The 97,493-nt window shown below is 62.4% G+C and carries 97 protein-coding genes and 2 tRNA genes (1 of these 99 only partly in view); 49 read left to right on the forward strand and 50 right to left on the reverse strand.

Annotated features, from left to right (window positions below; all coding sequences use genetic code 11):
- From dxr to ACU5AY_RS01385, 9 genes are all read right to left on the reverse strand, one after another.
- Positions 1-435, reverse strand: partial view of a 1-deoxy-D-xylulose-5-phosphate reductoisomerase gene (gene dxr / locus ACU5AY_RS01345; protein ID WP_446827692.1) — the beginning only. The gene continues 732 nt to the left of window position 1, outside the view; the window shows 435 of its 1,167 coding nt (coding positions 1-435); its start codon is at positions 433-435; its stop codon lies beyond the left edge, outside the window.
- Between the two features lie 71 nt (positions 436-506).
- Entirely contained in the window at positions 507-2,294 is a 1,788-nt protein-coding gene (locus ACU5AY_RS01350; protein WP_446827693.1) for a cobalamin-dependent protein, read from the reverse strand.
- Positions 2,291-3,016, reverse strand: a complete 726-nt coding sequence (locus ACU5AY_RS01355; protein ID WP_446827694.1) for a metallophosphoesterase — start codon at positions 3,014-3,016, stop codon at positions 2,291-2,293. The genes ACU5AY_RS01350 and ACU5AY_RS01355 overlap by 4 nt, the downstream gene beginning before the upstream one ends.
- 28 nt (positions 3,017-3,044) lie before the next feature.
- The gene (locus ACU5AY_RS01360) at positions 3,045-3,815 is read right to left on the reverse strand and encodes an ABC transporter ATP-binding protein (protein WP_446827695.1); all 771 of its coding nucleotides are present in this window, start codon (positions 3,813-3,815) and stop codon (positions 3,045-3,047) included.
- Entirely contained in the window at positions 3,812-4,645 is an 834-nt protein-coding gene (locus tag ACU5AY_RS01365; RefSeq protein ID WP_446823047.1) for an ABC transporter ATP-binding protein, read from the reverse strand. The genes ACU5AY_RS01360 and ACU5AY_RS01365 overlap by 4 nt, the downstream gene beginning before the upstream one ends.
- Positions 4,642-5,571 (reverse strand): nickel transporter permease, encoded by a 930-nt coding sequence (nikC, locus tag ACU5AY_RS01370; RefSeq protein WP_446827696.1) that lies wholly within the window; start codon positions 5,569-5,571, stop codon positions 4,642-4,644. Before nikC ends, ACU5AY_RS01365 begins: the two co-directional genes overlap by 4 nt.
- Complete coding sequence (locus ACU5AY_RS01375) at positions 5,568-6,572, reverse strand: ABC transporter permease (protein WP_446828921.1); 1,005 nt, start codon at positions 6,570-6,572, stop codon at positions 5,568-5,570. Before ACU5AY_RS01375 ends, nikC begins: the two co-directional genes overlap by 4 nt.
- Positions 6,573-6,658: 86 nt before the next feature.
- Positions 6,659-8,305, reverse strand: coding sequence for an ABC transporter substrate-binding protein (locus ACU5AY_RS01380; RefSeq protein ID WP_446827697.1), 1,647 nt, complete (start codon positions 8,303-8,305; stop codon positions 6,659-6,661).
- A gap of 48 nt (positions 8,306-8,353) precedes the next feature.
- Complete coding sequence (locus ACU5AY_RS01385; protein WP_446827698.1) at positions 8,354-9,406, reverse strand: dipeptidase; 1,053 nt, start codon at positions 9,404-9,406, stop codon at positions 8,354-8,356.
- Positions 9,407-9,938: 532 nt separating this feature from the next.
- Between ACU5AY_RS01385 and ACU5AY_RS01390 the strand changes: the two genes are divergently transcribed.
- Positions 9,939-10,940, forward strand: coding sequence for an acyltransferase family protein (locus ACU5AY_RS01390; protein ID WP_446827699.1), 1,002 nt, complete (start codon positions 9,939-9,941; stop codon positions 10,938-10,940).
- 578 nt (positions 10,941-11,518) lie between these two features.
- Here the strand turns inward: ACU5AY_RS01390 and ACU5AY_RS01395 are convergent.
- Positions 11,519-11,595, reverse strand: a tRNA-Arg gene (locus tag ACU5AY_RS01395).
- A 93-nt stretch (positions 11,596-11,688) separates the two neighbouring features.
- Positions 11,689-12,852, reverse strand: coding sequence for a M20 aminoacylase family protein (locus ACU5AY_RS01400; RefSeq protein ID WP_446823051.1), 1,164 nt, complete (start codon positions 12,850-12,852; stop codon positions 11,689-11,691).
- A 192-nt stretch (positions 12,853-13,044) separates the two neighbouring features.
- Here ACU5AY_RS01400 and ACU5AY_RS01405 point away from each other — a divergent pair, with 192 nt between their 5' ends.
- The gene (locus ACU5AY_RS01405; protein ID WP_446827700.1) at positions 13,045-14,115 is read left to right on the forward strand and encodes a D-alanyl-D-alanine carboxypeptidase family protein; all 1,071 of its coding nucleotides are present in this window, start codon (positions 13,045-13,047) and stop codon (positions 14,113-14,115) included.
- Positions 14,116-14,127: 12 nt separating this feature from the next.
- Positions 14,128-15,270 (forward strand): CobW family GTP-binding protein, encoded by a 1,143-nt coding sequence (locus tag ACU5AY_RS01410; RefSeq protein ID WP_446827701.1) that lies wholly within the window; start codon positions 14,128-14,130, stop codon positions 15,268-15,270.
- A 6-nt stretch (positions 15,271-15,276) separates the two neighbouring features.
- On the opposite strand, the gene ACU5AY_RS01415 is transcribed toward ACU5AY_RS01410, so the two are convergent.
- From ACU5AY_RS01415 to ACU5AY_RS01435, 5 genes are all read right to left on the reverse strand, one after another.
- A complete protein-coding gene (locus ACU5AY_RS01415) occupies positions 15,277-15,534 on the reverse strand; it encodes a sulfurtransferase TusA family protein (RefSeq protein ID WP_446827702.1) in 258 nt (85 codons plus the stop codon).
- A complete protein-coding gene (locus tag ACU5AY_RS01420) occupies positions 15,510-16,703 on the reverse strand; it encodes a L,D-transpeptidase family protein (RefSeq protein WP_446827703.1) in 1,194 nt (397 codons plus the stop codon). The genes ACU5AY_RS01415 and ACU5AY_RS01420 overlap by 25 nt, the downstream gene beginning before the upstream one ends.
- A gap of 191 nt (positions 16,704-16,894) precedes the next feature.
- Positions 16,895-17,848, reverse strand: coding sequence for an acetyl-CoA carboxylase carboxyltransferase subunit alpha (locus tag ACU5AY_RS01425; protein ID WP_446823055.1), 954 nt, complete (start codon positions 17,846-17,848; stop codon positions 16,895-16,897).
- A gap of 65 nt (positions 17,849-17,913) precedes the next feature.
- Positions 17,914-18,867, reverse strand: a complete 954-nt coding sequence (gene xerD / locus ACU5AY_RS01430) for a site-specific tyrosine recombinase XerD (RefSeq protein ID WP_446827704.1) — start codon at positions 18,865-18,867, stop codon at positions 17,914-17,916.
- Entirely contained in the window at positions 18,864-19,028 is a 165-nt protein-coding gene (locus ACU5AY_RS01435; RefSeq protein ID WP_446823057.1) for a histidine kinase, read from the reverse strand. The genes xerD and ACU5AY_RS01435 overlap by 4 nt, the downstream gene beginning before the upstream one ends.
- Before the next feature lie 150 nt (positions 19,029-19,178).
- Here ACU5AY_RS01435 and ACU5AY_RS01440 point away from each other — a divergent pair, with 150 nt between their 5' ends.
- From ACU5AY_RS01440 to ACU5AY_RS01450, 3 genes are read left to right on the forward strand one after another with little or no spacing between them, the layout of a single operon-like run.
- Entirely contained in the window at positions 19,179-19,772 is a 594-nt protein-coding gene (locus tag ACU5AY_RS01440; RefSeq protein WP_446823058.1) for a shikimate kinase, read from the forward strand.
- Entirely contained in the window at positions 19,765-20,880 is a 1,116-nt protein-coding gene (gene aroB, locus ACU5AY_RS01445; protein ID WP_446827705.1) for a 3-dehydroquinate synthase, read from the forward strand. Before ACU5AY_RS01440 ends, aroB begins: the two co-directional genes overlap by 8 nt.
- Entirely contained in the window at positions 20,877-22,181 is a 1,305-nt protein-coding gene (locus ACU5AY_RS01450) for an HlyC/CorC family transporter (protein WP_446827706.1), read from the forward strand. Before aroB ends, ACU5AY_RS01450 begins: the two co-directional genes overlap by 4 nt.
- 12 nt (positions 22,182-22,193) lie before the next feature.
- Here ACU5AY_RS01450 and ACU5AY_RS01455 read toward each other — a convergent pair whose 3' ends face one another.
- The gene (locus ACU5AY_RS01455) at positions 22,194-22,475 is read right to left on the reverse strand and encodes a BolA family protein (RefSeq protein WP_446827707.1); all 282 of its coding nucleotides are present in this window, start codon (positions 22,473-22,475) and stop codon (positions 22,194-22,196) included.
- A 124-nt stretch (positions 22,476-22,599) separates the two neighbouring features.
- Between ACU5AY_RS01455 and ACU5AY_RS01460 the strand changes: the two genes are divergently transcribed.
- The 3 genes from ACU5AY_RS01460 (at position 22,600) to cobT (ending at position 26,214) form a co-directional block, all read left to right on the forward strand.
- Positions 22,600-23,223: a J domain-containing protein gene (locus ACU5AY_RS01460; protein WP_446828922.1), complete on the forward strand. Its 624-nt coding sequence runs from the start codon at positions 22,600-22,602 to the stop codon at positions 23,221-23,223.
- A gap of 83 nt (positions 23,224-23,306) precedes the next feature.
- Entirely contained in the window at positions 23,307-24,296 is a 990-nt protein-coding gene (gene cobS, locus ACU5AY_RS01465) for a cobaltochelatase subunit CobS (RefSeq protein ID WP_446823062.1), read from the forward strand.
- Between the two features lie 13 nt (positions 24,297-24,309).
- Positions 24,310-26,214, forward strand: a complete 1,905-nt coding sequence (cobT, locus tag ACU5AY_RS01470) for a cobaltochelatase subunit CobT (RefSeq protein WP_446823063.1) — start codon at positions 24,310-24,312, stop codon at positions 26,212-26,214.
- A 15-nt stretch (positions 26,215-26,229) separates the two neighbouring features.
- On the opposite strand, the gene ACU5AY_RS01475 is transcribed toward cobT, so the two are convergent.
- Positions 26,230-26,706, reverse strand: coding sequence for a hypothetical protein (locus ACU5AY_RS01475; protein WP_446827708.1), 477 nt, complete (start codon positions 26,704-26,706; stop codon positions 26,230-26,232).
- Positions 26,707-26,865: 159 nt separating this feature from the next.
- On the opposite strand from ACU5AY_RS01475, the gene ACU5AY_RS01480 reads away from it, so the two are divergent.
- A complete protein-coding gene (locus tag ACU5AY_RS01480; RefSeq protein WP_446827709.1) occupies positions 26,866-27,867 on the forward strand; it encodes an esterase-like activity of phytase family protein in 1,002 nt (333 codons plus the stop codon).
- 49 nt (positions 27,868-27,916) lie between these two features.
- Here ACU5AY_RS01480 and ACU5AY_RS01485 read toward each other — a convergent pair whose 3' ends face one another.
- Entirely contained in the window at positions 27,917-28,555 is a 639-nt protein-coding gene (locus ACU5AY_RS01485) for a queuosine precursor transporter (RefSeq protein ID WP_446827710.1), read from the reverse strand.
- 107 nt (positions 28,556-28,662) lie between these two features.
- Positions 28,663-28,953 carry a 50S ribosomal protein L28 gene (gene rpmB / locus ACU5AY_RS01490; protein ID WP_446823067.1) on the reverse strand — a complete coding sequence of 97 codons (291 nt, stop codon included), beginning with the start codon at positions 28,951-28,953 and terminating at the stop codon, positions 28,663-28,665.
- 251 nt (positions 28,954-29,204) lie between these two features.
- Here rpmB and ACU5AY_RS01495 point away from each other — a divergent pair, with 251 nt between their 5' ends.
- Together ACU5AY_RS01495 and yddG are read left to right on the forward strand one after the other, a co-directional pair.
- Complete coding sequence (locus ACU5AY_RS01495) at positions 29,205-29,975, forward strand: DUF3108 domain-containing protein (RefSeq protein WP_446827711.1); 771 nt, start codon at positions 29,205-29,207, stop codon at positions 29,973-29,975.
- A gap of 84 nt (positions 29,976-30,059) precedes the next feature.
- On the forward strand, positions 30,060-30,938 hold the full coding sequence (gene yddG, locus ACU5AY_RS01500) for an aromatic amino acid exporter YddG (RefSeq protein WP_446823069.1): 879 nt from the start codon (positions 30,060-30,062) through the stop codon (positions 30,936-30,938).
- A gap of 6 nt (positions 30,939-30,944) precedes the next feature.
- On the opposite strand, the gene ACU5AY_RS01505 is transcribed toward yddG, so the two are convergent.
- The gene (locus ACU5AY_RS01505) at positions 30,945-31,370 is read right to left on the reverse strand and encodes a cupin domain-containing protein (protein ID WP_446827712.1); all 426 of its coding nucleotides are present in this window, start codon (positions 31,368-31,370) and stop codon (positions 30,945-30,947) included.
- Positions 31,367-32,140 (reverse strand): hydroxyacylglutathione hydrolase, encoded by a 774-nt coding sequence (gloB, locus tag ACU5AY_RS01510; protein WP_446827713.1) that lies wholly within the window; start codon positions 32,138-32,140, stop codon positions 31,367-31,369. Before gloB ends, ACU5AY_RS01505 begins: the two co-directional genes overlap by 4 nt.
- A gap of 97 nt (positions 32,141-32,237) precedes the next feature.
- Between gloB and ACU5AY_RS01515 the strand changes: the two genes are divergently transcribed.
- From ACU5AY_RS01515 to ACU5AY_RS01525, 3 genes are all read left to right on the forward strand, one after another.
- Positions 32,238-32,999 carry a class I SAM-dependent methyltransferase gene (locus ACU5AY_RS01515; protein ID WP_446823072.1) on the forward strand — a complete coding sequence of 254 codons (762 nt, stop codon included), beginning with the start codon at positions 32,238-32,240 and terminating at the stop codon, positions 32,997-32,999.
- A 99-nt stretch (positions 33,000-33,098) separates the two neighbouring features.
- Positions 33,099-34,208, forward strand: coding sequence for a histidinol-phosphate transaminase (gene hisC, locus ACU5AY_RS01520; protein WP_446827714.1), 1,110 nt, complete (start codon positions 33,099-33,101; stop codon positions 34,206-34,208).
- Complete coding sequence (locus tag ACU5AY_RS01525) at positions 34,205-35,134, forward strand: prephenate/arogenate dehydrogenase family protein (protein ID WP_446827715.1); 930 nt, start codon at positions 34,205-34,207, stop codon at positions 35,132-35,134. Before hisC ends, ACU5AY_RS01525 begins: the two co-directional genes overlap by 4 nt.
- A gap of 16 nt (positions 35,135-35,150) precedes the next feature.
- Here the strand turns inward: ACU5AY_RS01525 and ACU5AY_RS01530 are convergent, their stop codons facing one another.
- Entirely contained in the window at positions 35,151-36,170 is a 1,020-nt protein-coding gene (locus ACU5AY_RS01530) for a DUF2125 domain-containing protein (RefSeq protein WP_446827716.1), read from the reverse strand.
- Positions 36,171-36,220: 50 nt separating this feature from the next.
- On the opposite strand from ACU5AY_RS01530, the gene ACU5AY_RS01535 reads away from it, so the two are divergent.
- On the forward strand, positions 36,221-36,757 hold the full coding sequence (locus ACU5AY_RS01535) for a gamma-glutamylcyclotransferase (protein ID WP_446827717.1): 537 nt from the start codon (positions 36,221-36,223) through the stop codon (positions 36,755-36,757).
- Here the strand turns inward: ACU5AY_RS01535 and ACU5AY_RS01540 are convergent.
- The 4 genes from ACU5AY_RS01540 to ftsE form a co-directional block, all read right to left on the reverse strand.
- On the reverse strand, positions 36,742-37,548 hold the full coding sequence (locus ACU5AY_RS01540) for a lysophospholipid acyltransferase family protein (protein ID WP_446827718.1): 807 nt from the start codon (positions 37,546-37,548) through the stop codon (positions 36,742-36,744). The two genes, ACU5AY_RS01535 and ACU5AY_RS01540, sit on opposite strands and share 16 nt — an antisense overlap.
- Positions 37,549-37,627: 79 nt before the next feature.
- Positions 37,628-38,329 (reverse strand): YdcF family protein, encoded by a 702-nt coding sequence (locus ACU5AY_RS01545; protein WP_446827719.1) that lies wholly within the window; start codon positions 38,327-38,329, stop codon positions 37,628-37,630.
- A gap of 71 nt (positions 38,330-38,400) precedes the next feature.
- On the reverse strand, positions 38,401-39,411 hold the full coding sequence (locus ACU5AY_RS01550; RefSeq protein WP_446827720.1) for a cell division protein FtsX: 1,011 nt from the start codon (positions 39,409-39,411) through the stop codon (positions 38,401-38,403).
- 4 nt (positions 39,412-39,415) lie between these two features.
- On the reverse strand, positions 39,416-40,075 hold the full coding sequence (ftsE, locus tag ACU5AY_RS01555) for a cell division ATP-binding protein FtsE (RefSeq protein ID WP_446823080.1): 660 nt from the start codon (positions 40,073-40,075) through the stop codon (positions 39,416-39,418).
- Positions 40,076-40,299: 224 nt separating this feature from the next.
- Between ftsE and ACU5AY_RS01560 the strand changes: the two genes are divergently transcribed.
- The 4 genes from ACU5AY_RS01560 to ACU5AY_RS01575 all read left to right on the forward strand — a co-directional run bounded on the left by ACU5AY_RS01560 (position 40,300) and on the right by ACU5AY_RS01575 (position 42,563).
- Entirely contained in the window at positions 40,300-40,956 is a 657-nt protein-coding gene (locus tag ACU5AY_RS01560) for a hypothetical protein (RefSeq protein WP_446827721.1), read from the forward strand.
- Positions 40,957-41,016: 60 nt separating this feature from the next.
- Positions 41,017-41,562, forward strand: a complete 546-nt coding sequence (gene hpt / locus ACU5AY_RS01565; RefSeq protein WP_446827722.1) for a hypoxanthine phosphoribosyltransferase — start codon at positions 41,017-41,019, stop codon at positions 41,560-41,562.
- Positions 41,563-41,692: 130 nt separating this feature from the next.
- Positions 41,693-42,052: a response regulator gene (locus ACU5AY_RS01570; protein ID WP_446823083.1), complete on the forward strand. Its 360-nt coding sequence runs from the start codon at positions 41,693-41,695 to the stop codon at positions 42,050-42,052.
- 16 nt (positions 42,053-42,068) lie between these two features.
- Entirely contained in the window at positions 42,069-42,563 is a 495-nt protein-coding gene (locus tag ACU5AY_RS01575) for an N-acetyltransferase family protein (protein ID WP_446827723.1), read from the forward strand.
- Positions 42,564-42,581: 18 nt separating this feature from the next.
- On the opposite strand, the gene ACU5AY_RS01580 is transcribed toward ACU5AY_RS01575, so the two are convergent.
- From ACU5AY_RS01580 to argH, 4 genes are all read right to left on the reverse strand, one after another.
- Positions 42,582-45,260, reverse strand: a complete 2,679-nt coding sequence (locus ACU5AY_RS01580) for a TIGR02302 family protein (RefSeq protein WP_446827724.1) — start codon at positions 45,258-45,260, stop codon at positions 42,582-42,584.
- 159 nt (positions 45,261-45,419) lie between these two features.
- A complete protein-coding gene (gene lysA, locus ACU5AY_RS01585; protein ID WP_446827725.1) occupies positions 45,420-46,688 on the reverse strand; it encodes a diaminopimelate decarboxylase in 1,269 nt (422 codons plus the stop codon).
- Between the two features lie 13 nt (positions 46,689-46,701).
- Positions 46,702-46,896 carry an LPS translocon maturation chaperone LptM gene (lptM, locus tag ACU5AY_RS01590; protein WP_446823087.1) on the reverse strand — a complete coding sequence of 65 codons (195 nt, stop codon included), beginning with the start codon at positions 46,894-46,896 and terminating at the stop codon, positions 46,702-46,704.
- 98 nt (positions 46,897-46,994) lie between these two features.
- On the reverse strand, positions 46,995-48,395 hold the full coding sequence (argH, locus tag ACU5AY_RS01595) for an argininosuccinate lyase (protein WP_446823088.1): 1,401 nt from the start codon (positions 48,393-48,395) through the stop codon (positions 46,995-46,997).
- 36 nt (positions 48,396-48,431) lie between these two features.
- On the opposite strand from argH, the gene tlpA reads away from it, so the two are divergent.
- Both tlpA and ACU5AY_RS01605 read left to right on the forward strand, forming a co-directional pair.
- On the forward strand, positions 48,432-49,100 hold the full coding sequence (gene tlpA, locus ACU5AY_RS01600) for a thiol:disulfide interchange protein TlpA (protein WP_446827726.1): 669 nt from the start codon (positions 48,432-48,434) through the stop codon (positions 49,098-49,100).
- Positions 49,101-49,137: 37 nt separating this feature from the next.
- Positions 49,138-49,758 (forward strand): glutathione S-transferase family protein, encoded by a 621-nt coding sequence (locus ACU5AY_RS01605; RefSeq protein ID WP_446827727.1) that lies wholly within the window; start codon positions 49,138-49,140, stop codon positions 49,756-49,758.
- An 18-nt stretch (positions 49,759-49,776) separates the two neighbouring features.
- Here ACU5AY_RS01605 and ACU5AY_RS01610 read toward each other — a convergent pair whose 3' ends face one another.
- The 8 genes from ACU5AY_RS01610 to ACU5AY_RS01645 all read right to left on the reverse strand — a co-directional run bounded on the left by ACU5AY_RS01610 (position 49,777) and on the right by ACU5AY_RS01645 (position 56,859).
- Complete coding sequence (locus tag ACU5AY_RS01610; protein ID WP_446827728.1) at positions 49,777-51,369, reverse strand: EAL domain-containing protein; 1,593 nt, start codon at positions 51,367-51,369, stop codon at positions 49,777-49,779.
- Between the two features lie 95 nt (positions 51,370-51,464).
- Complete coding sequence (locus ACU5AY_RS01615; RefSeq protein WP_446827729.1) at positions 51,465-52,346, reverse strand: 3-hydroxybutyryl-CoA dehydrogenase; 882 nt, start codon at positions 52,344-52,346, stop codon at positions 51,465-51,467.
- A gap of 129 nt (positions 52,347-52,475) precedes the next feature.
- Positions 52,476-53,405, reverse strand: a complete 930-nt coding sequence (locus ACU5AY_RS01620) for an electron transfer flavoprotein subunit alpha/FixB family protein (protein WP_446827730.1) — start codon at positions 53,403-53,405, stop codon at positions 52,476-52,478.
- A 24-nt stretch (positions 53,406-53,429) separates the two neighbouring features.
- Positions 53,430-54,179, reverse strand: coding sequence for an electron transfer flavoprotein subunit beta/FixA family protein (locus ACU5AY_RS01625; protein WP_446827731.1), 750 nt, complete (start codon positions 54,177-54,179; stop codon positions 53,430-53,432).
- A 167-nt stretch (positions 54,180-54,346) separates the two neighbouring features.
- Entirely contained in the window at positions 54,347-55,135 is a 789-nt protein-coding gene (locus tag ACU5AY_RS01630; protein ID WP_446827732.1) for a rhomboid family intramembrane serine protease, read from the reverse strand.
- Positions 55,136-55,171: 36 nt separating this feature from the next.
- Positions 55,172-55,750: a cob(I)yrinic acid a,c-diamide adenosyltransferase gene (locus ACU5AY_RS01635; RefSeq protein WP_446827733.1), complete on the reverse strand. Its 579-nt coding sequence runs from the start codon at positions 55,748-55,750 to the stop codon at positions 55,172-55,174.
- A gap of 40 nt (positions 55,751-55,790) precedes the next feature.
- Complete coding sequence (locus tag ACU5AY_RS01640) at positions 55,791-55,991, reverse strand: twin transmembrane helix small protein (RefSeq protein WP_446823097.1); 201 nt, start codon at positions 55,989-55,991, stop codon at positions 55,791-55,793.
- A gap of 19 nt (positions 55,992-56,010) precedes the next feature.
- Positions 56,011-56,859, reverse strand: coding sequence for an SDR family oxidoreductase (locus ACU5AY_RS01645; RefSeq protein ID WP_446827734.1), 849 nt, complete (start codon positions 56,857-56,859; stop codon positions 56,011-56,013).
- Positions 56,860-56,940: 81 nt separating this feature from the next.
- Here ACU5AY_RS01645 and ACU5AY_RS01650 point away from each other — a divergent pair, with 81 nt between their 5' ends.
- Complete coding sequence (locus ACU5AY_RS01650; protein WP_446827735.1) at positions 56,941-57,849, forward strand: YihY/virulence factor BrkB family protein; 909 nt, start codon at positions 56,941-56,943, stop codon at positions 57,847-57,849.
- On the opposite strand, the gene gluQRS is transcribed toward ACU5AY_RS01650, so the two are convergent.
- A complete protein-coding gene (gluQRS, locus tag ACU5AY_RS01655; protein ID WP_446827736.1) occupies positions 57,814-58,692 on the reverse strand; it encodes a tRNA glutamyl-Q(34) synthetase GluQRS in 879 nt (292 codons plus the stop codon). The two genes, ACU5AY_RS01650 and gluQRS, sit on opposite strands and share 36 nt — an antisense overlap.
- A gap of 51 nt (positions 58,693-58,743) precedes the next feature.
- Between gluQRS and ACU5AY_RS01660 the strand changes: the two genes are divergently transcribed.
- Both ACU5AY_RS01660 and ACU5AY_RS01665 read left to right on the forward strand, forming a co-directional pair.
- Positions 58,744-59,391, forward strand: coding sequence for a DNA-3-methyladenine glycosylase family protein (locus tag ACU5AY_RS01660; protein WP_446827737.1), 648 nt, complete (start codon positions 58,744-58,746; stop codon positions 59,389-59,391).
- A gap of 129 nt (positions 59,392-59,520) precedes the next feature.
- Positions 59,521-60,078 (forward strand): HNH endonuclease, encoded by a 558-nt coding sequence (locus ACU5AY_RS01665; RefSeq protein WP_446823102.1) that lies wholly within the window; start codon positions 59,521-59,523, stop codon positions 60,076-60,078.
- A gap of 21 nt (positions 60,079-60,099) precedes the next feature.
- On the opposite strand, the gene ACU5AY_RS01670 is transcribed toward ACU5AY_RS01665, so the two are convergent.
- Positions 60,100-60,603 carry a disulfide bond formation protein B gene (locus tag ACU5AY_RS01670; RefSeq protein ID WP_446823103.1) on the reverse strand — a complete coding sequence of 168 codons (504 nt, stop codon included), beginning with the start codon at positions 60,601-60,603 and terminating at the stop codon, positions 60,100-60,102.
- Positions 60,604-60,619: 16 nt separating this feature from the next.
- Positions 60,620-61,201, reverse strand: a complete 582-nt coding sequence (locus ACU5AY_RS01675) for a YqaA family protein (protein ID WP_446827738.1) — start codon at positions 61,199-61,201, stop codon at positions 60,620-60,622.
- Positions 61,202-61,389: 188 nt separating this feature from the next.
- Between ACU5AY_RS01675 and ACU5AY_RS01680 the strand changes: the two genes are divergently transcribed.
- Together ACU5AY_RS01680 and ACU5AY_RS01685 are read left to right on the forward strand one after the other, a co-directional pair.
- A tRNA-Leu gene (locus tag ACU5AY_RS01680) sits at positions 61,390-61,474 on the forward strand.
- Between the two features lie 205 nt (positions 61,475-61,679).
- Positions 61,680-63,326, forward strand: a complete 1,647-nt coding sequence (locus ACU5AY_RS01685) for an AMP-binding protein (RefSeq protein WP_446827739.1) — start codon at positions 61,680-61,682, stop codon at positions 63,324-63,326.
- An 18-nt stretch (positions 63,327-63,344) separates the two neighbouring features.
- Here the strand turns inward: ACU5AY_RS01685 and ACU5AY_RS01690 are convergent, their stop codons facing one another.
- Both ACU5AY_RS01690 and ACU5AY_RS01695 read right to left on the reverse strand, forming a co-directional pair.
- Positions 63,345-64,634: a GNAT family N-acetyltransferase gene (locus ACU5AY_RS01690; protein WP_446827740.1), complete on the reverse strand. Its 1,290-nt coding sequence runs from the start codon at positions 64,632-64,634 to the stop codon at positions 63,345-63,347.
- Entirely contained in the window at positions 64,634-66,049 is a 1,416-nt protein-coding gene (locus ACU5AY_RS01695; protein ID WP_446827741.1) for a lipopolysaccharide biosynthesis protein, read from the reverse strand. The genes ACU5AY_RS01690 and ACU5AY_RS01695 overlap by 1 nt, the downstream gene beginning before the upstream one ends.
- A gap of 151 nt (positions 66,050-66,200) precedes the next feature.
- Between ACU5AY_RS01695 and ACU5AY_RS01700 the strand changes: the two genes are divergently transcribed.
- A complete protein-coding gene (locus ACU5AY_RS01700) occupies positions 66,201-67,211 on the forward strand; it encodes a ligase-associated DNA damage response exonuclease (RefSeq protein ID WP_446827742.1) in 1,011 nt (336 codons plus the stop codon).
- Positions 67,211-68,839, forward strand: a complete 1,629-nt coding sequence (locus tag ACU5AY_RS01705) for a cisplatin damage response ATP-dependent DNA ligase (RefSeq protein WP_446827743.1) — start codon at positions 67,211-67,213, stop codon at positions 68,837-68,839. The genes ACU5AY_RS01700 and ACU5AY_RS01705 overlap by 1 nt, the downstream gene beginning before the upstream one ends.
- A 53-nt stretch (positions 68,840-68,892) precedes the next feature.
- Here the strand turns inward: ACU5AY_RS01705 and secA are convergent, their stop codons facing one another.
- Positions 68,893-71,625 (reverse strand): preprotein translocase subunit SecA, encoded by a 2,733-nt coding sequence (gene secA, locus ACU5AY_RS01710; RefSeq protein ID WP_446827744.1) that lies wholly within the window; start codon positions 71,623-71,625, stop codon positions 68,893-68,895.
- Positions 71,626-71,856: 231 nt separating this feature from the next.
- On the opposite strand from secA, the gene ACU5AY_RS01715 reads away from it, so the two are divergent.
- From ACU5AY_RS01715 to mutT, 4 genes are all read left to right on the forward strand, one after another.
- Entirely contained in the window at positions 71,857-72,729 is an 873-nt protein-coding gene (locus ACU5AY_RS01715; RefSeq protein ID WP_446823112.1) for a peptidylprolyl isomerase, read from the forward strand.
- 88 nt (positions 72,730-72,817) lie between these two features.
- Entirely contained in the window at positions 72,818-74,059 is a 1,242-nt protein-coding gene (argJ, locus tag ACU5AY_RS01720) for a bifunctional glutamate N-acetyltransferase/amino-acid acetyltransferase ArgJ (RefSeq protein ID WP_446827745.1), read from the forward strand.
- 27 nt (positions 74,060-74,086) lie between these two features.
- Positions 74,087-74,854 carry a GNAT family N-acetyltransferase gene (locus ACU5AY_RS01725; RefSeq protein ID WP_446827746.1) on the forward strand — a complete coding sequence of 256 codons (768 nt, stop codon included), beginning with the start codon at positions 74,087-74,089 and terminating at the stop codon, positions 74,852-74,854.
- Between the two features lie 6 nt (positions 74,855-74,860).
- Positions 74,861-75,274, forward strand: a complete 414-nt coding sequence (mutT, locus tag ACU5AY_RS01730; protein WP_446823115.1) for an 8-oxo-dGTP diphosphatase MutT — start codon at positions 74,861-74,863, stop codon at positions 75,272-75,274.
- Here mutT and ACU5AY_RS01735 read toward each other — a convergent pair.
- Entirely contained in the window at positions 75,271-75,600 is a 330-nt protein-coding gene (locus ACU5AY_RS01735; RefSeq protein ID WP_446827747.1) for a hypothetical protein, read from the reverse strand. The genes mutT and ACU5AY_RS01735 overlap by 4 nt on opposite strands.
- Positions 75,601-75,697: 97 nt before the next feature.
- Positions 75,698-77,254 (reverse strand): MDR family MFS transporter, encoded by a 1,557-nt coding sequence (locus ACU5AY_RS01740; protein ID WP_446827748.1) that lies wholly within the window; start codon positions 77,252-77,254, stop codon positions 75,698-75,700.
- Positions 77,255-77,465: 211 nt separating this feature from the next.
- Here ACU5AY_RS01740 and ACU5AY_RS01745 point away from each other — a divergent pair, with 211 nt between their 5' ends.
- The 4 genes from ACU5AY_RS01745 (at position 77,466) to ACU5AY_RS01760 (ending at position 79,694) form a co-directional block, all read left to right on the forward strand.
- The gene (locus ACU5AY_RS01745; RefSeq protein WP_446823118.1) at positions 77,466-78,035 is read left to right on the forward strand and encodes a MarR family winged helix-turn-helix transcriptional regulator; all 570 of its coding nucleotides are present in this window, start codon (positions 77,466-77,468) and stop codon (positions 78,033-78,035) included.
- 57 nt (positions 78,036-78,092) lie between these two features.
- A complete protein-coding gene (locus ACU5AY_RS01750; RefSeq protein WP_446823119.1) occupies positions 78,093-79,025 on the forward strand; it encodes a hypothetical protein in 933 nt (310 codons plus the stop codon).
- 126 nt (positions 79,026-79,151) lie between these two features.
- Positions 79,152-79,472 (forward strand): hypothetical protein, encoded by a 321-nt coding sequence (locus tag ACU5AY_RS01755; protein ID WP_446823120.1) that lies wholly within the window; start codon positions 79,152-79,154, stop codon positions 79,470-79,472.
- 51 nt (positions 79,473-79,523) lie between these two features.
- Complete coding sequence (locus ACU5AY_RS01760; RefSeq protein WP_446827749.1) at positions 79,524-79,694, forward strand: Flp family type IVb pilin; 171 nt, start codon at positions 79,524-79,526, stop codon at positions 79,692-79,694.
- Between the two features lie 18 nt (positions 79,695-79,712).
- Here ACU5AY_RS01760 and ACU5AY_RS01765 read toward each other — a convergent pair whose 3' ends face one another.
- Complete coding sequence (locus tag ACU5AY_RS01765) at positions 79,713-80,591, reverse strand: methyltransferase domain-containing protein (RefSeq protein ID WP_446827750.1); 879 nt, start codon at positions 80,589-80,591, stop codon at positions 79,713-79,715.
- 113 nt (positions 80,592-80,704) lie between these two features.
- Here ACU5AY_RS01765 and ACU5AY_RS01770 point away from each other — a divergent pair, with 113 nt between their 5' ends.
- From ACU5AY_RS01770 to ACU5AY_RS01790, 5 genes are read left to right on the forward strand one after another with little or no spacing between them, the layout of a single operon-like run.
- Positions 80,705-81,436, forward strand: a complete 732-nt coding sequence (locus ACU5AY_RS01770; protein WP_446828923.1) for a ComF family protein — start codon at positions 80,705-80,707, stop codon at positions 81,434-81,436.
- A 55-nt stretch (positions 81,437-81,491) separates the two neighbouring features.
- A complete protein-coding gene (gene grxC / locus ACU5AY_RS01775) occupies positions 81,492-81,749 on the forward strand; it encodes a glutaredoxin 3 (RefSeq protein ID WP_446827751.1) in 258 nt (85 codons plus the stop codon).
- A gap of 20 nt (positions 81,750-81,769) precedes the next feature.
- Positions 81,770-82,627 carry a carbon-nitrogen hydrolase family protein gene (locus ACU5AY_RS01780; protein WP_446827752.1) on the forward strand — a complete coding sequence of 286 codons (858 nt, stop codon included), beginning with the start codon at positions 81,770-81,772 and terminating at the stop codon, positions 82,625-82,627.
- Positions 82,624-83,052, forward strand: a complete 429-nt coding sequence (locus ACU5AY_RS01785) for a DUF1178 family protein (protein WP_446827753.1) — start codon at positions 82,624-82,626, stop codon at positions 83,050-83,052. Before ACU5AY_RS01780 ends, ACU5AY_RS01785 begins: the two co-directional genes overlap by 4 nt.
- 4 nt (positions 83,053-83,056) lie before the next feature.
- Complete coding sequence (locus tag ACU5AY_RS01790; protein ID WP_446827754.1) at positions 83,057-83,626, forward strand: DUF3291 domain-containing protein; 570 nt, start codon at positions 83,057-83,059, stop codon at positions 83,624-83,626.
- A gap of 3 nt (positions 83,627-83,629) precedes the next feature.
- Here the strand turns inward: ACU5AY_RS01790 and ubiG are convergent, their stop codons facing one another.
- Positions 83,630-84,379 (reverse strand): bifunctional 2-polyprenyl-6-hydroxyphenol methylase/3-demethylubiquinol 3-O-methyltransferase UbiG, encoded by a 750-nt coding sequence (gene ubiG / locus ACU5AY_RS01795; RefSeq protein WP_446827755.1) that lies wholly within the window; start codon positions 84,377-84,379, stop codon positions 83,630-83,632.
- A 208-nt stretch (positions 84,380-84,587) separates the two neighbouring features.
- On the opposite strand from ubiG, the gene ACU5AY_RS01800 reads away from it, so the two are divergent.
- The 7 genes from ACU5AY_RS01800 to ACU5AY_RS01830 all read left to right on the forward strand — a co-directional run bounded on the left by ACU5AY_RS01800 (position 84,588) and on the right by ACU5AY_RS01830 (position 95,237).
- Positions 84,588-85,865 carry an aspartate kinase gene (locus tag ACU5AY_RS01800; protein WP_446823127.1) on the forward strand — a complete coding sequence of 426 codons (1,278 nt, stop codon included), beginning with the start codon at positions 84,588-84,590 and terminating at the stop codon, positions 85,863-85,865.
- 83 nt (positions 85,866-85,948) lie between these two features.
- On the forward strand, positions 85,949-88,216 hold the full coding sequence (gene ptsP / locus ACU5AY_RS01805) for a phosphoenolpyruvate--protein phosphotransferase (RefSeq protein WP_446827756.1): 2,268 nt from the start codon (positions 85,949-85,951) through the stop codon (positions 88,214-88,216).
- A 46-nt stretch (positions 88,217-88,262) separates the two neighbouring features.
- Complete coding sequence (gene prfA, locus ACU5AY_RS01810) at positions 88,263-89,342, forward strand: peptide chain release factor 1 (protein WP_446827757.1); 1,080 nt, start codon at positions 88,263-88,265, stop codon at positions 89,340-89,342.
- The gene (gene prmC / locus ACU5AY_RS01815; protein WP_446827758.1) at positions 89,339-90,205 is read left to right on the forward strand and encodes a peptide chain release factor N(5)-glutamine methyltransferase; all 867 of its coding nucleotides are present in this window, start codon (positions 89,339-89,341) and stop codon (positions 90,203-90,205) included. The genes prfA and prmC overlap by 4 nt, the downstream gene beginning before the upstream one ends.
- Before the next feature lie 328 nt (positions 90,206-90,533).
- Entirely contained in the window at positions 90,534-91,226 is a 693-nt protein-coding gene (locus ACU5AY_RS01820; RefSeq protein WP_446827759.1) for a DUF4167 domain-containing protein, read from the forward strand.
- 228 nt (positions 91,227-91,454) lie between these two features.
- Positions 91,455-94,058 carry an ATP-dependent chaperone ClpB gene (gene clpB / locus ACU5AY_RS01825; RefSeq protein WP_446827760.1) on the forward strand — a complete coding sequence of 868 codons (2,604 nt, stop codon included), beginning with the start codon at positions 91,455-91,457 and terminating at the stop codon, positions 94,056-94,058.
- Between the two features lie 117 nt (positions 94,059-94,175).
- Positions 94,176-95,237: a peptidase M14 gene (locus tag ACU5AY_RS01830; RefSeq protein ID WP_446827761.1), complete on the forward strand. Its 1,062-nt coding sequence runs from the start codon at positions 94,176-94,178 to the stop codon at positions 95,235-95,237.
- 32 nt (positions 95,238-95,269) lie between these two features.
- On the opposite strand, the gene ACU5AY_RS01835 is transcribed toward ACU5AY_RS01830, so the two are convergent.
- Complete coding sequence (locus tag ACU5AY_RS01835) at positions 95,270-97,207, reverse strand: M23 family metallopeptidase (protein ID WP_446828924.1); 1,938 nt, start codon at positions 97,205-97,207, stop codon at positions 95,270-95,272.
- Between the last annotated feature and the right edge of the window lie 286 nt (positions 97,208-97,493).

The following is a 97,493-nucleotide window of genomic DNA, read 5'->3' on the forward strand; positions in this document are numbered from 1 at the left end:
GCCGCCGCCGCGCCTGACCGCGTCGACGAATAGCGGACCGGCGGAGACGAGGCATTCCTTGTTGGCGAGCGCAATGTCCGCCCCGCGCTCGGCGGCGGTGAGCGTCGGGGCAAGCCCCGCCGTGCCGACGATCGCGGCCATCACCCATTCCGCTTTCATCGCCGCCGCCTCGGCCAGGCCGCTGGCACCGGCTGCCACGGTGACGCCGGTGCCGGCCAGCGCGTCCTTCAGCTCGTGATAGCGCGTCTCGTCGGCCGTGACCGCCAGCCTTGCGCCGGTGCTTCTAGCCTGCCCGGCCAGCAGGGCGATGTTGCCGTTGCCCGTCAACGCCATCACGTCGAAACGCTCGCGCCCGCCAAGCTGGCCGATGACATCTAGCGTGCTGACGCCGATGGAGCCGGTGGAGCCGAGGATCGTGACGGATTTTCGTGTCATTGCGCGCCGTTCTTTTTCCGTTTGCGCTGCTCTACAATTCCTGAGTAGCGCCAGCAAGAGGCGAACCGAAATCAGCTTGTCGCATCCGGCATTCGCGCCGATCGGCCGAGCATCGTCGAACGCAGGAGCGGAAGCATGTCGTCGAGGCTCGCGCAGGCCGTGGCACCGATCCGGTTGATGTCGTCGGCGACCTCCACCGGAAGCCCCGAATTCGAATCCGCGGGAATTTCATTCAACCGGCCGCCAACCATGACCGGGATGGAAAGCCCGCGCGCCTTCACCGCATCCAGGACACTTTTGGTGTAGCGCAGAGCCAGGCCGTTGTAGGTGCTGATCGCAATCAGGTCCGCGCCTTCCAAGACGGCCCTTTCGACGAGCATTTCCGGATCGACCGCGACGCCGCCGTCGGCAATCTGCACGCCGAGGCCGGCAAGCGCCTGTTCCACCAGGTATTTCCCGTGCTCATGGACATCCGAAGTTCCCACGCAAACCTTCAGCCTCTCGAAGCCTTCGTTGCCGACCTGGTTCGCGGCGACCCAGTATCCGGCCTTGTCATCCAGCTCACGCGCCCATTCCGCCAGAACCAATACTGATCTTCGGTCACGTCCCAAGCGCTGTGCGCCAGGGCCGAACAGGGCTTCGATCCGCCTCGGGCCGAGACGGCGGATTGCCAGCATCAGCGCTGCCGGGTCCGTCGTGTCGATCCCCAGGCTTTCAAGCCCGGCCAGCAGGTTTTTGGCAAACTGACGTGCGCCGTCGACGAGCCTGTCGGAAAGCGCTTCCACCGTCTGCCAGTCGACGACAGCCTCATAGAAATGTGCGTGCTCTTTCAGGCGTCCCGCGAATTCCTGTGCGGCGATGATTTCATCCGTATCCGGAATGCGCCGGTTCTCTGAGACTGGCACCGGGTTGATCGCATGGCCGCTCGGCCATCGGCGCAACGACAGGATGTCCGCCATGAGATAGTTGGACAGGCTGGCAAAGTTGGCGGCGTCGCTCGACTGGTAGCTGACCGTATTGCCGAAGATCATGGTGCCGACGCTGTCGCTCAGGCGGGTCAGGCCGCAGTGGAAGGCCATGCGTGACAGCGGATCGGAGAAGTGGTGGCCATAGCAATGGGAGAGCCGGCTTCCGATCAGCGTTTCGACGATGTGCTTTTCCACGATCACCATGCCGAGGCTGCAGCACATGTCGAGAAACAGGCCGGCGAAACCGTCGTCGAGATTGGAATGCACGAGAATTTCGGCGTCCTGAGCCGCGATCAATCCGAGCGCCGTCACGGTTGCTTCGGTCGTCGCCACGTCGTCGTCCCAGTATGGCAGGCGGAAAGTGAAGTACTGTCCGAGATTGCCGAGGGCGGTTGCGCCGGCGGCGATGGCGGCCTTGACATTGTCCAGAGCGCCGGGGAGTCCGAGCATGAAGTCGCCGAAATGGCAGGCGGCACCGGTCGCATCAGTGATGCGGGCGAAGTCTTCCGGTCCGCTGAGGACGATGCCGGTGCCGCGGCCGGCATTCGCCCGTCGGTCGACGGGATAGCCCATCGACCAGTCCAGGGTGATGCCGAAGCGGTCGACCGTGACACCGCCCGCCGCGCAGGCATCCCGAACCTCGCGCATGGCCACAAGTGTGCGCTCGATGCTGCGAAAGCCGATATGGGCGTGCTGGGTGATGACGCCGTTGCTGATGGCGTGACGCTTGTGGGCCGCTTCGGACGGGAAGCCGGTCTCCCGCATGAACCGGCTTTGTTTCAACCGCCAGACAGAGGCGAGCTTCCGGCCTTCCTCCATGAGGTCGGCGCCGGATCGCATGGTCCTGGCGCTGAGCTCCTCGCGGGTGGGGGCAGGAGAACCTGCGATCATAGCACCACGGCTCCGTCCCGATCGACTTTCAGGACGGTCAGCCTGCCGGTCTTGTAGGCGCCGGTGTCGATGCCGATGCGGCCCTCGGCGAATGTCGGCTCCGGTGCCGGCGTATGGCCGTGAACCACCGTCAGTCCCGGCAATTGCGGCCCAAGCGTCAGGAACGGTTCCCTGATCCAGAAGAGGTCTTCGTCGGCCTGTTCGGCGAGCGGCTTGCCGGGAACGATGCCGGCATGGGTGAAGAGGTAGGGCGCCGACGAGACGCAGATCGGCAGGGATCGCATGAAATCGAGATGGCTCTGCGGCAGGACGTCATTCAGGACCGTCCGCAAGGCATGTCCGGTGCCGTCCATGTCCAGATATCTGTAGGGATCGACGCCGTAGGAGGCGACGGTCTCCGTTCCGCCCCATTGGAGCCAGGCGCCATTACCCTCGATGCCGGCCAGAAACGCCAGCATGATGGCTTCGTGGTTGCCGGTAAGGCAGATGCGGTCAAAACCTTCCGGCGGCGCGTTCATGAGGTGCTCGATAACGCCGTATGAGTGCGGACCACGGTCGATATAGTCGCCGAGCATGATGATCAGCTTCCGGCCGTGAGCCTTGCTGCTCTTGCGCATGCGCTCCTCGGCGCCGAGAAGCAGGTCGAGATGGCCGTGCACATCTCCGACGGCAAAGATTTCGTCGTATTCGTCGCGGCCGACGATCAGGCGGTGCCTACCCATGAAATGTCCTGGCTTATGCGCTGGTTGTTTACGCGGAGGCGGGTGATACGGGATCGCGCTTGAAGCCCTCGCTGGCGATCATCAACTGCCTTGTATAGTCGGCCTGAAACTTACGGCTTTCAAGAGCTGAGGCATCCAGCATCTCGACAACTTCGCCGCCGCGCATGACGGCCAGTCGTCCGCACATGTGATTGATGACGGCGAGGTCGTGGCTGACCATGACGAAGGTGAGGTTACGGTCGGCGCGCGCCTGTTCGAGCAGGTTGAGGATTTCCGCCTGGATGGAGGCATCCAGCGCGGACGTCGGCTCGTCGAGCAGCAGGATCTTCGGTTCGACAATCAGCGCGCGGGCAATGGCGATGCGCTGGCGCTGGCCGCCGGAGAGCTGGTGCGAATAGCGGAAGCGGAAGCCGGAGCCGAGCCCGACTTCGTCGAGCGCGCGGCGGATGCGCGTTTCGGCGTCGCCAAAGCCGTGGACGACGAGCGGTTCAAGCAGCAACCGGTCGACCGTCTGGCGCGGATGCAGGGAGCCATAAGGGTCCTGAAACACCATTTGAACCGTGCGGTAGAATTCCTTGTCGCGGCGCTTCGGGCCGTATCGACGTCCGTTGACGGTGAGGCCGCCGCGGTCGAAATGGCTGAGCCCGGAGACGGCGCGAAGCAGCGTCGATTTCCCGGAGCCGGATTCGCCGACAATGCCGAAGGATTCGCCCTCGCGGACCGACAGGCTGACCTTATCGAGGGCGCGATGGCCGGAGAAACTGACGGTCATGTCGCTGATGGTGATGGCGTCGGTCATTGGCTCCACTCCACCTGGCGCTGGAGGACGGGCAGGGGATGGCGGTCGTTGCCGATCTGCGGGAGGCAGTTCAGGAGACCCTGCGTGTAGGGGTGCTTTGCCTCTCCGAGCGCGGAGGACGACAGCTCCTCGACCACCTTGCCGGCATACATGACGAGGACGCGGTCGCAGAAAGTGGTGACGAGCCGCAGGTCGTGGGAGATGAAGATCAGCCCCATGCCGCGTTCGGCGACCAGCTTGTCCAGGATGGCGAGCACGTCGAGCTGGACGGTGACGTCGAGCGCCGAGGTGGGTTCGTCGGCAATCAGCAGTTCCGGGCCGGTGACCAGCATCATGGCGATCATGATGCGCTGGCCCATGCCGCCGGAGACCTCGTGCGGATGCAGCTTGAAGACGCGCTCGGGATCGCGGATCTGCACCGCTTCCAGCATGTCGAGAGAGCGTCGGCGGGCCTCGGCCTTGCTGATTTTCTCGTGCGCCAGCAGGGTCTCGATGATCTGCTTGCCGATCGGCATGACCGGGTTCAGCGAGTATTTCGGATCCTGCAGAATCATCGAAATCCGCTTTCCCCGGAGGCTCCGGCGCAAGGCGGGCGGCGCTTCGAGAAGGTCGATACCGTCGAAATTCAGCCGGTTGGCGGTGATCTTCGCATGCGGCGGCGTCAGGCCCATGATGGCGCGGCCGGTCTGCGACTTGCCGGAACCCGATTCGCCGACGATGCCGAGCCGTTCCCGCCCGAGCGTGAAGGATACGCCCCGCACGGCATTCACTTCGCCGGTGCGGGTGGGGAAGGTGACGCGCAGATCGTCGACTTCGAGGAGGTTGCTCACTGGCCGGCCTCCTTCGGATCGAGCGCATCGCGCAGGCCGTCGCCGAGAAGGTTGAAGCCGAGGCTGACGATGAGGATGGCCACGCCTGGGGCGGCGGCGACCCACCACTGGTCGAGAATGAAGCGGCGACCGTCGGCAATCATCGCGCCCCATTCCGGCAGCGGCGGTTGCGCGCCGAGGCCGAGAAAGCCAAGGCCGGCGGCCGTCAGGATGATGCCGGCCATATCAAGCGTGACACGCACGATCAGCGAGGACATGCAGAGCGGCATGACATGGCGGATGACGATGCGGGTGGGCGACGCACCCATCAGCTTGACCGCCGAGATGAAGTCCGAGTTGCGGAAGGTCAGCGTTTCGGCGCGGGCGATTCGGGCATAGGGCGGCCATGAGGTGACCGCGATCGCGAGGATGGCGTTCTCGATGCCGGGGCCGAGTGCCGCGACCAGCGCCAGAGCAAGGACGAGTTTCGGAAAGGCGAGGAAGATGTCGGTGATCCGCATCAGGACGGCATCGATCCAGCCGCCGGCATAGCCCGCCATGGTGCCGATGATGAGGCCGATGGGGGCGGCAATGATGGCTGCAAGCGACACGACGAGCAGCGTCAGTCGCGAGCCGTAGATGAGGCGCGAGAGAATATCCCGGCCCTGGCCGTCGGTGCCGAGCCAGTGGTCTGCGTTCGGCGCCAGCAGCCGGGCGTTCTTCAGGTCGCCGACCACAGGCGAATAGGGCGCTAGAAGATCGGCGAAGGCGGCGACGAACAGGAGGCCGATCAGGATCCACATGCCGACGACGGCGAGCCTGTTGGCGGAGAACTGCCGCCAGATGACATAGGCGCGGCCGAGCCTTGCCTGCAGGCGCGTCTGCGGCCTGTCGGAGAGCAGCCAATCCCGTCGGCTGAGTTTTGGTGTCGAGGCGGTGACGGTCATCGGCTTCTCGTCCTCGGATCAAGCGTGCGGTAGAGAATGTCGGTGAAGAGATTGATGGCGATGAACACCGAGCCGACGACGATGGTGCCGCCGAGCACGGCGTTCATGTCGGCGTTCTGCAGCGAACTGGTGATGTATTGCCCGAGGCCCGGCCAGGAGAAGATCGTTTCCGTCAGCACGGAGCCTTCCAGCAGGCCGGCATAGGAGAGCGCGATCACGGTGACGAGCGGCACGGCGGCGTTGCGCAACGCGTGGAACCAGATGATGCGGCTTTCCGAGATGCCCTTGGCGCGAGCGGCGACGATATATTCCTGGCTCAGTTCATTGAGCATGAAGGAACGCGTCATGCGGCTGATATAGGCGAGCGAGAAATAGCCGAGCAGGCCCGCCGGCAGGATGATGTGACGCATCACGTCGGCGAGAACCTCCCAGTTTCGCTGAAGGATGGCGTCGATGATGTAGAAACCGGTCTGCGGCGTGAAGGTATATTCATAGACGATGTCGATGCGGCCGGGATAGGAGACCCAGCGAAGCTTGGCGTAGAACAGCACCAGCGCAATCAGGCCCAGCCAGAAGACCGGCACGGAATAGCCGATCAGGCCGACGACGCGGACGATCTGGTCGGCAAGGCTGCCGCGCTTGACGGCGGCCAGCACGCCGAGCGGAATGCCGGTAATGGTCCCGATCAGGGTGCCGAGCGTGGCGAGTTCTATTGTCGCCGGGAAAACGCGCTTGATGTCTTCCATCACCGGATGGGTGGTGAGCACGGATGTGCCGAAATCGCCTGTCAGGGCCTTCTGCACGTAGATCATGAACTGCTGGTAAAGCGGCAGGTCGAGGCCGAGCTCGGCGCGCACGCGGGCGATTGCAGAGGCCGGTGCGCGGTCGCCGAGGATCGCCAGAACCGGATCCACCGGTATGACGCGACCGATGAAGAAGGTGACCGCCAGCAGGCCGAGATAGGTGGTGACGAGGGTCACCAGAAAGCGGATGACGGGCATGATGTAGCTGGAAGCGCGGGCGGTCGCCCGCCGCGCTTCACTGGTTTGATCGATGGAGGTCAATGGCATTGTCCCTTTCGCAGGGATTACTGCTTGGTGACCGTGTCGAGATAGTTGGTGTCGAAGGTCGGGCCGAGCTTGTAGCCGCCGAGGTTCGACCGGTAAGCCGCGACTTCCGTTTCCTGCCACATGATCACGAACGGACCTTCCTCAAGCACCTTCTTCTGCAGGTCCTTGTACATGTCCGCACGCTTCGCGGTGTCCTTCTCCACAAGCGCTTCCTGGGCTTCCTTCGTCAGGTCAGGGCGGTCCCAGGCGTTGCGCCAGGACAGTGTCTTGGTCTTGGACTCGTCGGAGTTGTCGAGGTTCGAGGTGAAGGTGTCGGCGTTCGAATTCGGGTCCCAATAGTCGGTGCCCCACTGGCCGATATAGATGTCGTGGTTGCGGGCGCGGTATTTGGTCAGCGTCTGCTTGCCGTCGCCGGGGATGATCTCCAGCTTGACGCCGCCTTCGGCAAAGGTCTGCTGCAGCGCTTCGCCAACAGAGCTGACCGGCGGGTTGTTGCGCACGTCCATCGTCACGGAGAAGCCGTCCGGATAGCCGGCCTTGGCGATCAGTTCCTTGGCCTTTGCTGGGTCGAACTTGTAGGGGTTTTCGTCCAGCGCACCGAACATGCCGCTCGGCAGGAAGGTCTGGTGCGTGGTGCCGATATACTTGATCAGCGTCGATTCCAGCGCTTCATAGTCGACGAGGTACTTCATCGCCTCGCGCACTTCGGGCTTCGCGAGGATCTCGTTCTTCTGGTTGAGGCTGAAGTAGTAGACCGTGCCCTTCGGCGCCGAGACCGTCTTGATGTCCGGGTTCGAGGCGATCGCGTCGAGGTCCTGCGGCTGCAGCTTGCGGGCGACATCGATGTCGCCGTTTTCCAGCGCCAGTCGCTCGCCGGCGCTTTCCGGCATGTGACGGTAGATCACGTGCGCCATCGCCGGCTTGTCGCCGAAGTAGTTTTCGTTGCGGTCGAGCACGATCACTTCGTTGGCGCGCCAGTCGCGGATGGTGAAGGGGCCGGAGCCGGCATAATGGGTCTTCATCCATTCATTGCCGTAATCATTGTCGAACTTGTATTCGTCCGACGGCGTGACGCTGGCGACATGCTCCATCACGACCTTCTTGTCGACGACGGAAGCGACAGTCGCGGTCAGGCAGTTCAGCACGAAGCTCGGCGCATAGGCCTTGTCGGTGGTGAAGGTGAAGGTCGTTTCGTCGACAGCCTTGGCCATCTCCGTCACGTTATCGCCGGTCAGACCGAACTGCTGCAGAATGAAGGCGGGGTTCTTGTTGAGCTTGACGGCGCGTTCGAAGGACCAGGCGACGTCTTCGGCGGTGATCGGGTTGCCGGAGGCGAATTTCAGGCCGGGCTTCAGCTTGAAGGTGAAGGTCTTGCCGTCGTCGGAGACGGTCCAGCTCTCGGCGATCGAGGGTTTGACTTCCGAGGTATTTTCCGTGTTGAGGCTGATCAGCGTGTTGTAGGCGTTGCCGTTGATTTCGCCCATGGTGATTTCAAAGGCTTCGGCGGGGTCGAGCGTGATGACGTCGTCGATCGCCCAGCCGATCACGAGCGTGTCTTTCGGTGTCTCGGCGAAGGCCTGCGGCGTGGCGGCGACGAGAAGGCCTAAGGCCGCGCCGGCGGAAAGCATGCGGAAGTGCTTGTTGAACGTGGACATGATCGTCATTGCGATTTCCCCTTTTTTGATTTTTGAATTCTTGCCGTGTGTCGGTTTTCAGGCTTCCTTCCATGCGGATTTCAGCACCCTCAACCAGTTGTCCCTGCCGATTTTTGCCAATTCTTCCCCGTTAAGGCCCAACTTTTCAAGAGCCAAAATCAGAACCTGGTTTCCCGCCGCGTCGTGAATGGCATCGGGCACCAGCGCACCGTCGAAGTCCGATCCGAGCGCCACGCAATCGATGCCCATGCGCTCCAGCATGTGCTCGATATGGCGCGTCATGTCCGAGATCGGCGTGTCGCCATCGGCGGCGGCATCGGGGCGAAGCATGGCGACGGCGTAATTGAGCCCGACCAGGCCGCCGCTCTCCTTGACGGCGTCCATCTGCCTGTCCGTCAGGTTTCGGGCGACCGGCGTGATGGCATGCACGTTGGAATGGCTGACGATCAGCGGCTGGTCGGTGGTTTTCGCCACGTCCCAGAAACCAGCTTCGGTGATGTGGGCAAGGTCGATGGCAATGCCCAGCCGGTTGCAGGTCTTGATGAGATCGAAACCGGCCTCGGTCAGGCCCGGTCCGCAATCAGGGTCGGCGGGATAGGAAAACGGTACGCCGTGGCCGAAGACGTTGTTGCGGCTCCATACCGGACCGAGCGAGCGAAGGCCCGCCGCATATAAGGTCTCAAGGGCGGCGAGATCCGGGCCGATCGCCTCGCAGCCTTCCATGTGCAGGACGGCGGCGAAGACGCCGGCGTCCATCGCTTTGCGGATGTCTCCGGTGGAACGGCAGAGCTTCCAGCCGCCGGCGCGGTCAAGCTGGAAGGCGATTGCCGCAAACTCCAAAGCGATTTCCAGCGACGGGCTGCGCTCCAGAGGCACGGCAAGCGGCGTGGCGTAATGGCCGTTGGCATCCGGGGCGAACTGCATCGGTCCTTCCGACGGAATGTAGATCGCGCAGAGCCCGCCTGCGAGCCCGCCCTTGCGGGCACGGGGCGCATCGATGTGTCCCTTGTCCGTGCCGTCGATGAACTCCGCTATCGGGTCGCCGCCATCCTTTCGCGTCTTCCAAAGCCGCAAAAGCACGTCGTTGTGACCGTCGAATACCAGTTCCATGTCATGACTTTCACAGTGGAAGGGGTGCGGGAGAGGCCGGGCCGACGGGGCGCCGGACGGGATATTTGTGTACGAGCGGTCTCACTCTAGAGCGACCATCGCAAACTGCGCAAGCCAAAAAGGCGGATGGGGTGATGCGTGGAAGGAATGGTGCCGAGGGCGGGTCGATGCCGTCCTATTGGGGGGGCTTCTGGGATATGGGCGGAGAAGGCTCACACTCTATTGGTATGTCAATCCTATCCTCGGCAACGATAAGTATATCGTGCAGGTCGCGACGGCGTTGCGGCATAATTCGACGTATTGGCATATCCTGCCAGCTCCCGGCTAACTCCTATCATCCCCTGACGAAATTGCCTTTACTGGAAGGTGGTTGTTAGCCATCTCCGTTACTGGTGCCTTCCGGACTTATGTGTCTGAGGTGCCGTAATCTCCCGGTTTGCGAAAATTCAATCTTTAAGTGAAACTGTGCATAGGTTAACGACCTAAGCGGGGAAATATGGAGCGGATACCTGCATTCGACGGCGTAAGAGCCATGGCGGCCATGGCGGTTCTTGCGTTGCATTGCCGTGTGCCCTTGGCCGTCGGCGGCGCGATCGGCGTCGACATTTTCTTCGTGTTGAGCGGCTACCTGATTACTGGCCTGCTCGTCACAGAATTCAACAAGACCGGAGCGATCGGCATTCGTCGCTTCTATGTGAACCGCGCGATTCGCTTGTTTCCACCTCTGTTCCTAATGCTTTCGGCCTTCGTTCTGATAGTCGGTTTCCTTGCTCCGCAATCTCACCCTGAGATTATGGCGCTTCTGGCCGCCTTCTATGTCACGGATTACTCGATGGCGATCTGGAATTTTCCCCAGCAATTGGGCCACACTTGGTCTCTGTCCGTGGAGGAGCAGTTTTACCTCATCTGGCCATTCGTCATCCTTGTCCTCGCAAAGCTTAGCCGTCAGAAAGCGCTTGCTGTCTTGATCGGCTTGCTGGCGGCGTCTATCGGCTGGCGCGCGATCGATGCTGCGATCTGGGGCAGTTGGGAATGGACGAACTATCGCTTCGACACACATATGAGCGGTCTTGTTATGGGTTCTCTCGCTGCGATGTTAGATTGGAGGCCCAAACCGGCATTGGCGGCGAAGCTGGTTCGACGTGCTGGTAGCTTCCTCCTCGTCGCGATCATGTTGTTTCCTCCTCAATCGGCCTTAGCTCTCGGGCTGCTGGGTCCCGTTGTTGAAGTCAGCGCAACTCTCCTCATCCTTGCGCTCGCCGCGGGTGCGGAAACGGCGACCACACGTATCCTTTCGTCACGTCCGTTCGTCTATATGGGGCTTCTCTCCTATTCTATCTATCTGTGGCACTATCCGTTTGCTTTGGCCCTTAACGGCATTTTCCCACCGGTCGTCAATGCCCTGATCGTGTCGGCGCTCTCGATCGCGGTGAGCGCTGCCTCATACCAATACGTCGAGCGGCCATTACGCGACGTCCGCAGGCGTCTGAGAGGCCGTCGACAGCCCATCGAGGCTAGCGTGACTGCGGAGTGATGGCAGACATGCGTGTCATGTGCTACGTCCCCTTCTCCCCTCGAACACGCCGGAATGATGAAGGCTATAGCGAGTGAATGTGCGTCGGTCATTGGTAGCTGGTGTTGAAGCAGATCAATGGTGTCCATCGGTTTGCGCAACGCCGCCACCGTAAGATCACGGAGCGAAGGCCAAGTTCCTGCGAATGATGGACCAAAAAGGTCGGCTCTCCAAAGCGGCTGAGGGCGATCGCCATGTGGCGACGGCATGATCTGGCGGGGAAGCGCTGCAAGGAGGAAGCGATCAGTCAACTGCGGGGATATGAGAAAGACTGCTCCGGATATGGCCCACTTGCCAGCGTGGAGTTTCACGGGGGAACTCTCCGGCGTATCGTTCTGGCCCCATAAGAAGGCACTACGGCCTTTAGGATGACGGCAATGCGTGAGCGAGCCGGCGTCAGCAAATTATTCTCGTTCGGAAGTCGTCGTGCTGTCAAAAAGTCAAAAAGGCGGACGGAGTCATGTGTGTAGGGAATGGTGTTTAGGGTGGGTCGATTCCGTCGGCGCACTCGCTGAAAGGGCCATAAATGGTCTGGACAATGGTGATCCCGACGCGATTCGAACGCGTGACCTACAGATTAGGAATCTGTCGCTCTATCCTGCTGAGCTACGGGACCACTTGCGTTCATCCATACAAAAGCGAAGGCCACAAGCCAAGTCCGAAAACGGACTAATCGGACCTGGCAATAGGATGATTTTGACGTGCGTGCTTAGTCGGTCAGGCGCTGCTCGGTCAGGCGAACCCAGTAGGAGATTCCGAAGGGGATCGCCTCGTCGTTGAAGTCGTAGGCGGGGTTGTGCAGGTTCGGCGTCTGGCCGTTGCCGATCATGATGAAGGCGCCGGGGCGGGCGTTCAGCATGAAGGAGAAATCCTCGCCGGCCATGGAGGGCGCGTAGTTTCTCTCGACGTTTGCCTCGCCCGCCACTTCGCTCGCGACATTCGCGGCGTGGTCGGTTTCGGCGTCGTGGTTGACGGTCACCGGGTAATTGCGCTGGTAGTCGACCTCGGCGCTGCCGCCATGGGCTGCGGCGATGCCTTCGGCGATCGCCTTGATCTTGGCTTCGGCCAGTGACCGGTTTTCCTCCGACAGGGTGCGGACCGTTCCGTTCAGGATAGCTTCGTTCGGAATGACGTTGAAGGCAAAGCCGGCGTTGAAGCGGGTGACGGAAACGACGATCGAGCTCAGCGGATCGGTGTTGCGCGATGCGATCTGCTGCAGGCCGGAGACGACCTGCGCGCCGATGGTGATCGGGTCGATCGCCTTGTGCGGCTCGGCGGCGTGGCCGCCTAGGCCCTTCACGGTGATGGTGAACTGGTCGGTCGCCGCCATGATCGGCCCCTTGCAGATGGCGAACTGGCCGACGGGCAGGCCCGGCATGTTGTGCATGCCGTAGACTTCCTCGATGCCGAAGCGCTCCATCATGCCGTCCCGGACCATCAGGTCGCCGCCGCCGCCGCCTTCTTCCGCCGGCTGGAAGATGACGGCGACATTGCCGTTGAAGTTGCGTGTCTCGGCGAGGTATTTCGCCGCACCGAGCAGCATGGCCGTGTGTCCGTCGTGGCCGCAGGCGTGCATCTTGCCCTGAACCTTCGAGGACCAGGGCTTGCCGGAGACTTCGTCGAGCGGCAGCGCGTCCATGTCGGCGCGCAGGCCGATCGTGCGTCCCGAGGTGCCCCTGCCGCGGATGAGGCCGACGACACCGGTCCTGCCGATGCCCTGAACCACTTCGTCGACGCCGAAGGCGGTCAGCTTTTCGGCGACGAAGGCTGCGGTATCGTCGACGTCAAACATCAGTTCCGGCTGCGTGTGGAGGTGGCGGCGCCACTCGGTGACGTCGCGTTGAAGATCGGCAACCCTGTTGAGTATCGGCATTGTCTGGACTCCGGCAAATTCATGAGTAAACGTTTTTGTTATCAGGCGGCGGGCGCCCCGGCAATTGACCTTTGGGGCCGTCTTTGCCATTCATATGGGCCTCGTGCCAGGCCGTTTGAACCGCCTCGCAATGGAAAAAATCGCGCTATCAAGCTAAATATTCCGGGAGGAACCGTGTCCTCAGACAATCGTATGCAATCGGCAATCCGGTATTTCATCGGCAGCGTCTTCGCCGCCGTCATGGCTCTGTCGGCAGGAACCGCATGGGCCAATCCGTCGATCCTCGTCGACGCCTATACCGGTCGCGTGATCGAGCATGAGGACGCGTTCCAGAAATGGTATCCGGCATCGCTGACGAAGTTGATGACGGCCTATGTCACCTTCGACGCGCTGAAGGCCGGCGAGTTGACCCTCAACAGTGAGGTGGTGATGAGCCAGCATTCGGCCTCGCAGCCGCCGAGCAAGATGTATTTCAAGCCCGGCCAGAGGCTGACGCTCGATAGCGCGCTGAAGATCATGCTGGTGAAGTCGGCCAACGACATTGCCGTGGCGGTGGCAGAGACCGTCGGTGGCAGCGAGCCGGCATTCGTCGATCGGATGAATGCCGAAGCGGCTCGGCTTGGCATGACGTCGACCCATTTCATCAATGCCAACGGCCTGCCGGGCGTCGGCCAGTACACGACGGCGCGCGATCTTGCCCTGCTGGCGCTCGCCCTGAAACGGAACTTTCCGCAGTATGCCGGCTATTTCAAGATCGAGGGCATCAACACCGGCAAACGCACCTATGGCAATTTCAATGCCCTGATTGGTCGCTACAAGGGCGCCGACGGCATGAAGACGGGCTACATCTGCGCCTCGGGCTACAATCAGGTGTCGTCGGCGACCCGTGACGGCCGGTCCGTGATTTCCGTCGTCCTCGGCACCGACAGTCTCGCGGCCCGGGCCGAACGCTCGGCCGACATGCTGACGGCCGGCCTGAGCGCGCCGTCTGGCGCCGGGGTGCCGCTGATGTCGCTGGCGCCGGATCAGGCCGCCACCAATCCCGTTGCCGATATTTCCCAAAAGATGTGCGATCCGAAAGCGCGGCGCAATGCATCGGAGACCAGTGACGGCGACAGCGACAGCAAGTCGGTATCGCCCTATATGAAGCCGCTGGATCACCAGCCGACCTACGTCTTTGCCGGGCTGCTGCCCGGCGGGGATCCGGCACCGAAGATCGCAAACGTCCCGGTGCCGATCCCGCGCCCGGCCCTCCAGAACTGACGGAACAGCATCATGCCCCTGACCATACCGGTCTCCATCGTCACCGGCTTTCTCGGTGCCGGCAAATCAACCCTGCTCAACCGAATCCTGCAGGATCCGGCGATGAAGGACACGGCGGTCATCATCAACGAGTTCGGCGAGGTCGGCATCGATCACATGCTCGTCGAGGTGTCGGACGATTCCGTCATCGAGCTTGCCAATGGCTGCCTGTGCTGCACGATCCGCGGCGAGCTGGTCGACACGCTCGCCATGCTGGTCGAGCAGGTTCAGACCGGCCGTATCAAGGCATTGAAGCGGGTGGTGATCGAGACGACCGGGCTTGCCGATCCGGCGCCGGTGATGCAGGCCGTCATCGGCAATCCGGTGATCGCCCAGAATTTCGTGCTCGACGGCGTGGTCACGCTCGTCGATGCGGTCAACGGCCTGGCGACGCTGGACCGGCATTCCGAGGCGCTGAGGCAGGCGGCGGTGGCCGACCAGCTGGTGCTCTCCAAGATGTCGCTGGCGGGCGCTGAGCAGATCTCCGCCCTCAAGGCGCGCCTGCGCTCCATCAATCCGCGGGCGCCCATGATCGACGGGGACAGCGAGAATGCGGGCCGAGCGGCCATTCTCGCAAACGGGCTCTACGATCCGGAGACGAAGATTCCGGACGTCGTGCAGTGGCTGCAGGCGGAGACGGATCATGACCACGATCATGAGCATCACCACGACGATGACCATGGCCATCATCATGACCACCACGGACACCACCACCATCATCATGACATCACGCGCCATGGCAGCACGATCCGTTCCTTCTCGATCGTGCATGACGAGGCCATCGATCCGATGGCGCTGGAAATGTTCGTGGACCTCCTGCGTTCGGCTCATGGGCCAAAGCTCCTGCGGATGAAAGCCGTCGTCCTGCTCAAGGATAATCCGGACCGTCCGCTGGTGCTGCACGGCGTGCAGGAGATCTTCCACACGCCGGTGCGGATGAAGGCATGGCCGGACGGGGCCGAGCGGAAAACCCGCATGGTGCTGATCACGGACGGGCTCGAGGAAGCCTTCGTGCGGGAGCTTTTCGACGCCTTCACCGGACGGCCGCAGATTGACCGGGCCGATCGTCAGGGGCTGGAAAACAATCCGCTGGCGGTGCCCGGCATGAAGTTCTGACGGGAATCAGCCCTTGCGGATGCGGAAGCGATGGCCGCCATCCGCCTTTTGCGAGCCGATCAGCTCGTGGCCGTCCTCGTGACAGAAATGCGGAATGTCGATGACGGCAAGCGGATCGGTGGTTTCGATCGTCAGTTCGTCGCCGGACGCCATCTCGCTTAAGCGACGACGCGTTTTCAAGACGGGCAGGGGACATTTCAGCCCCCTGAGATCGTAGATGGTTTCGGGCGTGTCGCCGCTCACTTCGTGAACCAGCGTTTCCACAATGGCTTCTTGCCGTCCGCATCCGCGACGTCGGACGGGGCGGGTGCGGGCGTCTGTGCCTCGGGCGCTGCCGCCTGTGCTTGCGGCGGCGGAAGCTGGGGAACCGGAACGGAGGTCGTTGCCTTCAGAGCTGCTGTTGCCTCGTCGGCCTGTTCCTGCGCTTCCTGCTTGGCTTCCAGGTCCTCGACCTTCATCAGTTTGCCAGCCTTCAAGGCCGAGCCCGTGGGCGCGTAGGCGAGATCGCGGCCCTTGCGTTGTTCCGCCACCAGAGCCTTGCGCTCGGCTTCGGTCGGATCGTACCAGACGAGGCCGTCATACTTGCGCATGGCCTTGGCGTAGGCCACGTCATAGGTCTTGTTGTAGTCGGCCAGGGCCGCGGAAAGCGCCGGCGGCGTGCTCATCGGCGGGCAGGCGCCCGTCGAGCTGAACGAGGATCCTTCGGCCGGCTGCTGGTTGAAGACGTATTTCTTCTCGCAGACATTGACCTCCGGCGGGCGCTTGGTCACTTCGAACTGGTCGTAGCCGACCTTCAGCATGTTCCAGAAGCCGATATACGGGCTCATCCGGTGACGCGCCATGTTGTCCGGCGTCATGCGGAAGGGAAAGGCCTGAAGCTGGATCGTCGTCTGTCCGCCGGCAAAGGCGTCGCGTGCGAAACCGAAGATTTCGAGGATCTGCGCGTCCGTCATCGAGTAGCAGCCCGACGACGAGCAGGCGCCGTGAATCATCAAATTGGTTCCGGTGCGGGCGTTCGCGCGGTCATAGGTGTTCGGGAAACCCGTGTTGATCGCCAGGAAGTACTTCGAATAGGGGTTCAGATTGGCGCGCGTCAGCGGATAGAAGCCTTCCGGCGCCTGGCGGTCCCCTTCCTTCACCTTGGGGCCGAGACGGCCGGACCAGGCGCAGATGGAATATTCCGCGATCTTGTCGAAGCGATTGTTGGTCTTCGCCTTCCAGATCTCCAGCACGCCTTCTTCCTTGAAGATGCGGATCATGATCGGCGAATTCTTCGGCATATCCTTCGCCGCCATGCGGTTGAGGATTTCCTTCGGCAGGGGATGGTCGACCTTGTCCTTGACGTTGGAGACGTCAAGGACATCCGTGGAATTGGTGCAGCCGGCAAGAAGGGCTGCCATCAGCATTACGGCAATGAATTGCCTGTTGGCCATAATCGGTCGCTCACAGAATGTGTTTCGGCAGGTCTCTGTTGCTGCCGGTTTTGTCCCCCGGATATTATCCGGGGTATGCTTCACAAAACCTTACCAATATCGCTGCCTGACGGCACGATTGACGGTAAGATTGTGTCGATATCATGAATTATGGCGGCTATTATTGCCATAATTCATGTACGCATGACAGCTTAGAGATTGCGGCCGATGGCCAGGTATTTCTGGCGCCGGTCGGCGCGCACCTGCTCGGGCGAAAGGGCCGAAAGCTCCTTCAGCGCGTTGGCAATCGTATCGCCGGCGGATTTGATGACCGTCTCGGAATGACGATGGGCGCCACCGATCGGCTCGGGAATGATGCCGTCGATGATGCCGAGCGACTTCAGGTCATCCGCCGTGATCTTCATGTTGGTCGCAGCTTCGCGGGCACGGGTCGAATCGCGCCACAGGATCGAAGCCGCGCCTTCCGGCGAGATGACCGAGTAGATCGCGTGCTGCAGCATGTAGACGCGGTTGCCGGTGGCGATCGCGATCGCACCGCCCGAGCCGCCTTCGCCGAGAACGACGGAAACGATCGGAACCTTGACGTTCAGGCACATTTCCGTCGAACGGGCGATGGCTTCCGCCTGGCCGCGTTCTTCGGCGCCGACACCCGGATAGGCGCCGGCCGTGTCGATCATGGTGATCAGCGGCAGGCCGAAGCGGTCGGCCAGTTCCATGATGCGGATCGCCTTGCGGTAGCCTTCCGGACGGGGGCTTCCGAAATTGTGCTTCAAGCGCGACTTGGTATCGCTGCCCTTCTCCTGGCCGAGAATGGCGACCGGCTGGCCGCGGAAGCGTCCAAGGCCGGCCTGGATGGCGGCGTCTTCCGCAAACTTGCGGTCACCGGCGAGCGGCGTGAAGTCTTCGAAGAGCGCTGCGGCGTAGTCGACGAAATGCGGACGCTGCGGGTGGCGCGCGACCTGCGTCTTCTGCCAGGCGGTGAGATTGGTGTAGATCTCGGACATCGCCTCCTGCACGCGAACCTCGAGGCGACCGATCTCGTCGCTCGTGTCGATGCTTTCGTCTTCTTCTGCCAGCTTCTTCAGTTCGAAAATCTTGCCTTCCAGATCGGAAATCGGCTTTTCGAAATCGAGATAATTGTGCATCAGTCGGGTCCGGTTTCTCAATGTCCGTGCCGTTCGGCCGGTATGGGCCGAGCTTTCTGACGGTCCTAATCTAGATTTTTCACCCGTTTGGCAAGGGGGTGATGTGTTTCCACAAGGTCGCGCAGCCTTTCCTCCAGCACGTGAGTGTATATCTGCGTGGTGGAAATGTCCGAATGTCCGAGCAATTCCTGCACGACGCGCAAGTCCGCGCCGTTCTGCAGAAGATGGCTGGCAAAGGCATGGCGAAGGACGTGGGGCGAGAGGGCCGACGGCGGAAGGCCGGCCCGGATGGCAAGGTCCTTCAGGTCGCGGGCGAAAACCTGGCGCGGCAGATAGCCGGCCTTTCCCGATGACGGAAACAGCCATTCGGATGCATCCTCGCGGCCGGCCTCGGCGGCTTCCCGCTTGCGGGCGGCAGCGTAGGCGCGCAGGGTCCTGATCGCTGCCTGCGATAGCGGAACGACGCGCTCCTTGTTGCCCTTGCCGCGGATCATCAGGAACCGGCCCTCATGGTCCAGCACCTTGGCTGGCAGCGAGACGAGTTCGGTCACGCGCATGCCGGTCGCATAGAGCAGTTCCAGGAGGGCGAGCAGTCGCAGTCGCTGCAACTGGCCGGGTCCCTCGGCTTCAGCCTCTTCCGTTGCCTGGTCGATCAGGCGGGTCACCTCGTCGACGCTGAGGATCTTCGGCAGGGAGCGGTTCTTCTTCGGCGCATCGAGAATGCCGGTCGGGTCGTCGTCGCGCAGCCCTTCGGCATAGAGAAACTTGTAGAACTGGCGCAGGCAGGACAGGTGACGCGCCTGGGTGCTCGGCTGGAAACCGGCGGCCGAGAGCGATGCCAGATAGGCCGACAGGTCTTCCGTCGTCGCCTCGACAATGCGTGCGCCGTGACCGGTGAGGAAGGCGTGCAGGCTGTCGAGGTCGCGTTGATACGAAGAGAGCGTGTTGACCGCCGCGCCGCGTTCGGCGCTCATCATTTCCAGGAAGGATTCCATATGGGCGCGGCCGAGATCCCTCATGGCTTGACCTTCTGGCTTTGCGGCTTCAGGAGGTCTGGCGGGACGTCGACGGAAATCTGCCTCGGGGCCGGCTCGACCAGGACGGTCAGGGCGAACATCGCGGCGTAGATCGACCCCACGATAACCGCAATGATGAAGATCAGCCGGGTGAGGGTAGGCATTCAGACGTCCTCTAGGTTCATCACCTTATGGATAAGCCGGCAGCCGATCGCAAGGCAGGTGTGGTCCAGTCCCCGTCTTTTGACGCAGAATGGCTTGACGCTTGCTTTACATTTGTCGATACCGTGATGAAATTTTGCCAGAAAAGCGTGATGACAGAGCTTCAAACACCCGTCGCCGAGACCCTGCGTGACAAGGCCCTGAAAGCCATTGACGGACGAAACCTCATTCTGGTCGGCCTGATGGGGGCGGGGAAGTCCGCGATCGGTCGCATGGTCGCCGCCGAACTGGGCATTCCCTTCATCGACACGGACCATGAAATCGAGACGGTTTCGCGCATGTCGATTTCGGAGCTCTTCGCCGCCTATGGCGAGGATGAGTTCCGCGCGCTGGAAACGCGGGTCATGGGACGCATCCTGCAGGACGGCCCCCGGGTGGTCTCCACCGGCGGCGGCGCGTTCATCAACGAGAGAACGCGCCAGGAGATCCGCAATGGCGGCCTCTCGGTCTGGCTGAAGGCGGACCTGGATACGCTTTGGGAGCGGGTCAGCAAGCGCAGCCACAGGCCGCTTCTGAAAACCGAGAACCCGAAGCAGACGCTCGAGAAGCTGATGGACAGCCGCTATCCGATCTATGCGCAGGCGGATGTCACCGTCGTGTCCCGAAACGTGCGCAAGGACGTCATGATGCGCGAAGTGCTGAAGGCGGTCGCCCGCCTGAACAAGGAAAACTGTGCCGATGAGTGAGCTGAAATCCGTCCGCGTGCCGCTCGACGACCGGTCCTACGACATCCTGATCGGCGGCGGTCTGCTGGCCGATGCCGGCAAGCGGCTTGCGGAACGCATCAAGGGCCGGCGCGCGGCAATCGTCTCCGACGAGCATGTCGCTCCGCTCTATCTGGACATGGTGAGCGCCGGCCTGAAGGCCGAGGGCTTCCAGGTCTTTCCGATCGTCATGCCGGCTGGCGAGAAGACCAAGAGCTTCGAGCATCTGGTGACGGTCACGGACGCGCTGCTCGATGCGCGCATCGAGCGCAATGACGTGGTCATCGCGCTTGGCGGCGGGGTGATCGGCGATCTCACCGGCTTTGCTGCTGGGATCATCCGGCGCGGCGTGCGGTTCGCGCAGATCCCAACCTCGCTGCTGGCGCAGGTAGACTCCTCCGTCGGCGGCAAGACCGGCATCAATACCCGGCACGGCAAGAACCTCGTCGGCGTCTTCTACCAGCCGGATCTGGTGCTCGCCGACACCAGCGTGCTCGACACGCTGAGCGAACGCGAATTCCGCGCCGGCTATGCCGAAGTCGCGAAATACGGTCTCATCGACAAGCCGGAGTTTTTCGGCTGGCTGGAGAAGAACTGGCGCGAGGTCTTTGCCGGAGGTACTGCGCGTGCCGAGGCGATCGCCATCAGCTGCCAGGCGAAGGCGGATGTGGTGGCCGCCGACGAGCGCGAGAACGGCCAGCGCGCGCTCCTCAATCTCGGCCACACCTTCGGCCATGCACTGGAGGCGGCGACACAATATGACAGCCGGCGGCTGGTGCATGGCGAAGGCGTCGCCATCGGTATGGTGCTCGCGCATGAATTCTCCGCACGGATGAACCTTGCAAGCCCGGACGCCGCATCCCAAGTTAAGGCGCATCTGAAAGAGGTGGGACTTCCGACCGTCATAGGCGACATTCCCGGCGCTTTGCCGCCGGCCGATACGCTGATGGATGCGATCGCGCAGGACAAGAAGGTGAAGGCCGGCAAGCTGACCTTCATCCTGACGCGCGGCATCGGCCAGTCGTTTGTCGCCGATGACGTTCCCGCCTCAGAGGTCTTAAGCTTCCTGAAGGAAAAACACCCGGCATGACATTCGAAGGGATCATCGCGGCACTTGCGGAACACTGGATGACGATTGCGGCCATCCTGGTGCTGATCGTCGCATCCGCCTTTTTCTCCGGCTCCGAGACGGCACTGACGGCGGTGTCGCGCGCCCGCATGCACTCGCTGGAAAACAGCGGTGACGTGAAGGCGGGCGTGGTGAACTCCCTCATCGAGCGCCGTGACCGGCTGATCGGTGCGCTTCTGATCGGCAACAACCTTGTCAACATTCTCGCCTCGTCGCTGACGACCAGCCTGTTCCTGGCGCTGTTCGGGGCCTCGGGCGTCGCGATCGCTACGGTCGTCATGACGACGCTTCTCGTCATCTTCTCGGAAGTGCTGCCGAAGAGCTGGGCGATCTCCAGCCCGGACCGCTTCGCGCTCGCGGTTTCCACGCCGGTGCGCATCCTGGTGGCGGTGATCGGCCCGCTGTCGGCGGGCGTCAACATGATTGTCCGCTTCATCCTCGGGCTGTTCGGCCTCACCCTTTCCGCCGACCATTCGATGTTGTCGGCGCATGAGGAGCTGCGCGGCGCCGTCGACCTGCTCCACAAGGAAGGCTCGGTGGTCAAGGCTGACCGCGATCGCCTGGGCGGCGTTCTCGACCTCGGCGAGCTGGAAGTTTCCGACGTCATGATCCACCGCACCGCGGTGCGCGGCGTCAATGCCGACGATCCGCCGGACGTGGCGGTCAGGACCGTGCTGACCAGTCCCTATACCCGCATGCCGCTGTGGCGTGGCTCGGCGGAAAACATCATCGGCGTCGTGCACGCCAAGGACCTTTTGAGGGCGCTTGCGGAAGCCGAGGCGGATTCGTCCAAGGTCGATATCGTCAAGATCGCCCAGAAGCCCTGGTTCGTGCCGGACAGCACCAACCTCAAGGACCAGCTGAACGCCTTCCTGCGCCGCAAGGTGCATTTCGCCGTCGTCGTCGACGAGTATGGCGAGGTGCAGGGCATCGTCACGCTGGAGGACATTCTCGAGGAAATTGTCGGCGACATCGCCGACGAGCACGATCTCGAAATCTCCGGTGTGCGTCAGGAGGCGGACGGCTCCATCGTCGTCGACGGCTGGGTTCCGATCCGCGACCTCAATCGCGCGCTCGACTGGGATCTTCCGGACGAAGAGGCGACGACGATCGCCGGCCTCGTCATTCACGAATCGAAGACCATTCCGGAAGAACGGCAGGCCTTCACCTTCTACGGCAAGCGCTTTACCGTCATGAAGCGGGAGAAGAACCGGATCGTGCAGCTTCGCATCCGTCCGGTCGATGAGGTGGTGGTTAAGTAAGGGGCCTGGCAGTCACCAGCGGGTCGGTTCGCCCGGTGCCGCCGGCTCGATCGCCAGCGCATGCAGTCCGTCTTCGATCTCGCCGCGCAGCGCATCGGTCACGGCACGGTGGCGCAAAATACGCGTCATGCCATTGAAGGTTTCCGCAACGATCCTCACGCGGATATGTGTTCCCTCGGCGCCGTCCATGCCGTGATGGCCGGCATGCTGGTGACTTTCGTCGATCACGACCAGCCGCTCAGGCGCGAAGGTTTGGGTCAGGGTTTTCTCGATACGGTCTTTTCTGGTCGTCATCGGTAATGTGTCCGGTGTTTGAGCTCCGGCCGGCGGCCGGTGGAAAAAGGGCAGGCACAAAGCCAGCAACAAAGCGTTTTGTCAATTCTTGCCGCGGTCCCTGCGGCGCACCATAATGGATGTCATGAGGCTCGATTCAAAATATTTCGACAAGGTCCGCACGCGACGCAAGCGAACGCCGGAACCGGACCAATCGGCGCCGACCTGCCAGTGGGACGGCTGTGAGCAGAAAGGTACCCACCGGGCGCCGGTCGGACGTAACGCCGAAGGCAAGTTCTTCCTGTTCTGTTTCGAACACGTGAAGGAATACAACAAGGGCTATAATTACTTCTCCGGCCTATCGGACGGGGAGATTGCGCGATACCAGAAGGAAGCGATCACCGGCCATCGTCCCACCTGGACCGTGGGCGTCAACAGCGCCGCGCGCGCCAGTCCGTTGCATTCCACTGCCCGCTCGGGCAGTGCCGCATCGTTCGCGCGGGTCCGCGATCCGTTCGGCTTCGTGCACCAGAGTGGAAAGGAAACCCGGTTCGAGCCGCGCCAGCGTAAGTTGAAAACGCTCGAGGCCAAGGCGTTCGATACGCTCGAACTGTCGGCCAATGCGCAGGCGCCCGACATCAAGCGGGCTTACAAGGCGCTGGTGAAGAAACACCATCCCGATGCGAATGGTGGCGACCGTGGCTCGGAGGAAAGATTTCGTGCCGTTGTGCAAGCATACCAATTGTTAAAACAGGCTGGCTTCTGCTAAGCGAACACGATACGAAAAAAAACTTGGCACCATGAAGTTTGAGATGTCGAAGCCGAGTGTCTCCCGCCCGGCATGGAGTTACGATGAGCAAGACTGAATATGATTATGCAAACCTGCCCGATACAACCGTTTCGGTCAGGGAGGTTTTCGGCATTGACACCAACCTGCGCGTTCCGGCCTACACGAAGGGTGACGCCTATGTCCCGGACCTCGATCCGGATTACCTCTTCGACCGCGAGACGACGCTTGCCATTCTCGCCGGCTTTGCCCACAACCGCCGCGTGATGGTGTCCGGTTTCCACGGAACCGGTAAATCGACCCACATCGAGCAGGTCGCCGCCCGCCTCAACTGGCCGTGCGTGCGCGTCAACCTCGACAGCCATGTCAGCCGTATCGATCTCGTCGGCAAGGACGCGATCGTCGTTCGCGACGGGATGCAGATCACCGAATTCGTCGACGGCATCCTGCCCTGGGCCTACCAGCACAATGTCGCGCTCGTCTTTGACGAATACGACGCCGGCCGCCCGGACGTGATGTTCGTCATCCAGCGCGTGCTGGAATCATCCGGTCGCCTGACGCTGCTCGACCAGAGCCGCGTCATTCGCCCGCACCCGTCGTTCCGCCTGTTCGCCACCGCCAACACGGTCGGCCTTGGTGACACGACCGGCCTCTATCACGGCACGCAGCAGATCAACCAGGCACAGATGGACCGCTGGTCGATTGTGACCACGCTGAACTATCTGCCGCATGACAACGAAGTCGACATCGTCTGCGCCAAGGTCAAGAGCCTGGCGACCGGCAGCGGCCGCGAAACGGTTTCGAAGATGGTGCGCGTCGCCGATCTCACCCGTGCGTCCTTCATGAACGGCGACCTGTCGACCGTCATGAGCCCGCGTACGGTCATCACCTGGGCCGAGAATGCCGAAATCTTCGGTGACCTGGCCTTTGCATTCCGCGTGACCTTCCTCAACAAGTGCGACGAGCTGGAGCGCACCCTGGTGGCGGAACACTACCAGCGTGCCTTCGGCGTCGAGCTGAAGGAAAGCGCCGCAAACATCGTGCTCAGCGCCTGAGAAAGGCCCGATAATGGCAGGCCCCGGAGACAACTTACGGAGTACGGCCGGCAAGGCCGTGGATACGGAACCCATGCGGCGGGCCGTGACCGGTTGCGTGCGCGCGGTCGCCGGCGATCCGAACATCGAAGTCAGCTTCTCCAACGAGCGTCCGGGGCTAGCCGGCGAGCGGGTACGCCTGCCGGAGCTCTCCAAGAAGCCGACGGCGCACGAACTGGCGGTTATCCGCGGTCTTGGCGATTCGATGGCGCTGCGTCTCGCCTGCCACGATGCCAAGATCCACGCCTCCATGTCGCCGCAGGGCGACGATGCGCGGGCGATCTTCGACGCGGTCGAGCAGGCACGGGTGGAATCGATCGGCGCCCGCCGGATGGCCGGCGTTGCCGAAAACCTGAAGTCGATGCATTCCGAGAAGTATGCCAAGGCGAATTTCCAGGGCATCGAACGCCAGGACGATGCTCCGCTCGGCGAAGCCGTCGCCATGCTGGTGCGCGAGAAGCTGACCGGCGAGAAGGCTCCCGGTTCGGCAGGCAAGGTGCTGGACCTGTGGCGGCCGTTCATCGAGGACAAGGCCGGCAGCGAACTCGACAATCTTTCCGGCACGATCGAGGACCAGCAGGCCTTCGCGCGCGTCGTGCGCGACATGCTGTCGTCCATGAATGTCGCCGAGGAATATGCCGATCCGGAGACGGAAGAGGACGACGAGAGCGAGACGACGGACGAGGATCAGCCCCGCAGCGAAGAGCAGGGTGAAGAGCAGATGGAGGAGGAGGCCGGCTCCGAATCCGCGCCCGCCGAAGAAAACGAGTCGTCCCAGGAGCAGATGGAAGACGGCGAGATGGACGGCGCCGAGATTTCCGACGAGGAAATGTCCGACGAAGGCGACGACGATTCCGAGACGCCCGGCGAGACGCGCCGCCCCAACGGTCCGCTGGACGACGTCAACGAGAAGGTCGACTACCGCGTCTTCACGCCCGAGTTCGACGAAGAAATTTTGGCAGAGGAACTGTGCGACGAGGCCGAGCTCGATCGACTGCGCGCCTTCCTCGACAAGCAGCTGGCGCATCTGCAGGGCGCGGTCGGGCGGTTGGCAAACCGCCTGCAACGTCGCCTGATGGCGCAGCAGAACCGCTCCTGGGATTTCGACCTCGAGGAAGGCTATCTCGACACGGCGCGGCTGATGCGCGTCGTCATCGACCCGATGCAGCCGCTCTCCTTCAAGATGGAGCGTGACACCAATTTCCGCGACACGGTCGTGAGCCTGGTCATCGACAATTCCGGCTCGATGCGCGGTCGTCCGATCACCGTTGCCGCCTCTTGCGCCGACATTCTGGCGCGCACGCTGGAGCGTTGCGGCGTGAAGGTGGAAATCCTCGGCTTCACCACCAAGGCCTGGAAGGGCGGTCAGTCGCGCGAGAAGTGGCTGGCCAACGGCAAGCCGCAGTCGCCGGGCCGCCTCAACGACCTGCGCCATATCGTCTACAAGTCCGCCGATGCGCCGTGGCGGCGTGCCCGCCGCAATCTCGGCCTGATGATGCGGGAAGGGCTGCTGAAGGAAAACATCGACGGCGAGGCGCTTATCTGGGCGCATAACCGCTTGCTCGGACGTCCCGAGCAGCGCCGCATCCTGATGATGATCTCCGACGGTGCGCCGGTCGACGATTCGACGCTGTCGGTCAATCCGGGCAATTATCTGGAACGGCACCTCAGGGCAGTCATCGAGCAGATCGAGACCAAGTCGCCGGTCGAACTGCTGGCGATCGGCATCGGCCATGACGTGACGCGCTACTACCGTCGCGCGGTGACGATCATCGATGCGGACGAACTGGCCGGCGCAATGACCGAACAGCTGGCGGCACTCTTCGAGGACGAGCAGATGACGCGCAAGCGGGGCAGCAGCCGGCGCCGCGCCGGCTGATCAACCCACGTCGCCCTACTGAAGCAGCAGATCTAGTGCCGAGCTGGCCGTCAGCTCGGCGGCGGGGTCCTCATTTTGATTGTCGGCGCCAAGCGTGCCGGGAGCCGCGTCCTCTGAAATCCCGAGCCGCTTCTTGATCTCCTCGGCGATTTCCTTCTCGATCTGCTCGCGGACTTCAGGCGGGGCAGCGGCTAGCGATTCTTCCGTCATACCGCGTTCTTCGAGATACTGTGCCCGGATCTGCTCCGCAGCCGTTCTCTTGGCCATGTCACTGAACTCTTCGGCGAGTGCCGCGTGGCGCGCGTCGGATTCCCCTGCCTTGTCGGCCTCCTGTGCGGCAAGTCTCTCCTCCCGCGTCAGTTCCTGCTGCGCGCCGTTGGCGATGATGTCATCGAAGCTTGCCGTGTCGGCCGACTTCACGTTGCTGTTGCCGGCGGAGGCAACGCTGCCGACGTTCGTGTAGGGGTTGCTAACGGCATAAGAGTGAACCATGTCGCCCTCGTGGCGCGGAAATTTCTACCAGTGCGCGAGTTTCTCCGTTGATACTTGCGTGTGGCTGGAGCAGCGCGGTACAGCAGGCGCGATCGTGGGTTTCGCGATCGGCCGCAGCGTTGTAAACAGCGGCTCAGACTTACGAGGATCCCGATCAAAATGCGCTTTCCCCATCGCCGGGCCGTTATTGCCTGTGCCGCCTTCGCGGTGACAATCGGCCTGAGTGGCCCCGCCAGCGGCGGAAGCACGGTGACCGCGCGGCAGATCACGGCCTTCGAGCCCGGCTCCGATGCCTCCCGGTTCGGCGCTTTCGAATTCGTCGGTGGCGTGGTGATGAGTTCGCCCGACAGCCTCTTCGGTGCCTGGTCGTCCATCCGCTTCCGTCCGGACGGGCGGCATTTCGTTGGTGTGCTCGATACGGGACACTGGATAACCGGCGAGATCGAAAGAGATGACAGCGGCAAGCTGAAAGGGCTCGGCGACGTGGCGATCACGTCGATTCTCGATTCGTCCGGCGCGCCGCAATCGCAAAAGTGGCGGGTGGATGCCGAAGGGCTGACACTGATGGAGGGCGGTGAGATTGCAGCCAGCTTCGAGCAGCGCCATCGCATTGACGTCTATCCCGATCCGGGATTCGAGGCCTCAAAGCCGCTGCGCACGCTCGATTTCCTCATTCCTCGCGGCGAATTGCGAAACAATGGCGGGTTCGAGACGCTGGTGCGCTCTCCGGATGCCGGGCCGCTTGGCGGTTCGCTGATGGTGATTGCCGAGAAGAGCGTCGATGCGGCCGGCAACCTGTTCGGGGCGGTCCTCAGCGGACCCAGGAAGGGTATCTTCACCGTTCGGCGCACCGACGATTTCGACGTGACGGACGGCACCTTCCTGCCGGGCGGAGATTTGCTCATCCTCGAACGCCGGTTCAATTTCTCCGACGGTCTCGACATGCGCATCCGCCGGATCAGGACGGATGACATCCGTCCGGGCGCTTTCGTCGATGGCGACGTCTTGCTGCAGGCAGGACTGTCCTACCAGATCGACAACATGGAGGGGATCGATGCCTTGCAGGCGGAGGATGGCAGCACGCATGTCATCCTCGTCTCAGACGACAATCATTCCATCCTGCAGCGCAGCCTGATGCTGGAATTCAAGCTGATCGAATGAGGGGACGCGCGCGAAGAGCCTTCCGCACGCGCGCCTTTCGGTAGGGATCTCAGGCTGTCGGTTCTGCCGCCGGCATCGGCTTGACGAGGCTCATGACGGCGCCATAGGGCAGCAGCATGACGAAGCCGATCAAAAGCTTCACGGTGAAGTCGCCGATCGCCCAGGACATCCAGCGCGGGATATCGTAGGCGACGACGCCGAGGATCGGCGCTGTGCCGAGCGCGAAATCGTCGTTCGGACCGAGGAAGACGAAGGCCGCCGCAAATGCCAGCGAGAAGAAGATGACCGTATCCAGGGCGGAGCCGAGAAGCGTCGACACCAGCGGTGCCTTCCACCAGCTTGAGCGGCGAAGCCGGTTGAACAGGGTGATGTCGAGCAGCTGTCCGACGAGATAGGCCGAGCCTGAGGCGATTGCGATTCGATGGGTCGATGCGACGATGGAGAGGATGACCGCCACCGCGAAGCCGGCTGCGACCACGCGACGTGCCGCCGCCGGACCGAACTGCCGGTTGGTCAGGTCGGTGATCAGGAACGAGACCGGATAGATGAAGGCGCCGTAGGTGAGGATGTCGGCGAGATTGATGCCGAAGATCGTGCCGGGTACCGGGAACTGCACAAGGAAGTTCGAGGCGACGACGACGAGCGTCATCAGGGCAACATAGGGGATTGTGTGTCTGAGCATCTGCATTTTTTTATCCTGGGGTATGCCACCAGTTGGAGTGTCGATTATGCACAAGCAAAAGGCCTGACCGGATGCCGGTCAAGCCTTTTCAAGCTTTAAGCACAGTGGCCTGATCAGGCGGCTTCAGCCGTCTTCTTCACGATCTGGCGACGCAGCAGGCGGGCGCGCATCGAAAGTTCGTTCTCGTCGGCCTTCAGAAGGAAAGCATCGAGACCGCCGCGATGCTCAACCGAACGCAGGGCCGCAGCCGATACGCGCAGGCGATAACGCTGGCCGAGAGCATCGGAGATCAGCGTGACGCTGCACAGGTTCGGCAGGAACTTGCGCTTGGTCTTGTTGTTTGCGTGGCTGACATTGTTACCCGACTGGACGCCCTTGCCGGTCAATTCGCAACTGCGGGACATGATACACCTTTATTTCTTTTTCTTCGCGTTGGATCGTCAGCCAGGCAAAGCCCAGTGCGCAATCCAACTGGTCATGATTGGAAAGTTGCGGTTCTATAGTCAGAGGAGCCGCCCGCGTCAAGACAAAGCTCGATGTTTTAGCCGATTCAGACAAAAACTTGCTTCAATTCACATCTAGCGCGATATCATAGCACAACCAACGAGCCGCAAAGGCCGACGATCCGCCGGGCGGGCGAAAAGGTACCTTCGATATGTTGCGTCGCTTAGCTCTTGTTGGCGCCTTGTGCGTCCTTCCCGCCCTCAATCCGCAAGCCTCTGCGGAGGCCGGTGGCGGCACCACCGAATACAAGGTGACACTGGCCGGCTTCACCGTGGCGGGCGCGTCCTTCGTCTCGCGGATCGACAATGGCGCCTTCACCATCAGCGGCCGCATCAAGGCGCGTGGTATCGCCGATCTCTTTACCGACTTCGATGCGACAGCGGATGTCAGCGGCGCGGTGCGCGACGGACGGCTCTCCCCGTCGCGATACGCGCTCGCCTACAAGAAGGGCAAGAAGCACCGCAAGTTTACGGTCGCCTTCGACAACGGCAACGTGACGTCGTCCGAAATCGTGCCATCTAAACGGCGGCCGAAGGACTGGGTCGACGTCGAACCGGCACATCTGCGCGGAGTTGCCGATCCGATCTCCGGCCTGATTCTGCCGCCAGGCGAAGGGGCCTGCCCGAAGCAGATTTCCCTGTTCGACGGGGAAACGCGCATGGAGCTCAAGATGTCCTTCCGCTCCATGCGCAAATTCTCCGCTGCCGGCTACAAGGGAGATGCGGCAGTCTGCTCCGTCGATTTCAAGCCGCAGGCCGGCTACAAGAAAAGCGACAAGGACATGCGCTATCTCGCCGGCAGCCGGGACATGGAGATCTGGTTCGCCAGGACCGCGTCCGGCGGCGCCTATGCGCCGGTCTATGTGGATATCCCGACCCGGGCTGGCACGCTGGTAATCCGGGCGGTGCGCTTCGAAGGGTAGAGCGGCCATATTGCCAGTCATGGTGGTGCCGGTTATGGTTCGCCCGCAATTCGTCCATAACTCCTTTTGCCGGAAATCCTGAAGATGAAGACCCGCGCGACGCTGATCGGCTTCACGGCCGTCATAATGTGGTCATTCCTGGCGCTGTTCACAGCCGCCTCGGGCAAAGTGCCGCCGTTCCAGCTGGCGGCGATGACATTTGCGATCGGCAGCCTGCCCGGCTTGTTTTCTCTCATCCTTCGCCCGGAAAGGCGCAGCCTGCTGCGCCAGCCGCTGCCCGTCTGGGTGCTCGGCATCGGTGGATTGTTCGGCTACCATTTTCTTTATTTCACGGCGCTCCGGAATGCGCCGCCGGTCGAGGCCGGGCTGATCGCCTATCTCTGGCCGCTGCTGATCGTCGTCGGTTCGGCGATGCTGCCGGGCGAGCGGCTCAGGTGGTTTCATGTCGCCGGCGCCTTGATGGGCCTTGGCGGCACCGTCCTGATCGTCGGCCGTCATGGGGTGGCATTCGATGGCGCTTATGCCCTTGGATATGGCGCGGCATTCCTGTGCGCCTTCACCTGGTCGGCCTATTCGCTGCTGTCGCGGCGATTCGGCAAGGTTCCGACGGATGTCGTCGCGGGCTTCTGCCTGGCGACGGCGATTCTTTCCTTCCTGAGCCACCTCGCGCTCGAGCAGACGGTGTGGCCGCAAACGGTCGGTGAATGGCTGGCTGTGCTGGGGCTCGGACTGTTTCCGGTCGGTGCTGCCTTCTACACCTGGGACTACGGCGTGAAGAACGGCGATATCCAGATTCTCGGCGCGTCGAGCTATGCGGCGCCGCTCGTCTCGACGCTGGTTCTCGTGCTGGCCGGTTTCGCGGTGCTGGACTGGCGCATCGGTCTTGCCTGCCTGCTGATTACCGGTGGCGCGATGCTGGCGGCACAGGAAATGATCGGCCGGCGGGCCGCGAGGGCCAAGTAGGGCGACTCAGCGGTCCAGCGGGTTCCAGTTCGCCGGCGCCATTTCGAAGCTCGAGAACTCGAATCCGGGTGCAACGGTGCAGCCGACAAGCGTGTAGTCACCGAGCGTTTCCGCCGATTGCCACCAGCCCGAATGGACGATCGCCTGCGGGTGTTCGCCGGCGGCGAGATTGATGCCGAGCTTGACGGTGTCGCTGATCAGTCCATCCGACGAGCGGTGCAGGGCAAGCGGCGCGCCGGCGTAATAGTGCCAGATCTCGACGGCATCGCGAACGCGGTGCCAGTGCGATCTCTCGCCCTTCTGCAGCATGTAGTAGATGGCGGTCGAATTTCCGCGCGGTGCGCCGGCGGTGTCGCGGAAGGTTTCTGCGTACCAGCCGCCTTCCGGATGCGGCTGCAGGGATAGTTTCTGAATGATCTCTTCGGCAGTCATCGGAAGTTGTCCTTGCGTTTGCGGATCTCTGCAAAAACATCGGCGTCGCTTGCTGCCTCCATGCCCAGATGGGCGCGAATGCCGGCATCGGACGGTCTCAGGAACGGGTTCGTCGCCTTCTCCACCGCGATCGTCGTCGGAATGGTGAACTTGCCCTCTGCCCGCAAGGCTTCGATTTCGGCTGCCCGCTTTGCGAGCGCGTCGTTACCGGGATCGACAGTGACCGCAAAGCGGGCATTGGAGAGGGTGTATTCGTGGCCGAAATAGACCTTCGTGTTGTCCGGAAGTTTGGCGAGCTTCTGCAGCGATTGCCACATGTCGGCGGCCGGCCGCTCGAACAGGCGGCCGCATCCGAGCGCGAACAGGGTGTCGGCGGCAAAGAGAAGCGCGTCGTCCGGGAAATAATAGCAGATGTGGCCGGCAGTGTGGCCGGGTGTCTCGATCACATGGACGGGGTGGCCGGCAAACTCGAAGCGGTCATCGTCGCCGAAGGCCTGGTCCAGGCCCGGTATGGCGACGGCTTCATTGATCGGTCCGGTGATCTCGCAATCGAACTTTTCCTTCAGCGCCAGATTGGCCTCGACGTGGTCGTGGTGATGGTGGGTGGTGAGAATGTGGGTCAGCGTCCAGCCGCGGCGTTTCAACGCCTCTAGGATCGGCCCTTCTTCCGGCGCATCGATGGCCGCCGTCTGCTTCGTTTCGGGGTCGTGCAACAGCACGCCGAAATTGTCGCTGCGGCAGGGAAAGACAACGATCTCGAATAAGGCCATCTACAACACTCCATGCAACCGGGATCATTCTATCAATGATTGGAGAATGTAGACTGTTCCGTCTTGAAGTCCACCGAAACGCAGTTAGGTTTACAGCATGCATACCGACATCGTCGACCTCAGGCAGTTCTACAATTCCGAGCTCGGTCATCTGGCCGAGCATTCGATTGCGATGGCCTTGTCTTCGATATGGGCAAGGCTGCCCGAGGAACGTCTCGTCGGCCTCGGTTATGCCACGCCCTATCTAGACCGGTTCCGCGCCGATACCGAGCGCACATTTGCCTTCATGCCGGCCGGGCAGGGGGCGGTGAACTGGCCGCTCGGCGAATATTCCTCCACGGCGCTGATCTTCGACGAGGAATTGCCGCTGCCGGACGCCTCGATCGACCGCGTGCTGATGGTCCATGCGCTGGAATTCACCGAAAATCCGCGCGAGTCGCTGAAGGAAATCTGGCGTATCCTGGCACCGGGCGGACGCCTCGTCATCGTCGTGCCGAACCGTCGCGGCGTGTGGGCGCAGATGGAGCACACGCCGTTCGGCTCGGGCCGGCCCTATTCGCGCGGGCAGCTGTCAACGCTGCTGAGGGAAACGAATTTCACCCCGATCTCGGCGACCGACGCACTGTTCTTCCCGCCCTCGAGGTTCCGCACCATCCTCAAGCTCAGGACACTGCTTGAGCGCTTCGGGCGCAAGCTCTGGCCGCTCTTTTCCGGCGTCATCGTCGTCGAGGCGCAGAAGCGGCTCTACCAGGGCCTGCCAGTCAGCGCACGGGCGTCACGGCGGGTCTTCGTGCCGGTGCTCGCCCCACACGGCGTGCCGACCACCAGGGACGCCGCCGACCCTCGAAAACTCGGCTGATCGCGCCGCACTCCGCCTCGACAAAAGGTACAATCCGCTTTAATCGGTGATTTCCTTTCGGGCAGGCTGCGGCCGGCCCAATTCCGCAAGGTCGATCACATGAGTACCGAAATGCAAGAGCCTGTTCCGCGTCCCGGCATCCTTGACATCGCCGCCTATGTTCCTGGCAAGGAATCCGCTCCGGGCGTCGCCAAGGTCTACAAGCTTTCCTCCAACGAGACGCCGCTCGGGCCGAGCCCCAAGGCGATCGAGGCGTTCCGCGGCGCGGCTGGGCATCTCGAGCTCTATCCCGACGGGCAGGCGACGGAACTGCGTCAGGCGATCGCGTCCGTCCACGGGCTGAACACCGCCAACCTCATCTGCGGCAACGGCTCGGACGAACTTCTCGGCCTGCTCTGCCATGTCTATCTCGGCCCCGGCGACGAGGGCATCATCACCGAGCACGGCTTCCTCGTCTACAAGATCCAGATCATGGGCGCGGGTGCGACGCCGGTCGTGGTCAAGGAAAGGGATTGCGCCGTCGATGTCGACGCGATCCTCGCCGCCGTGACGGCGAAGACGAAGATGGTCTTCATCGCCAATCCTGGCAATCCGACCGGGAGCTATGTGCCGGTCAGCGAAATCCGCCGGCTGCATCAGAGCTTGCCACCGCATGTGCTGCTGGTTCTCGATGCGGCCTATGCCGAATATGTCCGCCGCAACGACTACGAGGCGGGGATCGAACTGGTCTCGTCCAACCGCAACGTGGTGATGACCCGGACCTTCTCCAAGGTCTATGGTCTGGCCGCGCTGCGGGTCGGCTGGCTTTACGGTCCGCTCGCCGTCATCGACGCGATGAACCGCGTGCGTGGTCCGTTCAACCTCAACGCTCCGGCGATCGCCGCTGCGTCGGCCGCCATCCGCGACCAGGGCTTCGTCGGCAAGGCGGTCGAGCACAACCTTGCCTGGATTTCGACGGTTACGGAGGCTTTGGAAAAACTGGGTCTCAAGATCACGCCGTCGGTCGCCAATTTCGTCCTCATCCATTTCCCGGACGTGGACGGCAAGCGCGCGGATGCGGCCGACGCCTTCCTGACCAGCCGCGGCTATATCCTGAGAGCGGTCAAGGGATATGGCTTTGCCAATTCGCTGCGGATGACGATCGGCTCGGAAGAGGCCAATCGCGGCGTGATCGCCGCACTGACGGAATTCATGGGTGAGCAGAAATGAGCAATGTTCTCTTCGACCGGATCGCGCTGATCGGTATCGGCCTTATCGGTTCGTCCATAGCGCGCGACATCAAGAAGTATGGTCTTGCAAAGGAAGTCGTCATTTCCTCGCGCAGCACGGATACGCTGAAACGCGCCGAGGAACTGGAGCTTGGGGACCGCTACGTCGCGTCCGCCGCTGAGGCGGTCAAGGACGCGGACCTCGTCGTCGTCTCCGTTCCCGTCGGTGCATCGGCCGCAGTTGCGGCAGAAATTGCCGGTAGTCTCAAGCCGGGCGCGATCGTCACCGATGTCGGCTCGACCAAGGCATCCGTGATCGCGCAGATGCAGCCGCACATGCCGGACAACGTCCATTTCATTCCGGGCCATCCGATTGCCGGTACAGAACGCTCAGGCCCGGATGCCGGTTTCTCGGGTCTCTTCTCCGGTCGCTGGTGCATCCTGACGCCGCTCGAAGGCACGGATCCGGCGGCGCTGCAGGCGCTCAGGGATTTCTGGATGGCGCTTGGCTCCAAGATCGACGAGATGGACCCGCTGCATCACGACAAGGTGCTTGCGATCGTCTCGCACCTGCCGCAGATCATCGCCTACAATATCGTCGGCACCGCCGATGACCTGGAAACGGTGACCGAATCGGAAGTCATCAAGTATTCTGCTTCGGGCTTCCGTGACTTCACCCGTCTTGCCGCGTCCGATCCGACCATGTGGCGCGACGTCTGCCTGCACAACAAGGATGCGATCCTTGAAATGCTGGCGCGCTTTTCGGAAGATCTTGCCTATCTGCAGCGGGCGATCCGCTGGGGCGAAGGCGACAAGCTGTTCGAACTCTTCACCCGCACGCGGGCGATCCGCCGCCTGATCATCGAGGCCGGCCAGGACGTCGATACGCCGGACTTCGGCCGCCATCTGCGCGACGAGAAGAAGTAATCGCGAAACCGCCGGATTACAGCGGCGGCAGATAGCCGATCGGGATGAAGCTGACGAAGACGGCACCGTCCTCGATGTCGAGGCTTATGGTGCCGTTGTCATGCTTGCCGGCGATGCTCTTCAGAATATCGGCGACGTTGCGGATCTGGCCCGCAGCTTCCGGAAACTCGCTGACCAGCAGGTCGCGCCAGGCCTGTATGCGTTCGATCTCGACGCGAATGCGGCCGGAGATGAAGCCGTTCTCATCGACGCTGAAAGGGCCGGACGCGGTTACGATGCGGCCCTCGCCGAGATCGACCGCGAGGCCGCGCAACTGGCCTTCGGAATTGCGAAGGACCGTATCCAGTCGTTCCTTGCCGGCGAGAAGACCGGCCTTGCCGGTGAGCGTCAGGTCGATGCTGGTCGAAAACGGAGGCAGGACCTTCTGCGCAGGATCGGCCAGCGTGGCGTTGACATCTTCGGCCAGCAGCGCGACGTCGAGGTCTGCGCCGTTGGCTCTCAGATGCGCTTCACCGTGACCGGATTTCACATCGGCGGATACCTTTGCGAGAGAACTCGAAACGCTTCCGGTGATGTCCTTGGCAATCAGGTCGACCTTGCTCACCCCGCCAAGGCCGGCGCGGAAGCTCGATTGCAGGCTGGACCATTCGAGATGCGTGAAAAGGCCGTACGTCGTGCGGAGCTCGGCCGGTCCGTCCAGTTCGAAGACGACATGGCCTGGCTGATAGATCTGCGCGGCCGAGCGCAGGGCGCCGAAGGTTGCCGACAGGCCCTGACGGCTGTCGTCGATCGCCAGCTTGTCGCAGAACAGGCCGATGCGGAACGGATAGCCCCGGACATCCAGAGCGCTGCACTGGCCGCCGATGCCGTCGGCGGCGCCGGATCCGGCCAGAAACTCGGCGACCCTGGTCTTCAGCTGGCTTGCCGCGACATACCATCCACCCGTATAGAGGACTATTGCGACGAGGACCGCTGCGGCCAGCCAATAGACCCTTCCTGACACTGTCGATCTATTGCCGGGAGCAGGTGCCGCCATTGGGTTCTCCACGTTCTTGAATCGGCTTATTGAGAGACTTGACGCGGGATATGGACGATTTTTGGGTGTTTGGCTACGGTTCGCTGATGTGGAACCCGGGCTTTGTGTTCAGCGAAAGCCGTCAGGCGCTTCTCGCCGGCTACCGTCGCGCCCTTTGCGTCCGCTCCTATGTGCATCGCGGCACGCCCGAGCGTCCGGGTCTCGTGCTCGGTCTCGACCAGGGTGGCTCGTGCCGGGGCATTGCGTTCAAGGTTGAACCGCACGACCGCGACAGCGTCATCGACTATCTGCGGGAGCGTGAGCTGGTGACCAGCGTCTATCTCGAACGCAGCGTTCCGATCCGGCTGGACAACGGGCGAAAGGTGAGGGCTCTCACCTATGTCATCGATCGCCGGCACGAACAGTATGCCGGTGCGCTGGACCCGCTGCATGCCGCCGGCACCGTCCTTTCGGCGACAGGCCGGTCCGGGCCGAACGAGGCCTATGTCCGCAACACCGTCGAGCATCTCAGGGGTATCGGCATTCGCGACCATCGGCTGGAGAGGGTGATCGCAGAGATGGGCCGGCTCGCTCAGGCCGGAAGCTGATCAGCGGCGTTCTGCGCCCGCAATTCCGCGATCCTCGCGACGGCCGTCGGCGGCAGCGGCAGGTCCGGATTCCTCTCGACGGTTTCGAGCAGCAGTTGGTCGCTCGCCTTTTCCATGGTTTCGACAAGCATCTTGAAAAAGACGTCCTGGGGCAGGCCGGGCGCGATCGGCGGCAGGATGCGGATGGTGATGTGGCCTGGATAGCGGTTGAGGCTGCGGCGCGGCCAGAACAGGCCCGCATGGCAGACGATCGGCACGACGGGCATTTCGAGGTCGCGGTAGAGGCGGGCGATGCCGGCGCGATACTGCGGCTCGGCACCCGGCGGGCGGCGTGTTCCCTCGGGGTATATGACCAATTGGCGACCGGTCTTCATCTCCGCCTTCGTGCGCTTCATCAGGTCGACCATGACCTTGCCGCGTGCACCGCGATCGATGGGGATCATCCGCTGCTTCATGGCGTACCAGCCGAAGAGCGGGATCCACATCAGTTCGCGCTTCAAGATGAAAAGCGGATCGTTGATGAACGGCAGCAGCGCGTAGACGTCCCAGAACGACTGGTGCTTCGGTGACGCGATGTACGGACCGTCCGGCAGGTTCTCAAGGCCCTCGACGCTGTAGGTGGTGCCGACGATCGCCTTCATCAGGCGGTGGTTGGACATCGCCCAATTCTTCGGAATCCGGAAGGCGGTCTTGCGGGGCAAGAAGAAATAGATGGGCGACAGCACGATCATCCGGATGATGATGTTCGCGTAGAACAGGATGTTGAACAGCATCGAGCGGAAGAAGATCATCGGAGGGCCTGATGTGAAAGTCGTTTTCCGCTGCCTACACGAAATGGGCGTGGAGTGAAAGACGTTCGGCCGTCGAGGGCTATCCGTCCATGCCGGTCCTCAGGCCGGAACCGATGCCGATCCCGGTCAGGCCGCGAAGCCTGGCCGCCAGCAGCTTGACGTATTCGGCGATCATGGTGCGCATGGCGTTCGGGTCGGCAAACCAGTTGCGCTGCTTGAGATCGGCATTGACGACGGGGTAGGGCAGGAACTCGATGCGGGGTTCGACCTGGCGAAGCTCCAGAAGGCTGCGAGGCATGTGGTAGTTGTTGGTCACGACCAGGACCGAGCGATAGCCATTCTTCTCGATCCACGCCATCGTCTCGTTGGCATTGCCGATCGTGTCGAGCGCGGCGTAACCGATATCGACACAGCAATTGAACAGGTCTTTCGGCGCGTCGGTCATCTTGCGGATCTGGGCGCCGGTCGTGCTCGGATGCACGCCGGAGATAAGAAGACGGGCGCCGGCGTGTTCGGCGAGCAGGGCGACAGCCTGATCGATGCGCTGGTAGCCGCCGGTCAGCACGACGATCGCGTCGGCCTTGGGGGAGGAGGGTGGCGCGTAGGAGGAGACGGTGTCGGCAAAGCGCAGGAAATCGACGAAGACGACGCCGGCCAGAAGAACGCTGACAATGCCCACCCGACGTGCGACGCGCCGAAAGAGGCTTCGGCGGGCACGGGGCTCGGCTTTTCGGCGCGATTCGGTCATTGGGGCGCCGTGCAATGTTTCCTCGGTGACCATGAAGTCTTCTTAATTATCGAATCCGGTGCGAAACAGACCAAAACCGCCAAGGCCATTCTCTCCGGCTTTCCTCAACCCGCAGTGCCATCGGAGCGGGCGGGGTCCGACCGGATCCGGTCGATCTCGTAGATCGTGCGAATCACGGTGATCCTGGCCGTCAGCGTCGTCAGGAAAGCAATGACGATCATCGTGGCAAAAATACCGGCGTAGCCGAGATAGTCTACGGAGAAGGTGCCGAAAAGGGCGGTTGCCTGATCGGATTGCGGGGTGGCGAGCGAGCGGCTCTGCCAGAAGCCGGCGACCGCAAAGGAGGCCGCGGCGAGAAGGCTTCCCGCCGCCGAGCCCTTGAGGCTGATCTTCAGAAAATGCTTCTGGAACTCGTTGGCGATGAAGGAGCCCTCGGCACCGACGAAATGCAGTACCTCGACGATGTGATGGTTGCCGGCCAACGCGCCGCGCGTTGCAAAGACCACGGTCAACACCATTGCGGAGAAGACCAGGCCCAGGAGACCGACACCGATGGCGACCGTGGTGCGGGCCATCGAGACGAGGCGATCGACCCAGGTGCGGTGGTCGTCCAGGGTCGCCTGGGGAATTTCCGCCTTCAGCTGCGCCCGCATGGCGCTGAAATCGGGTGGATTGTTCTCGTCGATGGTGACGATGACGAGGCGCGGGACGGGAAGCTCGTTGATATCGAGACCGGTGCCGAGCCAGGGTTCGAGCAGGCGCGCCGTTGCCGCCTCGTCCATGATGGTTCCGGACTTGGTGCCGACATAGGAGAGCGCGATGTTCTTCGCCTTCTCCAGCGACTGGTTCATGTCCAGCCGGTCGTCAGGCTTGATCTGGATGGTGATTTCCCGCGAAATCTGGCTCTGCCAGGAATGGGCGGTGGCCCGGACCATCGACACGCCGCCGAGCGTGATGCAGGCGAGAAACGCCATGATGGCGATAACCACCATCAGCGCGTTGCCCTGAATGTTGGACGAGGGCACGATCGGACCCGCGGCGCGCAGGCGAAGCGGCGGTTTGCGCGGCTTTTTCGTCTGGGGCGGCTGTGGCTGTCGTCCCGTCCTGTCGTTCATGGCCTCACTCATAGATTTCCAGCCGCCCCTCCGTCAGGATCATACGCCGCGCGTCGATACTGTCCATCAGCGCGAAATCGTGAGTGGCGATGACCACCGCTGTGCCGAGGCGGTTGAGTTCCAGGAAGAGGCTCAAGAGGCGCTTGGCCATGGGAGGGTCGACGTTGCCGGTCGGTTCGTCGGCGAGCAGGATCTCCGGGCGGTCGATCAAGGCGCGGGCGATCGCCGCGCGCTGTTTCTCGCCGCCGGACAGCACGGGCGGCAGGACATTGATGCGATCGCCGAGCCCGACCCATTTCAGCAGTTCGACGACGTCGGTGCGGTAGCTCGCCTCGTCCTTGCCGCGGACGCGAAGCGGCAGCGCCACGTTCTCATAAGTCGTCAGGTGCTCCAGCAGGCGGAAATCCTGGAAGACGATGCCGATGCGCCGGCGCAGCATCGGCAGTTCGCTCCTCGGAATGGTGGCGATGTCCCGGTCGAACATGCGGATGAGGCCGCGGGTCGGCTGGAGCGACAGGAAAAGCAGGCGCAGCAATGTCGTCTTGCCGGCACCGGAAGGCCCGGTCAGGAACTGGAAGGAGCGCTTTGGAATGTCGAAGGTCAGGTCCCTGAGGATTTCCGGACCCATTCCGTATCGCAAGCCGACATTTTCAAAATGGATCAAGGGAGCATTTCCAGTCTCTGGCTTCGGATTTGAATTGGAGCCAACATGACACTTCTTAACCAACGTGGTTAACAGGCGGTAAAGAAACGGCCGAAAACCGTTGTTTTGGGGGCCGTCTTTGCGAAGCGTTAACCATTTACGTTTACGACCCGTTCCTATGTGTTTCAATGCCGAGCTTTGTCCAGACCGTGGATGCGCTTGGCGGAGGGAAAGGTTAGGCGGCGATGGCTCCATACGGTTCACGGCAAGCAAGAGCCGAAACGATCGACCTGCTGCCGCCCGAGCGGCCGGTGGCATCCCGGCGTCCACGCTATCAGTCATCCGGCCATGCCGATGTCGTCGATGCCGAATTCGTCGTCATTAACGACAACCGCAAGCCGGCTTCTCACGAGCGTCCCTCGTTTTCCCGCCCGAAATTCCGCAAGGCGAGAACGGTTTCCGGCCGGGATCTCGCCCTTTCCGCCATGTCCTTTGCGGAGCGTATGCTGGCGCGATTGCCGAAGCGCCAGTTTTCCGGGCTTGTGGCGACCTCGTTCGTGGCGGTCTTCGCGCTTTGCGGCGGCTTTTCGGCGCTCGCCGGCGGGGCGTCCGTGCCGGCATCCGTCTCGCCGCTCGACATCACCCATGTCACGGTGACGCCGCAGATGGCTAACGGCATGCATGTGCTGCTCGTCAACGGCATCATCGAGAACCGGCTCGAAAGCGACCAGCCGGTGCCGCGCCTGCGCGCCGATATTCTCGCCGATGGCGAGCTGACGGCAAGCCTGATCCTCGACCCGCCGACCGACTCGCTTTCGGGCGGAATGAGCCGCGGCTTTGCCGCGCGACTGAGCTATCCCGGTGGAAAACAGCCGGATGTCAGGGTTTCCTTCATGCAATAGGGTGCTTCCGCGCATCTCTCATGGTATCGGCTTTAGTGTCGCCACCGAGGAGAATGCCGCATGCCCGTCGTACGCGGAAAGAATATCGAACCCCTTTTCACCGCCGAGCAGATCGCCGAGCGCAACCGTACCCTTGCCGCCCAGATCGCATCCGGCCCGACGCGCGACCTTCTGGTCATCGCCGTCCTGAAGGGGTCTTTCATCTTCGCTGCCGATCTCATCCGGGCGCTGCACGATGCCGGTCTTGCGCCGGAAGTGGAGTTCATCACCCTCTCGAGCTACGGCACCGGCACCGTCTCCAAGGGGGTCCGGATCGTCAAGGACATTGACAGCGATGTGAAGGACCGGGACGTTCTGCTGATCGACGACATTCTCGAATCCGGCCGCACGCTGCTGTTTGCCAAGGAACTTCTCTACGAGCGCGGCGCGCGACATGTCAGCATTGCCGTCCTTCTCGACAAGAGCGTCAAGCGTTCGGAAAAACTGGAGCCCGATCACGTCGGCTTCGAATGTCCCGACTATTTCGTCGTCGGCTATGGCATGGACGTCGCCTATGCCTTCCGCGAGCTGCCTTTCGTCGGCGTCGTGACCGGCGACGCGGAGTGATTTCCGGCCGTCCGGCGGACAGACCTTGTTAACTATGCCCGCTTGATGGCAAGCTGCATTTACCGATCGCAAAGGAAACTTTGATGAGTTGCCTTCACGGGACAGTAACAAAGATGGAGCGATGCGGGACATGGCAAGGATTTTGATCACCGAAGACGAAGACACCCTGCGCACCTTCGTGGCTCGTGCCCTGCGTCTTGACGGACATGAGACGGAAGAGGCCGCGGACGGCGCGGAAGGCCTGGAAAAGCTGATGGCCGGCTCGTTCGATCTGCTGCTTTCCGACATCCGCATGCCCGTCATGGACGGCATTGCGCTGGCGCATGAAGCCTCGTCGCACTTTCCCCAGCTGAAGATCCTGCTGATGACCGGCTATGCCGAGCAGCGCGAGCGGGCAGACGACCTTGCGCGCAAGATCGTCGATGTGGTGCCGAAGCCGTTCGCGCTTCCCGACATCCGCAAGGCCGTCGCGCTGGCGCTGGCGGCCTGAGCCTGAGGCGGGCGGCGTGCAAGGAACCATCAGACCCGTCCATCATGGTGACTACGCCCCGCTGATTTCTGTCTGGCATCGGGCCTGGCAAGAGGCCTATGCCGATCTCGTTCCGCCGGGCATCCTGGCTTTTCGAACACCCGATCATTTCTCGCAGTGGTTGGCCGAGGCGCTCGGCGAAGAATTCTTCTCTGTCGCCGTGGCTGGCGGAACCGTGCTCGGCTTCGTTTCCACGCGCAACGACGAGATCTGCCGGCTCTATGTGGACCAGCGGGCGCGCGGGTCCGGAGCCGCGCAGGCATTGCTTGCCTATGGCGAGGATGAATTGGCGTCTGCCGGATGCAAGATCGCCAAGGTATACTGTCTTGCAGGAAACACGCGGGCGGAACGGTTCTATCAGCGTCAGGGCTGGAGCCTTCGGCAGACGGTGGAAGAGCCGCTCTGGTTGCCGGAAGGCGTCGAAGGCTCCTTCAAAGCGCTCAGCCACATGTATGAGAAGCCCTTGGCCTGACGGACCCGTCAGTGCCGCTTACTTGATATCCAGCAGACGCTCCAGATAATCCTTCTCGATCTGCATGGCCGGATTGTTCGAGAGCTTCTCGCGGATCGCATCGAGGATTTCGCGGGCGCGCTGGATATCGATCTCGTCCGGCACCTTCACGCGTTCGCCGAAATCCGGACCGCGATTTCCGAGAGGGCGGCCGAGCGGATCGCGCCCGTCACGGCCTTGCGACTGGCCGGTCTGTCCCTGGCCATTCCCCTGCATGGCCTGCATCATCTGGCTCATCATGTCGCGGACGCCGCGGCGAAGCGCTTCCAGTGCACGGCCCTGTCCGTCGACTGCCTGATCGCCGCGACCCTTGCCGAGCGCGCCGGCGGCACCGTTCATTTCGCGGTTGGCGTCGTCAAATCCTTCGCCGGGCTTTATGCCGAGCTTCTTCAGTTCGCCCTGCAGTTCCGCCAGCGAATCGGCCAGCGCCTGCTGCTGGGCCTTGAGGCTCTTCAGCGCATCCTCCAGCTGCTGCTTGGTCATGCCGTCGGTTGACTGCTGGCCGTTCTCGCCGTTCTGGGCCTGCTGGTCGCCATCCTGCTGCTGTTGCTGCTGCTGATCGTCGCCGGACTGATCCTGGCCCTGCTGCTGTTGCTGGCCCTGGTCCTGCTGGCCTTGCTGGTCGTCGCCTTCCTGCTGGTCCGGATCGCCGCGCTGCATGCGGTCCTTCAGAGCCTGGTTCATCTGGAAGGTCTGCTCCATGAGCTTCTGCTGCTGCTGCATCAGCTCGCCAAGCTTGTCCATCTGCTGGCGCATCGGGTTGTCCTGCTGCTGGCCGCCGTTCGGCTGCTGGCGGCCGGCCTGCAGGTTGTTCATCATTCGCTGGAGTTCGGACAGCAGCTGCTGGGCGGCATCCTTGTTGCCAGAGCGGGCCAGATTTTCGATCTGGTCCATCATGTTTTCCAGGTCCTGCTGGCGCAGGATATTCTGTGCCTGCTGCTGTTGCTGCTGCGGCGAAGCGTTCGGATTGTTATCGAGGCGCTTGGCGAGTTCCTTCATGTACTCGTCCATCGCTTTGCGAAGCTCATCCATGAGCTTCTTGATCTCCTCGTCGCCGGCGTCGCGCTCCAGTGCGTTTGCAAGCGCCTGCTGCGCATCGCGAAGCTTGCGCTCGGCCTGGGACAGGTCGCCGTCCTCAATGCCGTTGGCGATTTCCCACAGATAGGAAGCGGTATCCTTCAGGCCTTCCTGATCCCGCGTCATCTTCATCCGCATGAAGGCCGAACGGATGAGCAGGAAATCGGTGAGGTTGGGAATGGTCAGTTCCGGGCGGACCTGCAGGGCCTCGTTCATCGCGATGGCTTGCGGGAGCGCGCGGACATCGAGGGAGAAGATCTGACGCTCTTCGGCGACGCTGGCCGCCAGCGGCTTGCTGAAGCCGCGATCCGGCAGGGTCATGTAATGCGGCTGGCTGCGGCCCGTCTGGCCCTTGGCGTCGGTCGCGACGAGCGTGATCTTGACCCGCTTGCCCGAGAGCGGATGCTCCGTCAGATTGCGGCTCGTCAGGCCCTTGGCATCCTTGGTATTCCGGCGCGGCAAGTTGAGCTTGTATTCCGGCAGGGGAAAGAGCGGCACAGCGTCCTTGTCGGCGTCGTAGGCTGGCTCAATGTCCGCATGGGCCTCTTGCAGGCCGTAATCATCGCTGGCCTTGAACGGAATTTCCAGAGCGCCGTTGACGGCGCGCCGCGGCAAGCCGTCGAAGGCGATTTCCGGCGGCCGGTCCGGGACCACCGAGAGAGCCCAGTTGCGGCCATTGACGCTGAGAATGCCGCTCTGCTGAAGCGTCATCTGATGCGTTTCCGGCGTGTCCGCGGATGCCTGGCTCGGCTCGGGTGCTGCGTCGTCCGTCTTTTCTGCCGCCAGAAGCGGCACTTCTTCTGCGCCGCCGACACCCTGCGGCTTGAAGAGGGCGGTCTTGTCGCCCTTGCCGCCGGTCATGCGGATCGTCAGGACCGATTCCTCCGGCACGGAAACCGGCTCGCCGGACTGGTCGAGACGGCTGGTCAGGTAGACGGGCGCCTTGCCGGTATAGGCGGGCGGCGCGATCCAGGCGTCGATGCGCATGTCCGGATCGCTTGCTGCGACAGATTGGTTGCGGAAGGCGTCGACGAGAGTGCCGGCGCCATTGGAGAACGAATAGGCAAAGGCGACCGTGACCAGCAGGACCGGGACGGCGCGCAGCGCCCAGCGGTCGAAGCGGGCGATGTCCGGCCGAGGCAGGCCCGCGTCGAGGGAGGCGATGCGGGCCGCCATGCGTCGCTGATGCTCGTGCCAGAGGGCGGCGGCGATCGGGCTGTCGAAGGCCGGCTCCTCGTCCTGGATGGCGACCGGCTGGTGGGCGAGATTGTTGCGCTCTTCGAGGAAGCGGTCCGCCTCGCGGTTCTTCGGCCAGCGCAGCCTGAGCGCGGGCAGGAGCGAGGCGAGGAAGGCGAAGACGAACAGGAAAATCAGCGTGAGGCGCAGCGGATCCGGCATCAGGCGGTAAAGACCGAACCAGGCGAAGCACAGGAAAAGCGCGGCGACGGCGAGCGGCGCAAGCAGAATGGGCATCAGCCTTTCGGCCAGCATCACGCTGGCCGCGGTGATCCGCCGGAACGCCAACGCTCGCGTCTGCTTCTGAGATTTGCTGCTGCTCTGGCCTTGCCCAGGCTCCGTCATCCAGTCGGGCTCCCTGCCTTGTTTCATCCAAGGCGGTTAAGGCGGCACGATGCCGAATTCATGGCGTCAGGATAACATTGTTTGTGGCGAAGGCGAGGGCGCTTTGTGCCGGCCCTGCCTTTTTTGCCCGGTATCAACGAATTTTGAACCGGCCGTGTATCAGTCGAGCCAGGCCGGAACGGAGTCGAGACCGATCAGTTCGTCATAGGTCGGGCGCGGACGGATGACATGGAAATCGCCGCCCTTCACCAGGACTTCCGGGATCAGCGGACGGGTATTGTACGTGCCCGCCTGCACCGCGCCATAAGCGCCGGCTGACCCGACCCAGAGCAGGTCGCCCGGCTTCGGCATGGCCATCTCCCGGTCTTTCGCCAGGAAGTCGCCGCTCTCGCAGACCGGGCCGACGACATCAGCCTTGATCCAGGGAGAGTTGGCGGCGGAAATCCTGACCGGCTTGATCTCGTGATAGGCCTCGTAGAGCGTCGGGCGGATGAGGTCGTTCATCGCGCCGTCGACGATCACGAAGGTCTTGTCTTCGGTGTCCTTCACATAGATCACCTCGGTGACCATGATGCCGGCATTGCCGACGATCAGGCGGCCGGGTTCGGCGACGATCTTGCAGCCTAGATCCTTGAGCTGGCCCTTGACGATTTCGGCGAAGCTGTCGGGAAGGGGCGGCGGGTTGTTGTCGTCGCGGTAGGGAATGCCGAGGCCGCCGCCGATGTCGACATGCTCGATCGTGTGGCCGTCGGTGCGCAGCGTGTCGACGAGTTCGCGCAGCAGGCGGAACGCGTCGGCAAACGGCTGCAGATCGGTGATCTGGCTGCCGATGTGCATGTCGATGCCGGTGACCTTGATGCCCTTGAGGGTTGCGGCGTGCGCGTAGACGCTGCGGGCGCGCTCGTAGGAAATGCCGAACTTGTCGCCCTTCTTGCCGGTCGAAATCTTGGCATGGGTCTTGGCGTCCACATCCGGATTGATGCGGAAGGAAACGTGAGCCTGCTTGCCGGCGGCAAGGGCGCGCTGGTTGAGGATTTCCAGCTCCGGCTCGGATTCGACGTTGAAGCAGTAGATGCCGGCTTCGAGCGCGAGGTCCATTTCCGACGGCTTCTTGCCGACGCCCGAAAACATGATGCGGTTTGCCGGAATGCCGGCGGCGAGCGCCCTGCGCAGTTCGCCTTCCGACACCACGTCGATGCCGGCACCAAGTCGGCCGAGCGTCTTGAGGACGGCCTGGTTGGAGTTGGCCTTCATGGCGTAGCAGACCATCGAATCGACGTCGGCGAAGGCGCCGGAGAAGACCTTGTAGTGGCGCTCAAGCGTTGCGGTGGAATAGCAATAGAACGGCGTACCAACGGCCTTGGCGATTTCCGGCACGGGCACATCCTCGGCATAGAGAATGCCGTCGCGGTATTCGAAATGGTTCACGGACGTCTACCTGTCAGAGAAGGGGGTCGAGAATGAACGGCTTGTCCTGCACCTCAACCTTGCTGGTGTCGACGGCCTTCGTGTTCTGTTTTTCGATCGGCGTGCTTGGCGGATCGAGATCGCCCTTGCGGCCGCATCCTGAAAGGGCCAGGCCTGCAAGCGCCAGTACGGCGGCGGAAAGGGTGATGCTTCGGATCGCTTTTTGCATTTGGGTTCTTGCCGGAAGTTTATCGTGAAGCCGTCATAGCGAAAATCGGGACGCTTGTGCACCCCGATTCTCGTGATCGGACAGATCAAGCGTACTGATCAGTTCCGCGAGCGCCAATAGGCGATCTGCTTGCGGACTTCCGATGGCGCCGTGCCGCCGAAGCTGGTGCGGCTGGCGACGGAAGCCTCGACGGTCAGCACGTCGAAAACCTTGTCGGTGATCGCCGGGTTGATCGACTGCAGGTCGGCAAGGCTGAGGGCGGCGAGATCGCAACCCTTGCCTTCGGCCATGGCGACCGCGCGACCCGTCACGTGATGGGCTTCGCGGAACGGCAGGCCGGCTTCGCGGACCAGCCAGTCGGCGAGATCGGTGGCAGTCGAATAGCCCGAGCCGGCAGCGGCCTTCATGCGGTCCTTGTTGATGGTGACGTCGCGGACCATGCCGGTCATGGCGGCGAGCGCCAGCTCGATGCTCTCGGCGGCGTCGAAGACCTGTTCCTTGTCCTCCTGCATGTCCTTGGAATAGGCGAGCGGCAGGCCCTTCATCACCGTCAGGAGCGCGATCAGCGAGCCGTTGATGCGGCCGGTCTTGGCGCGCACCAGTTCGGCGGCATCCGGGTTCTTCTTCTGCGGCATGATCGAGGAGCCGGTCGAAAAGGCGTCCGACAGGCGTACGAAGCCGAACTGCGGCGTCGACCAGATGACGATTTCTTCCGCGAGGCGGGAGAGATGCGTGGCGCAGATGGCGGCGACCGCGAGGAATTCGAGCGCGAAGTCACGATCGGACACGGTGTCGATCGAGTTGCGGGTCGGTTCGCGGAAGCCGAGCGCCTTGGCGGTCATGTGCCGGTCGATGGCAAAGCCGGTGCCGGCAAGGGCTGCCGCACCGAGCGGGTTTTCGTCGAGGTGATCGATGGCGTGGCGGACGCGCGAGCGGTCGCGGGCAAACATTTCCACATAGGCCATGCAGTGGTGGCCGAAGGTCACCGGCTGGGCCGTCTGCAGGTGGGTGAAGCCGGGCATGACGGTGTCGGCATGTTCTTCGGCACGGTCCAGGAAGGCGGCGATCAGGCCGGTCAGCGCCTTTTCCATGCGGCCGAGCTCTTCCTTGACCCAGAGGCGGAAGTCGACGGCGACCTGGTCGTTGCGCGAGCGGGCGGTGTGCAGCCTACCGGCGGCGGGGCCGATCAGCGTTGCAAGCCGCGCTTCGACGTTCATGTGAATGTCTTCAAGTTTGCGTGAGAACTCGAAATTGCCGCTTTCAATCTCGCCGCGGATCGTGTTCAAACCGGCGACGATCTGATCGCGATCGGTTTCCGTGATGATGCCTTTGGAGGCAAGCATGGTGGCGTGCGCAATCGAGCCGGAAATGTCCTGGGCGAAGAGTTTCTTGTCGAAACCGATGGAGGCGTTGATTTCCTCCATGATCGCATCCGGTCCGGAAGCGAAACGCCCGCCCCACATCTGGTTGGAGGATTTGCTGTCCGTCGAGTCCGCCATGAAGTGCCTGCCTTGGAGAGTGGTCTGGAGTACGAAATGACAGAAAAGAAAAGCTTCCGCCTGCCTTCCGTCAAACTGATTGCCATTGCCGCCGTCGCGGGGATGGTGGCTGGCGCGGCTGCGGTATACGTGAAGCACGCCGCCTCTGGCAAGAGCATGGCCGAGGTGGCAGGGCTTTCGGACAATTGCAAGGTCGACCAGGACAAGATCGGCAAGCTTACCAAGTTCACTGTCGGCGAGGTCGCGGCGATGAACGCCGTCAGCGAGCCGCGTGTGCTTCCGGCGCTTTCCTTCAAGGATGCCGACGGCAAGCCGCACACGCTGGAAAGCTTCAAAGGCAAGACGGTGCTGCTCAACATGTGGGCGACATGGTGCGTGCCCTGCCGTGAGGAAATGCCGGCGCTGGACGCGCTTGAGCGCGAACTCGGCAACGACAAGTTCCAGGTCGTCGCCGTCAACATCGACACGGGCGACGACACGAAGCCCAAAGGCTTCTACAAGGATTACAACATCCGGTCGCTGGCGCTCTACCACGACAGCACGATGGGTGTCTTCAACACGATGAAGAAGGAAGGGCTTGCCTTCGGACTTCCCGCAACCATGTTGATTGGCGAGGACGGCTGCCTGCTCGGCGCCATGAACGGGCCGGCCGTCTGGGATAGCCCGGATGCGAAGGCTTTGATCGGCGCGGCAATCGGAAGCTGATTTCGGGCAAGAAAACAGAGATCACGGAGAACGTCTTATGTTGAAAATTTGGGGTCGCACCAATTCGACCAACGTCAAGAAAGTTCTCTGGATCGCCGAAGAACTCGGCCTTTCCTATGAACGGATCGATGCCGGTGGTGCCTTCGGTGTCGTGAACGACCCGGCCTACCGCGCCATGAACCCAAACGGGCTTGTTCCGGTGATCGAGGACGACGGTCTCATCCTTTGGGAATCGAACACCATCGTGCGCTATCTCTCTGCGAAATATGGGGCCGACGGTTTCGGGCCGACGGACCTCGCCGGCAAGGCTAGCGCAGAAAAATGGATGGACTGGACGCCGGCGACCCTCGGCGGCGGCTTTCGTGACGTCTTCTGGAACATGGTGCGCACCGAACCCGGCAAGCGCGACATGGCCGCCGTCGAGCGCGGCATAGCAACCGTGGCCAAGGGGCTGGCAATCGCCAATGCTGCGCTGGAGAAGCAGCCCTATCTCTCGGGAGACGTCTGCGGTCTGGGTGACATTCCGCTTGGCGTGATCGCCTATGGTTGGTTTGAAATGGATATCGAACGCCCGTCAATGCCCGCGCTGGAAGCCTGGTACGATCGGCTCAAGGAGCGTCCGGCCTATCGGAAGGCCGTCATGATCCCGCTGACCTGAGTCCGGAATCGGCGAGGATCAGGCCGCTGCCTTGCGAAGGCCCCTGGTCTTCTTTGCCGGCGGGCCCTGTTCGGGGGCGCGTGTCAGAAGGGACTTGAGTTGCGCGGCCGGTACCGGCCGGTGGAAATGATAGCCCTGACCCTCGGTAATGCCCAGGCGGGCGAGAATAGTGGCCTGCTCGGCCGTTTCGATGCCTTCGGCGACGACCGTCATGCCGAATTCCCTGGCAATCGACGCCATCATCTCGATGAGCACCAGGGACTTCTTGTTCACCGTCAGACTGTCTACGAAGTATTTGTCGATCTTCAGATACTGTGCGCCGAGGCCGTGAATGGAGCTCAGGCCGTTGTGCCCGGTGCCAACGTCGTCGATCGCGATCCTGACGCCAAAGGCAGAGAGCTCCTCGGCAACCCGGCGCGCGGCCTCCTTGTCTCCGAGCGACTGGCGTTCTGTTATTTCCACGACCATCGAGGCCGGTGGCAGACCGTTGCGGTGGAATTGCTCGAGCAGGTTGGAGGCGAATCCGGCCTTCAGGAACTGTGTGGGCGTCACGTTGAAGCTCATCTTCAGGCGCGGGTCAGCACGCAGGTGCTCGCCAATATCCTCGCCTGCGGTCTTCAGAAGGCTGTGGGTGATCGTCTCGATCTGGCCGGTCTCTTCGGCGAAGGGGATGAACTTGTCGGGCGGGATGAGGGTGCCATCGCTGCGAATCCAGCGCGCGAGAGCTTCAAAACCCATGACTTCCCCGGTCGAGATGCTGACAATCGGCTGATAGTAGGGCCGGATCTGACCGGAGCGGATGGCGGCGTCGATATCGTCTGCCATTCCCTTGCCGCGCACGATGCCGCGGGTGACGAAGAAGGAGAGAATGGAGATCACCAGTCCCACACCGATCAGGGCGGCCGGGTGAATCTGCTGCTGCCAGCCAAGCAGGAACTGCCGGTCGACCTCGATTTCCGCCCTTATCGGGAAACGGCCCGAGGTTGCCGTGTAGACTTCCGCGTTCGTTGTCCGCCATTCGAAGTCGCCACTGGAGATATAGCGCGCGAAGACGGTCCCGTCGGAAAGAAGCAGGCGGATGTTTGCCCGCGACCGCAGGTCGGGCGGGAGGATGTCGTAGAGCGTTCCCGGGTTGATGATCTCGATGATGTCGTGTGTTTCGCTGAGTTGCCAGCGGATGCCGAGGCCTTGCCAGGCGGAGGCGTTGAGGAGGAAAAGACTGAAGAAGTGATTGGCGGCGGGCACCTTGGGCGCCAATTTGATCGCTGTGTCCAGCCCGTCGGTTGCGCCGTTCAGCCCCCAGCAGGTGAGCTGACCTTCGCGGATACGAACTTCCTTCAGGTTGCTCGTTTCGAAGATGACCCTCCGCACGAGCTTGCGGCTCTTTTCCGAACATGAGCTGCCGTCGACATCCAGCAAGCGGCCCATTGAGGCGATGGCATAGTCTACGGAGAGCGTAGCGCGGCTGACGGTGGTTTCGGCAATATTGCTGAGGGTTCTGCGGTTCGCGCTTTCGACCAGCTTCACCTTGGCAATCCATGCGGCTGCGCACATCGTGGTGCACAGCAGGACGAATGTCATCCAGAACCTCAGTCGATAGCTGTAACGCATACGTTCCCCCGATGCATGCCGGAGGGTATCGCAGGGACGTTAACGGTCGCTGAACGCGGTTGTCGCTGGGCTTTCGCCGCTTGCGGTCGTGAGCCCTAGCGGGTCGGAACCGGCTTTTCGCCGCGATAATCGTAGAAGCCGCGACCGGACTTGCGGCCGAGCCAGCCGGCTTCGACATACTTCACCAGCAGCGGGCAGGGACGATACTTGCTGTCGGCGAGCCCGTCATGCAGCACCTGCATGATCGACAGGCAGGTGTCGAGGCCGATGAAATCGGCAAGCTGCAGCGGACCCATCGGATGATTGGCGCCAAGCTTCATGGCCGTGTCGATCGCCTCGACGCTGCCGACGCCCTCGTAGAGCGTGTAGATCGCCTCGTTGATCATCGGCAGCAGGATGCGGTTGACGATGAAGGCGGGGAAGTCCTCGGCAACGGTTGTGGTCTTGTCGAGCGTGTCCACGAAGCTCTTGGCGGCGCGGAAGGTGGTATCGTCGGTGGCGATGCCGCGCACCAGTTCGACGAGCTTCATGACCGGCACCGGGTTCATGAAATGGATGCCCATGAAGCGTTCCGGGCGATCGGTCGCCGACGCCAGCCGGGTAATCGACAGCGAGGAGGTGTTGGTCGCCAGGATGGCCTCCGGCTTCAGCACGGGGCAGATCTGGGCGTAGATCTTGCGCTTGACGGTTTCGTCTTCGGTTGCCGCCTCGATGGCCAGATCGACCTGGGCCATGTCCTGGATGTCGGAGGAGCCGGTGATGCGCTCGAGCGTCGCCTTGCGCTCGGTCTCGTCGAGCTTGGCGCTCGAGACGAGGCGGGCGAGGTTGCCGTTGATGGTGGCAAGGCCGGCTTCGATGCGGTCCTGGTTCAGATCGTACACATGGACCTTGTAGCCGGCAGCCGCGGCGACCTGAGCGATACCGCAGCCCATCTGGCCCGCACCGACTACGCCGACGGTCTTGATCTGCATGTCCATTGCCTCTCTCCCTTGCGCCATTTCAGGCTCGTTGTATGAAAAAGCCGGGCGGTCTTAAAAAACCGCCCGGCAGATTGATAGTCCGGACCTTCGGATTTTTCCAGTCCTTTCGCAAGTGCGAAAGAAAGGTCAAAGTGCCTTTTCGAGTTCCGGCAGGGCTTCGAAGAGGTCAGCGACGAGGCCGTAGTCGGCGACCTGGAAGATCGGCGCTTCCTCGTCCTTGTTGATCGCGACGATGACCTTCGAGTCCTTCATGCCGGCCAGATGCTGGATCGCGCCGGAGATGCCGCAGGCGATGTAGAGCTCGGGTGCGACCACCTTGCCGGTCTGGCCGACCTGCCAGTCGTTCGGTGCATAGCCGGCATCGACGGCAGCGCGCGAGGCGCCAACGGCGGCACCGAGCTTGTCGGCGACCGGCAGGATGACTTCCTTGAACTTTTCCGAGGAGCCGAGTGCGCGGCCGCCCGAGATGATGATCTTGGCGGACGTCAGTTCCGGACGGTCGGAGGCCGACAGTGCGTCCGAGACGAAGCTCGACAGGCCGGGGTTGGCCGAAGCGGGTGCTGCTTCGACGGAGGCGGAGCCGCCGGCTGCCGCTGCCTGGAAGGAGGCGGCGCGGACCGTGATCACCTTCTTTGCGTCCTTCGACTGGACGGTCTGGATGGCGTTGCCGGCATAGATCGGGCGCTTGAACGTGTCGGCGGAGACGACGTCGGTGATTTCCGAAATCTGCATGACGTCGAGGAGCGCTGCGACGCGCGGCATGACGTTCTTGCCGACCGACGTGGCGGCCGCCATGATGACGTCATAAGAACCGGAAAGCGAGACGATCAGGGCTGCGAGCGGCTCGGCGAGGTTGTTGGCATAGTCGCCGGCGTCCGCTGTCAGGACCTTGGAGACGCCCGAAAGCTTGGCGGCTTCTGCCGCTGCGGCTGCAACATTTGCGCCCGCGACGAGCACATGGACGTCGCCGCCGATCTGCGTGGCTGCGGTCAAAGCCTTGGCGGTCTGGTCGGAAACGGCGCCGTCGTGATGATCTGCCAGAAGAAGAATGACCATATTACTAAACTCCCTTTCCGTCCCTTAAAGCACGCCGGCTTCGTTCTTGAGCTTGTCAACGAGTTCGGCCACGGAGCCGACCTTGACACCAGCCTTGCGGCCTCCGGGCTCTTCGGTCTTCAGGACCGTCAGCCGCGGAGCGACGTCAATGCCGAAATCGGCGGGCGTCTTCTTGTCGAGCGGCTTCTTCTTTGCCTTCATGATGTTCGGCAGCGAAGCGTAGCGTGGTTCGTTGAGGCGCAGGTCCGTCGTGACGATGGCGGGAAGCTTGATCTCGATGGTCTGCAGACCTCCGTCGACTTCGCGGGTGACCTTGGCGGAACCGTCGCCGAGTTCGACCTTGGAGGCAAACGTGCCCTGCGCCCAGCCGAGGAGGGCCGCCAGCATCTGGCCGGTCTGGTTCGAGTCGTCGTCGATCGCCTGCTTGCCGACGATGACGAGGCCGGGGTTTTCCGCCTCGACGACGCCCTTCAGGAGCTTGGCGACGGCGAGCGGCTCGACGGCTTCGTCGGTCTCGATCAGGATGGCACGGTCGGCGCCCATGGCGAGGCCGGTGCGCAGCGTTTCCTCGGCCTTGGCCGGGCCGATCGATACGACGACGACTTCTTCAGCCTTGCCGGCTTCCTTGAGACGCAGCGCCTCTTCGACGGAAATTTCGTCGAACGGATTCATCGACATCTTGACGTTGGCGAGCTCGACGCCCGTACCGTCCGGCTTGACACGGATCTTCACGTTGTAGTCAACAACGCGCTTGACTGGGACCAGGATCTTCATCGAATTCCTTCCTTCACTTTCGGTGGGGAGAAAATGCGCTATTGCGCGTACGCCCAATTGTCGATTGGCGACATGGATAAGCGTTTTTTCCCCAATTTCAACGCGTTTCTGCGAATTATCCTATGGGTAGCGTGCATATATTACGCTTACGTACACGTCAATAATGTTCATTGGCGGCCCCAACGAATTGTCTTCGGCCGCGGGGCTTCTGCCGCGATCCGCGCACTGCTCTCAGCCGCCTCGATATGGGTGACGGCTTTCGGCGTCTGCATGGTCCGGTCGAACAGCGGAACGCCCGGTCGGCGCATGATGACGACGAGTCCGGCGCCGGCGAGGATGCCGCCCGCATGCGCGCCCCAGGAGACGTTGCTTTCGTTGTCGATCAGCAGCATCAGGAACTGGTAGCCGATCCAGAGCGCGAGCGGGACGAGGGCCGGCAGGGGAATGGGAATGCGCATGAACACAAGGATCCAGACACGGACCTTGGGGTGCAGGATCATGTAGGCGGCGACCACGCCGGCGATCGCGCCGGAAGCGCCGACGAGCGGCCCCTCGGAATGTGGGGCGGTCAGGCCATGGACGAAGGCGCCGGCGGCGGCGCACAGCAGATAGAAGATCAGGAAGCGCACATGGCCGAGCGCGTCTTCGACATTGTCTCCGAACACCCAGAGAAAGACCATGTTGGACGCCAGATGCCAGAAATTGCCATGCAGGAAGGCATAGGTGACGTAGGTGGCGTAGTCCGGCGCGATCGCCAGGCTCGGATCGAGGATCCCATAGCCGAAGGCGACGGCGGGGATATAACCAAGGCCGATCAGGAGTTCGTTCTGGAAGGCTTCCGTCGACAGGAAGCCGCTGACGAGCCAGACGGCAACATTGCTGACGATCAGGGAGATCGTCACATATTGCGCCTGGATATGCTTGAGGGCATTCGCATCGTAGAGCGGTATGAACATGCGCCTGCCTCCCTATGGCCGCAAGGGCCAGACGATCTATCTGTTCTTGCCCGGAACCCAGAGAATGTCGGCCTTGCCGCCGTCATTGGCATAGCGCGCCGCGACGAACAGGAAATCCGACAGCCGGTTGATGTATTTCAGCGCCGGCGCGCCGACAATTTCGCCCTCGCATTTGGCCAGCGCAACCATGTGCCGTTCCGCGCGGCGGGCGATGGTGCGGGCAAGGTGCAGATTGGCGGCAGCCGGCGATCCGCCGGGTAGAACGAAGGACTGCAGCGGATCGAGCGAGGCATTGAGCTCATCGATCTCCGCCTCCAGCCGATCCACTTGGGCGTCGATCACGCGCAGCGGCTCGAAGGCCGGCGGCTCGTTGGTCTCGGGCGTCGAAAGATCGGCGCCGAGATCGAAGAGATCATTCTGGATGCGCATCAGCATTGCGTCCAATTCCGCAATGTCGCCTGTGTGCAGGCGCGCCATGCCGATCGCCGAATTCGTCTCGTCGACCGTCCCGTAGGCTTCCACCCGCAGGTCGTGCTTCAGTCTCCGCGGACCGGAGACCAGTCCCGTCGTGCCGTCGTCGCCGGTCTTCGTGTAGATCTTGTTGAGCTTGACCATGCTATTTCCGTATTTCCAGTTCCGGGGCTTTCCCTTGTCGTCAGCTGCGTCCGCCGCCCGTCAGCCACAGCGTCAGCATGATCAGGGCGATGGCGATGGCCTGCAGCAGGATGCGCATCTGCATCAGCCGGTTCGAGAGACTCGGATTGTTGCCCTTCAACATGTTGTAGAGGCCGCGGATGAGGACCAGGACCACCAGCGCCATGACGGCAAGGGCCAGGATGTAGGTGAAGTTTGACATGCGTTTCCTCCCGTGCCGGTCAGCCGAAGCGCCGAATGATCTTGTAGAATAGTGCTGCCGGCAGAATCTTCTTCAGGATGATCCCCTGTTTGGCAGGAGTCGTCACCGGATAATGTGGGCGGGGCGTGCGGGCGGTCAAGGCATGGCGGAGCACGGCGTAGACGGCCTCCGGGCCAAGCTTGTGCCGGTTCGGCGGCCCTTCACCCGAAAGACGGGCGAGCTGGCGGCGATATTCGTCGCGGTGCACGGAATTTTCCATGTCGATCGTTTCGCGCAGCTTGACGAGAGCATTATCGACGAAGCGTGAGGCGATCGGGCCCGGCTCGATCAGGCTGACGTGGATGCCGCTGCCGGCGAGTTCCATGGCAAGCGTGATGCTGAGCCCTTCCAGCGCGAATTTCGAGGCGTTGTAGGCACCGCGCCAGCGATAGGGGACGATGCCGAGAATGGACGAGCACTGGACGATGCGGCCGTGGCCCTGGCGGCGCATGAATGGAATGACGCGGCGCGTCAACTCGTGCCAGCCGATCACGTTCGTCTCCAGCTGCCGGCGCAATGCATCGCTCGGCAGATCTTCGACCGCGCCGACCTGTCCGTAGGCGCCATTGTTGAAGAGGGCATCGATCCGGCCGCCGGTTTCCTGCGTAACCCTCTCTACGAGGGCGGCAATCGAAGCGTGATCGGTGTAATCCATGATTGCGGTCTCGATGCCGTCCACCTCGAGGCCTGAACGGTCTTCCTCGCGCCGCACGGTGGCAAAAACCCGCCATCCGTCGGCTTTCAGTGCCCGCGCGCAAAACGCACCGATGCCGGAAGAGCAGCCGGTGACAATGATGACTGGAGAGGACACGCTATGGGCGGTATTCATTCATCGATTCCTGTACAAGTGCCAAAGCTTTCCCATATTCAGGAAGACGATACAATCACCGGAGGCATCGACAGCGGGCGAATGATTTCGAAAATCAAGGTGTTATATCGGGTCACGGTGGATGCGGTCTTCCACTTCATTGACGATGACGGTTTCGCAATGGCAAGTCACGTCGCGCTGTCGACGCTGCTCGCGGTCTTCCCCTTTCTGATTTTCGGCACGACGCTGGCGAGCTTCCTCGGCGCCAATCGCTTTTCCGAGACGGCCGTGCATCTCATATTCGACACCTGGCCGGCGGCGATCGCGGAGCCGATCTCCAAGCAGGTGACGGAGGTGCTGACCGAGCAGCGCAGCGGGCTCTTGACCGTTTCGGTGCTGGCGGCCGCCTATTTCTCGTCGAACGGCGTCGAGGCGCTGCGGGTGTCGCTGAACCGCGCCTACCGCGTCAGCGAGAACCGCCACTGGTACACGACCCGTCTCCTCAGTCTCGGCTACATCCTGCTGGCCGTCATCGTGCTGGCAATCGCCAGTACGCTGCTGCTGGCGGTGCCGATCGCGCTGCAATTTGCCGAGACCCAGTTTCCCTGGCTTTCCGGTCCGCTGACGGCGGTTTCGAACTGGCGCATCTACACGACGCTCGTCGTCCTGCTGCTCGGGCTGATCTGCGTGCATTACTGGCTTCCGGCCGGCCGCAGGAAGATCGTCGACATCATTCCCGGCATCCTTCTGACGATGCTGCTGTGGGCCGGCGGCGGCCTGCTTTTCGCGCTCTATCTCTCGACCTTCGCCAATTATACCGCGACCTATGCGGGCCTCGCCTCGGTGATGGTGGTTCTGATCTTCCTCAACATCGTCAGCGTCATCTTTATCATCGGCGCCGAGTTCAACGCTGCCCTTATGAAATTCGAGGTTTTGAGCAAATATGGCGGGCGGGGATACAAGGAGCGCGCCGCCCTAAAGGCCGACGAGGCGTCGGATGCCGGCGGGTGACTGACCTGCGGCGCGGAGCGCCGACAAGGCGGTGTCGCCCTGGCTCTTCGACAGCTTCCTGCCGTCGTCATCCGTGATCAGCCGATGGTGATGATAGACCGGTTGCGGCAGCGCGAGCAGATGCTGCAACAGCCGGTGAACGGACGTGGCGTGAAAGAGATCGAGCCCCCGCACAACATGGGTGACCCCCTGCAGCGCATCGTCGAGGACGACCGAGAGGTGGTAGCTGGATGGGGCATCCGAGCGTGAAAGCACGACGTCGCCCCAAGCGGCCGGTTCTGCCGTCATGACTCCGCGGGCGCCGTCGCCGGTCTCAAGCCAGGTCAATGGAGCGTCGATCGAGGCGAGGGCCTTTTCCATGTCGAGCCGCCAAGCGTGCTTCATACAGGAGGCGAGAAGCCGGGCTCTTTCCTCTATTGGTCGTTTTCTGTCGGTGTCCGGGTAAAGCGGCGCGCCGTCCGGATCGCGGGGCCAGGCCACGCCCTCACTTTCCGCCTTCGCGACTTCCGCCTTGACCTCGCCGCGGGTCATGAACGCCGGATAGGCGAGGCCACGGTCTATCAGGGACTGAAGTGCCTGCCGGTACTCGTCGAAATGTTCGGATTGCCGGCGCGGCGGTTTTTCGTAGGGAAAGCCGAACCAGGCGAGATCGTCGAGCATCGCGGCTTCGAGAGCCGGCGTGCAGCGGGCAAGGTCGATGTCCTCGATCCTGAGCAGCAGCCTGCCGCCGGCCGCTTGCGCCATGTCGCGGTTGATCAGGGCGGACAGCGCGTGTCCGAGATGAAGCGCGCCGTTGGGGCTCGGCGCGAAGCGGAAAACGGGTTGCCGGTCGTCGGTCTGCATGATTTCTTCTGCCACGACTGTTTCGGCCGCACCAAGGGAAAAGCACCGCGCATGCACATCATTCGCTCGGACGAGGATATCCGGCAAGGACTCAACGCCCTCCTGCAGGCCGATCCGCGTCTCGAGCCGGTGATCGGTGCCTGCGGTGGCATGGTGCCGCTCAGGCTGCAGCCGTCGGGCTATGCCGGCATCGCCCACATCGTCGTCTCGCAGATGGTGTCACGGGCGAGTGCCAACGCCATCTGGGGCCGGATGGTCCTGGCGCTCGGAGAGGTTTCCGCCGAGGCCTACCTTGCCGCCGATCCGACGGTCGTTGCGGGCTTCGGCCTGTCGCGGGCCAAGGAAACGACCCTGAGGCGGATTGCCGCAGCGGTGGCGGAAGGGGACCTCGATCTCGATGCGGTGCCGCAAATGGCGGCCGGCGAGGCCATGGCGCGGCTGACTTCGGTCAAGGGCATCGGGCCCTGGACGGCGGAGATCTACCTGATGTTCTGCGGCGGCCATCCGGACATCTTTCCGGTCGGCGACGTTGCCTTGCGGGCGGCCGCGGGAGACCTGTTCTTCAACGGCGAGCGGCCGGACGAGAAGGCGACGAGGTCGGTCGCGGCGGCATGGGCGCCATGGCGCTCGGTCGCCGCCCGGCTGCTCTGGGCCGACTATGCGCGGCGCCGGCAGAGGGAGGCGCTTCCCGTTACGTGACCCCGATCGGCAACAGTATTCGGGAGGTTCTGCGGAAAGCATTGGCCGATTGTTATTTAGGCTTCACATAGCTGTAATAACACGCCTAATATCGTTCTTGCGAATGCCGAATCGATCAGGAGTGCTCACTTGACGATTGCAGTGTCACCACAGGCTTTGCCGGCTCTAGTGCTGAATGCCGACTACAGGCCACTGAGTTATTATCCCTTGTCGCTATGGTCCTGGCAGGACGCGATCAAGGCTGTGTTCCTAGACCGCGTGAACATCGTCGCCGAGTACGAACACTCCGTTTCCTCGCCGAGCTTCTCGATGAGATTGCCGAGTGTGGTCTGCCTCAAGACCTACGTCCAGCCGTCCCGCAACCCCGCGTTTACCCGCTTCAACGTCTTCCTGCGCGACCGCTTCCAGTGCCAGTATTGCGGGACGCACGAAGACCTGACCTTCGACCACGTCATCCCCCGCTCGCATGGCGGCGAGACGACGTGGGAAAACGTCGTGGCGGCATGTTCTCCCTGCAATCTCAGGAAGGGCAACAAGATGCCGAAGCAGGCGGGCATGATCCCGATCCAGAAGCCCTACAGGCCCTCGGTCGCCGACCTGCACAACAACGGCCGGCTGTTTCCGCCGAACTACCTGCATGAAAGCTGGATGGACTATCTCTACTGGGATTCCGAACTGCAGCCGTAAGCCTGGTTTCGCCAGTGCTCGTCAGGCGGTCTTGCGGAATCCGATGAACGCGATGGCGGCGAGCACCAGGCTGGTGATGACGTTCATGTTCGCCATCGACAGTCCGAAGATGCGAAGTGCTGCGACCGTGCAGGACGGGCCATGTTCCGAGCCGATCTGGGTCAAGAGGTCCGAGGCGCTGCCGGTGACGCTTGCTCCACCCGCCGAGCAGCTTGCCGGTCCTTCCCAGAAACCCCATTCGACGCCGGAATGATAGACGCCGAGGCCGGCGCCGACGATCATCATGATCGCAAGCAGCAGCAGAAGACCGCGCGTCACCGATGCCGGCAACTTGAACACGGCGGAGAGAACGGCCAGCACGCCGAGCGGTATGCCGAGATAGTATGGCTGGCGCTGGATCAGGCAGAGATGGCAGGGAATGTAGCCGCCGATATGCTCGAAGGCGAGCGCCGAACCGATGACGGCGACCATTCCGGCGGTCAGCAGGGCAGCGGAGGATTTCAGGGTCAGCTTGTCGGCTATCATCGTTTCGATCGTCCGTTCAGAATACAAATTTTACCAGATAGAAACCGCCGAACAACAGTACGACGAAAACCGTGAAGAGGATGCCGAGATACTTCTCGATGAACAGCCGGATCGGCTCACCGAAGCGGCTGAGCAGCCAGGCGACGAGGAAGAAGCGTGCGGCCCGGCCGATGATGCTGACGACGGTGAAGACCACGAAATTGAGACCCGTGGCGCCGGAGAAGATCGTCAGCACCTTGTAGGGGAACGGTGTGACGGCGGCAAACAGCACGCCCCAGCCGCCCCAGGTGTTGTACCACTCGGCGATCTGCTCAAAGGAGTTCTCCTTGCCGTAGAAGGCGAGGATCGGCTTGCCGATGCTTTCGAACAGGAACATGCCGATCGCATAGCCCAAGAAGGCGCCCAGCACCGAACCGAGCGTGCAGATGACGGCCAGCCTTATCCAGCGCTGCGGCCTGGCAATCGTCAGCGGGATCAGCAGGACATCCGGCGGTATGGGAAAGACGGAGCTTTCGACGAAGGAGACGCCGAAAAGTGCCTTTTCCGCATGCTTCGTCGCAGACAGCGACATGGTCCAGTCGTAGAGGCGTCTCAGCATGGCCGTCCTTCTTGAAATATCGATGACCTTTTAGGGGGAGGCGTGATGCCTGTAAATCAGCCTTTTCCGCAGCCTTACGCTTTTCTCAAAAACTTTTCGTGAGCGGTAAATTTGCAAAAATCACGGTTGACCCGGCCCTCGGCGTTCGTATAGTCCCGCTGACTTCCGCTTCGACCACGAAGCCGGATGCCCCATTGGCGGAATTGGTAGACGCGCTCGACTCAAAATCGAGTTCCGCAAGGAGTGCTGGTTCGACCCCGGCATGGGGCACCACAGTTTTCTCTTCACGCTGCCGCAGCTTTTGGCTGCTTCGCTCCAGAGCGGGCGCCGGACGACCGGCGACGGCCACCTGGCCTTGCGAACCCTACGGGTTCGAAGTTTGCCCGTTAGAGCACGCCACCCTTTCCCGGTCCCGCTTTTTTCTTGTTCATCGTTGCGGCGAAATGCTATTGCGGTGCAGCATTCTGGAACGCTGCCGATGAAACTGCCGCCCCGCAACAGCTATGATGACCTGATCCGTGATTTCGTCTGGGATATCCCGGCGGACTTCAATATGGGGCGGGCGATCAGCGACGCCTGGGCCGTCCGGGAGCCGGACCGGGTCTGTCTCCAGCATTTTTCGGCGGACGGCCATCATCTGTCGATGACCTACGGTGAACTCTCCGAGCAGTCCAACCGCTTTGCCAATGCCTTGCGCGGTCTCGGCGTTGTGCCGGGCGACCGGGTCGCGCTGCTCCTGCCGCAGAGCTTCGAGACGGTGGTCGCCCATGCGGCGATCTACAAGCTCGGCGCCATCGCGTTGCCGCTGGCGCTGCTCTTCGGCGCCGAAGCGCTGGAATACCGGCTGGCCTTTGCCGGCGCATCGGTCGTGGTTACCAACCATTTCGGCCATTCGCGGCTGAAGGCGATCCGCGATCGGCTGCCCGAGCTTAAGGACATCATCCTGACAGGCGATACGGCTGGTGAGGGCGCGCATGGCTTCGGCGCGCTGATTGCTTCGCAGCCGGCCGACTTCGAGGGCCCTGAAACGGGGCCGGACGATCCGGCGCTGATGATTTTCACCTCCGGCACGACCGGCGCGCCGAAGGGTGCGCTGCACGGGCACCGGGTTCTGGCCGGGCACATTCCCGGCATCCAGTTCGCCCACCATTTTCTGCCGCAGCCGGGCGACCGGATGTGGACGCCGTCGGACTGGGCCTGGGCGGGCGGCCTGCTCAATGCGCTGATGCCGTGCCTGATGCTCGGCGTTCCCGTCGTCTCTTCGCCGGCGCAGAAGTTCGATCCGGACACCGCCTATCGCATCATGGCTGAGATGAAGGTGCGCAATGCGTTCATTCCGCCGACCGCGCTCCGGCTCTTGAAATCCGTGGAGGCGCCGCTCCAAACCTACGATCTTCAGTTGCGCACGATCGGCTCGGCCGGCGAGAGCCTCGGGCGCGAGACCTATGAGTGGGCAAAGCGCGTGCTCGGCATCACGGTCAACGAATTCTACGGCCAGACCGAATGCAATTTCGTGATTTCCTCGGCGGCGGAACTCGGGGTGACGCGGGCCGGGCCTATCGGCCGGCCGGTGCCGGGTCATGAGGTTGCGATAATTGACGACGACGGGCGCGAGCTGCCGGCCGGCACGACCGGGCAGATTGCGGTGAAGCGGCCCGATCCGGTGATGTTCCTCGGCTACTGGAATGACGCGAAGGCGACGCGGGAGAAATTCATCGGCGACTGGATGCTGACCGGCGATCAGGGGCGAATGGATCGCGACGGCTACATCGAATTCTTCGGGCGCAACGACGATGTCATCACCTCGTCCGGCTACCGCATCGGGCCAAGCGAGATCGAGGACTGCCTGAGCGGGCACCCGGCCGTGCGTCTGTCTGCCGTCGTCGGCAAGCCGGACGCGGTGCGCACGGAAATCGTGAAGGCTTATGTGGTGTTGAGGGATGGCTTCGTGCCGGATGAAGCGCTTGCCGCTGAGCTCAGCGACTGGGTGAAGCAGCGGCTGTCCATGCATGAATATCCGCGCGAAGTGACTTTCGTCGACGACCTGCCGATGACGACCACCGGCAAGATCATCCGCCGGCTGCTGCGCGATCAGGCGATGGTGGAAGGCGAGGCGGCGGAATAGCCGCCGCGCAGTTGCCTGCTATTCGGAGCCGCGGCCGCGTCGTGCCATCGACAGCAGCTTGTTGCGGATCATCCGGGCCACATTGCGGGTGCTCGCATACATGTGCAGCTGATTGGCGGCCTGGCGCAGATCGCGGTCGGCGTTCGGCCTGAGGCCGATCAGCAGCGTTCCCATCTCCTCGCGCTCCAGCCACATCCGGCTCATGATCGGATGGTCCGGCACCGCGCAGGAATCGGTGCGCTCGATGTTGGCGTCGTCGAGATGCCACTCGGTCAGCCGCATGACGAGGAGCTTGCCCGGTGAGAAGCGTGCGAGGCTCTCGTCATAGGCCGTCTTCCAGGTGTAGGCCTCGCCGGACATGATGAAGACGATCATCGAGGCGATCGCCTTGCCATCGAGGTCGAGCGTGTGAATACGGACGGCGTCGATCTCGGCGAGATTGGTGATCGCCTCGCGGAAGAAGGCGGCGCCAAAGCGGTCGTTGGCCATGGCCGTGCGCTTCCGGCCCTTCCAGCCACCGGCCTCCAGAGCCAGGAATTCTTCCATGCGCAACCGCACGTCCTGCCGCTGACGGGCGACATTGTAGGTGAGGTCGCCCATCTCCTCCAGCTTGCGCCACTGCCGGCGCATCTCGCGCAGGTGTGCTGCGCTGACGGAGCCCTGCAGATAGGTCTGGCCATCCTCGTAGCTCTGCAGCATCGGGCGCAGCGACTTTTCCGTTGCCAGCACGGGCAGGTTCCGGCCGATCGCGATCGCCTTGAACAGGCTTGCGATCGGGCCGTTCAGCCGCAGATCGGGCAGGACCAGCACGCTCGGCAGGCCGGCGATCGGCGAGGAGAATGCCTCCAGCACGTTGTCGACATTCTCGGCGGCATCTTCGGCATCGACCAGCGGCGTGCCCAGCGGGCCGAAGTGATTGGCCCAGGCGCGCATGATCGAGGGCCCAAGGGAAAATCCGGGCTTCTCGATCGAATAGGGCATCAGGAAGCGCAGACGGCTGCGGCGCTCGTCGTTGTCGCGCATGACGGCGAGGCGAATGACCTTGTCCTCCAGCCGTGGCATGGCCGGGACGAGGAAGCGGGCGGAGAAGAAGATATTCGGTTCTGCCGACCGGTTCGACAGGAAGTCGAGTTCGCTCTGCAGGTCGTAGCCGACGGAAGCGGGGTAGAGGCACAGCTCGCGACCCGGGCGGCCGACGGCGAGGCTGATGTCGGCTGCAGGAAGCGGTTCCACGTCGGCCTTTCTAGCCGTGGCCGGATAGACGAGATCGACGGGAGGCTGGTTCGTAGGGTTCTGGGTCGTAGGCATTATGGGGCCTCCGGTTTGGGCTTGTCGGCCAACGGATCGGCGAAGACGAATAGACTGATGCCGAGCGCGTGGCGCACGGCTAAATGGAGCAAGACAGTTTCGACAAGAATGGCGCCGGTGGTGGCGACTGCGGCGCCAGTCAATCCCCAAAGCGGAATCAGTGTCATATTGAGAGCGATATTGACGACCAGTGCGCCGATATAGACCACGACGCAAGCCCTCTGGCGACCGGACATGGTCAGAAGGGATTCTGCCGGGCCGATCATGGATTTGAAAAGCGGGCCGAAGAACAGGATCACCATCAGCATGTAGCCTGCCGTGAAGACCTGCCCGAAGAGCGAGAGGATCAGCTTTCCGACCATCAGCACGAAAATGCCGATGGCGAGCGACGGCCAGAAGGTCCAGCGCGCGGTCTCATTGGCGAAGCGTGCAAGGCCGGCGAGATCGTTGCGGGCAAACAGTGTCGAGAAGCGCGGGCCGGCAGCAGCCTTGACCGAGAAGAAGACGAACTGAACCAGCGCCATGGTCTTCGCGGCGGCGAAGTAGACCGCAACCTCGTTGGGCGGCAGGTAGATGCCGACGATGACGACGTCGGAATTGGTCAGCAGGAAGGAAAAGCCTTCGATGAAAAAGATCGGCAGGGCGACCTTGATCCATTGGCCGAAATGGATGCTGTGGTCGCCTTTGAGGAAGCGCCTGCCGAGACGGATGGTGACCACGACGAATTGCCCGACGGTCGTCACATAAGCGGCCGCTAGGGCGGCGACCATGGCCGTGACCGCCGTGCTCGGCTGGCCGAGCTTCACGGCAACGGCCATGAAAAGAATGATCAGCGTCGGGCGGATGACGAAGGTCGGGCTCAGCGCATTGACGGGCCAGCGGTTGGCGCGCGCCGTGCCGTCCAGCACATCGCCGAGCGCGATCATGGGCAGCGCGAACAGTCCGAGGAACACGGGAGCAAGGTAGTAGGGCGGCAGCGAGTTTCCGAAGACATGCAGGAAGGCCAGTCCGGCGCCGAGCAAGAGGCTTGAAGCCACCAGTGCAAAGACGCGGGCCGTAAAGGCCACGCCGCGCACTTTCGCATTGTCTCCCGCCGCCTCGTATTCCGGCAGGAAACGGATGATCGCCGTGTTGAAACCAAGACAGGAGAAATCGCCGAAGGTGATCACCAGAACCCAGACGTAGACGAAAACGCCGTATTCGAACTCGCCCATCATGCGGGCGAGAATGATCTGGGATATGAAGGCGATGCCGGCGCTGACGACGCGGATTACGAAAGCGATCAACGCCATGCGCTGGGCGTGTGCGAGTTCATCTGTTCCGGTCAGCATGGCGGCAAGCTTCGCCGTGTGCGGTGCAATACGTGCACGCAAACGGGGAGGCAGCACTTTTTCGGCTGTTTCAATGACCGCCATGATCAAAACGCAATACCTGTGATCAAATGCAGAGGAACTTGTATTGTTGTATCGCCAACAGGGTTAAGAAAGGGTGAGGACGGAGCCTCAAGCGTCTCGCGGTGCCGTGCTGACTGTTGGTTTTCGGCGGCTTGAAACCTATCTTGTTCTGATGAAACCAGAGGCACTTCTTCATCCGCAACCGGCCGGTCTCTACTGCCCCGACGGCGACTTCTATATCGATCCGGTGCGACCGGTCGCGCGGGCGCTGATCACCCATGGTCATTCTGATCATGCGCGCGCCGGTCACCAGTCCGTCCTGGCGACCCGCCAGACGCTCGATATCATGCGGATCCGCTATGGTGATGGCTTTGCCGGGAGCGAGCAGTCGGCGGAACTTGGCGAGACGATCGAAATCGGCGGCGTGGCCGTCTCGTTCCATCCCGCCGGACATGTGCTGGGGTCGGCGCAGATCGCGGTCGAGCGTGGCGGAACGCGGATCGTCGTTTCCGGCGACTACAAGCGCTCCCACGATCCAACCTGCCGGCCATTCGAGCCGGTGGCCTGCGACGTGTTCGTGACCGAGGCGACGTTTGCGCTGCCGGTCTTTCACCATCCTGATCCGGTGGAAGAAATCGGCAAGCTTCTGAAATCGTTGCACACCTTCCCGGATAGCACGCATCTCGTCGGGGCCTATGCGCTCGGCAAGGCGCAGCGGGTGATCGCGCTCATACGCGAGGCCGGCTACGAGCCGCCGATCTATATCCACGGCGCGCTGCAGAAGCTCTGCGACTATTATGCCGGCGAGGGAATTGATCTCGGCGAACTGCGGCCGGCGACCGTGGAGGGGACGGACAAGCAGGCGTTTCGCGGCGCAATCGTCGTCGGACCGCCGGCGTCGTTTTCCGACCGCTGGGCGCGGCGGTTTTCCGATCCCATCGGCGCGTTCGCGTCCGGCTGGATGATGGTGCGTCAACGCGCCAAGCAGCGCGGCGTCGAATTGCCTCTGGTGATCTCCGATCATTGCGACTGGCCAGAGTTGACCGCGACCATTGCCGAGCTGAAGCCCGGCGAAGTCTGGGTAACCCACGGACGGGAGGAGGCGCTGGTGCGTTGGTGTGCGTTGCAGGGCATTCGCGCTCGGCCGCTGCATCTCGTCGGCTACGAGGACGAGGGCGACTGATGAAGGCCTTTTCCGCCCTTCTCGACCGGCTTTTGCTGACGCCGCAGCGCAATGCCAAGCTTGCGCTTCTGGTCGACTATTTCCGTTCGACTCCGGATCCTGATCGCGGCTACGCGCTCGCCGCACTCACCGGTACGCTCGACATTCACGCCGTCAAGCCGGCCCTCCTCAAGGAACTGATCCTCGAACGGATGGATGAAGAGTTATTCCGCTATTCCTACGACTATGTCGGGGATTTGGCCGAGACCATTTCGCTCGCCTGGGAGAGCGGTGGTGAGGCGTTAAACCCCGATCAGAAGGCTCCGTCACTCTCTTCGGTCGTCGAGGAGATGAACAGTCTCGGGCGGACTGAGGTGCGGGCGCATGTCAGGGGGCTTCTGGACAGACTCGACCCATCGGGGCGCTATGCCTTCATCAAGCTCACCACCGGCGGGTTGCGCATCGGCGTTTCCGCGCGGCTCGCCAAGCAGGCCTTGGCGACATTCGGGGCGGTGGAGGTGAGCGAGATCGAAACCCTCTGGCACGGGCTGTATCCGCCGTATGTCGACCTCTTCGCATGGTTGGAGGGGGAGGCGCCGAAGCCGGAGCTGGCGACGCCGGCGATCTTCCACTCGGTTATGCTCGCCAATCCCGTTGGCGAAGGCGATCTGGAAAAGCTCGATCCGGAAGACTACGCCGCCGAATGGAAATGGGATGGTATTCGCGTTCAGCTCTCAAGCGCAGGCAGCCGCCGAAAACTCTATTCGCGCAGTGGCGACGACATCTCCGATGCCTTTCCCGATATCCTCGAGGCCGTTGACTTCGAAGGCGTGATCGATGGAGAGCTCCTGATCGGCGGCACGGCCAGAACCAACCGGCCGACGCGAACCTTTTCCGACCTGCAGCAGCGCCTGAACCGCAAGACGGTAAGCGCCCGGATGACAACGGAATATCCGGCCTTCATTCGCGCCTATGATCTGCTGTTTTCCGGTGAGACGGACATAAGAGAGACGGCGTTTGCCGAACGGCGATCACGACTTGCCGATCTGATCGAGCGGGCGCAGCCGGAGCGTTTCGACCTATCGCCGCTGGTCGATTTCTCGACATGGGGAGAGCTGGATCGCCTGCGCTCCGACCCGCCGGATCCGGTGATCGAGGGCGTCATGCTGAAGCGGTTCGACAGTTCCTACGCGGCCGGACGGGCAAAGGGACCGTGGTTCAAATGGAAGCGCGATCCGTACAATGTGGACGCGGTGCTGATGTATGCCCAGCGCGGCCACGGCAAGCGCTCGAGCTACTATTCCGACTTCACCTTCGGCGTCTGGACGGATGATCCGGGCGTCGGCGAACTGGTTCCGGTCGGCAAGGCTTATTTCGGCTTCACCGATGCCGAACTCGAAGTGCTCGATCGGTTCGTCCGCAACAATACGGTCGATCGCTTCGGCCCGGTGCGGGCGGTTCGCGCGGAGCCGGACTTCGGCTTCGTCGTGGAGGTTGCGTTCGAAGGTATTGCGCGGTCGAAGCGGCACAAGTCGGGGGTCGCGATGCGCTTCCCCCGCATATCACGGCTTAGGACGGACAAGCTGCCGGCAGAGGCAGATCGGCTGGAAACACTGATGGCGATGATTGAGGAAATCTCAAACGACTAACGGCGGCGTCCTGAAGACGCCGCCGTTAGTCTCATTCCATCGGAAATGCTGCCTCAGGCCTGCTCGAAGGCACCGTGGCAGTGCTTGTATTTCTTGCCGGATCCGCAGGGGCAAGCTTCGTTGCGGCCGACCTTGCCCCAAGTTGCCGGATCGTTCGGATCGCGGTTTTCGGGGGCGACATAGAGAGCCGTCGTTTCTGCAGACGCCAGCGCGGGCTGCGTAAATTCATCTTCGCCAGACGTGGCGTCCAGATGATGTGCTTCCATGGTCGGCAGTTCGGGGGCCGGTGCTTCGGCGGCCTGGCGGACGATCTCGACACGCATCAGCTGCGTGATGACGGCCTGGCGCAGGTTGGTGAGCAGCGCGGTGAAGAGTTCGAACGCTTCCTGCTTGTATTCCTGCAGCGGATCGCGCTGGGCGTAGCCGCGGAAACCGATGACGGAGCGCAGGTGATCGAGGTTGACGATGTGCTCGCGCCACAAATGGTCCAGCGTCTGCAGCACGACGGAGCGCTCGACATAGGTCATGACCTCGGGGCCGAAACGCTCGGCGCGGTCGGCGGCGGCCTTGTCGGCAGCCTCGGTCACGCGGGCGAGAATGTCGTCTTCCGCGATCCCGTCTTCCTTGACCCACTCCTCGACCGGCAGGTCGAGGTTGAGGACGTTCTCGATTTCGGCCTTCAGGCCCTTCACATCCCATTGCTCGGCATAAGCCCGCTCCGGAATGTGACGGCTGATCATCGCTTCGATGACTTCCTGGCGCATGTCGGTGACGGTTTCGGAGATGTCGTCCGCGTCCATCAGCTCGACGCGCTGCTCGAAGACCACCTTGCGCTGGTCGTTGAGCACGTCGTCATATTTCAGCAGGTTCTTACGAATATCGAAGTTGCGTGCCTCGACCTTCTTCTGCGCGCGCTCGAGCGCCTTGTTGATCCACGGATGGACGATCGCCTCACCGTCCTTCAGGCCGAGCTTCTGGAGCATGCTGTCCATGCGCTCGGAACCGAAGATGCGCATCAGGTCGTCCTGAAGCGAGAGATAGAACTTCGAGCGTCCCGGGTCGCCCTGACGACCGGCGCGGCCGCGCAGCTGGTTGTCGATGCGGCGGCTTTCGTGACGTTCGGTGGCGATGATGTAGAGACCGCCGGCGGCCAGCGCCTGCTGCTTGAGCTGCTTGACCTCTTCCTTGATCGCGGCCGCCTTGGCGTCGCGTTCAGGGCCTGGCTCCATGTCCGCGAGGTCGCGCTCAAGGCGCATCTCGAGATTGCCGCCGAGCTGGATGTCGGTACCGCGGCCGGCCATGTTGGTGGCGATCGTGACGGCGCCGGGAACGCCGGCCTGCGAGACGATGTAGGCTTCCTGCTCGTGGTAGCGGGCGTTCAGGACGCTGAAGTCGGAGAAGCCGGACTTCTTCAGGAGCGTGGCCAGCAGTTCGGATTTCTCGATCGAGGTCGTGCCGACGAGGACCGGCTGGCCCTTGGCGTTGGCGGCCTTGATCTCGGTGATGATGGCCTGGTATTTTTCTTCTGCCGTCCGGTAGACTTCGTCGTCCTCGTCGATACGGGCGATCGGCAGGTTGGTGGGGACTTCCACGACTTCAAGCCCGTAGATGTCGCCGAATTCTTCCGCTTCCGTCGATGCCGTACCGGTCATGCCGGCCAGCTTGTCGTACATGCGGAAGTAGTTCTGGAAGGTCACCGAGGCCAGCGTCTGGTTTTCCGGCTGGATCTGAACGTGTTCCTTGGCTTCGAGCGCCTGATGCTGGCCTTCCGAATAACGGCGGCCCGGCATCATGCGGCCGGTGAACTCGTCGATGATGACGATCTCGTCGTTGCGGACGATGTAGTCCTTGTCGCGCTGGAACAGCTTGTGCGCCTTCAGCGCGTTGTTCAGGTGGTGGACGATGGCGACATTCTCTATGTCGTAAAGGGTTTCGCCCTTCAGCATGCCGGCATCGCGCAGCAGGTTTTCAAGCTTCTCCATGCCGTCTTCGGAGAAGTTGGCGGAACGTTGCTTTTCGTCGATCTCGTAGTCGCTTGGGACCAGTTCCGGAATGAACTTGTCGATGGTGTTGTAGAGATCGGAGCGGTCGTCCAGCGGGCCGGAGATGATGAGCGGCGTGCGCGCTTCGTCGACCAGGATCGAGTCGACTTCGTCGACGATCGCATAGTTGTGGCCGCGCTGGACCATCTGGGCGCGGTCGAACTTCATGTTGTCGCGCAGATAGTCGAAGCCGAGCTCGTTGTTGGTGGCGTAGGTGATGTCGCAGGCATAGGCCTGGCTGCGCTGCTCGTCATCGAGACCGTGGACGATGACGCCTGTGGTCATGCCGAGGAAGCCGTAAAGGCGGCCCATGGTGGCGGAGTCGCGGCTGGCGAGATAGTCGTTGACGGTGACGACATGGACGCCCTTGCCGGCGAGTGCATTGAGATACACCGGAAGCGTGGCCACCAGCGTCTTGCCTTCGCCGGTCTTCATTTCGGCGATCGAGTTTTCGTGCAGGATCATGCCGCCGATCAGCTGTACGTCAAAAGGCCGCAGGCCAAGAACCCGCTTCGACGCCTCGCGGACGACTGCGAAGGCCGGAACGAGGATGTCGTCGAGCGTTTTTCCGGCTGCGAGTTGCTCCTTGAACTCGGCCGTCTTGGCCTTGAGCTGCTCGTCGGAGAGGGACTGCATTTCGCTTTCCAGCGCAGTGATCGCAGCCACCTTCGGCTGGTAGGCGCGAATGCGGCGATCATTGGCTGATCCGAAGATTTTGCGGGCTAATCCGCCGAAGCTGACCATCGAATGGCCCTTTCCTTGACTGTATTTCGTTCGCCGAAAATTGCGGCAAATCGGTGTAAATCGCCCGGAACTCTTCTGGACGCGAGGTTGCGTGACAGATAAGAGGGGGGGCAAATGATGTCAACGGGACAGGCGGGCCGATAAAGGCCACATTTGACTGTTCATGACGATTTTCGCCCGGTTTCGCATATGTGCTCCTCGAAGTCCGGGACAATAGGGAAAGGCCTGTTCATGCTCAGCACTCGGAAATTCGCAGCGGCCGCAATCGCTGCATTCATGTTGTCCCACGCCGCGGCTTTTGCCGAAGATGCCAAGGACAAGGTCGTCGCCAAGGTCGGCGATCTGGAGATCTACCAGTCGGAACTCGATCTCGCCGTCGCCAACCTGGATCCGCAGCTCGCCAAGCTGCCGCCCGAGCAAAAGGAAGTCGCAGCCCTTTCCGGCGCGATCGACCTCAAGCTCCTCGCCGGGAGTGCCATGGCCGAAGGTCTGGAAAACGACGCCGACTTCAAGATGCGCATGCGCTATCTGAAGGATCGCGAGCTTCACAACACCTATTTCCAGAAGCATGTCGTCGACGCCGTCACCGATGATGAGGTCAAGGCGCGCTACGATAAGGAAATCGCGGCAATGCCAAAGCAGGAGGAGGTGCATGCGCGCCATATCCTGCTGAAGACCGAGGACGAGGCGAAGGCCGTGATTGCCGAGCTCGACAAGGGCGCCGATTTCGTCACGCTGGCGAAGGAAAAGTCCAACGATCCGGCAAAGAGCGAAGGCGGAGATCTCGGCTGGTTCACCAAGGGCCGCATGGTGCCGGAATTCGAAGAGGTGGCATTCTCGCTGCCGGTCGGCACCTACACGAAGACGCCGGTGAAGACGCAGTTCGGCTATCACGTCATCAAGGTCGAGGAAAAGCGCGACGTCGCTCCGCCGCCGCTCGATCAGGTCAAGGACCAGGTTCGCCAGCTGGTGATGCGTGACAAGTACGTCGCGCTGCTGCAGGAAGCCAAGGACAAGACCAAGGTCGACATTCTCGACGAGACCCTGCGCAAGGGCTACGAGGACGCCAACAAGGCGCCCGAGGCTACCGAGCCGACGAAGTAAAAGACTGACACTGCCCGCCGGGTCTCAGGGAACCGGCGGGGCTTGCCCCGATTTGCATCAACCCGCTCTTTCCCAGGATCCTTTGGCCATGTCCGGAACCGTTTCGCCGCTCGCTCCGAAATCCTTTCCTGAAATGCCCGCGCTTCGCGGTGTGCGCATGGCGACTGCCGCCGCAGGTATCAAGTACAAGGGCCGAACCGATGTCCTGTTGATGCTGTTCGATGAGCCTGCCGCCGTTGCCGGCGTCTTCACGCGTTCCAAGTGCCCGTCGGCCCCGGTCGACTTCTGCCGTGCCAATTTGCCGCACGGCGTGGCTCGGGCCGTGGTGGTCAATTCCGGCAATGCCAATGCGTTTACCGGCAAGAAGGGCCGCGAGGCGACAGCCCTGACCGCGAAGTCCGCTTCCGAGGCCGTCGGCTGCAGCGAGAGCGAGATCTTCCTCGCCTCGACGGGTGTGATCGGCGAACCACTGAAGGCAGAGAAGTTCGCCGGCGTGCTCTCCGACATGGCAGGTACGGCCACGGGCGACTTCTGGCAGGAGGCGGCCAAGGCGATCATGACCACGGATACGTTTCCGAAAGTCGCGACCCGGACGGCGAAGATCGGTGGTTTCACGGTGACGATCAACGGCATCGCCAAGGGCGCTGGCATGATTGCGCCGGACATGGCGACGATGCTGTCCTTCGTTGCGACCGACGCCGACATCGAAGCGTCGGCATTGCAGGCTCTGCTCTCCGACGGCGTCGGCCCGACATTCAATTCCGTCACGGTCGACAGTGATACCTCGACCTCCGACACTCTGATGCTGTTTGCGACCGGTGCGGCCGCCGCTGATGGCCAGACGAAGATTACGGATGCATCCGATCCCGCGCTCGGCGAGTTCCGTGCGGCGCTGAACGATCTCCTGAAGGACCTTGCCCTGCAGGTGGTCTGTGACGGCGAGGGCGCAACCAAGCTGCTCGAAGTCAATGTCACCGGCGCCGAGAGCGATGCTGCCGCGAAACGGATTGCGCTTTCGATTGCCAATTCCCCGCTCGTCAAGACGGCTGTTGCCGGCGAGGATGCCAACTGGGGCCGCGTCGTCATGGCTGTCGGCAAGGCCGGCGAGGCTGCCGATCGCGACCGTCTCGCCATCTGGTTCGGCGACGTTCGCGTCGCGGTCGATGGCGAACGCGATGCCGACTATTCCGAGGAAGCGGCCTCGGCGGTCATGAAGCAGCAGCGTATCAAGGTCCGCGCCGATCTGGGTATCGGCTCGGGTTCGGCGACCGTGTGGACCTGCGATCTCACCAAGGAATATGTCGCCATCAACGGCGACTACCGGAGTTGATCTCTTTCGATGTGGAATACCCCTGCCGTGGCCTCTGACGTCAATCCAAACCTGCCGCTTGTCCGCCGTCTCGAAGCGGTCGGTTTTCGGGCCTGGCCGGCTGCCGACATCCGCTATGACGGAAGCTGGCAGTTGCGCATGACAGCAGGGCATCCGAGCCGGCGCGCCAACTCGCTCGTCCCGCTGGACCCGCGCGACATACGGGATATTGCCGGTCGTCTCTCGCAGGCCCGTGACATGTTCACCAAGGCCGGCCGCCGGTTTGCCATCAAGGAAACGCCGCTCTGCCCGCCCCAGCTGGTCGCTCTTCTGGAGCAACAGGGCTTCAAGCCGGAAGGCGAGACCTCCGTCCAGACCGCGAACATCGCGGGTATGGATCTCGGTAACGGCCAGGACCACCTGCCGAGCCATGACATCGAGCGCTTTGTGGAGGCCTGCCTTGCCGTGGAACCGGACAAGGGAGCGTCGCGCGACGCTCTGGGCCGGCTGTTCAGTGCGATCGAGCCGGAAGCCGGCCTGTTCTTCATCGAGGACGAGGTCGAGGGCCCCCGGGCGGTTGCGCTCTGCATCCACGACAATGATCTTGCCGGCATCCAGCAGGTCGCGGTTGTCAAGCACCTGCGGCGCCAGGGGCTGGCGACGGAAATCCTGTCCTCGGCCCTCCTCTGGGCGAAGCTGCGCGGCGCGCGGCAGGCCTGGCTGCAAGTGGAAGCTGCCAACGACCCCGCCAAGGCGCTCTATCGCGGCTTCGGGTTCAAGGAAGCCTATCGTTACCGCTATTGGGTGAAGGACTGATCGCGCATGTCTGCCACGCCTCGCAAGATCCTGCTCGTCGCCGCCTGCGCACTCATCGACGCCGACGGCCGCATTCTTCTGACCCAGCGCCCCGAGGGCAAGGCGCTTGCAGGACTGTGGGAGTTTCCCGGCGGCAAGGTCGAGCCGGGCGAGACGCCGGAGGAAACCCTGATCCGCGAGCTGGATGAGGAAATCGGCGTGACCACGAAAGTCGCATGCCTTGCGCCGCTGACCTTTGCCAGCCACACCTACGACGATTTCCACCTGCTGATGCCGCTCTATGTCTGCCGCCGCTACGAGGGCGTCGCCCATGGCCGCGAGGGGCAGGCGCTCAAATGGGTGAAGCCGCAGGCCCTGCGCGACTATCCGATGCCGCCGGCAGACGAGCCGCTCATCCCCTTCCTCCTGGATCTGCTTTAACGTCGGTCATTTCGGGGTGGAAGCTTCGTTCTGCGTTCGAACTTCTTCCGGTACGGCATCATCATGATGGCCGATCCCGTAACCGCGCTTCCGAACGTCAATGCGAGCGGTGCCGAAATCATGAAAGCGGCAAGGTAAGGCGTCTGCGAGCGGAAAATGTGCGTGCCGAGGCCGCCGACATCCGTGGCGATCAGAGCCGCCGCAACGAGTATGCCGAGGACCATGCCGAAGGCCGCGTTCAGGCCCAGAAACCACAGCATTTCCCGGTGATCCTGACGGGCCTCTTCGGGTGTCAGGCGGTCGTCATTCTGGTCGGCGTCGTCCATCGCGAACTTCTCCGGGGGAAGGCCATCCTGACCTTGGCCTTCGAAGCTTAAACCTGCGGGCGGGGGAGGTCGAGTCCCGCCCGCAGGAACGTCTCGCCTATTCGCCGAGTGCCGGCGCAAGCGTGGCGTTCTTCGGTTCGGTGTCGTCGAGCGGATCCGCCTTCTCATGAACCGGCAGGCGGACGTCCTTCAGCAGAAGAGCCAGCACAAAGCTCAGCGCGAACAGGATGGCGCCGAAATTGTAGACCCAGCCAAACGCATCGGTGAAGACATCGACGACCATGACATAGACGTCATGCGGAAGCGCCTGCATGGCCTCCGGGGTCATCTCCTTGACGGGCGCGGGAAGGCTGGCGACGACGTCCTGCGGCAGGCGACCCTGGAAGTATCCGAGCCCGGCATTCAAGAGGCCGCCATTGACCGCCAGGCCAAAGGAGGCACCGATCATCCGTGCGAGGTTGATCGCACCGGTCGCGGCTCCGACCTGATGATGGGGGGCGGCGTTCTGGATGGCTGTCATCAGTGTCTGCATCTGCAGGCCGATGCCGGAGGCGAAGAAGAACATCAGCGGTGCGATCAGCCATATGGGCGTCGCGGCGCTCACCTGGCTGAACAGGATAAGGGTGACGGTTCCCAACGCCATCGCGATGACCGGGAAGATCTTGTAGCGCCCGGTTCTCGACACGATGATGCCGGATGTCACTGAGGCGATCAGCGAGCCGGTCGAAGGTGCGATGAACAGGAGCCCCGCATAGGCCGGCGGCAGGCCGGTCACCGTCTGCAGGAACAGGGCGAAATAATTGAGCAGGCCCAGCGTGCAGACGCCGACGACGACGGAAATCGCGAGCGAGAGCGCGATCGTCCTGTTGGTGAACAGCGAGAGCGGCAGCATCGGCTCTTCTGCCTTGGTTTCGGCGGCGATGAAACCGAAAAGCGCGAGCAGCGCGACGATGGGCAAGCCGACATAGAGCGCGGTCGACATGGAGCCCGAGACCGCTTCTTCCGTCCAGTAAACGATGGCGGTCACGCTGACGGCGAGCAGCAGGCCGCCGAGATAGTCGATTGCCGGCCGCTTCGTGCTGAGGTTGGCCGGCATGGCGAATGCGAGGACCGCGGCCACGAGAATGCCGATCGGAAGGTTGATCAGGAAGACGTATTCCCAGCCGATCGACTGGGCGATCAGGCCTCCGGAGGCGGGCCCGGTGAGGCTTGCGAGCGTGAAGACGATCGTCGAATAGCCCTGGTATTTCGCCCGCTCACGCGGTTCGAAGAGGTCGGCGATGATGGCGAAGGCGGTGGTCATGAGGCCGCCGCCGCCAAGGCCCTGCAGAACGCGGGCAGCGATGAGGCTCTCCATCGACCAGGCAAGGCCGCAGGCGAGCGACCCGATCGTGAAGATGGTGATGGCGGCGATGGAAATGGTCTTGCGGCCGAAGAGGTCGCCGAGCTTGCCATAGAACGGCGTGACGGCTGCCGTGGCGAGCAGGTAGGAGGCTCCGACCCAGCCGAAAAGGTCAAGATTGCCGAGGTCGTCGGCGATTGTCGGAAGCGCTGTCGCAACGATTTGCATGTCCAGGACGGCCATGAACATCGAGGCCAGAGCCGCGATGTAGATGACGTGGCGCCGCCGGGAGGAAAGGGCTTGAGTATTCATCGGGGAACCTTATTTGAAGAACGTGCAATTTATATGTCTACAGCATTTATATGTAAATAGCATATATTTACATTTTGCCTGCATATGCGTGATGCATATTCTTGACCGATGTCCGACGGGTGTCATAATGAGAGTGGAACAGGCGGGAAACAAGGAGATTGGACGGTCATTGGCGGCAGATCAGAAAGACTTGTGCAGGCGTGATCTGCGTGTGGGCCGGTACAGGCAGAACGGCCTGTCGGAAGACGCCGCAGGCGCAGCCGTGATGATCGATGACACGCTTTCCGTTATCCGCCGGTCGATGATCCGCCGGCAGGTGGCCCGCAAGGCGATCGAACATCTTTCACTCGACATCGATGTCCCCCAACTTGAGGTCGTCCATACGGTCGGATCCGCTGCGTGCATGCCGGATTCCGGAGAAGTGACGGTGGGTACCATTGCCGAACGGCTGGCGATCGACCCGTCGCGAGCAAGCCGGCTGGTCGCCGAGGTTGTCGAGAGGGGCCTGTTGCGCCGGGTCGCCTCGCAGGGAGACGCCCGCCGGATCTGCCTGGAACTGACGGAGACCGGGCAGGCCTATCTGGATGCCATTTTCGATTACAAGGCGATCATGTTTTCCCAGGCCGTGCGGGACTGGGATGACGAGGATCTGGTCACCTTCGCGCGGTTGTTCAAGAAGTACAGCAGCTGGATCGAAAAGGAAGGAACGGACCTCGGTGAGGCGACCGCCCGTGTGGAGGCGCTGGTCGACAGTCTGAAGCGTCGGGGCGTCGAAACGTAGGCTGCATGCCTGGTGGCTGATGCAGACAAAATCCCGTCGCCGCGCTAATCTCTCCGCATGGACACGCAGCATCTTTCCGAGCGGACGTCGGTGCCGTCCTCGATTGCAGCCTACATCCGGTCCCACTGGCGCGGCGAGCAGGGGCTTTGGTGGTCCTTTGCCGTCAACCTCGTGCTGCTTCGCGCCCTCATCTTTCTCGCCCAATGGCTGCTGCGTCCCGCGAAGGGCGACGACTATTTCGACGGGCGCATCGCAGTGTTCCTGCTGATGTTCCTGTTCCATGGCGTGGTGCTGGTCTGGCAGGTGGTCGGTGTCTTCCGGGCCGGCGAAGCTCATATCCGAAGCAACGGCTCCATCGCCGCGCATTGGGGTGCGCAGCTCGGTGTCATCATCGCTTTCTGGCTGACGATCTCCTATGCCTTCGAGGCCTGGCAAACGACCATCTACATCCCCAAGGGCGAGAGCTTTGCCGCGCGGATGGAGCGCGAACGCATGAGCCGATATCAGATGATCGTGGACGACGAGGCCGGCGTGGTATCTCTGGTCGGGTCGATCGAGTTGAATGCGACCCGGCGTATGCGGGAACTCCTTGAAGGCCATCCTGGAATCAAGACCGTCACGCTCGCCAGTGAAGGCGGAAATATCTTCGAGGCCAGAGGTCTTGCGAAGCTGATCCGCGAACGCGGCATCGACACGCGGGTGGACGGGGACTGCACGTCCGCCTGTACGATCATCTTCATCGGCGGAGCGCAGCGGATCATCGGGCCCGGCGGACGGCTCGGATTTCATCAATACCGCGTTGACGCGCAATACGTCGTCCTGGGCAATGATCCCGCAAAGGAACAGGAAAAGGATCGCGGCCTCTATGGCGAGGCGGGTGTTGCACCCGCCTTCCTGTCGCAGATGTTTGCCAAGGGTGCGGCCGACATGTGGTTTCCGACGACGGCTGAATTGTTGGACGCGGGAGTGGCGACGGGCACCGGCCAGTGACACCGCGTGACGGCAGGGCCCCGGATCACATTTTATTTTCTCTTTCGAAGCGTCGTTAACAGAACTTTTATCACCCGTTGCGATATTGGACGCAAGTTATGCGTTGGCAGGACAAGGGTGCCGAAAGTGACAGATGACGAACTCTGGAGAACGATCAGGGATGAGAAGCAGTTCTCCGCCAAGACCTATCGTACCGGCGCTCTGAATTTCGCCCTGCTGTTCGGGATTGCCGTCGTGGCGCTCTCGCTCATCCTGACGCCCATGCTGTCGAAGTCGACAGGGCCGTTCTACGCGAGCATCCAGGATCCGTACGACAATATCACGACCGGCTCTATCAAGAAGTCCGATAACAACGGCCGCACCTACACGCTGCGCCGCAGCGTTCTGCTGGACTCGCCGGGATCTGTTTGCGTCCTGGGGGACGGCGATGCATCGGACGGTTGCTGACAGGCGGGGTGTTTTCTTCTAACCAATGAGTGCTTAAAAAGGGTCGCGACTGTGGAGTTTCTGATTGCTCTTCTCAAGGATCGTCGCGGCGCCACCGTCGTTGAGTACGGCCTCCTCGCCACGCTCATTTCCGCTGGCCTCATCGGTGGTCTGGAGCTCTTCTCAGATGGCCTGGCCAATGTTTTCTCGACATTGTTGAATGCCATTACCACCCCGGGCTGATGTCCCTTTGCTTCACCTCTAGATCTTGATCTCCTGCGTCTTCAGCGCGTCGGCCAGGCGTACCTTGGCGGAGCCCGGTTTCAACGGCTTCTGCTGGTTTTCGTGTGGCGCCCAGCCTGCCAGATAGACGATCGAGAAGGTCGCCCGGATGCGGCCATCCGGATCCGAGAACCGTTCAGCATAGATTTCAGCGGCCCGGACCAGCGTCTCCTGCCGGAGAGGCTTGCGGCTTCTGCCGACAAGCGGATTGCTCATTCCCATTGCCCTCAAGTCCCGCATCAGCCCGAACATGGTGTCGTAGCGCACTGTGTAGTTTTCTGTGTCGGCGACCGGAAGAGCGAAGCCGGCCCGCTGCAATAGAGCACCCAGATCCCGCACGTCGGCAAAGGGAATGACCCTGGGGCTGGCGCCGCCGGTCTTCTCGGATTCGGCCGCCAGAAACGCCTCGCGCAGTTCCTGCAACGTTCCGGAACCCGGAACGGCGGCGAGGAACAGGCCATCCGGCTTCAGCGCGCGGCGGATCTGGATGAACACGCCAGGCGTGTCGTTCGTCACATGCAGGCAGAGAGGGGAGGCGATCAGGTTGACGGATTGCGGTTCCAGCGGCACTGCCTCGAGAGGGGCGACGAGGATCTCTTCACCGGGAGCGGCAAACATGGTCGACGTCTCGACGCGCCGCATTTTGCCGACCTTTCCGGTTTCGACAAGCATTTGCGCGGTGACGCCACTTCCCCCGTGCAGTTCCACAGCCTCCTCGAATTGCCGCTCGACCGCCCCCAGCCGGCCCGCCAGTTCTTCCGCCGCGATATCGAGCAGAAAGGTCGCCGGTCCCTCGGAGAGGTTTTTCGCCCGTTCGCGATTGCGCGCGATCAGCGCCTGGTCGAAGATTGGGTCCATGGTTCAACCTGCCGTCTCTTGAAGTTGGTGCTTCGCTTTGGGCCCTGGCTTGCGCTATTGTCAAGCTCATGCTTGGAGCGTCCATTCTTCGCGGCTTGTCATCACTGTCCGGCATGACATTGCCGGTGCGCCGGTTCGTCGCCGATCTGGCCTTCCCGCCATGCTGCGCGGTTTGCGGTGCGGGCAGCGGCGATCACGGCGCGCTTTGCGCCGGCTGCTGGGCCAGCATCCGCTTCATCGACCGGCCCTATTGCGAGGTGATGGGTACGCCGTTTTCCTATGATCCTGGCCCTGGCATTCTCTCCGCGGAAGCGATCGCCAACCCGCCCGTGTTCAACCGGTTGCGGTCCGCGGCCCTTTACGAAGGTAGTGCGCGCGAGCTTGTCGGCAATCTGAAATACCGCGATCGCATCGATCTCAGCCGCATGATGGCGGCGTGGATGCAAAGGGCAGGTGGCGACGCACTGGCCCAAGCGGATGCGATTTTGCCCGTGCCGCTGCACCGCCAGCGATTGATGTCGCGCAAGTTCAACCAATCGGCGGAACTCGCCCGGCATATCGCCGCCGGGGCCGGAAAGACACTCCTTCCGGCAAGTCTCATCCGCAAGAAGAAGACCGCGCAGCAGGTCGGCCTCGGGCTCAAGGCGCGCGAGGACAATGTCCGCGGCGCTTTCGCGATGGCGCCCGGGCACGAACTGGATGTCGCCGGTCTGCGCGTCGTGCTTGTCGACGATGTCTATACGACCGGGGCGACAGTCGCTTCAGCCACGCGCGTCCTGAAGAAGGCCGGGGCCATCGACGTGACGGTCCTCACCTTTGCAAGGGCGCTGGACGGGCCTATATGACAATCAGACGGAATTCTTTTCAGGTGGTCTCCCTGCCACCCCATTGGAGTACATGATGGCCTCGGTTACGATCTATACCCGGCAGCTCTGCGGCTTTTGCTCGCGGGCAAAGTCCCTTCTCGAAAAGAAGGGCGTCGCCTATGTCGAGCATGATGCGACCTTCTCTCCGGATCTGCGCAAGGAAATGATCCAGAAGGCGAACGGCCGTGCGACGTTCCCGCAAATCTTCATCAACGACGAGCATGTCGGCGGCTGCGACGACCTGCATGCGCTCGATGCCGCCGGCAAGCTCGACGCCATACTGGCCGCCTGAAGCAGGGAAGGGCTGATCCGATGACTGTGAAGGTGGCTGCAATCCAGATGTGCTCCGGTGTCGATCCGGAAAAGAACGCAAGCGACATGGCGCGGCTCGTGCGAGAGGCGGCCGCCCATGGCGCCGTCTACGTGCAGACGCCCGAAATGACCGGCGCCGTGCAGAAGAGCAGGCCGGCGCTGATGGCTGTCCTGAAGGACGAAGCCAATGATCTGATCGTCAGGACGGCGCGGTCGCTGGCGTCAGAACTCGGCATCCACGTCCATGTCGGCTCCACTGCCATCGCCCTCGATGACGGCAAGATCGCCAATCGCGGGTTCCTGTTCGCGCCCGATGGTGAACTGGTGTGCCGCTACGACAAGATTCACATGTTCGACGTCGATCTCGACAATGGCGAGAGCTGGCGCGAGAGCGCGGTCTATCGTCCGGGCGAGACGGGGCTCGTTGCTTCGCTTCCCTTCGGCAACATGGGTTTTGCGATCTGCTACGATGTTCGCTTTCCGCACCTGTTCCGCTCGGAAGCGATGGCCGGCGCGGATATTCTCACCGTCCCGGCTGCCTTCACCCGCCAGACGGGCGAGGCGCATTGGGAAATTCTGTTGCGCGCCCGCGCCATCGAGAACGGCGCGTTCCTGATCGCCGCCGCACAGGCCGGTCTTCACGAGGACGGACGCGAAACGTTCGGGCACTCGATGATCATCGATCCGTGGGGCAAGGTGCTGGCGTCCGCCGGCGGCACGGGTGAGGGAATCGTACTTGCCGAAATCGATCTCGCCGATGTAAAGGCGGCGCGCGCGAAAATACCGAACCTCAAGAACGGGCGAGACTTTTCGATGCAAACCGCTGGCAAGGGTTCGAAAGGCGAGGCTGCAGCTTGATCCACTATTCCCTGATCTGTGACGAAGCACATCCGTTCGAGGGCTGGTTTTCCAGCAGCGGTGATTTCGACCGGCAGGTGGAGCTCGGCCTTGTGTCCTGTCCCACTTGCGGCTCTGTCGCCGTCTCGAAATCGCTGATGGCGCCTTCCGTCTCGACGGCCAGGAAGAAGGAAGACAGGCAGGCGCTGGCAACGAATGCCGTGCAGCAGGCCGCTTACGCAAAACTGAAGGAAGCCATCGCCGAGATCAAGTCGAAGTCCGAGGACGTCGGAACCCGGTTCCCCGAGGAGGCCCGCAAGATCCACTACGGCGAGACCGAGGCGCGCGGCATCATCGGCCAGGCGAAGGCCGAAGAGGTGCGGTCGCTGCTGGAGGAAGGCATCGAGGTCGCACCGCTGCCCGTGCTGCCGGACGACGCGAACTAGGTCGATGCGGCTTGCGATCTATAACTTCGGTCTCTTTCGAGCCAGTTATGAGTCGGATGTGGTTGAAGGCTTTCGCCTACGCGAACCGTTCAATTTTGCTGCTGCTGAGGCCGCGGAAGGGTTTGTCGGTCGCTCAGGATATGAAGGCGAGACCGGTCCCGCTTGCTGGGGCCCTCAAGTCTTTCCTCGGTTCATAAAGGGCAGCGGGTTTGAGACTGCGCCGTCCTCGCTTTCGGTTTGGGAAAGTCTGGAAGCGCTGATGGCATTCACCTATTCGGGTGTTCACGCCGATGCGTTGAAGCATGCCCGCATCTGGCAGGTGGAAAAAGCCTGGCCCGCTTTGGTTTTGTGGTGGGTGCCCAAAGATCGTTTGCCGACATGGGCGGAGGGCGTCGAGCGTTTCGAACATCTTCACGACCACGGGCCGAGCCCGTATGCGTTCCATTTCAAGAAGCCATACGACTGCGGTGGACAGGACGCCGTTTTGAAGCGGGACCGGGTGCGCGAGATGTCCGCTCGGAACATCGAACGCCAACGCGACATGCTGACCGCAGTCGGCAAGCTGAAAGTCTGAACCTCAGGCCGGTCTCTTCGCGACCACCATGTAGTTGACGTCCATGTCCTTCGACAGGTTCCAGCTGTTCGACAGCGGGCTGAAGAACACGCCTGTGCGCTGGAAGATGTCCATGCCGGCGGCATTCAGGGGCTTTTCGAGTTCGTCCGGGCGCACCAGCTTCTCATACTGATGCGTGCCGCGGGGTAGCCAGCGCAGAACATACTCTGCGCCGATGATGGCGAGTGCCGCAGCCTTCATCGTGCGGTTGATGGTGGCGACGAACATCAGGCCGCCGGGACGAACAAGGCTGGCGCAGGTGGTCATGAACAGTTCGACGTCGGCGACGTGTTCAACGACTTCCATGTTGAGGACGATGTCGAACGTCTCGCCGGCGGCGGCGAGATCTTCGGCGGTCAGTGCCCGGTAGTCGACGTCGGTGCCCGTTGCCGCGGCATGGGTGGAGGCGATGCCGATGTTCTTCTCCGAAGGGTCGATGCCGGTGACGGATGCCCCCATGCGGGCGACCGGCTCGGACAAGAGGCCGCCGCCGCAGCCGACGTCGAGAACTCTCAACCCATTAAGCGGAGAGGCAGCGTTCGCCTCAAGCCCAAAATGCGCCGCAGCGGTATCGCGAATATAGGCCAGACGGACCGGGTTGAACTTGTGCAGCGGTTTGAACTTGCCGGTCGGATTCCACCATTCCGCCGCCATGGCCGAGAAACGATCGATTTCGCTCTGATCGACGGTGGTGCGGACTTCGGCGGCGTTCATGGCAGTTACTCCCTTGTGATGATGTTGAAATCGGGTGAATGGCCGACGAAGTCAAGTGCCGGGACGTCGCGGGCAGGCGGCTCCATTCACCCATTGCGCCCTCGGCCGGATTTCGCTAAGAGACCGCAACTTCGCTCCCCGTCGCCGGTGGAGCGTTTTCGTATGTCCGGCGCCGCAAGACGTCATCTGAACACTACCGGAATTGGCCATGGCTCGTATTGTGATGAAATTCGGCGGAACTTCCGTCGCAGATCTGGACCGCATTCACAACGTCGCGCGCCACGTCAAACGGGAAGTCGATGCCGGTCACCAGGTGGCTGTCGTGGTTTCGGCAATGGCCGGCAAGACGAACGAGCTTGTCGGCTGGGTCCAGAACATGCCGAAGGTGACGGGCGCCAACTCGCCGTTTTACGATGCGCGCGAATATGATGCGATCGTCGCTTCCGGCGAGCAGGTCACCTCTGGTCTCCTCGCGATCGCCCTGCAGTCGCTCGGCGTCAATGCGCGCTCGTGGCAGGGCTGGCAGATCCCGATCAAGACCGACAGCACACACGGTGCGGCCCGCATCGAGGACATCGACGGCACTGAACTGATCCGGCGCATGGAAGAGGAAAGCCAGGTGGCCGTCGTCGCCGGCTTCCAGGGCATCGGTCCGGACAACCGGATCGCGACGCTCGGCCGTGGTGGCTCCGACACCAGCGCCGTGGCGATCGCCGCCGGCATCAAGGCCGACCGCTGCGACATCTACACCGACGTCGATGGCGTCTACACGACCGATCCGCGCGTCGAGCCCAAGGCCCGCCGGCTGAAGAAGATCGCCTTCGAGGAAATGCTCGAAATGGCCTCGCTCGGCGCCAAGGTGCTGCAGGTCCGCTCCGTCGAGCTTGCCATGGTGCACAAGGTCCGCACCTTCGTGCGCTCCAGCTTTGATGATCCCGATGCGCCGGGCATGGGTGATCTGTTGAACCCGCCCGGAACGCTGATTTGTGACGAGGATGAAATCGTGGAACAGGAAGTCGTAACCGGCATTGCCTATGCCAAGGATGAAGCCCAGATCTCGCTGCGCCGTGTTGCCGACCGGCCGGGCGTGTCCGCCGCGATCTTCGGGCCTCTGGCCGAAAACCACATCAATGTGGACATGATCGTGCAGAACATCTCCGAAGATGGTTCGCGCACCGACATCACCTTCACCGTGCCGTCCGGCGATCTGGACAAGGCGATGGTAGTGCTCGGCAAGCAGAAGGACGCGATCGGCTACGACGTGATCCAGAGCGAGCGCGGGCTGGTCAAGGTGTCGGTTATCGGGATTGGCATGCGCAGCCATGCCGGCGTCGCGGCTTCCGCCTTCCAGGCGTTGGCCGGCAAGGGCATCAACATCAAGGCGATCACCACCTCCGAGATCAAGATTTCTGTGTTGATCGACGAAGCCTATGCCGAACTGGCTGTCAGGACTTTGCATTCCTGCTACGGTCTCGATAAGAGTTGATATCGGCCGGGTGCCTTTCGAGAATCGTTTACGACTTGAGATTGTCCCGGGCATGTTTCTAGGCATTCGGGAGCGCTTATGCGATGAGAGATCTGTCGACAGGTCCGCGTGTTCTGCTGAAGCGGCTGCGCGAACTGATGGCGGAGCCGCTCGAACCGCAGGAACGCCTTGACCAGATCGTCCGGCAAATCGCCCGCAACGTGGTTGCGGAGGTTTGCTCGGTCTATGTGCTGCGCGCCGACGGCGTCCTCGAACTCTACGCCACCGAAGGTCTCAATCCCGACGCCGTCCACCTGGCCCAGCTGAAGATGGGTCAGGGTCTCGTCGGTACGATTGCCGCGAGCGCCCAGCCGCTGAACCTCTCGGACGCGCAGTCGCATCCCGCCTACCGCTACCTGCCGGAAACGGGCGAAGAAATCTATCACTCCTTCCTCGGCGTGCCGATTCTGAGAACCGGGCGAACGCTTGGCGTTCTCGTCGTGCAGAACAAGGCGCAGCGCAACTACCGCGAAGACGAGGTCGAGGCGCTCGAGACGACGGCGATGATCCTCGCCGAGATGATCGCGACGGGCGAGCTCAAAAAGATCACCCGGCCCGGCATCGAGCTCGACCTTACCCGGCATGTGGCAATTGACGGCGACAGCTACAACGAGGGCATCGGGCTCGGCTATGTCGTCCTGCACGAGCCGCGCATCGTCGTCACCAATCTCCTGAACGAAGACACGGACCAGGAAATCCGCCGGCTCGCCGATTCCCTCGGATCGCTGCGGATTTCGATCGACGACATGCTGTCGAGGCGTGACGTGTCGATGGAAGGCGAACACCGCGAGGTTCTGGAAACCTACCGGATGTTTGCCCATGACCAGGGCTGGGTGCGCAAGCTCGAGGAGGCAATCCGCAACGGCCTGACGGCGGAAGCGGCTGTCGAGAAGGTGCAGAGTGACACGCGGGCGCGGATGATGCGCCTGACGGACCCATACCTGCGCGAGCGCATGCATGATTTCGACGACCTCGCAAACCGCCTGCTGCGCCAGCTGACCGGCTACACCACAAGTGTCGCCGGCAAGGTGGCAAACGGCGATGCGATCATATTCGCCCGCGCGATGGGCGCCGCCGAGCTGCTAGACTATCCGCGTGAGAACCTGCGCGGCCTCGTGCTCGAAGATGGTGCGGTGACAAGCCATGTGGTGATCGTCGCGCGCGCCATGGGCATTCCGGTCGTCGGCCAGGCTGCCGGTGTCGTGGCTCTCGCCGAAAACGGCGATCCCGTCATCATCGACGGCGATGACGGCAAGGTGCACCTGAGGCCGGTTCCGGAACTGCAGGTGGCCTATCAGGAAAAGGTGCGGCTGAGGGCCAAGCGCCAGGAGCAGTTCCGCGCGCTGCGGTCTGTCGACCCGGTCACCAAGGACGGCGAGCGGATCAACCTGCAGATGAATGCCGGCCTTCTGGTGGATCTGCCGCAGCTCGTGGATTCCGGCGCGGACGGTATCGGTCTGTTCCGCACCGAACTGCAGTTCATGATCGCCTCGACCATGCCGAAGACGGAAGAGCAGGAGGAGTTCTATCGCTCCGTGCTCAACCAGGCGGGCAAGCGACCGGTTACATTCCGCACGCTCGACATTGGCGGCGACAAGGTCGTTCCCTATTTCCGGCCGCACGAGGAAGAAAATCCGGCGCTCGGCTGGCGCGCCATCCGGCTGGCGCTCGACCGGCCGGGCCTGTTGCGCATGCAGTTGCGCGCGCTCTTGCGGGCCGCAAGCGGCGGTGAGCTGAAGGTCATGCTGCCGATGGTGACGGAAGTCGCCGAAATCCGTCAGGCGCGCGAACTTCTGCAGCGCGAGGTGCAGCACCTGTCGAAGTTCAGCCATCCGCTGCCCAAGAAGCTGCAGTTCGGCGCGATGATCGAGGTGCCGGCGCTGTTGTGGCAGCTCGACGAACTGATGGCGGAAGTCGATTTCGTCTCCGTCGGCTCCAACGATCTCTTCCAGTTCTCGATGGCGGTCGATCGCGGCAATGCCCGGGTCGCCGACCGTTTCGACATTCTCGGCCGGCCGTTCCTGCGGATCCTGCGATCCATCGTTGAGGCGGGCAAGCGCAACAAGACGCCGGTGACGCTGTGCGGCGAGATGGCCGGCAAGCCGTTGAGTGCGATGGCCTTGCTCGGAATCGGCTTCCGCTCCATTTCCATGGGGCCGGCCGCGATCGGCCCGGTGAAGGCAATGCTGCTCGGCCTCGACGTCGGGATGCTTGCAGAGATCATGACGGCGGCGATCGACGACGACGCGTCGCGCGTTCCGATCCGCGACTTGCTGAAGCGCTTTGCCGAGGCGCACAACATTCCCATTTAACAGGCCCATCTGGCGGGTAACGACAACAAGAAGACCGGAGAGAAGGGTGGCGAAGCTTCCTGTAGAAAAGATGCGTGAGCTGGAGCGACGGTTCGGCGAGATCGAGGCGCGCATGTCGGCGGGCCCGGCGCCAGACGTCTACGTCAAGCTGGCGTCGGAATATTCCGAACTCGAGCCGGTCGTCAAAAAGATCCGCGAATACGAGAAGGGCGTTGCCGAGCTCGCCGACCTGAAGGCATTGCTGGCGGACAAGGCGACCGATCGCGAAATGCGCGAACTTGCCGAATTGGAAATCCCCGAGCTTGAGGAACAGATCGAGGCGCTGGAAAAGGAGATGCAGATCCTTCTCCTGCCGAAGGACGCCGCCGACGAGAAAAGCGCCATCCTGGAAATTCGCGCCGGCACCGGTGGTTCCGAGGCGGCGCTGTTTGCCGGCGATCTCTTCCGCATGTACGAGCGCTTTGCCGCCGCCCATGGCTGGAAGGTGGAAATCCTGTCGGCGAGCGAAGGCGAAGCCGGCGGCTACAAGGAAATCATCGCGACCATTTCCGGCCGCGGCGTGTTTTCCAAGCTCAAGTTCGAGTCCGGCGTTCACCGCGTGCAGCGGGTGCCGGAGACGGAAGCGAGCGGACGCATCCATACCTCGGCGGCGACCGTGGCCGTGTTGCCGGAAGCCGAGGACATCGACATCGAGGTCCGGCCCGAAGACATCCGCATCGACACGATGCGCTCGTCCGGTGCCGGCGGTCAGCACGTCAACACGACCGACTCCGCGGTGCGCATCACGCACCTGCCGACCGGCATCATCGTCACCAGTTCGGAAAAGTCCCAGCACCAGAACCGCGCCAAGGCGATGCAGGTGCTGAAAGCGCGTCTGTATGACATCGAACGCCAACGGGCCGAAAGCGAGCGCTCGGCCGATCGCAGGAGCCAGGTCGGCTCGGGCGATCGCTCGGAACGCATCCGGACCTACAATTTCCCGCAAGGCCGGCTCACCGATCATCGCATCAACCTGACGCTCTACAAGCTCGACCGGGTCATGGAAGGCGATATCGACGAAGTCGTCGATGCGCTGATCTCCGACTACCAGGCGGGTCAGCTCGCCCAGCTCGGAGCCCAGGGGTGACGAAGGTCGAGACCCTTTCGGCGCTTTTGTCCGAGGTGCGGCAGGAATTGCTCGACGGCGGCATCGAAGCGGCGGCAACGGATGCCAGGACACTGGTCTCGGGGCTGCTTGACCTATCGGCGACGGATATGCTGACGCGAGGCGACCGGGCAGTGTCGGCGGAAGAACGCGAAACGGTGATGGCGGCGGTCTCGCGTCGGATCGCTCGCGAACCAGTCCATCGCATTCTGGGCTTCCGCGAGTTCTACGGCCTGACGCTGTCGCTGTCTCCGGCAACGCTGGAGCCTCGGCCTGACACCGAAATCCTGGTCGATGCCGTCCTGCCTTATCTGCAGCGGACAATGGCGGACAATGGCGAGGCGCGAATCCTCGACCTTGGCACGGGGACGGGCGCAATCTGCCTGGCGCTTCTCAATGAATGCAAGTGCGCAACCGGTGTCGGCTGCGACATTTCGTCCGATGCTGTCGAGACGGCAATACGCAATGCCGCCAGGAACGGTCTCGAGGATCGCTTCACGGGAACCGTCAGCGACTGGTTCGGCGCGGTCGAAGGGACCTTCGACATCATCGTCTCCAACCCTCCCTACATCCGCTCCGATGTCGTCGCCACGCTGGACCCGGAAGTGCGCGAGCACGACCCGATGGCGGCGCTCGATGGCGGCGAAGACGGGCTGGAGGCATACAGAATGCTGGCTTCCGGCGCTGGCGCATTCCTCAGAGAGGGCGGAACCGTTGCCGTTGAAATCGGCTTCGACCAGAGGGACAGCGTTTCCCAACTGTTTGCTGCCTCCGGCTTTCGCCGCCTGCAGGCTGTCGCAGACTACGGCGGCAATGATCGTGCGCTGGTGTTTGAACGCGGATAATGGATGGGTGGCGGGACACCATCCCCACATTTTACCCTAAGTGAAGAAAAAGCTTGGAATTTGGAATGAAGCGGGCTAGTTTGCCCCTACGCACCGGGGAGCTGAAAGACGAATGAGATTCGTTTAGGTGCGGATTAGCCTGGGGGTTCTTCTCTTTCGAGAGATGCAAGGCTGAACAAGTCCCGGTACGTGAATCAGGTAATTTGATTTTCACCAGCGGCAGACACCTAGATGTGGTTTGCCTGCGGCTTGCCTGACGTGGCCAGTTTTCGGCACGATCGGCAAAGCCATATTGACAGCACAGCATGAGAGTTCAGGTGATCGATAGATGAGGCCAGGGCAGCAAAACAAGCGTGGTCGTGGGCGTAACAACAACGGCGGCAGCAATAACAACAACAATAATAACAACTTCAACAGGAAGGGCGCCAACCCGCTCACCCGGACTTACGACAGTTCCGGTCCTGATGTTAAAATCCGCGGTACCGCCCAGCATATCGCAGAGAAGTACGCGGCTCTTGCGCGTGACGCGCAGAGCTCCGGCGACCGCGTGATTGCCGAGAACTACCTGCAGCATGCGGAACACTACAACCGCATCATCGCAGCCGCTCAGGCGCAGATGCAGGAGCGGTTCCAACGCGAAGACCGCAATTTCGATTCGAACGACGAAGACGGCGATGACGACGATCGTGTCGACAACGGCGGCAACGGTTCGTCCTCCGAACAGTCCGGCAGGCAGTCTTCCGGCAACAACCAGGCGCAACAGCCCGTCGTCGACGGCAGCGGTCCGCAGCCGGTGATCGAAGGTGTTCCGGCCGAAGTCGCCGCGGAGGAAGACGAAGCGGCAGCATCCGCTGGCGAAGGCAAGGCCGAGCGTGGCCAGACCCGCCGTCGTGGTGGTGCCAACCGTTCGCGCCGCACGCCGCGCAAGGCTGCCGGCGCTCAGGGCGAGGGCGAAGACGCCGGTTCGTCCGGCGAAGGCGGCGAGCCGACCCCGGCCATGGCCGAGGCGGGTTCCGACTGAGTTCGGCCGTTCTTCAGGCAGAATTGGCAAACGTCAAAACTCCGGTTCGCGCCGGAGTTTTTTCGTTTGAAACTCTCTTTAAAAGGGCAAACATCTCTCCCATATGGATATTCGAAAGGCGGCGGTTGTAGTGGCCGGTGCCGATGGCGGGCTTGCCTATCAAGGGAGCCCAATCCAACCCAATCTCCTTGTGCCGCAACGGGCGAGGGGACCCTGTGGAGGTAAGACATGAATATGGAAAAATACTCGGAGCGGGTCCGGGGCTTCCTGCAATCCGCTCAAACCTATGCCCTTGCTGAAGGTCATCAGCAGTTCACGCCCGAACATATCCTGAAGGTGCTGCTCGACGACGACCAGGGCATGGCTTCGTCGCTGATCGAACGTGCCGGTGGCAATGCCAAGGAAGCCCGCATCGCCAACGATGCCGCTCTTGCCAAACTGCCGAAGGTTACCGGCGGCAACGGCCAGATCTACCTTGCCCAGCCGCTCGCCAAGGTGTTCTCGACTGCGGAAGACGCCGCCAAGAAGGCCGGCGACAGTTTCGTGACCGTTGAGCGGCTGTTGCAGGCGCTGGCGATCGAGACGACGGCCTCGACTGCCGCCACCCTGAAGAAGGCGGGCGTCACGCCGACGGCGCTCAACCAGGTCATCAACGACATCCGCAAGGGTCGCACCGCCGACACGGCCAATGCTGAACAGGGCTTCGACGCGCTGAAGAAGTTCGCGCGCGACCTGACGGCAGAAGCCCGCGAAGGCAAGCTCGATCCCGTCATCGGTCGTGACGACGAAATCCGTCGCACGATCCAGGTGCTGTCGCGCCGGACGAAGAACAACCCTGTGCTGATCGGTGAGCCCGGCGTCGGCAAGACGGCGATCGCCGAAGGCTTGGCGTTGCGCATCATCAATGGCGATGTGCCGGAGTCCTTGAAGGACAAGAAACTGATGGCGCTCGACATGGGCTCGCTGATCGCCGGTGCGAAATACCGCGGCGAGTTCGAGGAGCGGCTGAAGGCCGTCCTCAACGAGGTGCAGTCGGAAGCCGGCCAGATCATTCTGTTCATCGACGAGATGCACACGCTTGTCGGTGCGGGCAAGGCGGACGGCGCAATGGACGCGTCGAACCTCTTGAAGCCGGCGCTTGCGCGCGGCGAACTCCACTGCGTCGGTGCGACCACGCTTGACGAGTACCGCAAGCATGTCGAGAAGGACGCGGCGCTTGCCCGTCGTTTCCAGCCGGTGATGGTTGACGAGCCGACAGTCGAGGACACGATCTCGATCCTGCGCGGCCTGAAGGAAAAGTACGAGCAGCACCACAAGGTCCGCATCTCGGATTCGGCCCTCGTTGCCGCCGCGACGCTTTCCAACCGCTACATCACCGATCGCTTCCTGCCGGACAAGGCTATCGACCTGATGGACGAAGCCGCATCCAGGCTGCGCATGCAGGTGGACTCCAAGCCGGAAGAACTCGACGAGCTTGACCGCCGGATCATCCAGCTGAAGATCGAGCGGGAAGCCTTGAAGAAGGAAACCGACCAGGCTTCCGCCGACCGGCTGAAGCGTCTGGAAGAGGAACTGGCGTCAATCGAGGAAGAGTCCGATGCCCTGACCGCCCGCTGGCAGTCGGAGAAGCAGAAGCTCGGCCATGCGGCGGAGCTGAAGAAGCAGCTCGACGATGCCCGCAACGAACTGGCCAATGCCCAGCGCGCCGGTGAATTCCAGCGGGCAGGGGAGCTTGCCTATGGCATCATCCCGCGCCTTGAGAAGGAGCTTGCGACCGCCGAAGAGAACGACGGGGCCGAAACCGGCAGCATGGTGCAGGAAGTGGTGACGCCGGATAATATCGCGCATGTCGTTTCCCGCTGGACCGGCATTCCGGTCGACAAGATGCTGGAAGGCGAGCGCGAAAAGCTTCTGCGGATGGAAGACGAACTGGCGAAATCCGTCGTTGGCCAGGGCGATGCCGTGCAGGCCGTATCGAAGGCTGTTCGCCGTGCCCGCGCGGGCCTTCAGGATCCGAACCGGCCGATCGGCTCGTTCATCTTCCTCGGCCCGACCGGTGTCGGCAAGACGGAGCTGACCAAGTCGTTGGCCCGGTTCCTGTTCGATGACGAAACCGCCATGGTTCGGATGGACATGTCCGAATACATGGAGAAGCATTCGGTTGCCCGTCTGATCGGCGCCCCTCCCGGCTATGTCGGATATGAGGAAGGCGGCGCGCTGACGGAAGCGGTTCGTCGGCGGCCATACCAGGTCGTGCTGTTCGACGAGATCGAAAAGGCGCACCCGGATGTGTTCAACATCCTGCTGCAGGTTCTTGACGACGGCCGCCTGACCGATGGCCAGGGCCGGACCGTGGACTTCAAGAACACGATCATCATCATGACCTCCAACCTGGGCGCGGAATTCCTGACCCAGCTTGGCGAGAACGATGACAGCGAAGTCGCCCGCGAGCAGGTGATGAACGTGGTCAAGAGCGCCTTCAGGCCGGAGTTCCTGAACCGGATCGACGACGTCATCCTGTTCCATCGCCTGCATCGCAGGGAGATGGGCGCCATCGTCGATATCCAGATGAAGCATCTGGTGTCGCTCTTGGCCGAGCGGAAGATCACGATCGCGCTGGACGACGATGCCCGCGAATGGCTCGCCAACAAGGGGTACGACCCGGTCTACGGTGCCCGTCCCCTGAAGCGGGTCATCCAGAAGTTCGTGCAGGATCCGCTGGCCGAGAAGATCCTCGGTGGCGAGATTTCCGACGGCTCCGACGTCAAGGTCACGGCGGCATCCGACCGGTTGCTGTTCTCGACCCGCAAGTCGGTCGCGCAGGCGGCCTAAGCAAGGTCAGGGCAAACCTGAAATCGGAATTGGCGGTCCATCGGGCCGCCAATTTTTTCTGTCGCGGGTCGTTCCCGCCTGCTAGGAAGCCCTAATCAATTTTGACAGGTGGTTCCCGTGAACGTTTCAGACATCGTTATCGCCGGCGACACGCCGGGCGTCAGCTATCGCATTCCGGTTCTGCGGTTTTCAGGCTCCAACAGCGATGCGCCGAAGGTCTACATGCAGGCGGCATTGCATGCCGGTGAGCTGCCGGGCACGGCGGCATTGCATTTCCTTTGCCAGCAGCTGCGCCTTGCCGAGGAGGGGGGCGAGATCGCCGGCGACATCACCATCGTGCCGCAGGCCAATCCCTATGGTACGGCGCAATGGTTTGCCGGCGAGATGCAGGGACGTTTCGATCTCGGTTCCCGGGTCAATTTCAACCGCGAATTCCCGCTGATCGCCTTCGACGATCGCGACGGTCTGCTCGTTGACATCGAGCGTCGGCCGGTCGTCGAGCAGATCAAGCGCCGGCTGATGCGCATGGCGTTTGATGCCGATATCGTTCTCGATCTGCATTGCGACGATGAATCCCTGCAATATGCCTATCTCGAAAAGGAAGTCTGGCCGGAAGCAGCCGACCTGGCCACCGCGCTCGCCATGGATGCGGTGCTGATTGCCGATGGCGAGAGCTCGGCGTTCGACGAGGCGATCGGCTATGCCTGGAAGCGTGACGGTGGCCGGGCGGAAGGCGATCGCTTCCGCGGGCGTCTGGTGACCACCGTGGAACTGCGCGGCTGGCGCGACGTGGATGCCGGTCTCGCCCGCAAGGATGCGGATGGCCTGATGGCATTTCTGAAGATGCGGGACGTTGTCACGGGGCCTGTTCCAAACCTGCCGGCGTTCAGCGGACCGGTGACCCCGCTCGATCACATCGAGATGATACGGGCGCCGCAGGCCGGTACGATCCTGTTTCACCGCGAGCCGGGCGACACGGTGGTCGCCGGTGACGTTCTGGCTTCGCTGATCACCGCTCCCGGCATGGCGGGCGGCATTCTGGAGGTCATCGCGCCGCAGGCGGGGTTGGTTGTCACCAGGGTCTCAAGACGGTTCACCGCCGCCGGCGGCGACCTGATGAAGATCTCGGCGTCAGCGCCCTCCGCGCGGCAGAGAAAGCCGGGCGCACTGGAAAACTGAGGGTTGCAGGTCGCAGCGCTTGCCAGCCATTCTTAATTGATTGAAGCGACTTCCTTGTCGTCGTCCTTGACGCCGAGCAGGGCATCGATGCGCTTGCGCTCTGTCTCGAACTTGGCGAGCGCCTCGCCATCAAGCGAGTTGCCGCTCGGCAGGCGGATCTTCATCGCGTCGACCTTAGTGCCGTTGACGATCAGTTCGAAGTGCAGGTGGGGGCCGGTGGACAGGCCGGTCGTGCCGATGAAGCCGATCACCTGACCCTGCTTGACATGCTGGCCGCGCGCGAGGCCCTTGGCGACTGCGCTCTGGTGATTGTACGAGCTGACATAGCCGTTGGCGTGCTGGATCAGCGTCTGCTTGCCGTAGCCGCTGGTCCATTCGCCGGCCTTGATGACGACGCCGTCGCCGGCGGCCAGGATGGGCGAGCCGATCGGGGCCGCCCAGTCGACACCGGGATGCATGCGGGCATATTTCAGGATCGGATGGCGGCGCATGCCGAAGCCCGAGGTGAAGCGGCCGTTCGGAACCGGCTTGCGCAACAGGAACTGGCGCACGCTCTTGCCGTTCTCGTCGTAGTAATCGACGGAATTGTCGTCCGGATCCTGGAACCGGTAGAAGCGCTTGTCGAGATCGCCGAACTTGGCGTGGACGAACAGAAGCTCCGAGTCTTCGGTCGCCTTGCCCTTTTCGTCCGAGACCGAGAAGAAGGCTTCCAGCGTGTCCTTCGGCTTCACCTTCGCCTGGAAATCGACATTGCTGCCGAGCAGCCGGATGATCTGCGCCGTCATGGACGGGTTCATGCCGTAGGCGAGGGACGCCTGGTAGATCGCGTCGTAGACCCTCGGAAGGTCATGCCGGCTCTTCGGCGGCGGCGGCGCGTCGTCGTTGAAGGCAGTGTCGACCGCATCGAGATGGGCAGGCTCGGATGCAGTGACGAAACGGCCCTTGTCGTTGATCGCGACCGTGCCGAAGTGCTCCTGGTCGCGGTAGACGCTGGCGCGGATGACGGTGGCATCCTCTCCCTTCTGCAGGACGCCGATGCGCAGCACATCGCCTTCCTTCAGGTCTTTCGAGCCTATGGTCTCGGCGAGCTTGGGGATGATCGCCTCGGCGTCCTTCTCGGAGTAGCCGCCGTCGTTCAGGGCCTTTTCGATCGTCATGTCCTGGCGGATCGGCAGCACGTCGTCGGCATATTCCGGCGTATCGGGCGTGACGGTGTCCGGCATGGCGACCGAAAGGTTCTGGTCGACGATCTTGGCCGACAGGCCAGCAGATAGGCTGAGATCGAGATCGTCATTGGCGAAGCGCCGCGGATCGACATAGGAGAGGGATGCGAGCTGTGTCTGGCCATCGGAGAGGACGGAGCCGTTGGAACGGACGTTTTCCTCGATCTCGGACAGCGACATCATGCCGGCAAAGGGGTAGGGGGATGCCTTGAGGGGAAAGTCTTCGGTCTTGAGGCTGACATCGGAGTCGACGTCGGATGCGTAGATCAGGCCGGTGCGCAAGGTGGCCGGCGCCTGCTTTATATTGGCGGCGAAGATGTTCAGCGGATCGAAGGGCGGGTAATTGTCCTGATCCGAGTGGTCCGTCGCCAGCGCCATGGTCACATGCGCGAAGGGTACGCGGCGAACCACTTCCTTCTTTCCGTCATTGGTGACGGTCGCGACTTCCATGATCGTGCGGTCGGCCTGCTTGGGCGCGAGCTTGGTTTCGAGCAGCCGCTTGCCGCGCACGACATTGTCTGCGGAGGCGCCGTTGCCGGCATTTTCGGTCATGGCGTAGGCTTCTGCGGGGATGGCGAGCTGCTGCCGGCCGTCGAGCGCGGCAAACAGGGCGACGCCCATCAGCACGCTGGAGGTAATACCGGTCAGGAATGTTCCCGCGAGCCAGCGCAATGAAACATCGCGACGGTCGGGAGCCTTGCGGCCGTCAGCGAGAATAGGCGCTTCATCGCCGAGCGAGCGCGCAATGGCGCTCTCAGCAGTCGTGCCAATCAATACCTGTCCCCAATCGAGCGTCTCATCCCAAGTTCTAAGCAGGATGTGCCTGTTTTCGGCGGTTGAGTCAAATCTGAAACCGCCTGTTAATAATCCGTTACCGCGGATGGTGAATCACCTTTTCTGGGGATGCGGGTTATTCCGGGCGAAATTGAGGCCCCTGGGGCGCCCGCAGGTCAGGACCAACGCCTGTCCACCGGAGTTTGTGGCGGATGGTTGATCGGGCATCTTTCCATGATGCCGACGATGGCGGGAAAGG

The sequence above is a fragment of the Rhizobium sp. PAMB 3174 genome, from assembly GCF_052908375.1.

Excerpts from the sequence above, each read along its gene's own strand:
- ACU5AY_RS01685 (WP_446827739.1), top strand. The coding sequence starts at position 61,680 with ATGAAACTGCCGCCCCGCAACAGCTATGATGACCTGATCCGTGATTTC.
- clpB (WP_446827760.1), top strand. The coding sequence starts at position 91,455 with ATGAATATGGAAAAATACTCGGAGCGGGTCCGGGGCTTCCTGCAATCC.
- gloB (WP_446827713.1), bottom strand. The coding sequence starts at position 32,140 with ATGGCCTTATTCGAGATCGTTGTCTTTCCCTGCCGCAGCGACAATTTC.
- ACU5AY_RS01410 (WP_446827701.1), top strand. The coding sequence starts at position 14,128 with ATGCCCCTGACCATACCGGTCTCCATCGTCACCGGCTTTCTCGGTGCC.
- ACU5AY_RS01630 (WP_446827732.1), bottom strand. The coding sequence starts at position 55,135 with ATGTTCATACCGCTCTACGATGCGAATGCCCTCAAGCATATCCAGGCG.
- ACU5AY_RS01515 (WP_446823072.1), top strand. The coding sequence starts at position 32,238 with ATGCATACCGACATCGTCGACCTCAGGCAGTTCTACAATTCCGAGCTC.
- ACU5AY_RS01615 (WP_446827729.1), bottom strand. The coding sequence starts at position 52,346 with ATGGACATGCAGATCAAGACCGTCGGCGTAGTCGGTGCGGGCCAGATG.
- ACU5AY_RS01675 (WP_446827738.1), bottom strand. The coding sequence starts at position 61,201 with ATGCTGAGACGCCTCTACGACTGGACCATGTCGCTGTCTGCGACGAAG.
- ACU5AY_RS01405 (WP_446827700.1), top strand. The coding sequence starts at position 13,045 with ATGCAATCGGCAATCCGGTATTTCATCGGCAGCGTCTTCGCCGCCGTC.
- ACU5AY_RS01800 (WP_446823127.1), top strand. The coding sequence starts at position 84,588 with ATGGCTCGTATTGTGATGAAATTCGGCGGAACTTCCGTCGCAGATCTG.
- ACU5AY_RS01485 (WP_446827710.1), bottom strand. The coding sequence starts at position 28,555 with ATGCAGATGCTCAGACACACAATCCCCTATGTTGCCCTGATGACGCTC.
- ACU5AY_RS01375 (WP_446828921.1), bottom strand. The coding sequence starts at position 6,572 with ATGCCCGTCATCCGCTTTCTGGTGACCCTCGTCACCACCTATCTCGGC.
- ACU5AY_RS01440 (WP_446823058.1), top strand. The coding sequence starts at position 19,179 with ATGACAGAGCTTCAAACACCCGTCGCCGAGACCCTGCGTGACAAGGCC.
- ptsP (WP_446827756.1), top strand. The coding sequence starts at position 85,949 with ATGAGAGATCTGTCGACAGGTCCGCGTGTTCTGCTGAAGCGGCTGCGC.
- ACU5AY_RS01475 (WP_446827708.1), bottom strand. The coding sequence starts at position 26,706 with ATGGTTCACTCTTATGCCGTTAGCAACCCCTACACGAACGTCGGCAGC.
- ACU5AY_RS01670 (WP_446823103.1), bottom strand. The coding sequence starts at position 60,603 with ATGATAGCCGACAAGCTGACCCTGAAATCCTCCGCTGCCCTGCTGACC.
- ACU5AY_RS01360 (WP_446827695.1), bottom strand. The coding sequence starts at position 3,815 with ATGACCGACGCCATCACCATCAGCGACATGACCGTCAGTTTCTCCGGC.
- ACU5AY_RS01750 (WP_446823119.1), top strand. The coding sequence starts at position 78,093 with ATGGACACGCAGCATCTTTCCGAGCGGACGTCGGTGCCGTCCTCGATT.
- hpt (WP_446827722.1), top strand. The coding sequence starts at position 41,017 with ATGCCCGTCGTACGCGGAAAGAATATCGAACCCCTTTTCACCGCCGAG.
- cobS (WP_446823062.1), top strand. The coding sequence starts at position 23,307 with ATGAGCAAGACTGAATATGATTATGCAAACCTGCCCGATACAACCGTT.
- ACU5AY_RS01580 (WP_446827724.1), bottom strand. The coding sequence starts at position 45,260 with ATGACGGAGCCTGGGCAAGGCCAGAGCAGCAGCAAATCTCAGAAGCAG.
- ACU5AY_RS01705 (WP_446827743.1), top strand. The coding sequence starts at position 67,211 with ATGAAGGCCTTTTCCGCCCTTCTCGACCGGCTTTTGCTGACGCCGCAG.
- ACU5AY_RS01425 (WP_446823055.1), bottom strand. The coding sequence starts at position 17,848 with ATGCACAATTATCTCGATTTCGAAAAGCCGATTTCCGATCTGGAAGGC.
- ACU5AY_RS01740 (WP_446827748.1), bottom strand. The coding sequence starts at position 77,254 with ATGAATACTCAAGCCCTTTCCTCCCGGCGGCGCCACGTCATCTACATC.
- argH (WP_446823088.1), bottom strand. The coding sequence starts at position 48,395 with ATGGCGGACTCGACGGACAGCAAATCCTCCAACCAGATGTGGGGCGGG.
- ACU5AY_RS01530 (WP_446827716.1), bottom strand. The coding sequence starts at position 36,170 with ATGGCGGCACCTGCTCCCGGCAATAGATCGACAGTGTCAGGAAGGGTC.
- ACU5AY_RS01355 (WP_446827694.1), bottom strand. The coding sequence starts at position 3,016 with ATGGGTAGGCACCGCCTGATCGTCGGCCGCGACGAATACGACGAAATC.
- ACU5AY_RS01625 (WP_446827731.1), bottom strand. The coding sequence starts at position 54,179 with ATGAAGATCCTGGTCCCAGTCAAGCGCGTTGTTGACTACAACGTGAAG.
- ACU5AY_RS01690 (WP_446827740.1), bottom strand. The coding sequence starts at position 64,634 with ATGCCTACGACCCAGAACCCTACGAACCAGCCTCCCGTCGATCTCGTC.
- ACU5AY_RS01640 (WP_446823097.1), bottom strand. The coding sequence starts at position 55,991 with ATGTCAAACTTCACCTACATCCTGGCCCTTGCCGTCATGGCGCTGGTG.
- ACU5AY_RS01620 (WP_446827730.1), bottom strand. The coding sequence starts at position 53,405 with ATGGTCATTCTTCTTCTGGCAGATCATCACGACGGCGCCGTTTCCGAC.
- yddG (WP_446823069.1), top strand. The coding sequence starts at position 30,060 with ATGAAGACCCGCGCGACGCTGATCGGCTTCACGGCCGTCATAATGTGG.
- ubiG (WP_446827755.1), bottom strand. The coding sequence starts at position 84,379 with ATGAACGCCGCCGAAGTCCGCACCACCGTCGATCAGAGCGAAATCGAT.
- ACU5AY_RS01735 (WP_446827747.1), bottom strand. The coding sequence starts at position 75,600 with ATGGACGACGCCGACCAGAATGACGACCGCCTGACACCCGAAGAGGCC.
- ACU5AY_RS01460 (WP_446828922.1), top strand. The coding sequence starts at position 22,600 with ATGAGGCTCGATTCAAAATATTTCGACAAGGTCCGCACGCGACGCAAG.
- tlpA (WP_446827726.1), top strand. The coding sequence starts at position 48,432 with ATGACAGAAAAGAAAAGCTTCCGCCTGCCTTCCGTCAAACTGATTGCC.
- ACU5AY_RS01550 (WP_446827720.1), bottom strand. The coding sequence starts at position 39,411 with ATGAACGACAGGACGGGACGACAGCCACAGCCGCCCCAGACGAAAAAG.
- nikC (WP_446827696.1), bottom strand. The coding sequence starts at position 5,571 with ATGACCGTCACCGCCTCGACACCAAAACTCAGCCGACGGGATTGGCTG.
- ACU5AY_RS01770 (WP_446828923.1), top strand. The coding sequence starts at position 80,705 with ATGACATTGCCGGTGCGCCGGTTCGTCGCCGATCTGGCCTTCCCGCCA.
- ACU5AY_RS01495 (WP_446827711.1), top strand. The coding sequence starts at position 29,205 with ATGTTGCGTCGCTTAGCTCTTGTTGGCGCCTTGTGCGTCCTTCCCGCC.
- rpmB (WP_446823067.1), bottom strand. The coding sequence starts at position 28,953 with ATGTCCCGCAGTTGCGAATTGACCGGCAAGGGCGTCCAGTCGGGTAAC.
- aroB (WP_446827705.1), top strand. The coding sequence starts at position 19,765 with ATGAGTGAGCTGAAATCCGTCCGCGTGCCGCTCGACGACCGGTCCTAC.
- ACU5AY_RS01660 (WP_446827737.1), top strand. The coding sequence starts at position 58,744 with ATGCACATCATTCGCTCGGACGAGGATATCCGGCAAGGACTCAACGCC.
- cobT (WP_446823063.1), top strand. The coding sequence starts at position 24,310 with ATGGCAGGCCCCGGAGACAACTTACGGAGTACGGCCGGCAAGGCCGTG.
- ACU5AY_RS01535 (WP_446827717.1), top strand. The coding sequence starts at position 36,221 with ATGGACGATTTTTGGGTGTTTGGCTACGGTTCGCTGATGTGGAACCCG.
- ACU5AY_RS01695 (WP_446827741.1), bottom strand. The coding sequence starts at position 66,049 with ATGGCGGTCATTGAAACAGCCGAAAAAGTGCTGCCTCCCCGTTTGCGT.
- ACU5AY_RS01700 (WP_446827742.1), top strand. The coding sequence starts at position 66,201 with ATGAAACCAGAGGCACTTCTTCATCCGCAACCGGCCGGTCTCTACTGC.
- ACU5AY_RS01645 (WP_446827734.1), bottom strand. The coding sequence starts at position 56,859 with ATGAATACCGCCCATAGCGTGTCCTCTCCAGTCATCATTGTCACCGGC.
- ACU5AY_RS01545 (WP_446827719.1), bottom strand. The coding sequence starts at position 38,329 with ATGGTCACCGAGGAAACATTGCACGGCGCCCCAATGACCGAATCGCGC.
- ACU5AY_RS01650 (WP_446827735.1), top strand. The coding sequence starts at position 56,941 with ATGATTTCGAAAATCAAGGTGTTATATCGGGTCACGGTGGATGCGGTC.
- ACU5AY_RS01820 (WP_446827759.1), top strand. The coding sequence starts at position 90,534 with ATGAGGCCAGGGCAGCAAAACAAGCGTGGTCGTGGGCGTAACAACAAC.
- ACU5AY_RS01525 (WP_446827715.1), top strand. The coding sequence starts at position 34,205 with ATGAGCAATGTTCTCTTCGACCGGATCGCGCTGATCGGTATCGGCCTT.
- ACU5AY_RS01380 (WP_446827697.1), bottom strand. The coding sequence starts at position 8,305 with ATGACGATCATGTCCACGTTCAACAAGCACTTCCGCATGCTTTCCGCC.
- grxC (WP_446827751.1), top strand. The coding sequence starts at position 81,492 with ATGGCCTCGGTTACGATCTATACCCGGCAGCTCTGCGGCTTTTGCTCG.
- ACU5AY_RS01385 (WP_446827698.1), bottom strand. The coding sequence starts at position 9,406 with ATGGAACTGGTATTCGACGGTCACAACGACGTGCTTTTGCGGCTTTGG.
- ACU5AY_RS01765 (WP_446827750.1), bottom strand. The coding sequence starts at position 80,591 with ATGGACCCAATCTTCGACCAGGCGCTGATCGCGCGCAATCGCGAACGG.
- ACU5AY_RS01560 (WP_446827721.1), top strand. The coding sequence starts at position 40,300 with ATGGCTCCATACGGTTCACGGCAAGCAAGAGCCGAAACGATCGACCTG.
- ACU5AY_RS01790 (WP_446827754.1), top strand. The coding sequence starts at position 83,057 with ATGCGGCTTGCGATCTATAACTTCGGTCTCTTTCGAGCCAGTTATGAG.
- ACU5AY_RS01635 (WP_446827733.1), bottom strand. The coding sequence starts at position 55,750 with ATGGTCAAGCTCAACAAGATCTACACGAAGACCGGCGACGACGGCACG.
- hisC (WP_446827714.1), top strand. The coding sequence starts at position 33,099 with ATGAGTACCGAAATGCAAGAGCCTGTTCCGCGTCCCGGCATCCTTGAC.
- ACU5AY_RS01435 (WP_446823057.1), bottom strand. The coding sequence starts at position 19,028 with ATGCCTACCCTCACCCGGCTGATCTTCATCATTGCGGTTATCGTGGGG.
- ACU5AY_RS01390 (WP_446827699.1), top strand. The coding sequence starts at position 9,939 with ATGGCGGCCATGGCGGTTCTTGCGTTGCATTGCCGTGTGCCCTTGGCC.
- gluQRS (WP_446827736.1), bottom strand. The coding sequence starts at position 58,692 with ATGCAGACCGACGACCGGCAACCCGTTTTCCGCTTCGCGCCGAGCCCC.
- ACU5AY_RS01570 (WP_446823083.1), top strand. The coding sequence starts at position 41,693 with ATGGCAAGGATTTTGATCACCGAAGACGAAGACACCCTGCGCACCTTC.
- ACU5AY_RS01605 (WP_446827727.1), top strand. The coding sequence starts at position 49,138 with ATGTTGAAAATTTGGGGTCGCACCAATTCGACCAACGTCAAGAAAGTT.
- xerD (WP_446827704.1), bottom strand. The coding sequence starts at position 18,867 with ATGAGGGATCTCGGCCGCGCCCATATGGAATCCTTCCTGGAAATGATG.
- lptM (WP_446823087.1), bottom strand. The coding sequence starts at position 46,896 with ATGCAAAAAGCGATCCGAAGCATCACCCTTTCCGCCGCCGTACTGGCG.
- ACU5AY_RS01350 (WP_446827693.1), bottom strand. The coding sequence starts at position 2,294 with ATGATCGCAGGTTCTCCTGCCCCCACCCGCGAGGAGCTCAGCGCCAGG.
- ACU5AY_RS01400 (WP_446823051.1), bottom strand. The coding sequence starts at position 12,852 with ATGCCGATACTCAACAGGGTTGCCGATCTTCAACGCGACGTCACCGAG.
- mutT (WP_446823115.1), top strand. The coding sequence starts at position 74,861 with ATGTCTGCCACGCCTCGCAAGATCCTGCTCGTCGCCGCCTGCGCACTC.
- argJ (WP_446827745.1), top strand. The coding sequence starts at position 72,818 with ATGTCCGGAACCGTTTCGCCGCTCGCTCCGAAATCCTTTCCTGAAATG.
- ACU5AY_RS01455 (WP_446827707.1), bottom strand. The coding sequence starts at position 22,475 with ATGACGACCAGAAAAGACCGTATCGAGAAAACCCTGACCCAAACCTTC.
- ACU5AY_RS01610 (WP_446827728.1), bottom strand. The coding sequence starts at position 51,369 with ATGCGTTACAGCTATCGACTGAGGTTCTGGATGACATTCGTCCTGCTG.
- ACU5AY_RS01540 (WP_446827718.1), bottom strand. The coding sequence starts at position 37,548 with ATGATCTTCTTCCGCTCGATGCTGTTCAACATCCTGTTCTACGCGAAC.
- ACU5AY_RS01420 (WP_446827703.1), bottom strand. The coding sequence starts at position 16,703 with ATGGCCAACAGGCAATTCATTGCCGTAATGCTGATGGCAGCCCTTCTT.
- ACU5AY_RS01480 (WP_446827709.1), top strand. The coding sequence starts at position 26,866 with ATGCGCTTTCCCCATCGCCGGGCCGTTATTGCCTGTGCCGCCTTCGCG.
- ACU5AY_RS01450 (WP_446827706.1), top strand. The coding sequence starts at position 20,877 with ATGACATTCGAAGGGATCATCGCGGCACTTGCGGAACACTGGATGACG.
- secA (WP_446827744.1), bottom strand. The coding sequence starts at position 71,625 with ATGGTCAGCTTCGGCGGATTAGCCCGCAAAATCTTCGGATCAGCCAAT.
- ACU5AY_RS01505 (WP_446827712.1), bottom strand. The coding sequence starts at position 31,370 with ATGACTGCCGAAGAGATCATTCAGAAACTATCCCTGCAGCCGCATCCG.
- ACU5AY_RS01780 (WP_446827752.1), top strand. The coding sequence starts at position 81,770 with ATGACTGTGAAGGTGGCTGCAATCCAGATGTGCTCCGGTGTCGATCCG.
- ACU5AY_RS01715 (WP_446823112.1), top strand. The coding sequence starts at position 71,857 with ATGCTCAGCACTCGGAAATTCGCAGCGGCCGCAATCGCTGCATTCATG.